General features: G+C 51.4%; 122 protein-coding genes, 3 tRNA genes and 1 pseudogene (2 of these 126 running past the window's edge). 93 read left to right on the plus strand and 33 right to left on the minus strand.

Annotated features, from left to right (window positions below; genetic code table 11):
- A protein-coding gene (locus tag ACP3TC_RS07480) for a S24 family peptidase (protein WP_426817895.1) crosses the window boundary here: on the minus strand, positions 1-79 show its beginning. It extends 644 nt beyond the left edge of the window; 79 of the gene's 723 nt are visible here — the first part of the coding sequence; the start codon lies at positions 77-79; its stop codon lies beyond the left edge, outside the window.
- A 73-nt stretch (positions 80-152) separates the two neighbouring features.
- Here ACP3TC_RS07480 and ACP3TC_RS07485 point away from each other — a divergent pair, with 73 nt between their 5' ends.
- The 10 genes from ACP3TC_RS07485 to ACP3TC_RS07530 all read left to right on the plus strand — a co-directional run bounded on the left by ACP3TC_RS07485 (position 153) and on the right by ACP3TC_RS07530 (position 5,943).
- A complete protein-coding gene (locus ACP3TC_RS07485) occupies positions 153-401 on the plus strand; it encodes a YdaS family helix-turn-helix protein (protein ID WP_426817896.1) in 249 nt (82 codons plus the stop codon).
- A 41-nt stretch (positions 402-442) separates the two neighbouring features.
- Positions 443-907 carry a YmfL family putative regulatory protein gene (locus ACP3TC_RS07490; RefSeq protein ID WP_426817897.1) on the plus strand — a complete coding sequence of 155 codons (465 nt, stop codon included), beginning with the start codon at positions 443-445 and terminating at the stop codon, positions 905-907.
- 241 nt (positions 908-1,148) lie between these two features.
- On the plus strand, positions 1,149-1,331 hold the full coding sequence (locus ACP3TC_RS07495; RefSeq protein ID WP_426817898.1) for a DUF4222 domain-containing protein: 183 nt from the start codon (positions 1,149-1,151) through the stop codon (positions 1,329-1,331).
- A complete protein-coding gene (locus ACP3TC_RS07500) occupies positions 1,328-2,305 on the plus strand; it encodes a primosomal protein I (protein WP_426817899.1) in 978 nt (325 codons plus the stop codon). Before ACP3TC_RS07495 ends, ACP3TC_RS07500 begins: the two co-directional genes overlap by 4 nt.
- Positions 2,302-2,757, plus strand: coding sequence for a PerC family transcriptional regulator (locus tag ACP3TC_RS07505; RefSeq protein WP_426817900.1), 456 nt, complete (start codon positions 2,302-2,304; stop codon positions 2,755-2,757). Before ACP3TC_RS07500 ends, ACP3TC_RS07505 begins: the two co-directional genes overlap by 4 nt.
- Complete coding sequence (locus ACP3TC_RS07510) at positions 2,754-2,876, plus strand: hypothetical protein (RefSeq protein ID WP_426817901.1); 123 nt, start codon at positions 2,754-2,756, stop codon at positions 2,874-2,876. Before ACP3TC_RS07505 ends, ACP3TC_RS07510 begins: the two co-directional genes overlap by 4 nt.
- A complete protein-coding gene (locus ACP3TC_RS07515; protein ID WP_426817902.1) occupies positions 2,873-4,183 on the plus strand; it encodes a ParB/RepB/Spo0J family partition protein in 1,311 nt (436 codons plus the stop codon). Before ACP3TC_RS07510 ends, ACP3TC_RS07515 begins: the two co-directional genes overlap by 4 nt.
- Complete coding sequence (locus tag ACP3TC_RS07520) at positions 4,180-4,560, plus strand: RusA family crossover junction endodeoxyribonuclease (protein ID WP_426817903.1); 381 nt, start codon at positions 4,180-4,182, stop codon at positions 4,558-4,560. The genes ACP3TC_RS07515 and ACP3TC_RS07520 overlap by 4 nt, the downstream gene beginning before the upstream one ends.
- Positions 4,557-5,570, plus strand: coding sequence for a DUF968 domain-containing protein (locus ACP3TC_RS07525; protein ID WP_426817904.1), 1,014 nt, complete (start codon positions 4,557-4,559; stop codon positions 5,568-5,570). Before ACP3TC_RS07520 ends, ACP3TC_RS07525 begins: the two co-directional genes overlap by 4 nt.
- A 16-nt stretch (positions 5,571-5,586) precedes the next feature.
- The gene (locus tag ACP3TC_RS07530; RefSeq protein ID WP_426817905.1) at positions 5,587-5,943 is read left to right on the plus strand and encodes an antiterminator Q family protein; all 357 of its coding nucleotides are present in this window, start codon (positions 5,587-5,589) and stop codon (positions 5,941-5,943) included.
- Positions 5,944-5,994: 51 nt separating this feature from the next.
- On the opposite strand, the gene ACP3TC_RS07535 is transcribed toward ACP3TC_RS07530, so the two are convergent.
- From ACP3TC_RS07535 to ACP3TC_RS07545, 3 genes are all read right to left on the minus strand, one after another.
- Complete coding sequence (locus ACP3TC_RS07535; RefSeq protein WP_426817906.1) at positions 5,995-6,177, minus strand: hypothetical protein; 183 nt, start codon at positions 6,175-6,177, stop codon at positions 5,995-5,997.
- A gap of 118 nt (positions 6,178-6,295) precedes the next feature.
- A complete protein-coding gene (locus ACP3TC_RS07540) occupies positions 6,296-6,814 on the minus strand; it encodes a hypothetical protein (protein WP_426817907.1) in 519 nt (172 codons plus the stop codon).
- A 200-nt stretch (positions 6,815-7,014) separates the two neighbouring features.
- Positions 7,015-7,503, minus strand: a complete 489-nt coding sequence (locus tag ACP3TC_RS07545) for a hypothetical protein (protein ID WP_426817908.1) — start codon at positions 7,501-7,503, stop codon at positions 7,015-7,017.
- Between the two features lie 141 nt (positions 7,504-7,644).
- Between ACP3TC_RS07545 and ACP3TC_RS07550 the strand changes: the two genes are divergently transcribed.
- The 5 genes from ACP3TC_RS07550 to ACP3TC_RS07570 are packed head-to-tail and all read left to right on the plus strand — an operon-like array spanning position 7,645 to position 9,686.
- Complete coding sequence (locus tag ACP3TC_RS07550; protein ID WP_426817909.1) at positions 7,645-8,025, plus strand: phage holin family protein; 381 nt, start codon at positions 7,645-7,647, stop codon at positions 8,023-8,025.
- Positions 8,012-8,296: a phage holin family protein gene (locus ACP3TC_RS07555; RefSeq protein WP_426817910.1), complete on the plus strand. Its 285-nt coding sequence runs from the start codon at positions 8,012-8,014 to the stop codon at positions 8,294-8,296. Before ACP3TC_RS07550 ends, ACP3TC_RS07555 begins: the two co-directional genes overlap by 14 nt.
- Positions 8,293-8,919 carry a glycoside hydrolase family 19 protein gene (locus ACP3TC_RS07560; protein ID WP_426817911.1) on the plus strand — a complete coding sequence of 209 codons (627 nt, stop codon included), beginning with the start codon at positions 8,293-8,295 and terminating at the stop codon, positions 8,917-8,919. The genes ACP3TC_RS07555 and ACP3TC_RS07560 overlap by 4 nt, the downstream gene beginning before the upstream one ends.
- The gene (locus ACP3TC_RS07565; protein WP_426817912.1) at positions 8,916-9,446 is read left to right on the plus strand and encodes a hypothetical protein; all 531 of its coding nucleotides are present in this window, start codon (positions 8,916-8,918) and stop codon (positions 9,444-9,446) included. The genes ACP3TC_RS07560 and ACP3TC_RS07565 overlap by 4 nt, the downstream gene beginning before the upstream one ends.
- 3 nt (positions 9,447-9,449) lie before the next feature.
- A complete protein-coding gene (locus ACP3TC_RS07570; protein WP_426817913.1) occupies positions 9,450-9,686 on the plus strand; it encodes a DUF7681 family protein in 237 nt (78 codons plus the stop codon).
- An 80-nt stretch (positions 9,687-9,766) separates the two neighbouring features.
- Here the strand turns inward: ACP3TC_RS07570 and ACP3TC_RS07575 are convergent, their stop codons facing one another.
- A complete protein-coding gene (locus ACP3TC_RS07575) occupies positions 9,767-10,036 on the minus strand; it encodes a hypothetical protein (protein ID WP_426817914.1) in 270 nt (89 codons plus the stop codon).
- A 446-nt stretch (positions 10,037-10,482) separates the two neighbouring features.
- Between ACP3TC_RS07575 and ACP3TC_RS07580 the strand changes: the two genes are divergently transcribed.
- From ACP3TC_RS07580 to ACP3TC_RS07705, 26 genes are all read left to right on the plus strand, one after another.
- Positions 10,483-11,010: a hypothetical protein gene (locus ACP3TC_RS07580; protein WP_426817915.1), complete on the plus strand. Its 528-nt coding sequence runs from the start codon at positions 10,483-10,485 to the stop codon at positions 11,008-11,010.
- Positions 11,010-11,360, plus strand: coding sequence for an HNH endonuclease (locus ACP3TC_RS07585; RefSeq protein WP_426817916.1), 351 nt, complete (start codon positions 11,010-11,012; stop codon positions 11,358-11,360). Before ACP3TC_RS07580 ends, ACP3TC_RS07585 begins: the two co-directional genes overlap by 1 nt.
- Entirely contained in the window at positions 11,357-11,542 is a 186-nt protein-coding gene (locus ACP3TC_RS07590) for a hypothetical protein (RefSeq protein WP_426817917.1), read from the plus strand. Before ACP3TC_RS07585 ends, ACP3TC_RS07590 begins: the two co-directional genes overlap by 4 nt.
- A gap of 168 nt (positions 11,543-11,710) precedes the next feature.
- Entirely contained in the window at positions 11,711-12,184 is a 474-nt protein-coding gene (locus ACP3TC_RS07595; protein WP_426817918.1) for a phage terminase small subunit P27 family, read from the plus strand.
- Between the two features lie 3 nt (positions 12,185-12,187).
- A complete protein-coding gene (locus ACP3TC_RS07600) occupies positions 12,188-13,918 on the plus strand; it encodes a terminase large subunit (RefSeq protein WP_426817919.1) in 1,731 nt (576 codons plus the stop codon).
- A complete protein-coding gene (locus ACP3TC_RS07605) occupies positions 13,918-15,222 on the plus strand; it encodes a phage portal protein (protein WP_426817920.1) in 1,305 nt (434 codons plus the stop codon). The genes ACP3TC_RS07600 and ACP3TC_RS07605 overlap by 1 nt, the downstream gene beginning before the upstream one ends.
- 11 nt (positions 15,223-15,233) lie before the next feature.
- Positions 15,234-16,082 carry a head maturation protease, ClpP-related gene (locus ACP3TC_RS07610; RefSeq protein WP_426817921.1) on the plus strand — a complete coding sequence of 283 codons (849 nt, stop codon included), beginning with the start codon at positions 15,234-15,236 and terminating at the stop codon, positions 16,080-16,082.
- Between the two features lie 9 nt (positions 16,083-16,091).
- On the plus strand, positions 16,092-17,309 hold the full coding sequence (locus ACP3TC_RS07615; protein WP_426817922.1) for a phage major capsid protein: 1,218 nt from the start codon (positions 16,092-16,094) through the stop codon (positions 17,307-17,309).
- Positions 17,310-17,359: 50 nt separating this feature from the next.
- Positions 17,360-17,542 carry a hypothetical protein gene (locus tag ACP3TC_RS07620; protein WP_426817923.1) on the plus strand — a complete coding sequence of 61 codons (183 nt, stop codon included), beginning with the start codon at positions 17,360-17,362 and terminating at the stop codon, positions 17,540-17,542.
- A gap of 11 nt (positions 17,543-17,553) precedes the next feature.
- On the plus strand, positions 17,554-17,880 hold the full coding sequence (locus ACP3TC_RS07625; RefSeq protein WP_426817924.1) for a head-tail connector protein: 327 nt from the start codon (positions 17,554-17,556) through the stop codon (positions 17,878-17,880).
- Between the two features lie 26 nt (positions 17,881-17,906).
- Positions 17,907-18,218 (plus strand): phage head closure protein, encoded by a 312-nt coding sequence (locus ACP3TC_RS07630; protein ID WP_426818252.1) that lies wholly within the window; start codon positions 17,907-17,909, stop codon positions 18,216-18,218.
- Positions 18,215-18,661, plus strand: coding sequence for an HK97-gp10 family putative phage morphogenesis protein (locus tag ACP3TC_RS07635; protein WP_426817925.1), 447 nt, complete (start codon positions 18,215-18,217; stop codon positions 18,659-18,661). Before ACP3TC_RS07630 ends, ACP3TC_RS07635 begins: the two co-directional genes overlap by 4 nt.
- Entirely contained in the window at positions 18,658-18,987 is a 330-nt protein-coding gene (locus tag ACP3TC_RS07640) for a DUF3168 domain-containing protein (protein WP_426817926.1), read from the plus strand. The genes ACP3TC_RS07635 and ACP3TC_RS07640 overlap by 4 nt, the downstream gene beginning before the upstream one ends.
- Positions 18,988-19,036: 49 nt before the next feature.
- Positions 19,037-19,489: a phage tail tube protein gene (locus ACP3TC_RS07645; RefSeq protein ID WP_426817927.1), complete on the plus strand. Its 453-nt coding sequence runs from the start codon at positions 19,037-19,039 to the stop codon at positions 19,487-19,489.
- 47 nt (positions 19,490-19,536) lie between these two features.
- Positions 19,537-19,941, plus strand: coding sequence for a phage tail assembly chaperone (locus ACP3TC_RS07650; protein ID WP_426817928.1), 405 nt, complete (start codon positions 19,537-19,539; stop codon positions 19,939-19,941).
- A 23-nt stretch (positions 19,942-19,964) separates the two neighbouring features.
- Positions 19,965-20,234, plus strand: a complete 270-nt coding sequence (locus ACP3TC_RS07655; protein ID WP_426817929.1) for a phage tail assembly protein T — start codon at positions 19,965-19,967, stop codon at positions 20,232-20,234.
- A 22-nt stretch (positions 20,235-20,256) separates the two neighbouring features.
- Entirely contained in the window at positions 20,257-23,586 is a 3,330-nt protein-coding gene (locus ACP3TC_RS07660; RefSeq protein ID WP_426817930.1) for a phage tail tape measure protein, read from the plus strand.
- Between the two features lie 3 nt (positions 23,587-23,589).
- Entirely contained in the window at positions 23,590-23,928 is a 339-nt protein-coding gene (locus ACP3TC_RS07665; protein ID WP_426817931.1) for a phage tail protein, read from the plus strand.
- Positions 23,925-24,674, plus strand: a complete 750-nt coding sequence (locus ACP3TC_RS07670; RefSeq protein ID WP_426817932.1) for a phage minor tail protein L — start codon at positions 23,925-23,927, stop codon at positions 24,672-24,674. The genes ACP3TC_RS07665 and ACP3TC_RS07670 overlap by 4 nt, the downstream gene beginning before the upstream one ends.
- 2 nt (positions 24,675-24,676) lie before the next feature.
- A complete protein-coding gene (locus tag ACP3TC_RS07675) occupies positions 24,677-25,384 on the plus strand; it encodes a C40 family peptidase (RefSeq protein WP_426817933.1) in 708 nt (235 codons plus the stop codon).
- 54 nt (positions 25,385-25,438) lie between these two features.
- Positions 25,439-25,849, plus strand: a complete 411-nt coding sequence (locus ACP3TC_RS07680) for a hypothetical protein (RefSeq protein WP_426817934.1) — start codon at positions 25,439-25,441, stop codon at positions 25,847-25,849.
- 73 nt (positions 25,850-25,922) lie between these two features.
- Entirely contained in the window at positions 25,923-26,513 is a 591-nt protein-coding gene (locus tag ACP3TC_RS07685; RefSeq protein ID WP_426818253.1) for a tail assembly protein, read from the plus strand.
- Positions 26,514-26,569: 56 nt separating this feature from the next.
- Complete coding sequence (locus tag ACP3TC_RS07690; RefSeq protein ID WP_426817935.1) at positions 26,570-29,749, plus strand: host specificity protein J; 3,180 nt, start codon at positions 26,570-26,572, stop codon at positions 29,747-29,749.
- On the plus strand, positions 29,749-30,009 hold the full coding sequence (locus tag ACP3TC_RS07695; RefSeq protein ID WP_426817936.1) for a hypothetical protein: 261 nt from the start codon (positions 29,749-29,751) through the stop codon (positions 30,007-30,009). Before ACP3TC_RS07690 ends, ACP3TC_RS07695 begins: the two co-directional genes overlap by 1 nt.
- Positions 30,009-30,689 carry a hypothetical protein gene (locus ACP3TC_RS07700; protein WP_426817687.1) on the plus strand — a complete coding sequence of 227 codons (681 nt, stop codon included), beginning with the start codon at positions 30,009-30,011 and terminating at the stop codon, positions 30,687-30,689. Before ACP3TC_RS07695 ends, ACP3TC_RS07700 begins: the two co-directional genes overlap by 1 nt.
- A gap of 46 nt (positions 30,690-30,735) precedes the next feature.
- Positions 30,736-32,007 carry a phage tail protein gene (locus ACP3TC_RS07705; protein WP_426817937.1) on the plus strand — a complete coding sequence of 424 codons (1,272 nt, stop codon included), beginning with the start codon at positions 30,736-30,738 and terminating at the stop codon, positions 32,005-32,007.
- A gap of 298 nt (positions 32,008-32,305) precedes the next feature.
- Here the strand turns inward: ACP3TC_RS07705 and ACP3TC_RS07710 are convergent, their stop codons facing one another.
- Positions 32,306-32,518 (minus strand): hypothetical protein, encoded by a 213-nt coding sequence (locus tag ACP3TC_RS07710; protein ID WP_426817938.1) that lies wholly within the window; start codon positions 32,516-32,518, stop codon positions 32,306-32,308.
- A gap of 385 nt (positions 32,519-32,903) precedes the next feature.
- On the opposite strand from ACP3TC_RS07710, the gene ACP3TC_RS07715 reads away from it, so the two are divergent.
- The 3 genes from ACP3TC_RS07715 (at position 32,904) to ACP3TC_RS07725 (ending at position 34,868) form a co-directional block, all read left to right on the plus strand.
- Complete coding sequence (locus tag ACP3TC_RS07715; RefSeq protein WP_313852463.1) at positions 32,904-33,140, plus strand: DNA polymerase V; 237 nt, start codon at positions 32,904-32,906, stop codon at positions 33,138-33,140.
- 2 nt (positions 33,141-33,142) lie between these two features.
- Entirely contained in the window at positions 33,143-33,466 is a 324-nt protein-coding gene (locus ACP3TC_RS07720) for a hypothetical protein (protein WP_426817939.1), read from the plus strand.
- Positions 33,467-33,890: 424 nt separating this feature from the next.
- Positions 33,891-34,868, plus strand: a complete 978-nt coding sequence (locus ACP3TC_RS07725; protein ID WP_426817940.1) for a chemotaxis protein — start codon at positions 33,891-33,893, stop codon at positions 34,866-34,868.
- 53 nt (positions 34,869-34,921) lie between these two features.
- On the opposite strand, the gene ACP3TC_RS07730 is transcribed toward ACP3TC_RS07725, so the two are convergent.
- A complete protein-coding gene (locus tag ACP3TC_RS07730; RefSeq protein WP_426817941.1) occupies positions 34,922-36,640 on the minus strand; it encodes a chloride channel protein in 1,719 nt (572 codons plus the stop codon).
- A complete protein-coding gene (locus tag ACP3TC_RS07735; RefSeq protein ID WP_426817942.1) occupies positions 36,637-37,089 on the minus strand; it encodes a MarR family winged helix-turn-helix transcriptional regulator in 453 nt (150 codons plus the stop codon). The genes ACP3TC_RS07730 and ACP3TC_RS07735 overlap by 4 nt, the downstream gene beginning before the upstream one ends.
- 474 nt (positions 37,090-37,563) lie before the next feature.
- Between ACP3TC_RS07735 and pqqU the strand changes: the two genes are divergently transcribed.
- Positions 37,564-39,672, plus strand: coding sequence for a TonB-dependent receptor PqqU (gene pqqU / locus ACP3TC_RS07740; protein ID WP_426818254.1), 2,109 nt, complete (start codon positions 37,564-37,566; stop codon positions 39,670-39,672).
- A 176-nt stretch (positions 39,673-39,848) separates the two neighbouring features.
- Positions 39,849-42,242, plus strand: a complete 2,394-nt coding sequence (locus tag ACP3TC_RS07745; protein ID WP_313852673.1) for a glucose/quinate/shikimate family membrane-bound PQQ-dependent dehydrogenase — start codon at positions 39,849-39,851, stop codon at positions 42,240-42,242.
- Positions 42,243-42,575: 333 nt separating this feature from the next.
- On the opposite strand, the gene ACP3TC_RS07750 is transcribed toward ACP3TC_RS07745, so the two are convergent.
- Positions 42,576-43,724, minus strand: a complete 1,149-nt coding sequence (locus tag ACP3TC_RS07750) for an acyltransferase family protein (protein WP_426817943.1) — start codon at positions 43,722-43,724, stop codon at positions 42,576-42,578.
- A 276-nt stretch (positions 43,725-44,000) separates the two neighbouring features.
- On the opposite strand from ACP3TC_RS07750, the gene dacD reads away from it, so the two are divergent.
- From dacD to ACP3TC_RS07765, 3 genes are all read left to right on the plus strand, one after another.
- A complete protein-coding gene (dacD, locus tag ACP3TC_RS07755; RefSeq protein WP_313852672.1) occupies positions 44,001-45,170 on the plus strand; it encodes a serine-type D-Ala-D-Ala carboxypeptidase DacD in 1,170 nt (389 codons plus the stop codon).
- Positions 45,171-45,415: 245 nt separating this feature from the next.
- Positions 45,416-46,474: an FUSC family protein gene (locus ACP3TC_RS07760; protein ID WP_313852671.1), complete on the plus strand. Its 1,059-nt coding sequence runs from the start codon at positions 45,416-45,418 to the stop codon at positions 46,472-46,474.
- Positions 46,475-46,634: 160 nt separating this feature from the next.
- Entirely contained in the window at positions 46,635-46,958 is a 324-nt protein-coding gene (locus ACP3TC_RS07765) for a DUF496 family protein (RefSeq protein ID WP_313852670.1), read from the plus strand.
- A gap of 107 nt (positions 46,959-47,065) precedes the next feature.
- On the opposite strand, the gene ACP3TC_RS07770 is transcribed toward ACP3TC_RS07765, so the two are convergent.
- Entirely contained in the window at positions 47,066-48,271 is a 1,206-nt protein-coding gene (locus tag ACP3TC_RS07770) for an FAD-dependent oxidoreductase (protein ID WP_426817944.1), read from the minus strand.
- A 236-nt stretch (positions 48,272-48,507) separates the two neighbouring features.
- Between ACP3TC_RS07770 and ACP3TC_RS07775 the strand changes: the two genes are divergently transcribed.
- From ACP3TC_RS07775 to pcaF, 3 genes are read left to right on the plus strand one after another with little or no spacing between them, the layout of a single operon-like run.
- A complete protein-coding gene (locus tag ACP3TC_RS07775; RefSeq protein ID WP_426817945.1) occupies positions 48,508-49,650 on the plus strand; it encodes a thioester reductase domain-containing protein in 1,143 nt (380 codons plus the stop codon).
- 15 nt (positions 49,651-49,665) lie between these two features.
- Positions 49,666-50,853, plus strand: coding sequence for an MFS transporter (locus ACP3TC_RS07780; protein WP_426817946.1), 1,188 nt, complete (start codon positions 49,666-49,668; stop codon positions 50,851-50,853).
- 23 nt (positions 50,854-50,876) lie between these two features.
- Positions 50,877-52,076, plus strand: coding sequence for a 3-oxoadipyl-CoA thiolase (pcaF, locus tag ACP3TC_RS07785; RefSeq protein WP_426817947.1), 1,200 nt, complete (start codon positions 50,877-50,879; stop codon positions 52,074-52,076).
- Positions 52,077-52,078: 2 nt separating this feature from the next.
- Here the strand turns inward: pcaF and ACP3TC_RS07790 are convergent, their stop codons facing one another.
- Together ACP3TC_RS07790 and ACP3TC_RS07795 are read right to left on the minus strand one after the other, a co-directional pair.
- Positions 52,079-52,969 (minus strand): LysR family transcriptional regulator, encoded by an 891-nt coding sequence (locus ACP3TC_RS07790; RefSeq protein WP_426817948.1) that lies wholly within the window; start codon positions 52,967-52,969, stop codon positions 52,079-52,081.
- 278 nt (positions 52,970-53,247) lie between these two features.
- Positions 53,248-53,323: transfer RNA gene (locus ACP3TC_RS07795), tRNA-Asn, on the minus strand.
- Positions 53,324-53,614: 291 nt separating this feature from the next.
- On the opposite strand from ACP3TC_RS07795, the gene ACP3TC_RS07800 reads away from it, so the two are divergent.
- The gene (locus ACP3TC_RS07800) at positions 53,615-54,736 is read left to right on the plus strand and encodes a Gfo/Idh/MocA family protein (RefSeq protein WP_426817949.1); all 1,122 of its coding nucleotides are present in this window, start codon (positions 53,615-53,617) and stop codon (positions 54,734-54,736) included.
- Positions 54,737-54,809: 73 nt separating this feature from the next.
- On the opposite strand, the gene ACP3TC_RS07805 is transcribed toward ACP3TC_RS07800, so the two are convergent.
- The 6 genes from ACP3TC_RS07805 to ACP3TC_RS07830 form a co-directional block, all read right to left on the minus strand.
- The gene (locus ACP3TC_RS07805; RefSeq protein WP_426817950.1) at positions 54,810-55,640 is read right to left on the minus strand and encodes a glycosyltransferase family 8 protein; all 831 of its coding nucleotides are present in this window, start codon (positions 55,638-55,640) and stop codon (positions 54,810-54,812) included.
- Positions 55,641-55,662: 22 nt separating this feature from the next.
- Positions 55,663-57,045, minus strand: coding sequence for a D-arabinono-1,4-lactone oxidase (locus tag ACP3TC_RS07810; RefSeq protein ID WP_390902386.1), 1,383 nt, complete (start codon positions 57,043-57,045; stop codon positions 55,663-55,665).
- Between the two features lie 151 nt (positions 57,046-57,196).
- Entirely contained in the window at positions 57,197-58,051 is an 855-nt protein-coding gene (locus ACP3TC_RS07815) for a PRD domain-containing protein (RefSeq protein ID WP_426817951.1), read from the minus strand.
- Between the two features lie 28 nt (positions 58,052-58,079).
- Positions 58,080-59,546, minus strand: coding sequence for a glycoside hydrolase family 1 protein (locus ACP3TC_RS07820; protein WP_313852659.1), 1,467 nt, complete (start codon positions 59,544-59,546; stop codon positions 58,080-58,082).
- On the minus strand, positions 59,543-61,375 hold the full coding sequence (locus tag ACP3TC_RS07825; RefSeq protein ID WP_426817952.1) for a beta-glucoside-specific PTS transporter subunit IIABC: 1,833 nt from the start codon (positions 61,373-61,375) through the stop codon (positions 59,543-59,545). Before ACP3TC_RS07825 ends, ACP3TC_RS07820 begins: the two co-directional genes overlap by 4 nt.
- 209 nt (positions 61,376-61,584) lie before the next feature.
- Positions 61,585-62,214, minus strand: a complete 630-nt coding sequence (locus tag ACP3TC_RS07830; protein ID WP_313852657.1) for a TetR/AcrR family transcriptional regulator — start codon at positions 62,212-62,214, stop codon at positions 61,585-61,587.
- A 791-nt stretch (positions 62,215-63,005) separates the two neighbouring features.
- Between ACP3TC_RS07830 and ACP3TC_RS07835 the strand changes: the two genes are divergently transcribed.
- From ACP3TC_RS07835 to ACP3TC_RS07870, 8 genes are all read left to right on the plus strand, one after another.
- Complete coding sequence (locus ACP3TC_RS07835) at positions 63,006-63,494, plus strand: hypothetical protein (RefSeq protein WP_426817953.1); 489 nt, start codon at positions 63,006-63,008, stop codon at positions 63,492-63,494.
- Positions 63,494-65,101 carry an S-type pyocin domain-containing protein gene (locus ACP3TC_RS07840; RefSeq protein WP_426817954.1) on the plus strand — a complete coding sequence of 536 codons (1,608 nt, stop codon included), beginning with the start codon at positions 63,494-63,496 and terminating at the stop codon, positions 65,099-65,101. Before ACP3TC_RS07835 ends, ACP3TC_RS07840 begins: the two co-directional genes overlap by 1 nt.
- On the plus strand, positions 65,091-65,288 hold the full coding sequence (locus ACP3TC_RS07845; protein WP_278249398.1) for a CPCC family cysteine-rich protein: 198 nt from the start codon (positions 65,091-65,093) through the stop codon (positions 65,286-65,288). The genes ACP3TC_RS07840 and ACP3TC_RS07845 overlap by 11 nt, the downstream gene beginning before the upstream one ends.
- 114 nt (positions 65,289-65,402) lie before the next feature.
- Positions 65,403-65,654, plus strand: a complete 252-nt coding sequence (locus ACP3TC_RS07850; RefSeq protein ID WP_426817955.1) for a hypothetical protein — start codon at positions 65,403-65,405, stop codon at positions 65,652-65,654.
- A gap of 60 nt (positions 65,655-65,714) precedes the next feature.
- Positions 65,715-65,912 carry a CPCC family cysteine-rich protein gene (locus ACP3TC_RS07855; protein WP_426817956.1) on the plus strand — a complete coding sequence of 66 codons (198 nt, stop codon included), beginning with the start codon at positions 65,715-65,717 and terminating at the stop codon, positions 65,910-65,912.
- Positions 65,913-66,246: 334 nt separating this feature from the next.
- Positions 66,247-66,693, plus strand: coding sequence for a hypothetical protein (locus tag ACP3TC_RS07860; RefSeq protein WP_426817957.1), 447 nt, complete (start codon positions 66,247-66,249; stop codon positions 66,691-66,693).
- 73 nt (positions 66,694-66,766) lie between these two features.
- On the plus strand, positions 66,767-67,015 hold the full coding sequence (locus ACP3TC_RS07865; protein WP_426817958.1) for a bacteriocin immunity protein: 249 nt from the start codon (positions 66,767-66,769) through the stop codon (positions 67,013-67,015).
- Positions 67,016-67,187: 172 nt separating this feature from the next.
- Positions 67,188-67,700, plus strand: coding sequence for a hypothetical protein (locus tag ACP3TC_RS07870; RefSeq protein WP_426817959.1), 513 nt, complete (start codon positions 67,188-67,190; stop codon positions 67,698-67,700).
- A gap of 262 nt (positions 67,701-67,962) precedes the next feature.
- Here the strand turns inward: ACP3TC_RS07870 and ACP3TC_RS07875 are convergent.
- The 4 genes and pseudogenes from ACP3TC_RS07875 to ACP3TC_RS07890 form a co-directional block, all read right to left on the minus strand.
- Positions 67,963-68,503 (minus strand): annotated as a pseudogene (locus ACP3TC_RS07875) (integrase family protein); the annotation flags it as partial.
- Between the two features lie 178 nt (positions 68,504-68,681).
- Positions 68,682-68,757: transfer RNA gene (locus ACP3TC_RS07880), tRNA-Asn, on the minus strand.
- Between the two features lie 456 nt (positions 68,758-69,213).
- A complete protein-coding gene (locus ACP3TC_RS07885; protein ID WP_313852651.1) occupies positions 69,214-69,393 on the minus strand; it encodes a hypothetical protein in 180 nt (59 codons plus the stop codon).
- A gap of 168 nt (positions 69,394-69,561) precedes the next feature.
- A tRNA-Asn gene (locus ACP3TC_RS07890) sits at positions 69,562-69,637 on the minus strand.
- Positions 69,638-70,146: 509 nt separating this feature from the next.
- Between ACP3TC_RS07890 and ACP3TC_RS07895 the strand changes: the two genes are divergently transcribed.
- The 7 genes from ACP3TC_RS07895 to ACP3TC_RS07925 all read left to right on the plus strand — a co-directional run bounded on the left by ACP3TC_RS07895 (position 70,147) and on the right by ACP3TC_RS07925 (position 78,303).
- On the plus strand, positions 70,147-71,070 hold the full coding sequence (locus tag ACP3TC_RS07895) for a sugar ABC transporter substrate-binding protein (RefSeq protein ID WP_313852648.1): 924 nt from the start codon (positions 70,147-70,149) through the stop codon (positions 71,068-71,070).
- Between the two features lie 32 nt (positions 71,071-71,102).
- A complete protein-coding gene (locus tag ACP3TC_RS07900) occupies positions 71,103-72,587 on the plus strand; it encodes a sugar ABC transporter ATP-binding protein (protein ID WP_313852647.1) in 1,485 nt (494 codons plus the stop codon).
- 16 nt (positions 72,588-72,603) lie between these two features.
- Positions 72,604-73,638, plus strand: coding sequence for an ABC transporter permease (locus tag ACP3TC_RS07905; protein WP_313852645.1), 1,035 nt, complete (start codon positions 72,604-72,606; stop codon positions 73,636-73,638).
- Positions 73,639-73,897: 259 nt separating this feature from the next.
- Positions 73,898-74,815, plus strand: coding sequence for a nitrogen assimilation transcriptional regulator NAC (nac, locus tag ACP3TC_RS07910; RefSeq protein WP_313852643.1), 918 nt, complete (start codon positions 73,898-73,900; stop codon positions 74,813-74,815).
- Between the two features lie 149 nt (positions 74,816-74,964).
- Complete coding sequence (gene cbl, locus ACP3TC_RS07915) at positions 74,965-75,924, plus strand: HTH-type transcriptional regulator Cbl (RefSeq protein ID WP_426817960.1); 960 nt, start codon at positions 74,965-74,967, stop codon at positions 75,922-75,924.
- Positions 75,925-76,113: 189 nt separating this feature from the next.
- Positions 76,114-77,445, plus strand: coding sequence for an NAD(P)/FAD-dependent oxidoreductase (locus tag ACP3TC_RS07920; protein ID WP_426817961.1), 1,332 nt, complete (start codon positions 76,114-76,116; stop codon positions 77,443-77,445).
- 9 nt (positions 77,446-77,454) lie between these two features.
- Positions 77,455-78,303 carry a GNAT family N-acetyltransferase gene (locus ACP3TC_RS07925; protein WP_426817962.1) on the plus strand — a complete coding sequence of 283 codons (849 nt, stop codon included), beginning with the start codon at positions 77,455-77,457 and terminating at the stop codon, positions 78,301-78,303.
- 32 nt (positions 78,304-78,335) lie between these two features.
- Here the strand turns inward: ACP3TC_RS07925 and ACP3TC_RS07930 are convergent, their stop codons facing one another.
- From ACP3TC_RS07930 to ACP3TC_RS07945, 4 genes are all read right to left on the minus strand, one after another.
- Positions 78,336-78,842 carry an AAA family ATPase gene (locus ACP3TC_RS07930; RefSeq protein ID WP_426818255.1) on the minus strand — a complete coding sequence of 169 codons (507 nt, stop codon included), beginning with the start codon at positions 78,840-78,842 and terminating at the stop codon, positions 78,336-78,338.
- A gap of 14 nt (positions 78,843-78,856) precedes the next feature.
- On the minus strand, positions 78,857-79,465 hold the full coding sequence (locus ACP3TC_RS07935; RefSeq protein WP_313852635.1) for a class I SAM-dependent methyltransferase: 609 nt from the start codon (positions 79,463-79,465) through the stop codon (positions 78,857-78,859).
- Between the two features lie 310 nt (positions 79,466-79,775).
- Complete coding sequence (locus ACP3TC_RS07940) at positions 79,776-80,237, minus strand: RES family NAD+ phosphorylase (protein WP_313852633.1); 462 nt, start codon at positions 80,235-80,237, stop codon at positions 79,776-79,778.
- Positions 80,234-80,674, minus strand: coding sequence for an antitoxin Xre/MbcA/ParS toxin-binding domain-containing protein (locus ACP3TC_RS07945; protein ID WP_313852632.1), 441 nt, complete (start codon positions 80,672-80,674; stop codon positions 80,234-80,236). Before ACP3TC_RS07945 ends, ACP3TC_RS07940 begins: the two co-directional genes overlap by 4 nt.
- A gap of 246 nt (positions 80,675-80,920) precedes the next feature.
- Here ACP3TC_RS07945 and phnF point away from each other — a divergent pair, with 246 nt between their 5' ends.
- From phnF to phnE (ACP3TC_RS08015), 14 genes are all read left to right on the plus strand, one after another.
- Entirely contained in the window at positions 80,921-81,634 is a 714-nt protein-coding gene (phnF, locus tag ACP3TC_RS07950; protein WP_426818256.1) for a phosphonate metabolism transcriptional regulator PhnF, read from the plus strand.
- Positions 81,635-82,084 (plus strand): phosphonate C-P lyase system protein PhnG, encoded by a 450-nt coding sequence (gene phnG / locus ACP3TC_RS07955; RefSeq protein WP_426817963.1) that lies wholly within the window; start codon positions 81,635-81,637, stop codon positions 82,082-82,084. It begins immediately after the preceding gene.
- A complete protein-coding gene (gene phnH / locus ACP3TC_RS07960; protein WP_313852628.1) occupies positions 82,081-82,656 on the plus strand; it encodes a phosphonate C-P lyase system protein PhnH in 576 nt (191 codons plus the stop codon). Before phnG ends, phnH begins: the two co-directional genes overlap by 4 nt.
- Positions 82,656-83,735, plus strand: coding sequence for a carbon-phosphorus lyase complex subunit PhnI (locus ACP3TC_RS07965; protein WP_426817964.1), 1,080 nt, complete (start codon positions 82,656-82,658; stop codon positions 83,733-83,735). Before phnH ends, ACP3TC_RS07965 begins: the two co-directional genes overlap by 1 nt.
- Positions 83,728-84,576 (plus strand): alpha-D-ribose 1-methylphosphonate 5-phosphate C-P-lyase PhnJ, encoded by an 849-nt coding sequence (locus tag ACP3TC_RS07970; RefSeq protein ID WP_313852626.1) that lies wholly within the window; start codon positions 83,728-83,730, stop codon positions 84,574-84,576. Before ACP3TC_RS07965 ends, ACP3TC_RS07970 begins: the two co-directional genes overlap by 8 nt.
- On the plus strand, positions 84,566-85,327 hold the full coding sequence (gene phnK, locus ACP3TC_RS07975) for a phosphonate C-P lyase system protein PhnK (protein WP_426817965.1): 762 nt from the start codon (positions 84,566-84,568) through the stop codon (positions 85,325-85,327). Before ACP3TC_RS07970 ends, phnK begins: the two co-directional genes overlap by 11 nt.
- Positions 85,328-85,342: 15 nt before the next feature.
- Positions 85,343-86,056, plus strand: a complete 714-nt coding sequence (gene phnL / locus ACP3TC_RS07980) for a phosphonate C-P lyase system protein PhnL (RefSeq protein WP_426817966.1) — start codon at positions 85,343-85,345, stop codon at positions 86,054-86,056.
- Positions 86,043-87,179 carry an alpha-D-ribose 1-methylphosphonate 5-triphosphate diphosphatase gene (gene phnM / locus ACP3TC_RS07985; RefSeq protein WP_426817967.1) on the plus strand — a complete coding sequence of 379 codons (1,137 nt, stop codon included), beginning with the start codon at positions 86,043-86,045 and terminating at the stop codon, positions 87,177-87,179. Before phnL ends, phnM begins: the two co-directional genes overlap by 14 nt.
- Positions 87,179-87,721, plus strand: a complete 543-nt coding sequence (gene phnN, locus ACP3TC_RS07990) for a ribose 1,5-bisphosphokinase (RefSeq protein ID WP_426817968.1) — start codon at positions 87,179-87,181, stop codon at positions 87,719-87,721. Before phnM ends, phnN begins: the two co-directional genes overlap by 1 nt.
- Entirely contained in the window at positions 87,712-88,455 is a 744-nt protein-coding gene (gene phnP, locus ACP3TC_RS07995; RefSeq protein ID WP_313852619.1) for a phosphonate metabolism protein PhnP, read from the plus strand. Before phnN ends, phnP begins: the two co-directional genes overlap by 10 nt.
- A gap of 102 nt (positions 88,456-88,557) precedes the next feature.
- Complete coding sequence (gene phnC, locus ACP3TC_RS08000; protein ID WP_313852618.1) at positions 88,558-89,388, plus strand: phosphonate ABC transporter ATP-binding protein; 831 nt, start codon at positions 88,558-88,560, stop codon at positions 89,386-89,388.
- Between the two features lie 14 nt (positions 89,389-89,402).
- Positions 89,403-90,335 (plus strand): phosphonate ABC transporter substrate-binding protein, encoded by a 933-nt coding sequence (gene phnD, locus ACP3TC_RS08005; protein WP_313852617.1) that lies wholly within the window; start codon positions 89,403-89,405, stop codon positions 90,333-90,335.
- 55 nt (positions 90,336-90,390) lie between these two features.
- Positions 90,391-91,257: a phosphonate ABC transporter, permease protein PhnE gene (phnE, locus tag ACP3TC_RS08010; protein ID WP_426817969.1), complete on the plus strand. Its 867-nt coding sequence runs from the start codon at positions 90,391-90,393 to the stop codon at positions 91,255-91,257.
- Positions 91,254-92,132: a phosphonate ABC transporter, permease protein PhnE gene (phnE, locus tag ACP3TC_RS08015; RefSeq protein WP_313852615.1), complete on the plus strand. Its 879-nt coding sequence runs from the start codon at positions 91,254-91,256 to the stop codon at positions 92,130-92,132. The genes phnE (ACP3TC_RS08010) and phnE (ACP3TC_RS08015) overlap by 4 nt, the downstream gene beginning before the upstream one ends.
- A 37-nt stretch (positions 92,133-92,169) precedes the next feature.
- Here phnE (ACP3TC_RS08015) and ACP3TC_RS08020 read toward each other — a convergent pair whose 3' ends face one another.
- Positions 92,170-93,762, minus strand: a complete 1,593-nt coding sequence (locus ACP3TC_RS08020; protein ID WP_313852614.1) for a hypothetical protein — start codon at positions 93,760-93,762, stop codon at positions 92,170-92,172.
- Positions 93,763-94,156: 394 nt separating this feature from the next.
- On the opposite strand from ACP3TC_RS08020, the gene ACP3TC_RS08025 reads away from it, so the two are divergent.
- A complete protein-coding gene (locus ACP3TC_RS08025; protein WP_426817970.1) occupies positions 94,157-94,441 on the plus strand; it encodes a damage-inducible protein J in 285 nt (94 codons plus the stop codon).
- Positions 94,438-94,740, plus strand: coding sequence for a type II toxin-antitoxin system RelE/ParE family toxin (locus ACP3TC_RS08030; protein WP_313852612.1), 303 nt, complete (start codon positions 94,438-94,440; stop codon positions 94,738-94,740). Before ACP3TC_RS08025 ends, ACP3TC_RS08030 begins: the two co-directional genes overlap by 4 nt.
- Positions 94,741-94,755: 15 nt before the next feature.
- Here ACP3TC_RS08030 and ACP3TC_RS08035 read toward each other — a convergent pair whose 3' ends face one another.
- Entirely contained in the window at positions 94,756-96,186 is a 1,431-nt protein-coding gene (locus ACP3TC_RS08035) for an EmmdR/YeeO family multidrug/toxin efflux MATE transporter (RefSeq protein ID WP_426817971.1), read from the minus strand.
- Positions 96,187-96,401: 215 nt separating this feature from the next.
- Between ACP3TC_RS08035 and fepB the strand changes: the two genes are divergently transcribed.
- Genes fepB through ACP3TC_RS08055 form a run of 4 tightly spaced genes read left to right on the plus strand, consistent with a single transcriptional unit; the run spans position 96,402 to position 100,254 of the window.
- A complete protein-coding gene (gene fepB / locus ACP3TC_RS08040) occupies positions 96,402-97,409 on the plus strand; it encodes a Fe2+-enterobactin ABC transporter substrate-binding protein (RefSeq protein ID WP_426817972.1) in 1,008 nt (335 codons plus the stop codon).
- Positions 97,396-98,391 carry a Fe(3+)-siderophore ABC transporter permease gene (gene fepD / locus ACP3TC_RS08045; protein WP_426817973.1) on the plus strand — a complete coding sequence of 332 codons (996 nt, stop codon included), beginning with the start codon at positions 97,396-97,398 and terminating at the stop codon, positions 98,389-98,391. The genes fepB and fepD overlap by 14 nt, the downstream gene beginning before the upstream one ends.
- 10 nt (positions 98,392-98,401) lie before the next feature.
- Positions 98,402-99,436: an iron-enterobactin ABC transporter permease gene (gene fepG, locus ACP3TC_RS08050; protein WP_426817974.1), complete on the plus strand. Its 1,035-nt coding sequence runs from the start codon at positions 98,402-98,404 to the stop codon at positions 99,434-99,436.
- A 2-nt stretch (positions 99,437-99,438) separates the two neighbouring features.
- Entirely contained in the window at positions 99,439-100,254 is an 816-nt protein-coding gene (locus tag ACP3TC_RS08055; RefSeq protein WP_313852608.1) for an ABC transporter ATP-binding protein, read from the plus strand.
- A gap of 22 nt (positions 100,255-100,276) precedes the next feature.
- Here ACP3TC_RS08055 and fes read toward each other — a convergent pair whose 3' ends face one another.
- Entirely contained in the window at positions 100,277-101,605 is a 1,329-nt protein-coding gene (gene fes / locus ACP3TC_RS08060; protein WP_426817975.1) for an enterochelin esterase, read from the minus strand.
- Positions 101,606-101,815: 210 nt separating this feature from the next.
- Between fes and ACP3TC_RS08065 the strand changes: the two genes are divergently transcribed.
- The gene (locus ACP3TC_RS08065) at positions 101,816-103,987 is read left to right on the plus strand and encodes a TonB-dependent siderophore receptor (protein WP_313852606.1); all 2,172 of its coding nucleotides are present in this window, start codon (positions 101,816-101,818) and stop codon (positions 103,985-103,987) included.
- Positions 103,988-104,042: 55 nt separating this feature from the next.
- Here ACP3TC_RS08065 and ACP3TC_RS08070 read toward each other — a convergent pair whose 3' ends face one another.
- On the minus strand, positions 104,043-105,485 hold the full coding sequence (locus ACP3TC_RS08070) for an AMP nucleosidase (RefSeq protein WP_426817976.1): 1,443 nt from the start codon (positions 105,483-105,485) through the stop codon (positions 104,043-104,045).
- A gap of 150 nt (positions 105,486-105,635) precedes the next feature.
- Here ACP3TC_RS08070 and fecI point away from each other — a divergent pair, with 150 nt between their 5' ends.
- The 3 genes from fecI to fecA all read left to right on the plus strand — a co-directional run bounded on the left by fecI (position 105,636) and on the right by fecA (position 109,597).
- A complete protein-coding gene (gene fecI / locus ACP3TC_RS08075) occupies positions 105,636-106,154 on the plus strand; it encodes a ferric citrate uptake sigma factor FecI (protein ID WP_313852604.1) in 519 nt (172 codons plus the stop codon).
- A gap of 4 nt (positions 106,155-106,158) precedes the next feature.
- Positions 106,159-107,124, plus strand: a complete 966-nt coding sequence (gene fecR, locus ACP3TC_RS08080) for a ferric citrate uptake sigma factor regulator FecR (RefSeq protein WP_426817977.1) — start codon at positions 106,159-106,161, stop codon at positions 107,122-107,124.
- 109 nt (positions 107,125-107,233) lie between these two features.
- Positions 107,234-109,597, plus strand: a complete 2,364-nt coding sequence (fecA, locus tag ACP3TC_RS08085) for a TonB-dependent Fe(3+) dicitrate receptor FecA (RefSeq protein WP_426817978.1) — start codon at positions 107,234-107,236, stop codon at positions 109,595-109,597.
- Positions 109,598-109,639: 42 nt separating this feature from the next.
- Here the strand turns inward: fecA and ACP3TC_RS08090 are convergent, their stop codons facing one another.
- A complete protein-coding gene (locus tag ACP3TC_RS08090; RefSeq protein ID WP_313852602.1) occupies positions 109,640-110,026 on the minus strand; it encodes a winged helix-turn-helix transcriptional regulator in 387 nt (128 codons plus the stop codon).
- A gap of 129 nt (positions 110,027-110,155) precedes the next feature.
- On the opposite strand from ACP3TC_RS08090, the gene ACP3TC_RS08095 reads away from it, so the two are divergent.
- The gene (locus tag ACP3TC_RS08095) at positions 110,156-111,205 is read left to right on the plus strand and encodes an NAD(P)-dependent alcohol dehydrogenase (RefSeq protein ID WP_426817979.1); all 1,050 of its coding nucleotides are present in this window, start codon (positions 110,156-110,158) and stop codon (positions 111,203-111,205) included.
- Positions 111,206-111,240: 35 nt separating this feature from the next.
- Here ACP3TC_RS08095 and ACP3TC_RS08100 read toward each other — a convergent pair whose 3' ends face one another.
- A complete protein-coding gene (locus ACP3TC_RS08100) occupies positions 111,241-112,173 on the minus strand; it encodes an ABC transporter substrate-binding protein (protein WP_390902378.1) in 933 nt (310 codons plus the stop codon).
- An 11-nt stretch (positions 112,174-112,184) separates the two neighbouring features.
- Positions 112,185-112,568, minus strand: partial view of an ABC transporter permease gene (locus ACP3TC_RS08105; protein WP_426817980.1) — the 3' portion only. 360 nt of this gene lie beyond the right edge of the window; only the last 384 of its 744 coding nucleotides appear in the window; its start codon lies beyond the right edge, outside the window; the stop codon is at positions 112,185-112,187.

The following is a 112,568-nucleotide window of genomic DNA, read 5'->3' on the forward strand; positions in this document are numbered from 1 at the left end:
GACGGTTAGCGAAATCTATGTATTTAGGAGTTTCTTCTACCATAGGTAGAAGATTACAACTCACTTTCAGTATAGTCATTTCTATTTTCAGTAGTTGATTTTATCTACTTTAAGTAGCATTATCTCTTGGAGTTATTCATCAGGAGATAAAAATGGCTACCAAGTTCAAAAACATCACCGAAAGAGCCGTATTGGCTGTCGGTTCTCTCTCGGCGGTTTCCCGCGAATTCGAATTTAAATCGGTTCAGTCCGTTGCGAACTGGATCATTAATAATCAAGTTCCTGCCGACCGCGTTATCCAGCTTTGTTCACTGGGGAGATGGGCTGTTTCACCACATGAATTACGCCCTGATATTTATCCAAACCCAAATGATGGAAAGCCCAACAAGACAGCAGCTTAACGCCTGCGGATTTTCGGCATAACTACCAAAGGAAAAGCAAGATGGTAGACATCAAAGAGACAGTAAAAGCGATGTGCAAGGCGTTACCTGGTGGCCGTGCGGCTATGGCAGGTGCATTGGGTATGACGATATGTCAGTTCAATAACAATCTGTACGAAAAAAACGGTTGTCGCTTCTTTGAGCATCACGAACTGGAAGCGATGGAAGACCTTTCCGGTACCAACCTGCTGGCGAATTACTTTGCGAGTCGTCGCGGTGCGTTGCTGGTGGACGTTCCGAAATTCGAAGAGCTGGATCAGGTTGAGTTGTTCAGTAAAGCAGTGAGAACTGCGGCTAAGCGCGGGCACGTCGATCAGTTAATTCAGCAAGCTCTTGAGGATGGCGTAATCGATGACAGTGAGGCGAAGGAAATTGAATTTCATCACGCCAAACATCTGGCGGCGCGTGATGAAGAGGTCAGGGCGGTTATCGCTCTTTTTGGTCGGACGAAAACTCAGAAAGGTTGATGCCCCGGATAGCGGTCCGGGGCATCGGCGCGAGTACTAAACAATGTGGAGTTAATAAACGCATGAACAGTTTACTCAAAAACGCAGGAATACCGCAATTGCGCTGTCGCGTTGTTTGTGGCGCGTTCTTGTATGAAGTGAATGTACAGGGCAGCTGGACAGCCAGCAACTACCAGTTTGCTAGCCGGATGGTAGAGGAAGCCCGGCAGCTTGAATGTAAGTCGCGTGACGAGGTGGGCGTATGGAGCCGGAAAAAATTGAGGTGTTCAGCTGCTCTTACCGTGATCAGCGCGGAATTATCGTCGAAGTTACCGGCGTCGACACTGCCAACCATCGCGTTATCTACCGGCGTCCTGGCTACGAATATGACTGTGTGTGTCCGCGCCGTGAATGGTCACGCAAGTTCGAGAGAGTGGAAGAATGAGTAACCTGATGCATTTGCTTGATCGCCCGATAGCTTACCAGCCGTCATTCATTGCGCTGGGTGCAGGTGTGACCGGTGCCGTTCTGCTTTCTCAATTGGTTTACTGGCATAACCGCATGGATGGTTGGTTCTACAAAACACAGGCTGAAATCACCGCTGAAACAGGTCTGACACGCTATGAGCAGGAAGGTGCGCGGAAGAAACTGATCGCCGCTGGCGTGTTGGAAGAAAAGCTGCAAGGCGTCCCGGCGAAACTATTTTTTCGCATCAATGCAGAGGCTCTGGAAGCCCGGTTATTACAGTTTGCGGGAAACCAGCATTCCAGTATGCGGAAAACCAGCAAACAAGGATGCGTAAAACCAGCAGCCAAGAATGCGGAAAAATCACAAGCAAGTTTGCAGCAAACCAACGAGCCGGTTAGTGGAAATCCCGCATCCATTCATACAGGAGATTACACAGAGACTACTACAGAGATAAAACCCTCTTGTCCGGTCGCTGCGCAACCCGACGAAAAACCGGCTGATGATTTTCTTTCCCAACATCCAACGGCCGTGGTTTACAGCATTGCTAAACGCCAGTGGGGAAGTCAGGAGGACCTGACTTGTGCTGAATGGATTTGGAAGCGCATCAAAAAGCTTTACGAAGATGCCGCCGAGTCCGACGCCGAGGTCGTTATCCCGAAAGAGCCTAACTGGACGGTCTGGGCAAATGAGGTTCGCCTGATGTGTTCGCAGGATGGCCGCACACACCGTCAGATTTGTGAGTTGTTTGGCCGGGCCAACAAGGACCCGTTTTGGTTCAAAAACATTTTGAGTCCGTCAAAACTGCGTGAAAAGTGGGAAGACCTAATTCTGAAGCTCCCCAAAAATGGCTCATGCAGCCCGGTGAAAGATGATCCGGCGTTCAGAGCAAGTTATGACGATGTCGATTACAGCCAGATACCAGACGGCTTCCGGGGGTACAGAGCAGAATGAATATTCACGAACAGGTTATCGAATTTGTCCGCGCCAACCCGCTTAGCAACACGACTCAGATCGCCAAAGGTGTTGGTTTCTCGTCCGGCCTGATGCGGGGCGTCGTCGCTGAGCTTTACAAAATGGATAAGCTTGACCGCCATTTGAGCAGCACGAAGAGCTACCAATACATGGTGAAGTCCGACGCTGAGGTTATTGCAAATGCTGAGTACTCCCGCTGCCGGAAACTGGCTGAAGAGCTGGAGGTTAAGGGCTTCTGGCGTCGCGCTGCACAGCAGTGGCTTGAAGCGATGGACAGCACACGCAGCGAAAGTCTGCTGGAGAAAGCCGCAGCACGCCGCGCTACCTGCATCAAACGGAGCGAGGGGCCACGCCAGTCCTATTACGGCGCAAGCATTGCAGACGCTTCGGCATCGTCACTCCCACCGCTGGCGCTATGGAATTACTCATGAAATCGAAACTGACCGCGCACATTACGCGCCATGAAATTTTTTATCACGGTATCCGCACCGCCTGTGTGCTGATCGTTCTTCTGCTTCTGACATTAGTAATGGAGCTGGTAAGCAAATGACTTCACTTTCAATCGTTCATAAAAACCGTGATGAATCGGCAACTGACATTGTTCCGCGCAAAACTTATTACGCTGGCCTGAAAGAGTTCTATGTCGAGCCTGGCTACAACGTCCGCGAAATCGATCAGCAGCATGTTGAAGAATTTCGGGATGCGTTCATTGCTGGTGAGGAAGTTCCGGCGCTGATTGTTCAGGTCACCGAGCAGGGCTTAAAGATTGTCGACGGCCATCACCGTTACTATGGCGCTGTGATGGCTACCGAGGCAGGCCATGAAGTGGCGCGTCTGGAATGCAAAGATGCCAAAGGCACAGAGGCCGACCGCATCGCACTGATGGTAACCAGCTCACAGGGCAGGGCACTGTTACCACTGGAACGCGCATCAGCATATCAGCGCCTGTTGAATCAGGGCTGGACGGAATCCGAGATTGCCAAGAAAGTAAAACGTTCAGTGGCTGACGTTGAGCATCACGTTCAACTGCTGGAATGTGGCGACACGCTTATTGAAATGGTCAAGGCGAAAGAGATTGCGGCCACCACTGCTGTATCGTTGTCCCGGGAACATGGCACCAAAGCTGGCAGCGTGGCTACTGAGTCACTGGCGAAAGCTAAAGCCGCGGGCAAGAAGAAACTGACTAAAGCCGCAGCACTGCCGCAGTTCAGCGCAGTGAAAGCACGTCGGCTGGTGGAATTGATGGCCCAATTTGAATTTACTGATGATGGCTATACCGCCGCAGATGAAATTTATCTGGAAGCTATGGGCATTCTTGGCGAATACCGCGACGCGCATGGAAAGCCAGCATCACCGTCAGCAGCGGCAGAAATTGAGGTGCGAAATTCTGAAATTGATGAACCAGAGCTACCTGTTCTCAATGATGAAATTCTCAGTAAAAGTGGGATTGAGGTGTGGGGCTGCATAGCCGCCGCGTTCGGCCATAAATCAGAGTACACGTTCAGCGAATCGAAGTATGCGCATACATGGGCAGCTGACTCTGTGGAACACCCTGAATACATCGTCGTACCAGCTGAGACTATTGCAAAAGCGCTGCGATTTATTAAGTCCAAGAAAGAAAGTTTGGTAATTAAAGCGTGGGTCAACGAGAGATATTCTGATCCTGAACAGCGAATTGATATGCTTCATCGCCTCACGTCAGTTTCAATCGAGATAAAGCTCGAACATGCTCTAACTGTGCCTGAATTCATCGACATGATGGAATCTGTAGACAAATCCTGCTGGACGAATGCCAGACAGCTGCGCCAGGCGTTTCGGGATTTAATCGAAAAGCGCAAAGCTGAGAGTGCTGCATGAAATTAATCCTGCCATTTCCACCGAGCGTAAACACCTATTGGCGCTCCCCTAATAAGGGGGCGTTAGCCGGTCGGCATTTGATTAGTGTAAATGGTCGAAAGTACCGCATTAATGCAACCGCTGCTGTACTGGAACAGTTAAAGCGTTACCCGCAACCAATAACCAGCGATATTGAAATTCACCTGACCCTTTATCCACCTAACAGGGCAACGCGTGACCTGGACAACTTCCAGAAAGCGCTGTTTGATAGTCTGACTCATGTGGGCGTATGGAAGGATGATAGCCAGATTAGGCGCATGCTGGTGGAATGGGGCGCTGTGACATGTCACGGCAAAGCGGAAATTACGATTAAATCATTCGAAGAGACATCGGCATGAGGGCGCTACTAAATGCTGATGTCGCACCCCGCACCGGGATTGTGCTGCTAAGACCGGGTAGCGAACTATTGGGAATGTTTACACGTGGGCGTGTACTGGTATGCAACGAACCGGATTTCATGAAAGAACTACCGACAGGGCGTGTGTCTGAGTCTGACCAGCCCTTGTTAGATGATCCGGCGCTGGCCTCATTCTTTGCGTCAGAGCGCGTTCTCAATGCTGCTGGCGGTGTGGAAAACCTGGTTAATAGTATTCGTCTGCGTAAATCCTGCGAGTGGGAATCAAGCGAAGAGGAATATCACCATCACCACCATACAGCACTTCGCACATCAACTGGTGCGGTATGCCTGTGTTATACGCACGACAACCGGTTTCGGGATATGCCGTTACCGACCCAGTTGGATTTAAAAGGGCAGAGAAACGCCTCTGAATGGATTATCGACAGAGCAAGGCGCGATTTGAACCTACCGGAAGGCCACCAGCTGACGTTACCAGAGTTATGCTGGTGGGCATCGTTGCGGGAAGTGATAGACCTGATTAACGAATCCCCTGCGCGCCGGATACTGAAAATGGCACCAGTAGTGGTGGCAACAGGCGCAAGGCGTGAAACGGAAATCGAACCTGAAGTCGCAGCCACTCAAATCATTGAAGAGGCAGCAAAGCAAATACTGGCGCTCAGAATCGATCCTGAGTCGCCTGAATCTTTCATGCTGAGGCCAAAGCGTAAGCGCTGGGAGAATGAAGTCTACACTCGCTGGGTGAAGTCACAGGCATGTGCGTGCTGTGGAAAGCAGGCTGATGATCCACACCATATCATCGGCCATGGTCAGGGCGGTATGGGTACGAAAGCACATGACCTGTTTGTTATACCGCTTTGCCGTATGCATCATGATGAACTGCATGCAGACACCCGGCGTTTTGAGGAAAATTACGGCAGTCAGATTGAGCTGCTTTTTCGGTTCCTGGATCACTCGATAGCGGTCGGCGTGATCGGTACAGGTAAAAAATAAAAATGTGGAGAGAATAATGCGTGATATTCAACTGGTATTAGAACGCTGGGGGGTCTGGTCTCGTTCGCGACCTGAAGGTGATTACTCTTCTATTGCAGCGGGATTTAAGGGGCTTATCCCTCAGGGGGCCAGCGAGCAAAGCTGCACTGACGATGACGCACTCATAATTGATGCATGCGTAGGAAGGCTTAAGCAGAAACGCCCTGAAGAGCATGCCCTATTATTCAGCCATTATGTGAAGGGTGTGTCAAAAAGGGCTCTAGCGAAGTCTTCGCGCTGCGATGAAAAACTCATCAGAATAAAATTTCAATTGGCTGAAGGTTTCATTGATGGTTGCTTGTCGATGCTTGATGTCAGGCTAGACAGTGACTAAATGGCATTAAAAAACCCGGCATTGCCGGGTTTAGAAGTTATGACGTCAGGTTCACGCTGCTTTCTTATTCTCTTTGCGCTTGCCGTGACACTCTTGAGTGCCGTCAACAGTAACCTGCTTGAGCATCTTAGGAGTTGCAGCCATAAGTTCTTCCATAGCAACTCCCATGCGCGAAAAGACATCAGAAGTCTGGAAAGACGTCTCTGAAGAAGTGCTTTTACGTGGGTGTTTCATGTTTATCTCCAAAAGCCTTTTGCAGAAGGCTAAACGAGGTCAATACCGCGTTACGATAGATTCGACCCCTTGATGGGGCTAGTATTGTACTAGTTATGTTGGGTTTGTCTACCTGATTTCAAGTATAGCCTAATACTGCATCCTTAACTTGTGCACGAGATGCTGTCATCAGAACTGTATCGCCGACAAAACCGAAATTTTTATAGTGCGCCATTACTTCTGCGTTAACTGGTTCTATCACATTAATAACGTCACAATCAACTGCTGAACAAAACAGATATGTAGCCCATAGAGTAACTAAAAGCATTCTGCCATGTAGTGGATGATCATCACGGTTACGAACGAAGCTTTCTACAAACCGGATGTCGAAGCTGTTTAGTTCAACATTATAGACGCACATTGCTGCCCCGGCAGGGAGGGGGTTTCTTTCCTCGACCAGTTTCACACAAAACTCAAATTTATTAGGACTGTTACCGTACTCAGCGAAGGCGAAATCCCAATTCAGCTCGGCGTAGTTTGTCATCATTGCCTGGAAGTCTGCATCGGTTATGGGGCCAACCGCAAGTGGGAGATTAGCTTGCTCCAATAGCATTTGAACGTTGTTAAGTGTTGAAATTGATATCTGCTCAAGATTCACAGCTTGTTCCCATCCGAATGATTTGGAAACATTATATCATGTACTAAGCGTCGAGAATGTTCTGGTTCCAAAAGTAATTACTCTTGAAAGATTGAAAAAAATCTAGTGCGGTCCGCAAGTTGATTGATAACGTGATAAGAGTGGTCACTTAGACGCATCGCTTATGATAAAGGAGCCCGCCAGTGAAGGCGGGCTTCTTGTTAAAAGAACGATCCAGCGGTAGTTCCTGCAATCGATACAAGTAATGGGTGCTCAAGAAATTTTTTTAGAAGGCCCTTCGCTGCATTCTTATCTTCCTCATTTGCTACTGAGTCATTGATTATACTGATTAATGACTCGATATTTTGCTTAAACTCTATTCTGTTATGATTTCCAATCTGAACAGTACCACCACTTACATTGATGTGCTGAGTGGTTGCTGAGGAAGCTGGCTGCATTTTTGCGGACCCCACTTGAAGCTGATAATGAGGCCCGTACGTACCAAGGGAATTGTTAAAAAACTCACACGATTTGATCAATTTTATCTCCTCCTTTTGGTTTGGGAGTGTACGAATTACCTTATCCCCATCATCAATATCTGCATTAGGATCGTCAATTATTACTGTGCTGCCGGCGAAAGTGCCCTTGTAGGGACCTAAGCGAGTTCCGTCACTTTTCTCGATAAATGCAGGCTCTTGCTTACTAATCATTTGTAATTTCTCCATGTGAATTAGAACTTAAACACTAAGTGTGAGAATGCCGTGTAATTATAGATTTAAAAACAACCAGTAAATTTATTTTCATTCAGCCCCTCAACTGTTGAGAGGACGCTACAGCAATAAGGGGGCTAAATGTCCGATCCAGTTTCAGGCGCTACGGTTGCCGGTGGTGCGTTGACTGGTGCCAGCATCTTTGGACTGTTTACCGGCACTGATTACGGCGTTGTGTTTGGCGCGTTTGCAGGCGCAGTTTTTTACGTAGCCACTGCCGCTGACTTAAGCCTGAAGCGACGCGCAGCTTATTTCTTCGTTTCATACATCGCTGGTGTTTATGGTGCGGGTCTGGTTGGTTCAAAACTCGCCAGCATAACGCACTACAGCGACAAACCGCTTGATGCTCTCGGGGCAGTAATCCTTTCCGCGCTGACGATTAAGATACTCACTTTCGCCAGTCAGCAGGACCCCTCGACATGGCTTAGGCGGTGGAGAGGGGGAAGCAATGGTAATAACTGATCCGCTCGTTCTGACGAATGTAGCCACGTGTGCCGCTATCGTCCTGAGGCTTATGTGTTTTCGTAAAAGGGGAGCCAGGCACAACTGGTGGGCCAGTTGGCTGGCCTACCTGATCATCATCGCGTATGCGTCGGTGCCGTTCCGCTACTTCTTTGACTATTACACCAACACCCACTGGGCGTCGGTTATCTTGAACTTAATTATCTGTGTCGCCGTGTTTAGGGCTCGGGGAAACGTGGCGCAGATATTCAGCGTGCTGAGGTCTCAATGAATCAATCCCAATTTCAGCAGGCGGCTGGAATCAGCGCCGGGTTAGCAGCGCGTTGGTTTCCTCATGTAGATGCGGCTATGAAAGAGTTTGGCATCAATCTTCCCTTGGAAAAAGCGATGTTCATTGCACAGGTCGGTCATGAGTCAGCCAGCTTTACTGCCACGGTTGAAAACTTCAATTACAGCGTTCAGGCATTAATCAATACTTTCGTTCCGAAGCGTCTCTCTCGCGACCAGGCTTTAATGCTGGGCCGTAAGCCAGGGGAGTCCGCACTGTCTCTTGAGCGGCAGCGCGCAATAGCCAACCTTGTTTATCAGAAGCGCTTTGGGAACAACCTCTCGGGCGATGGGTGGAAGTATCGCGGGCGCAGTTTGATTCAGACAACGTTTCTCGGCAACTATCGGTCAACAGGTAACGGAATAAAACTCGATCTGGTGAGCAATCCTGAGTTGCTGGAGAAAGATGAGCACGCGGCACGTGCGGCGGCGTGGTTCTTCGTTTCTAAAGGTTGTCTGCGCTGGTCGAATAATGTGGAACATACAACAAAGATCATTAACGGTGGTGATAACGGGCTTGCTGATCGCCTAGCGCGTTTTAAAGTTGCCAGAGCGGTGTTGGCATGAGTCGCACATTAATCATTTGTGGCGTAGCAATATGGTTGGTAATGACCTTACTTAGCGGTGCTGCGATTTATTATCATGGGCAGTACAGCGTTCAGTTAGGAGTTAATGAAGATTTGCAGCGTAATAACGTTCAGCAAGCATCATTGATCGCAACACAGTCATTCCAGTTCAACCGCTTTAATCAGATAGCATTAGCTGCTGGTAAATATGCTATGACAATCGGCGGCAAGGCTCAGGAGAAAGAGATTGAGTATCGCAACATCATCAAAACTGAACCGACCTGTGCTCTCGCTGTGCCTGATGATATCGCTGGCCGGTTGCTCGACTACGCGAACCGTCTACGTGCCAGCGCAATGCACGCCGATCCCGGCATCGCTGACAGCTCCGGTTCTCGCACCGCTCCCGCCAGCACCCTGAATTATTGCCAAGCGGTGTTGTGGATTGACCCTCTGCTTACGGCGATTGACCAGGCCAACAGCCAACTGGCTGGCATCCGAAACATTGAACACACCCGACAAGGAAAATAACCCATGAGTGAAGCAAAACCGCAGGATGGAAGCACAGTAAAGGGCTACCGCACGTTAACTACAGGCGATATCGAAGTCATGAATCGATTGAAAGATGTAAGTCGTCACTTTCTCAACCTCCTGGAAACCTCCAAAGAGACAGGTGCTGATCCGCGCTGGGTAGCTCTGGCTAAAACGCAAATGCAGCTGGCTTGCATGTTTGCCTGTCGCGCAGTTGCTCAACCAGACGACGACTGCTGAGTGAGCATCACAAGACGAAGTTGAAATAGACCTTATGATGCTTCAAGCAAAATTCTGAAAAGAAATTACCTTTTGTGGTATTAACTCATCAGTTCTGAAAATCTTGTTTCCGCTTCTTCTTTAGAAGAAAGAAAATGACTAGGAGAAATATTTATTTTATCCCCAGCATCGGTTATCCAACGGACTCCAATTTCATGCTTGAGAATATTTCCTTCAGTGAGAACAATGTCATCGGGAGCTATGCTACATGTAAACCAGCGACCGCAGCCACTCTCCAACAAGTACACAATACGGTGGCTGGTAGGGTGAGTTTCTCTTTTGACTACTTTTAAAATCTTCACATTAATCATTAAAGCACCCCTTTAGAATTTTAGTCATTAAACCAAATGCATTCGCAATGTTTAGTATGTTTGCTATCAAACGACAATAACTTAAGTTACTGAGGTAACCAATGCCAGAAATAATTACAGAACAGATTAATTAGTTTGAACTGCTGTCCACGCTCGGTTATGAAACCTCAGCTACAAAGATTGCGGTCGAGTTCATCAAGAACGTTCCTTTTAAGCATCTCCTGTTCATCAAGCTTTTCAACCGTATATACACCCATGAGCAGGCAGGCATGATAATTTCCGCTTCCCCTTTAAGTGTCTGTATTAAAAGCAGAAGCGGCAATTCACTGGTTCGCGTGACAACGTGGGCAGCTGAATAAACACCAAAGTTGGGCGTTAACTTTGGCTTTCAGTAAAAACCGCTGTTAAAGCAAATATCGCCATCACCTCAAAGCAGGACACTTCATATGAGCAATCCTAAAAATTTTATATACATCACCATGAATGATTCTGGTAACGATCTGACGTGTAATGCCGGGGTGGCTCGTTACAATACAAATGGCTGTATGACATTTAAATTTGGTTGTACTGGTGACAAATCAATCCCTGACCAACTTTTGGTGATTGACAGGCGGTCAGATACGGCAGTGATTAATTGTAAGTCTTCAACAGAAATGACAATCAACGATAAGATTCATGGAGTCGTTTCTAAGTATCTCACTGGCGACGCTACTGAACTCTTGTCAGCGCTGGTGGATGAGCTGATATCTGTTATCGATAAGCGCGATGCATTACCGATTGAATCTCTGAACCTCAAAGGTGGCCTGATAGCGAAGCATTGCTCAGATGGCTGGCGTGCCAGTGTCAGGCAATCAACACTTAAAGCCAATGGTATTGAGGAAGGGTTAGAGTCAATCATTTCTGAGCGGGTCACTAAGCAAATCAAAAAAGAATTACTGCCAGGCGGGCTGCTTCATCGCAGCATGTGGAAGTAATGCCAGCCGCAATCCCCCGGGCCTGCCGCAAGCATGGCTGCGGAAAGACCACGACAGACCGCTCCGGTTACTGTGATGACCACCGGTACGAAGGCTGGACTCAGCACCAGCGAGGACAGAACCGACATCAGCGTGGATACGGCAGCAAATGGGATATCCTCCGCGCCCGGATTCTCCAGCGCGATAAGCACCTCTGTCAGAACCATATGAAGCAGGGTAAGCCAGTACCGGCATCCACGGTTGACCACATTATCCCCAAAGCACATGGCGGCACAGACGACGACAACAATCTGCAATCGTTGTGCTGGGCTTGCCACAAGGCCAAGACAGCCAAGGAGAGAATTAAATGACAACAGAAGAACAAACCCTGTTGATGTTCAAAGGGCTGACCGCATCATTATCTGAAGGGCAATTGGTGAAATATAAAGCGGCAGAACAAAAAATTCGTGACGTTCTGGCAGAGTACCCTGAAGGTGAAGGAGTACTCGCCATTGGGCTGATATGCGCGGGAATGCAGGTAAATGAGAATTAATAGCAACGCTCACTCATGTGATAGTTATTCTCATTTGTGCGGGAGGGCGGGTCAAAAGTTCAGGGCTTTGCCCCCAAAGGACCGCCGCCTAACTTTTTGTCGCACCGCCGCAGGTTAGAAAACTTTTTTATGGGTATCCCTAACAGCGATTAATAGGAGTTTTCGATTATGTCCGGACCGCCGAGAACCCCGACAGCTCTGCGTTTGGTTAAGGGGAACCCATCCAAACGCGCTCTTAACAAGTCAGAGCCAAAACCCCCTTCAGGGGTACCCCCTACTCCGAAGCACTTTAATAAACAAGAAAAGTATTGGTTCAAGCGCATTGGCGAGGAGCTGAACTGCTCCAACGTGATTACCAGGCTTGATGGTATGGCGCTCGAACTTCTTATCGGCGCTTACGTTGAATGGCGTAAACATCGAGACGTGATCGATCAGGTTGGCGAGACTTACAACGTAACAAACATGGCAGGGGAGACTTTAGTAAAAGCACATCCGCAGGTTGCGATGATGTCCGATGCCTGGAAACGTTTGAGGGCAATGATGTCCGAATTCGGTATGACTCCAGCCGCCCGCAGCAAAGTCAGCGGCGAAGGGCAAGGAGAGGCTGATCCACTTGAAGAATTTTTGAAAAAGCGCAAATGATGAATGGCAACGGTTTCAGAAGGTATTCAGTACGCCGAGCGCGTGCTGTCCGGCGAGATTGTTGCTGGCGAACTGGTACGCCTGGCGTGTCAGCGATTCCTTAATGATTTAGAGCACGGGCCGGAGCGCGGCGTCTACTTCAATGAGGACAGCGCCCAGCACATCCTCGATTTTTATAACTTTGTGCCTCACGTAAAAGGTGCCCTAGCAGGCAAGCCCATCACGCTGATGGCGTGGCACGTGTTCATACTGATAAACATTTTCGGCTTTGTCGTTCCACTAATCGATGAGATGACCGGTAAGCAGGTTCTTGACGAGGATGGCGACACGGTAATGGTGCGCCGGTTCCGCACTGCTTATGACGAAGTAGCGCGTAAAAATGCCAAGTCGACGCTTTCTTCCGGTATCGGTCTGTATATGACCGGTGCCGACGGGGAAGGTGGCGCAGAGGTTTATTCAGCGGCAACCACCCGTGACCAGGCGCGTATTGTTTTCGACGACGCCAAAAACATGATCAAGAAAGCCCCCCGCACGCTGGGGCGCTTATTTGGTCACGTCAAGCTGAACATTCATCAGGAGCGCAGCGCATCCAAGTTTGAGCCGCTGTCCAGCGACGCAAATAATCTTGACGGCCTGAACATTCACTGCGGAATCGTCGATGAGCTACACGCACATCGTACCCGTGACGTGTGGGATGTTTTGGAGACGGCCACAGGTGCGCGTCTTCAGTCGTTGTTGTTCGCCATCACCACCGCCGGAACTAATAAAGAGGGCATTTGCTTCGAGCAGCGCGACTACGCCATCAAGGTGTTGCGCGGCGTGGTGGAGGACGATACCTATTTTGCCCTTATCTACACGCTGGATGAAGGCGACGATCCTTTCGATGAGGCAAACTGGCCGAAAGCGAATCCCGGACTCGGCATCTGTAAGCGATGGGACGATATGCGCCGCCTGGCGAAAAAGGCCAAAGAGCAAGTGGCTGCTCGCCCGAACTTTTTCACCAAGCATCTCAATATCTGGGTCACAGCCGAAAGTGCCTGGATGGATATGGATCGGTGGGACAAGTGTAATGACATCGCATCAGATGATGAATTGGTCAAATGGCCGTTATGGGTCGGTATCGACCTTGCCAACAAAATAGACATTTGTGCAGCTGTGAAAACGTGGCTGGCCCCCAACGGCCATACGCACACGAAGTCTAAATTCTGGATACCCGAAGGTCGCCTTGAGACGGCACCCAAACATATTTCTGAGCTTTACCGAAAGTGGGCAGATGCGGGCTATCTTGAGCTGACAGATGGTGACGTTATCGATCACGCTTCTATTAAAGCCGAAGTAGAGGCATGGGTAAAAGGCGAGAGTCTGAAAGAAATCGCGTTTGACCCGTGGAGTGCTACGCAGTTTAGTCTGGCTCTTGCAGAAGAAGGATTGCCGCTGGTGGAGGTTGCCCAGACGGTAAAAAACCTCTCGGAGGCAATGAAGTCAGTTCAGGCCGATGTTTACGGCAGCAAAATACATCACGACGGCAACCCTGTAATGACGTGGATGATGTCAAACGTTACCGTGCGCCCGGACAAAAACGACAACATATTCCCAAACAAATCCACGCCAGAAAACAAAATCGATGGTCCGGTGGCGCTGTTTACCGCGAAAAGCCGCCTGCTGGTAAATGGCGGTGATGATAAGCAGGATTTAACCGACTTCTTCGAAGATCCAATAATTGCAGGTATCTGATGAAATCAAAAAAGAAACCGGGGCGCGTTAAAAGCGCCATTTTAGACTGGCTGGGCGTCCCAATCAGCCTTACGAATGGAAACTTCTGGCAGGAGTGGATTGGAACCAGTAGCAGCGGAAAGACGGTGACCGTTGATAAGGCAATCAAACTTTCTGCAGTATGGGCCTGCGTCCGATTGTTAAGCGAGTCGGTATCTACACTGCCGATGAAGGTTTATAAAAGGGAAAAGGATGGTTCCCGGGGGCTGGCAACAGAACATCCAGCTTATCAAGTACTCTGTAAGCAGCCTAACGGAGAAATGACACCATCCAGATTCATGCTGATGCTGGTGGCCAGCATTTGCTTACGGGGGAATGCCTTCATCGAAAAACTGATGATAGGGCAGAAGCTTGTTGGACTAACACCACTATTGCCGCAGAACATGGTTGTGAAGCGGCTTGATAACGGGCAACTCCAGTACACCTATACCGACAAAAATGGTAAGCGCGTTATACCGTTGAAAAACATGATGCACATTCGCGGATTCGGGCTTGATGGCGTCTGCGGCATGATGCCCATGATGACTGGCCGGGACGTGATCGGATCGGCGATGTCGGTTGAAGAGTCAGCCGCCAAAATATTTGAGAACGGCATTCAGAATTCAGGCTTTATCAGTACCAAGAGCGATATTAACCCTGAGCAGCGGGCGCGTCTGAAGAATAATTTATCGACCTTTGTTGGTTCAAAGAATGCCGGTAAGGTCATGGTTCTTGAAGGGGATATGACATACCAGGGCGTAACGATGAATCCTGAAGACGCACAGATGCTGGAAAGTCGCTCTTTCAGCATTGAGGAAATTTGTCGATGGTTCAGAGTTCCGCCATTCATGGTGGGACATATGACCAAGCAGAGTAGCTGGGCATCCAGCCTTGAGGGAGTGAACCTGCTGTTCCTTACCAATACTCTGCGCCCGCTGCTGGTGAATATTGAGCAGGAGATTGCCCGCTGTCTGCTGGGTAACGATGAGGATTACTTTGCTGAATTCTCTGTTGAAGGTCTGCTTCGTGCCGACAGCGCTGGCCGTGCAGCATATTACACCACCGCGCTGCAGAACGGCTGGATGAGCCGCAATGATGTCCGCAGGCTGGAGAACTTGCCGCCGATTCCGGGTGGTGAAATTTATACAGTACAGTTGAATCTAACAGCGCTGGAAGACTTGAGAGAAAATAACAGGGCAACCAGAGCAAAAGCCCTGATGGATTTACACAACCAGCTTTTCCCCGATCTTTCCTTCGAAAACTCACCGCTAAAAAAAGCGGCTTAGGAGCTATTCCCATGACACTGAAAAGCCTTCCGGCAGCTCCGGCAGGGCGGCCTTATGCGCTCTCAAAACGGGACCTGCCATCGGCAGCAATGGAGCGCTGGAACGGGGGCATTAAAGCCGCGAAGCCCGATGAAAACAGCATCTCAGTATTTGATGTAATTGGCGCGGATTATTGGGGTGACGGCGTGACCGCCAGCCGGATTGCCGGGGCGCTGCGTTCAATCGGCGGCGCTGACGTGACGGTAAACATCAACTCACCAGGCGGCGATATGTTTGAAGGTCTGGCGATTTACAACCTGCTTCGTGAGTACGAAGGCAAGGTGACCGTCAAAGTGATGGGCCTCGCCGCATCAGCCGCGTCAATTATCGCAATGGCCGGTGATGAGGTTCAGATCGGGCGCGGCGCGTTCCTGATGATTCATAACTGCTGGGTATACGCGATGGGCAACCGTCACGACCTCGGGCAAATCGCTGCGGATATGGAGCCTTTTGATAAAGCAATGGCTGATATCTACGCCGCACGCAGCGGCCTGAGTATTGAGGATATCGGCAGCATGATGGATGGCGAGACCTATATCGGCGGCAGCGATGCAGTTAATAAAGGCTTCGCTGACCGCCTCTTGTCCGCTGATGAAATCTCTGACGATGACGACAGCCCTGCAGCAGCATTGCGCAAGCTCGATGCGCTGCTGGCGAAAACCGATACGCCGCGCTCAGAACGGCGGAAATTACTGAAAGCTTTATCAGGCAGTAAGCCAGGCGCTGCTGCCGCCCCTGAAGGTAAGCCGGGCGCTACCGAAGAAATAAATCCAGAAAACTTACAAACTCTTGAAAACGCGCTGGCCGCGTTCGGCAAATAAGGAATACCCATGTCTGAAGTAAACGAAATCCTGAAGAAAGTCACCGCCAGCATTGAAGAGGCTAACAGCAAATTCAGCGCGAAAGCAGAAGAAGCCCTGAAAGAAGCGAAAAAGTCAGGCTCACTTTCCGAGGAAACGAAAGCTGCTGTTGATAAAATGGCATCCGAATTCAACGCCCTGCGCGAAGCGGAAAAAACACTCAAGGCCGCACTTGGCGACCTTGAACAGCACGTTGCCCAGATGCCGCTCAACAATGCTGCTAAAACTGTTGAAACGCTGGGTCAAGTGGTTATCAGCAACGAAGCGCTGAAAGCCTTTGCCGCCAGCGTTGACGGTGGCAAGCGCATCAGTGTACCGGTCAACGCTGCCCTTCTGTCTGGTGGCGTTCCTGACGGAGTGGTTGAACCACAGCGCCTGCCGGGCATTGACACTGCACCGAAACAGCGCCTGTTTATTCGTGACCTGATCGCGCCGGGACGCACCAAATCCCCGGCTATTTTCTGGGTGCAGCAGACGGGCTTTACTAATAACGCGGCTGTGGTTCCTGAAGGGACTACCAAGCCATACAGTGAAATCGAGTTCACGCCAAAAATCACCGGGGTGTCGACCGTCGCCCACATGTTTAAAGCTTCAAAACAGATTCTGGATGACTTTTCGCAGCTGCAGTCGACTATTGATGCCGAAATGCGGTTTGGGCTGAAATGTGTCGAAGAGCAGGAAATTCTGTTTGGTGACGGTACCGGCGTTCATCTTCACGGCATTGTTCCACAGGCATCAGCATTCGCGGCTGCATTCTCTGTTGAACAACAGAGTGGAATTGACGATCTGCGTCTGGCTATGCTGCAGGCTCAGCTGGCTCGTTTCCCGGCATCCGGCCACGTACTGCACTTTATTGACTGGGCGAAAATTGAACTGACCAAAGACAGCCTGGGTCGTTACATTCTGGCTAATCCTTCCGCACTTGCTGGTCCGACGCTGTGGGGGCTGCCGGTGGTGGCAACTGAAGCTGCCGCGTTCCAGGGCAAGTTCCTGACCGGGGCATTCAACGCCGCCGCGCAGCTGTTTGACCGCGAGGACGCCAACGTGGTGATCTCCACCGAGAACGCTGACGACTTTGAGAAAAACATGATTTCTATTCGTTGCGAAGAGCGTCTGGCGCTGGCGGTTAAACGCCCTGAAGCGTTTGTCTATGGCTCATTCACTGCGCCCGCTGCTGGCGGCCAATAATTTCAATTTATAACAACGGCCTGCGGGCCGTTTTTTTACAGGAAATATTCATGAAACTGCGATCCATTAAGCCTATTTATTACCAAGGTAATGTGCTGACCGAGGGCAGCGAGTTTGAAACTCCCGAACAGCATGGACGTGAACTGATCCAGCGAGGGTATGCGGAAGCGCCGGACAGTAAAAAAGTGACCGGCGACACCGCTGATTCCAGGTCGAAAGGCAAAACCAAATAAGAGGTTTTTTTATGCTGACCGTCGATCAGGTTAAGCATCACTGCAACATCGAGCAGGATTTCAAGGAGGATGACGCCTGGCTAGCGGCTCGTATTAAAGCGGCGGTGCGTTATGTGGAAAACTATACGCGCCGCACGCTTTATGAAAATGCAGACGATCCGGTTTATATGGCTGACTCAGACGCGCTGCTATATGGCGAGGATGTTGAAACCGCCATGCTGATGCTGATCGCACACTGGTATGCAAATCGCGAGGCGGTGGTGACCGGGGTCAGCGTGGCTAATCTTGACTTTGCTGTTGAAGCCTTCCTTCAGCCTTACAGGATTTATGGCGTATGAGAGCAGGACCAATGCGTTATCGGGTGATGCTCCAGAGGCGGGCAGCAGGGCGGTTGCCGTCCGGACAGCCTGCAACAGGGTGGACCGATATAAAAAGCGTGAGAGCATCAATAGCAGACGTTTCCGGGCGTGAGCTGATGAATTCTGGTGCAGAAGTCGCCGGGACGACCTCACGAATTTGGATACGTAACAATCTGTCCGAAAGAATCACCAGCGGATGGCGTGTAGTCCATAACCCGCCGACAGGTAAGGGGGAAGTCTACGACATTAAATCTGTTATTTCCGCTGAGAACGGCACCCGTCTGGAACTGTTGTGTGAAGAGGGGGTGAAACAGTGATCGGCTCAAACCTTGATTTTTCTGGGCTTAACGAAATAGCCAGGGAACTGGAACTGCTCAGTAAAGCTGAGACCCGCCAGGTGCTCCGTCGTTCGGTCAGGGCCGGTGCCGACCTTATCAGGCAGGAGGTCGTGGACGCGGCTCCTGAAAGGACCGGTAAGCTCAAAAGAAACATTGTTGTGCTGTTTGGTAAAGGGGCACCCGGTGATGTGGTGGCGGGCGTGCATATTCGCGGAACAAATCCTGATACGGGCAACAGCGACAACAAAACGAAAGCATCATCGCCTAACAACGCCTTTTACTGGCGCTATGTTGAGGAGGGAACGTCAAAAATGGCTGCGCATCCTTTTGTGCGTCCTGCGTATGACAGAAAGCAGGAAGAGGCGGCCAAAGCTGCTTTTGATGAGCTGAACCGGGCCATTGACGGAGTGCTGGGAAAATGACCGAGGCCGATATCTACTCGCTGATCGCCGGGCTGGCGGGCGGGAATGTTTTTCCTTATGTGGCACCGACAGGAACTGCCGCACCCTGGGTAGTTTTCCTGCTCCCTTCGGCAAATACGGCGGATGTATTGTGCGGAAGTGCGGAGAAGGCTACCACGCTGCAAGTTGACGTATGGGCTAAATCCACCGATGAAGCGCGGTCCATCCGCGCACAGGTGCAGGCTGCGCTAAGCCAGCTTGATCCCGTTTCTCTGAATGAAATAAATGACTATGAGCCTGACACGTCGCTTTACCGCGCAACGCTTGAAGTTCAGCTCTGGACTTAAACCCTGAATCAGCCGCCTACGGGCGGTTTTTTACTATCTGGAGATACCCATGTCCTCAAAGTATGAAAAAACGCAGGGAACGCAGATTAACGTTTCTGCAGACCCGGCAACACAGGCAAATCCTTCCGGTGCGACCTGGCAAAGTATCAAATGCTCGACGAAGGAAATCAGTTATACCGGCGGCCAGAAGTCGGACATTGAAACCACCACGCTCTGTTCAACCGAGCAGGAAATGACAAACGGCCTGGCGGCACCGGGTGAGATGACCATTTCAGGAAACTGGGCTGTCGATGAGGGCCAGGACACATTGCGCACCGCTTACGACAGTGATGCGCAGCACGCCTTTCAGGTGATCTTCCCGTCAGGTAATGGCTATGCGTTTCTGGCTGAAGTTCGTCAGAACAGCTGGGGAGCGGGTACTGCAGGAGTGGTAACCGCCTCTTTCACTCTTCGCGTAAAAGGTAAGCCTGTCCCGATTGTACCGGCACCCGCTGCAGGTTAACAACAGCGGCGAAAGCCGCTTTCTCTGATGATGGATGAGAGTAAAAAATGGCAAAAAATGTATCGACTGCTTTACTGCGCGATTTGGCGCTGGCTCCGATGTCGGGATTTCGCAGCAAGATCGTGTCCGTGCCTGAATGGGAAAATGCAAAGGTAAAACTGCGTGAGCCTTCGGGACAGGGGTGGATTGAATGGCAGCAAATTATGTCTCCGGAAAACCCCAAAACTCAGGAGGACGAGACAGAGGCGCTGACGGCGGCGCAGCTCGCCAGGCGTAATAAAAGCGCGGATGTGGTGCTGTTGATTGACGTCCTGCTGGATGAAGCAGATATGCCCGTATTCACAGCAGACGATAAACCGCTGGTGGAAAACATTTACGGGCCGGTACATGCGCGCCTGCTTAAACAGGCTCTCGATCTCAGCACTTCACAGGCTGAAGCTGAAAAAAAGTAAAAGAGCCTGGCACCTTCTTTCTGATGACCCTCGCGTTAAGACTGAACCGCACCCTGCATGAGCTGAAAAACACGCTGACCGCCAGTGAGCTTCGCATGTGGATTGAATACGACGCGGTGAATCCCCTGAGTGACCGGCGCGGGGACATTCAGGCGGCTCAGATAGCCACTGCGGTATTCAATTCGCAGGGGGCGAAAGTGAAGCTCGACGAAATGCTGATCCAGTGGGGGCAGCCAGAGGTTGCAGATCGAGGCGACGGGCTGGAAGAATTCTTCGCGGCGATGGCCGGTTAGCAGACTTTAAACAGGATTACTTATGGCTACGCTGCGCGAACTTATTATCAAAATCTCTGCCAATTCGACGTCATTCCAGACTGAAATCGCGCGTGCTTCAAGGATGGGGTCCGATTATTACCGCACGATGGAGCAGGGTGGGCGGAGGGCTGCTGCCGCTGCGCGGGAAAGCCAGAGGGCCATTCAGGAGCTGAATGATCAGCTGGTGACTACCCGTGAAACCGCTCTGGAGATGACGGGCGTTTTTGCGGGCGCATTTGCGACCGGTCACCTTATCGGACTGGCAGATAGCTGGAATGCTGTTAATGCGCGACTAAAGCTGGCGTCGCAGTCCACCAGTGAGTTTGCGACCGTACAGAAATCGCTGATGGACATCAGCCAGCGGACCGGCACAACGTTTGGTGACAATGCCGACCTGTTTGCCCGCTCAGCCGCATCAATGCGTGAATTCGGCTACAGCGCACAGGAGGTACTGAGAGTGACTGAGGCCGTTTCAACCGGCCTGAAGCTCTCAGGTGCCAGCGCTCAGGAAAGCAGCTCGGTAATCACTCAGTTCAGCCAGGCGCTGGCGCAGGGTGTATTACGCGGTGAGGAATTTAACGCCGTCAACGAAGCGGGTGATCGCGTTATCCGTGCGCTGGCTGCGGGCATGGGCGTTGCCCGTAAAGACCTGAAAGCGATGGCCGATCAGGGCCAGCTGACTATCGATAAAGTGGTGCCAGCCCTGACCAGCCAGTTAGAAAAGCTGCGTGGTGAGTTTTCATCGCTGCCCGACTCCGTTTCAGGATCGGTCACCAAAGTTGAGAACGCCTTTCTGCAGTGGGTTGGCGAAACAAATAAAACGTCAGGCGCGACAGCAACGCTGTCCGGCGTACTTGAGGGGGTGGCGAAAAATATCGATTCGGTGGCAACAGTGACGGGGGCGTTGGTTGCCGTGGGTGCCGCACGATTTTTTGGTGGCATGGCCTCCGGTGCCGTGTCGGCTTCGGTGGGGATCGTTACCGCTTACAAAAGTGAGGTTGCGCTGACGCAGGCGCAAATCCGCGGTACCCAGATATCAACCGCCCGCGCCCGCGCTGCAGTGTATCGCGCACAGCAGGCGCTGGTTGCGGCGCGTGCCACAACAGGGCAGGAGGCGGCTGAAAGGCGTCTTGCCGCTGCACAGGCTGCGCTGACCCGTAACGTCAACGCCCGCTCAGCCGCGCAGGAAAGGCTCAACACGATGACCTCGCTTGGCTCAAGGCTGACGAACAGCGTACTCGGGCTGGTGGGCGGCATTCCGGGGCTGGTCATGCTCGGTGCCGGTGCCTGGTTCACTATGCATCAGCGTCAGGAGCAGGCGAGAGAATCTGCACGGGCGTACATCAATACGCTGGAAGAAGTTAAAAACGCCGCGCCGAAAATGGTGCTGACGGAGGTCTCTGATAATCAGGGGCTGACCCGGAGCGCACTGAGTGAACAAAACCGACTGGTCGCTGAACAGGTCGAAAAGGTGAATAAGCTGAAAACCGAGATTAAAGGTTATCAGCAGATTATTGCCAGCCCCGGCCCGTCGGTTGGCGGCTTCCTCATTAATCACCTTACCAGCCTTGAAAGTGTTTCCGCCGGGCTTGAACAGGCAACGTCAGATTTACTGGTTGAGCAGGAAAGGCTCAATCAGATGCAGGAGAAATCACAGAGCATTCAGGTGGTTCTGGAAGCTCTTGAACATCGCCGCGTAACCCTTATCCGTGAGCAGGCCGCCGGGCAGAATGCAGCCTATCAGTCGCTGCTGATGATGAATGGACAGCACACTGAATTTAACCGGCTTATGTCGCTGGGTAATCAATTGTTACAGACCCGAAGCGGCCTTCAGAACGTGCTCATGCGCATTCCATCCGCGCAGCTTGATACAAAGCAAACCTCTCTTTTGCAGAGGTCCGAGCGGGATAACGTGATAGCGGGGCTTTCTGGCATCGAACGCATCCGGAAGCAGGCTGAATACTCCGCTGATGATGCCGGGCTGACCAGCACGCCTGAATATGCTGAGGCGCGACAGAAGTTCATCAGCAATACGGTTGAAGCGTGGCAGAAGCAGGAAAAGCTCTCTGAATCGCTGAAGTCAGGCAATAAGGCGCTGAGCGATCAGGCGAAGGAGCAGCGATCTGCCGCTCAGGTTGCCGAACAGTACGCACGTAAAATTGCCGATTTGAGTGTGGCTACAGAAGTGCAGAAAGTCCGCGCAACGCAGGGTGAGAAAGCAGCCGATCTCTATGCCGCGTCTCATGAGAACGGAACCAAGTGGACTGAGGAACAGCGCAAGGCTATTCAGGCATCATCAACCGATCTGGCTCGCTGGACGCAAAAGGCTGATGAAGCGGTACGCAAGCAGCGTGAAATGGCCGATGCGCTGAAGGACCTGCGTGAAGCAACGCGAAAATATCAGGACGACGCTGCGCTTACTACCGGCACCGCCGGTATGGGTGACCGGCAGCGTGATTACTTTAATGAAAAGCAACAGATTTGGCGAGTGTACGACAAAACGGACAAAGGCGCGGAAGATGTGGCCGCCAGAATCGCCGCCCTGAATGCCCTGGATAAAAAGTATCAGGCAATCGCAGCATCGGAATCAAGCTGGCTTAACGGGGTTTCCCGTGGTTATCAGAACTGGCTGGAGAGTACCGGCAACATCGCCGGAAGCGTTTCTCAGGGGATCACCTCCACTATGGACAGTGCGCTGGATAACGTCTCTGCAATGTTAGTTGGTAGTCAGGCCGACTGGAAAAGCTGGAGCGTCTCCGTTCTGCAGATGATCTCCAAAGTCGCCCTGCAAATGGCGGTTGTCAATGCGATGGGCGGCGGCTCGTCATGGGGGGGACTCTTCGGCTCGATTGTCAGCAGCGTGGGCGGAGCGGCGGCAGGTGCGTCAGGCGCAGCTGCGGGAAGTGGCGCAATGGGATTGCCCACCAGTTACTCCGGATACGATGGCGGTGGTTTTACAGGCAGCGGTGGGAAATATGAGCCTGCTGGCGTCGTGCATAAGGGTGAGTTCGTTTTTACCAAAGAGGCCACGGATCGTATCGGCGTTTCGAACCTCTACAGCATGATGCGGGGGTATGCGAACGGCGGCATCGTGGCTGGCGCTGCGGGAATTGGTGCGTTTTCTTCCGGGGTAAATACGGCCTCGGGTGGGGGAGCGCCGCAGGTTTACATCACCATAGACAGCAACGGTAAATCCTCTGCTCAGTCATCTTCTGGCTGGGAGCAATTTGGCGCGGAAATTGGGTCATTCGTGGATCAGCGATACAAGAAAAACCTGATGAGGGATTTACAGCCCGGAGGAGATATCTGGAATGCTAATAAAGGCAGGTAATCAATGGCGTTAGAAACATTCACCTGGTGCCCGAGAACAGATGCTGAAGCGGACGTTAAACACCGCGTTCGTAAAGCTCAGTTCGGCGACGGTTATGCGCAGGTTGCCGGAGATGGATTAAATACCCGGTCACAGGAATGGGCACTTAATTTCGTGGGTGACGAGGCATATATTCAGGCCATCAGGGAGTTTCTTGACCGAATGGGTGGCATCAGGGCATTCCAATGGAAACCGCCGCTTTATCCGCTGGGGCTTTGGCGCTGCGAGGAATATAAGCCCGTGGCGCTCGGTGCGGGAAAATATTCTCTTGATGCAACATTTATTCAGGCTTTCAGACCATGATTAACAGCGATATTCAGAAACTTGAGCCGGGTAATAAAATCAGGCTTTTAGAAGTTGATGGCAGCAAGTTTGGTGCGGATATTCTTCGCTTTCATAATTATAACCTTCCTCATACTGAAGCGGAAATCATCGCCGCCGGTGGAGATGAAAGTAAGTTGCCCGCAAAGTCCCTCTGGTGGCAAGGGAAGGAGTACGGGCCGTGGCCGGTTAATATTGAGGGGATTGAAGCTTCGACAACCGGCAGTAGCGCACAGCCGAAACTCACCGTTGCTAATCTGGACAGTTCAATCACTGCAATGTGTCTGGTATACGACGATATGCTGCAGGCAACCGTCACTATTCATGACACGCTGGCGCAATATCTGGATGCGAGAAACTTTGCGGAGGGCAACAGCACCGCCGACCCGGTGCAGGAAAAGCTGCAGGTATTTTATATCGACTCGAAAAGCCTGGAGACTAACCAGGTGGTCGAGTTCACGCTTACCAGCCCGATGGATTTGCAGGGGCTGATGATCCCCACGCGCCAGCTGCACTCCCTGTGTACGTGGTGCATTCGCGGAAAGTACCGCACCGGCGATGGTTGCGACTATGCCGGTACCCGATACTTCGACAAAAACAACAATCCGGTCAGTGACCCTTCACAGGATGTCTGCAACGGCACATTATCGGCCTGCAAACTTCGCTTTGGCGACAACGACGAGTTGCCGTTTGGCGGGTTTCCCGGCACCTCCCTGCTCAAGAGCTAATCATGCGTGATAAAACGATTAAGGCCATTATGGCGCATGCCGAGTTGTGCTATCCGCAGGAATGCTGCGGCGTGGTCGCGCAAAAGAGCCGGGTAGAACGTTATTTCTCATGCCGCAATCTGGCCGCTGAGCCGACCGAGCATTTCCATCTCGATCCGCAGGGCTATGCTGACGCGGAGGACTGGGGAACGGTGATAGCCGTAGTCCACAGCCACCCAGACGCAACAACGCAGCCAAGCGATCTGGACAAGGCCCAATGTGACGCCACTGAATTGCCCTGGCATATCGTCAGCTGGCCGGAGGGGGATTTACGTACCATCATGCCGCGCGGGGAACTGCCGTTACTCGAGCGACCATTCGTGCTGGGACATACGGACTGCTGGGGGCTGGTGATGAGCTATTTCAGGCAGCAGCACGGCATAGAGCTTACAGATTACCGGGTCGATTATCCGTGGTGGGAGAGCGGCGCAGAAAACCGCTATCTGGATAACTGGTATGAGTGTGGGTTCCGGGAGTTTAGCGGAGAGCCACAGCCGGGCGATCTGGTGATTATGCAGGTACAGGCACCAGTTGCGAATCATGCTGGCGTGCTGCTGGCTGATAACATGCTGCTGCACCACATGTACGGCATGTTGAGCCAGCGCGTGCCGTATGGCGGTTACTGGCGGGAACGAACTGTAAAAGTCGTGAGACACAAGGATATGCTTTAGTTGTCTTGGTTTATGTCCCTGCTATCATTTGAGCACTTGTGAAGTAAGGGATGAATGATGAAAAAGATTATACTTTTGTCTGCGTTAGTGTTGTCTGGGTGTTCGACAACTCCTGTATCTCCAGACCTTGCGAAAGAAGTTGCCGTGGCTTCCGCTTTTAAAATGCGCTCAGGTTCTGTTCCGGTCACTATCGTTAGAGATAAAGGAATAGTTGCGGGTGCTTGTGCAATAACTTCCTTCATTAACGGAGAGCAGATTGCAAATCTCAATACTGGTGAAAAAGTTGTAGCTTATGTCGAGCCAGGAACTGTAATTGTTGGTGCTGGCTTTACAGGTTCTGGATTCTGTAAAGGTCCAGCAAAACGTGAGAGAGAGTTCACCGTTGATATGGGAAAGCCTAAGGCATTGAGAATATTTATTGATCAGAATGCGAATGTCGACATTCTTCCAACGACTGAGCATTAAATATAATCAAGTAAAGATTATTTTCATAACCTATCACAAGCCACCACATGGTGGCTTTTTTTATGAGGTTTATATGCAAGAAGTGATGACGAGAATCGAATTAAGTGGCTCCTTAGGTAAAGTTTTCGGCAAGGTCCATCACAGACTTATCAGCACTACAGCAGAAGTAGGAAGGGCATTAAGTTGCACAATTGATCATTTTGAAAGTTATATGATTAATAGCCAAAAAAGGGGAATAACATATGCCATTTTTAAAGATAAAAAAAATATTGCTGAAGACGACTTAGGATATCCTGTGACCGGCGAGGTAATTAAAATTGTGCCTGTGATTATCGGCAGTAAAAGAGCAGGCGCATTACAGACAATTTTGGGCGCTATAATCGTTGCTGTTGGCGTGGTTCTTAACTTCACGCCATTTGCTGCAGCGTCACCTTTTCTATATCAAATTGGTGGAGCAATGGCCCTTGGCGGCGTTATCCAGATGCTATCACCACAAACTACCGGCCTCGCCAGCAAACAAGACGCTGACAATCAGGCATCCTATGCGTTCGGCGGCGTGACCAATACCGCAGCGCAGGGTTATCCGGTACCGCTGGGCTATGGCAAACGTCGTATCGGCGGGGCAATCATATCAGCGGGCATTTACGTTGAAGATCAGCAATAAATAGAATCCTATCTTTTCTAAGGTCACCTTCGGGTGGCCTTTTTTATGGACGCAATATGGCAACAGCAACCGCAATTAAAGGCCGCAAAGGGGGCAGCTCAGAAGCCCGCACGCCAGTCGAGCAACCGGATGACTTACAGTCGGTCGCTAAAGCAAAGCTGCTCTTCGCACTGGGTGAGGGAGAGTTTGGTGGTGGGCTGACCGGCCAGACTATTTTCGTCGATGGCACACCGGTTGAGAACGCAGACGGATCGAGCAATGTCAGCGGCGTTTACTGGGAGTTCCGACCGGGTAACCAGGCGCAGAGTTATATTCAGGGTCTGCCAGGCACTGAAAATGAAATCAATGTGGGTACCGAATTACACAGCGCGACCGCCTGGGCGCACACCTACACCAACACGCAGCTGTCAGCGGTGCGCGTGCGCCTGAAATGGCCTTCGCTGTTCAGGCAGGAAGATAACGGTGACCTGGTGGGCAACTCGGTTAAGTACGCTATCGAACTGCAGACCGACGGCGGCGCATTTAAAACGGTGCTGGATACCGCTGTGACCGGTAAAACCACCTCGGGCTATGAGCGCAGCCACCGTATCAATCTGCCGCAGGCCGGGACCTCCTGGACAATCCGCGTTCGTAAGCTGACCGCAGATGCCAACAGCGCTAAGATTGGCGATACGATGACGATCCAGAGCTATACGGAGGTTATCGACGCCAAGCTGCGTTACCCGAATACCGCTTTGCTGTATATCGAGTTCGATTCCAGCCAATTTAATGGCTCTATACCGCAGATCGCCTGTGAACCAAAAATGCGCGTTATTCGCGTACCGGATAATTATGATCCGATAACCCGGTCGTATTCCGGCACCTGGTCAGGCGCGTTTAAGTGGGCGTGGACGGATAACCCGGCATGGGTTTTCTATGACCTTGTGATTACCGATCGCTTTGGTCTGGGTAACCGGCTGACCGCCGCAAATATCGATAAGTGGGAGCTTTACCGGGTTGCGCAGTACTGCGACCAGCTGGTGCCGGACGGCAAGGGCGGCAGCGGGACCGAGCCGCGCTATAAGTGCGACGTGTATGTACAGAGCCGCAACGAGGCCTATACCGTGCTGCGTGACTTTGCGGCCATCTTTCGTGGTATGACCTACTGGGGCGGTAATCAGATTGTTGCGCTGGCCGATATGCCGCGCGACGTGGATTACAACTACACCCGCGCCAACGTTATCGACGGTCTGTTCAACTACTCCAGCAGCACCGCGAAAACGCGCTATACCACCGCGCTGGTCTCCTGGTCCGATCCGGATAACGCTTATGCGGATGCGATGGAGCCGGTATTTGAACAGGAGCTGGTAGCCCGCTACGGCTTCAATCAGCTGGAGTTGACCGCTATCGGCTGCATCCGTCAGTCGGAAGCAAACAGAAAGGGGCGCTGGGGCATCCTGACCAATAACAAAGACCGCATGGTAACGTTCGGTGTTGGTCTTGACGGCATGATCCCGCAGCCTGGCTACATCATCGGTGTTGCCGATGAGCTGTTGTCCGGCAAGGTAACTGGCGGGCGCATCCGTTCGGTAAATGGCCGCGTGATTACCCTGGACCGCAAGCCCGATGCTGTTGCCGGTGACCGGCTGCAGCTTAACCTGCCTTCAGGAGCCTCACAGGGCCGCACCATTCAGTCTGTCAGTGGTAATGCTGTCACTGTCAGCACCGCATACAGCGAAACGCCGGAAGCGGAAAGCGTGTGGATTGTGGAGTCAGACACGCTGTACGCGCAGCAATACCGCGTGGTGAGCGTTTCAGATAACAACGACAACACGTTCACCATTACAGCTGCTTATCACGATCCGGATAAGTACGCCCGGATTGACACCGGCGCAATCATCGATCAGCGCCCGATAAGCGTTGTCCCGGCTGGAAGCCAGTCGGCACCGGCCAATATCCATATCAGTACTTTTGATGTGGTGAGCCAGGGCATCAACGTGCAGACCCTGCGTGCGGCGTGGGACGACGCCGCCAGCGCCATTTCGTACGAGGCGCAGTGGCGGCGAAATGATGGCAACTGGATCAGCGTGCCGCGCAGCGCCACCACCTCCTTTGAGGTGCCCGGTATTTACGCTGGTCGCTATGTGGTGCGCGTCAGAGCGATTAACGCCGCCGAAATCTCATCGGGATGGGCCTACTCAGAAGAGAAAACGCTGACCGGCAAAGTGGGTAATCCACCAAAGCCGGTTGGCTTTAAGGCCGATCCGCTGGTGTTTGGTGTTCAGCTTACGTGGGCTTTTCCGGCGGGTACCGGTGACACGCTGAAAACCGAAATCCAGTACGCCGAAACGTCAGACGGGTCGGGAGCGCTGCTGCTGGCGGACGTACCGTATCCGCAGCGGAAATATCAGCAGATGGGGCTGAAGGCCGGGGTCACCTTCTGGTACCGGGCGCAGCTGGTGGACAAGACCGGTAACGAAAGTGGCTTCACTGACTGGATTATGGGGCAGTCCAGCACCGATATAGATGACATCATAGGGGATATCGACGAAAAAATTAAAGATTCGGATGCCTTCAAGCAACTTATCGCGCCCGTTAACACCAATATTGAGGGGCTTCTGCAATTAGCGCTCGATTCAGATGCGTCAGTGACACACCAGATGCAAGCCAGCGGTAAAAACAGGGCCGATATTCTTGAGGTCAGAGAAACGGTCGCCACAAACGACAGAGCCTATGCGCAGAAGTTTGAGCAGGTGCAGGCAAGCGTGGGTGAGAATACCGCCGCCATTCAGCAGACGTCTACTGCACTGGCCGACACGGAAGGCAAGCTGTCGGCGCAGTACAACATCAAAGTTGCTGTTGACGCCAATGGCCGGCAGTACGCTGCCGGGATGGGGATCGGCGTTGAAAGTACACCATCAGGAATGCAGTCGCAGGTTCTTTTCCTCGCTGACCGGTTCTCGATAATGAACGCCATCAACGGCACCGCTTATTCTGTTTTCCTGGTGGAACATGGTCAGATATTTATACGTGACACCATCATCAAGGACGGGACGATAACTAACGCGAAAATCGGCAGTCACATCCAGTCCGATAACTACAGCGCCAGCGCCAAAACTGGATGGAACCTGAGTAAAGACGGCCTGCTGACTATGTTCGGTAATGGAGGCAGTAGCGGATATGTCCAGCTGGATCAGGACGGCCTGGCGGTTTACAACGCAGATGAACTCACGGTTGTTTTAGGGAAAAAAAGATAATGGATTACGGCGCACAGATATTTATCAACGGCACGTCTTTTGACGTGCTGAATTCTATGGCTGCAAATTACATGCTGGACTTTATTACGGGAGGTGCAGGGACAAGAACATACGACATACCGGAAGGAAAAGCGTTGAAAACTGTCACCTACACGACCGGACCTAACGACGCCACGCCGCCCACCGTGACTGTCTCAGGCAAAACGGTAAGCTGGTCGGCATCGGCAAACTATACCATTCTCGTTTATGCGGGGGCGTGATGGCCGAATATACGTTAGAGATAAGGAATGACGCGGGGGAGTTTTTTGCCTCACCTGATTTTACTCCCCTGGTGCTGACGCAGGTTATCGACAGCGGCGACATCGCGCACGCCGCAACGCCCGGAAGGGTGTTTATGACGAACGTCCCGGCGTCGCGTAAGTGCGTAATATTCTGTAAGCAGAATTACGATCTGGTTTCCTGCCTTTTTGAGGTAATAAACTCGGGAGGATATAAAGCGATAAGGCTTCACGGCAGCGCTGGCTCTACCGGTTATAATAACCTTAATTGTCGCTTTTACGTCTTTTCAGATTTTGTTGCGTGGTCGCCGGACTACGGAATTTATATTTATCGTAATAAAACGATGGTTTATTCCGGCAACTGCCTCCCGCTCACAGTGAAATACTACACGCGGAATAATAACATCAAAGGGAAAGCCTGCGCTGCAATTGGTGGCTTTGCAAAGGTGGAGCTGTACGGCATTCCGGGGAGTAATCCTCCGCAGGTAACGTATGCGCTCTTCTGTTATGCAGGATATTCAGGAGGGCTGAGAGAGCTTCCTTATAACGTCAGTACTGCAGGGACAACCAACCCGCCAGCCTTCAAGTCAACGGCTGGTTGTATCTATATCGAAACTGAAATCTACGACCAGTATTACAGACAATCACTTGGATTAAATTAAATCTCAACCCGCTACAAGGCGGGTTTTTTATTGCCCGGAGAAAACTATGCCAGCAGGCACTATCGCTTTAAGAAATAATACCGCTACTGTAACCGGCACCGGAACGTCATTTACCACTGAGATTAAAGCCAATGATTTCATCGTCGTGATTATTGGGCAGGTTACCTACACGCTGGGCGTCAAGTCGGTCAACTCAAACACTTCCGTAACGCTGATCCGCAATTTTGACGGGCCGACATCATCAGGTCTGGCCTGGACAGCCATACCAAACGCAACCCTGGTCGGGATTACTGCTCAGGTGGCTGCTGATACAGCGAAGGCCATTCGCGGGCTGAATCTGGATAAAGTGAACTGGCAGCAAATACTGACCGGTACCGGAAACGTGACCGTCAATCTCCCTGATGGCAGTGCGTTTTCCGGGCCTGCATGGGGTGGAATCAACGAAGAGCTGAAAGGTAAGGCACCACTGACAAATGGAGTTGTAGCCGTTAAGGACGGTGGTACAGGCGGGAAAACTCAGGCTGATGCCAGAAAAGGGCTGGGACTGGGTACGGCTTCAGTTGTCGATATTATGACGCAGTCTGATGATGCTACAGGCGGACGAGCGATGACGGTCGGTGCATTCGGACTTGGCGCAACTACCGCGCCGACAGCACCGACTGATATGTATTCACTTACCCGATGCGGGGTGTATGCAGCACCGGGGGCGGCGGGTATTAATTACTTTGACCAATATTCGCCGGTTCTGGCGATGGTCCGTTATGACAATATTGTCACCTACTTGCAAATATCACCCGCGAGTGGCCGCGCTGCAGTCAGGGGGCAGAGTGGCGGTAAGATGACAGGCTGGAACGAGCTGTACACGACCGGTAATACAACCCGAAGCTCAGACGGGACGTTGAAAGCTGCCTCGCCAGTTGCGCGCATTGTTAAATCTCAGGCATTTTCCGCCCGCGAAGACATTGCCGAAAGTGGTTTCGAGTGGTGCGGTTGCGGAACGGCGAACGAAGAGGCGAAGGGTATCACGATCAGTCGGCAGGATGTGGGAGTGTATAGAGTAACGGGTTCTTTGGGGCTTGCCACTGATGGTTGGCGAATCATGCCGCCGCGCGATCCGGGCGGTTCCGGTGATTTGGGTATCGTCGAAGCGGAAGAGGATGAAAACCACGCCATTACGATTCGCCTGTATCGCAAGAAATACATGCTCACTGACGACGGTGAAATGGTACTGAAGAAAGGTAATCTGATTGATGTACCGGCAAATAGCTGGATCGATATTCGCCTGAATATGACATCGATAGATAACGAGCAGCCTTGACGTAAACAGCAATAAAAGTAGTCCTGTTAAAAAGAACCCGCGCACGGTGAGGGTGAGCGGGTTAATTCATGCCAATTCATTATGTGTCAACTGGAGTGGATATATGCGGCTCCTGAGTCAGACAAATTAAAGGTAGCGACTAACTGTGGATTTGACAATTATTTCTTGCTGGAATTATTTTGATTAAGCAAGCGTGATCTGCTGGTCAAATAAAGAAATTCGCTACGATAGCTGTAACATTAAAGCAAAAGGCCGCATATCCGCGGCCCTTTTATCATCTAAGCAAAGTTTGAAACTCTTACTCGCCCGCTGCCCGCTGCTTCATTTCGCGTTTATATTTGTGGTAGTCCTCGTCACATTCAGCAGAACAGAAAGCTGTCTCAGCTACCACTGGCTCTTCTTTGCACCAGATACAGTTTCCATCGCGGCTTACTAATCGTGGTTTACGTGCTGACAGAGAAGCAGACAAATGTGCTTCTTGCCGCTCCTGTGCCAAATCTGCATCATCCATAAAATATCCTGTCAGTGTTTTTTATTAATTTCGCCCATATGCTTTCGCGAAGATCTAGCCATTGCAGATATTTTAACTCAAAAATAATGCAATATTTAATGGGAATTTATTCAGGGTGGATGAATGATCAGGTTGGGCTGAAGATCTCAGTCCGTCGTATCCGTTTTGGCTCACTATCTACATATCCATCAAGGTGCTGACTGATCACGATTTACATCATCCGATTTAAGCAGAACAGCCTGACACTTTCGCAACGCACGGACTCCTCGCATCTAAATTCACTCGCATCTCAACGCCCTACCAAAACCTGTCCTTTAGTCACTTGATCAATCCTCCCGATCAATAATACTGTATATGCATACAGCAATTATCAGGCTAATCATTCATGGCAAGACGATACGAAATCGACGCGGCTTTCCGCTCAGCCGTCAAAATCAACCCGCGCACCGGGCGAACGGTCACAACAAGAGACTTCACGACAGAGCTGGCTAAGGTCAACTGGCACTGGACGCTCGCGGAGGCCAACCGCTGGATAGAGCACCACGTCGATCAGTTCAGGGACATATCCACCCAGGAAGGTGATGACAGGACATTCATGCTGTTTAACCCGAACGTGAGGTAACTATGGGATTTCCATCACCGGCTAACGATTACATTGAGAAGCGCCTGACGATTGACGACTTCGTCGTTGCGAACCCGGCATCGACGATGATTTGTGATATTGGGGATCGGCTACTTGTCATTGACCGCAGCGTGCCACCTAAAAGCGGCAGCATGATTTATTACGAGCTGATGGGGGAATGTGGGGTCGGAAAGATAATGGGAAGGAGCCTGATAACGCCTGACGGGGAAGCGTTCGAAGGTTCTGTGCTGGAAGAGCTGGAAGTGGTAGGCGTTGTGACGGCGGAGATTCTGAAGATTCACGAACCTGACAGACCGACGATTTAGGTGCGTTTAGATGTATTGAGTACCTTAATTTGAGTACATTTATTAGTACATAATTTAAATTCTGGAGTGTTAAGTTTAGATGTAGCAAGGATTGCAAGCTGGTGGTTCGTAGTCATGGAAAAGGAATGTTGGCTGACTGGCTTGCTGTTTCACTGTAAATGTCCCTGTCACAAAATTGGCTGGCACGCAGAGGCAGCGCGCGCATGCTACAGGGTAAACCATTTTGCCGGGGGGCTAAAGGGCTGAGGCATTAGCCTGTTCAGCAGAATTGATCTCTCTACTTTTCTCACACCCTGCCGATAACCCTGTCAGTGATTTCAGTCACGCCAGCCTGCAGCGATAGCCGAAATCAAACGATTTGTGCTCTGGCAGCGCATTGATATCGCGCTATGTACACCGAAAAAACCATCACCCAGAGGTAAAAATGGATAGCTTGCAGAAAGATATCGATGATCGCGCCAATCTCACATTGTCCAATAAGTTTGAGCTGTTGTTGTTCCGGCTGGGAGCGGCGGCGCAGAACGAAAAATCCGAGTTGTTTGGCATCAATGTGTTTAAGCTGCGCGAAATTATGCCGATGACCACGCTTACCAAAGCGGCTGGGATGAAATCGCCGTTGCTGGGGATGGCGAACATCCGTGGGCAGATTATCCCGGTTATTGATCTTGCCGCCGTCGCCGGTTGTACGCCGACCGCCGGTCTGAATCTGCTGCTGGTCACCGAATATGCCCGCAACACTCAGGCATTTGCCATCGAGTCAGTGGATAACATTGTGCGGCTCGACTGGAGCCAGGTACACGCTGCGGATACCCGCGTCAGCAATCGTAATGTCACCAGCATTGCGCTACTGAATAATGATGAAAACCGTGATGAAATGGCGCTGGTGCTGGATGTTGAGCAAATTCTGTATGACATCATTCCTTCGGCGCGCAATGTGAAGAACGAACCGATTGCTGCGCGCAGCTTCGATTTTAAGCCCGGCTCGCTGGCGATTGTGGCGGAAGATTCGAGAGTGGCCCGTGCAATGCTGGATCAGGGGCTGAAAGCGATGGGTATTCCGGCGCTGATGTTTAATAACGGCCTGGCAGCGTGGGAGAAAATCAAACAGATGGCAGAAGAGGCAAAAGCGGCGGGGGAGTCCATCCACGATAAAATTTCGTTGGTGCTGACCGATCTGGAAATGCCGGAAATGGATGGTTTTACCCTGACGCGCAATATTAAAGCCGATCGCCAGCTGAAAAATATCCCGGTGGTGATTCACTCTTCGTTGTCCGGCAGCGCCAATGAAGATCACGTGCGCAAAGTGGGTGCGAATGGTTATGTGGCAAAATTTGAGGTGAATGAGTTATCACAGGTGATTCATCAGGTACTGGAACAGGCGGTGCGAAATGAGGCAGGTTGAATAAACCCGGCGGCTCTCAGGCCACCGGGCGCAGGGACAGTTGGAGTTCGGGCTTAACGCAGCCGTTCCCTGACTAACTCTTCTTCCATGTTACGCAGAGTTGGTTTCAGCAGATCGTTACTGCTGATGACCCCGGCGAGTTGCTGTTCATCGTCAGAGTTCAGCACCGGTAAAATAGTCAGCTGATTTTCTGCCATCATCACTGCGGCCTGGCGCGCTGTGTGGCTGGCTAACAGATAGTGCTGACCAACCGGCCGGAGAATTTCGCTGAGCAGTAAGCGATCATCGGCCTGATGGATAGCACGATAATCCACCATGCCGATGCAGCGTCCCTTTTCCGTTACCGGAAAGGTATGATGAAGCTGCGGAAGTGTCGTCAGGCGCATTTTCGCGGCCGCGACATCAAGGGTTGGGGCGAAAGTGACCGCCTGCGGTTCCATCACATCCTCTACCCAGGCACGCTCTAAAGGATCGACGCCATATTCGCGAAAAATATGCTGTCCGCGGCGGGTAATTTTGTCTGTCATAATCGAGCGCGACAGCAACAGTGTAGTGATACCCCAGGCGACGCTGGTGGTGAGTAAATCAGGCAGTAATCCGTTAGCATCGTGGGTAATCCCCACAGCAAATACAATCGCAGTCAACGGTGAGCCTAACGCGCTACCCAGCATCGCTGCCATACCGGCCATCGCCCACATCTGCGGCGAACCGCCCGGCAACCAGTGAGCCAGTAGCGCGCCGACACCGGCACCGACCATTAACAGCGGAGCCAGCACGCCGCCGGAGGTGCCGGAAGCCAGCGCAAACAGCCAGATCGTCAGTTTGACGGCGATCAGCGCAAATATCACCGTCAGCGTCAGGTTGGCATGCAGTAAATCTTCAATCACGTCATAACCGACACCCAGCGCACGCGGCTGGAAATAGCCGCCGATGCCAATAATCAAGCCGCCCAGTGCGGGCCACCACATCCAGTGCAGCGGGAGCCGGGCGAAGCCTTTTTCAATTGCATGCAGCAGATGGGTCACCACTACCGCCAGTAAGCCGATAACGACCCCGGCTATCAGGCAGCTTATTAGCGCCAGAGGGCCAGCCGGTGCGGTTTCCAGCGGCATCAGCGGCCCGTCGCCAAAGGCATAGCTTCTTAAAAATCCGGCGACCGCACAGGCTAACGCCACCGGTACCAGACTGCGCGGGCGCAGTTCAAATAACAGCAGTTCGACAGCCAGCAGAACCGCCGCCACCGGCGTGCCAAAGATTGCTGTCATCCCGGCACTGGCACCCGCAACCAGTAAGGTTTTACGCTCTATGGCATTCAGGTGCAGATACTGGCCAAGCAATGAGGCCAGCGATCCGCCGGTCATAATAATCGGCCCCTCAGCACCAAAAGGGCCACCGCTACCAATCACCACAGCAGATGACAGCGGTTTAAGTACCGCAACTTTTGGCGACATGCGGCTTTTCACAAACAGAATCGCTTCAATCGCTTCCGGAATGCCGTGACCTCGAATTTTTTCACTGCCATAGCGCGCCATCAGACCGACGATCAATCCGCCGACTACAGGGATCAGAATGACCCACAGCCCCAGCGAATTCTGCGCCGGTGAGAGATTTTCAAGCGACAGGCGCTGATAAAAAAACAGGTTTGTCGCCAGATCAATAAGGGATATCAGCAGTTTGGCGGCGAGGGTGCTGATTGCGCCAATCAGCAGCGCCAGTGCGGAGATCATCAGCAGGCGGCGATCTACCGCATAATCACGTTTTCCCACCATCATGTTGCCTTGCCCGCCTGCTCATCATTATTGAATGCGGTAATTCGCGCCACCTGAAAAGTGTCACTCAGTGAAGCCAGTTCAGACTGGTGCGAAGCCGCGAGCGTTGCCAGCAACGCTGAGCCTTCAGGCTGTAAATGAACCTCGATCAGGCGGCCATCCTCACTATTTTTCTGGCGCGTCACTAATCCTGATTTCACGCTACGGTTAACCAGCCCGACTACTGCGTTATGTTTCATTTGCAGTCGCTCAGCCAGCTCGCTGATGCTTGACCATTCGCGCCCAGGCGTGCCCTGGATATGCAGCATCAACAAATATTGCAGTGGCGTTAAGCCAGCCTGCCTGGCGGCGGTTTCGGAAAAATTGAGAAAGCGGCGTAGCTGATAACGGAACTCGGATAAAGCGACATACTGTGCCTTATCAGGTGCGGGAGTAAGCGGCGATAAACGCATAGGACCACCTGGTTAGCCTGAAAAAGGCATTTATATCACAATGTGATATAAGCATTCAGTACAAGCCAGTAACAAATTATAAACCAGAGCTGGCGCGGTTTAACAAGGAGATATAGGGATATTATTGAAGCTGAATTGATTCAGCTGATGAGGATAAATAGTTCGCATGCGAACTATGAAGTGTTACAATGATCACGTTTTTGTGCAACATATCCTTTTCGTTTGCATAAAGTGACCGGTCAGCAAAAACAGGATTTGACGTCTGACGGGTTAAAACCAGGCAAATCAGCCAACAGCCTTTATACTATCGGCAGCGTTGATTTGCCGTTGCTGCTCAGCATGATGCAGATGCAGCGGGTGACTTTTCTCCGGCCTGAGTGGTCGGGAAAATTGTTGAAGTATTAACTAAAAAAATATCGAACCATTCCAGTGAACAAAAAAACCTCTGCTTTTATTCTGACGCCGTTGTTTATTATGCAACCGCTTGCAGTCAGTTACGCACAGACTTCAGCTTCCAGTGTCAGCAGCGATCCTGCTGCCTCGCAGGACTCTACGCTGATGGTGATTAAACAACGTAGTGGTTTATCCGAACTGGATACCCCGGCCGCCGTCAGCGTGGTCGAAGGGGAGCAGCTGCGTAACAGTAAACCGCAGGTGAATTTGTCGGAAAGTCTCGGCAGTGTGCCTGGTTTGCAGGTCCAGAACCGTCAGAACTACGCACAGGATTTGCAAATGTCGGTGCGCGGTTTTGGCAGTCGCTCAATGTATGGCGTGCGTGGCGTGCGGATTTATGTTGATGGCATTCCGGCCACAATGCCAGACGGACAGGGGCAGACCTCAAATATCGATATTAACTCGATTGAGAAAGTCGAGGTGCTGCGCGGCCCTTATTCCGCCCTGTATGGCAACGCCTCGGGCGGTGTAGTTAATATCGAAACTCAGACCGGCACTCAGCCGCCAACGCTGGAAGCCGGCAGCTATTACGGCAGTTATGGCACATGGCGTAATAGTGTGAAAGCCACCGGCGCCACCGGTGACGGTACTCAGGCGGGCGATGTTAACTATGCTATCTCCGGTTCACGTTTTACTACCCGTGGATTTCGTGACCACAGCGGTACGCAGAAAAGTCTGGGTAACGGTAAGTTTGGCGTGCGTCTTGATGACGTCAGTACTCTGACGCTACTGTTTAACAGCGTCTCAGTGGATGCCAACGATCCCGGCGGGCTGTCGGAAGCTGAATGGAAAGACAATCCGCGTCAGTCACCACGCGGTGACCAGTATAATACGCGTAAATACCTTGATCAGACCCAGCTTGGCCTGCGCTATCAGCGTGAGCTGAGTGATAACGATCAGCTGACGATGACCGCGTGGCACGGCGAGCGGCATACCACTCAGTACCAGTCGATCCCGATGACACCGCAGCTGCGGCCAACCCATGCAGGTGGGGTGATTGTGCTGGAGAGAAAGTATCAGGGGATCGATACCCGCTGGAAACACCAGGACAACCTCGGTTCAGTGCCGTTTACCCTGATTGCCGGCCTTGATTATGAAACCATGACCGAACGTCGCCAGGGCTTTGAAAACTTCAATCTGAACAATGGCGTACCGGAATATGGCGAGAAGGGGGCACAGCGTCGTAATGAAAAAAATAAGATGTGGAACCTCGATCCCTATCTGCAAACCAGCTGGAGCCTGACCTCACAGTGGACGCTGGATGCCGGACTGCGCTACAGCACGGTGAACTTTGATTCGCAAGATTATTACGTCACCAGCACCAATGGCGATGACAGCGGCAGCAAGCGCTACCATAAATTGCTGCCGATGGGTTCTGTTAACTATGCCGTTACGCCAGCATGGAATCTCTACTTCTCCGCTGGCCGTGGTTTTGAAACGCCAACAATTAACGAACTGTCTTACCGCTCTGACGGTGAGTCAGGGCTGAATATCGGGCTGAAACCCTCAACCAGCGATACCTACGAACTGGGAAGCAAAACCCGCGTCGGTAACGGGCTGGTTACGGCCGCGCTGTTTCAGACCAACACCGATAATGAACTGGTGGTGGCGGAAAGTTCCGGTGGGCGCACCAGCTATACCAATGCTGGTAAAACCCGACGTCGCGGCGTTGAACTCTCTCTCGATCAGCAGTTTGCAATGGACTGGCGGCTAAAAATGGCCTGGACCCTGCTCGATGCCACTTATCGCAATGAAACCTGCGCCGCATCCTGCACACCGGCGGGTAACCGTCTGCCCGGCATCGCACGCAATATGGGTTACGCCTCAATGGAGTGGGCACCAGAAGAGGGCTTCCACGCCGGAGCCGATATTCGTTATATGAGCAATATACAGGTTGATGACCAGAACAGCGCCCAGGCACCCACTTATACCGTGGTCGGTCTTAGCGGCGGTTACCGTCTGAACTGGGCGAGTAACTGGTCGCTGGATATGTTCACCCGGGTGGATAACCTGTTTGACCGTGAATATGTGGGTTCAGTGATTGTGAATGAAGGTAACGGTCGTTACTTCGAACCGGCTCCAGGCCGCAATTATGGCGTGGGCGCGACGCTGAGCTATACCTTTGAGTAACTCTGGCGTCCAGCCAGTAAAAGAATCCAGAAAAAACCCGTGCCGGATACCAACACCAGGTGATGTGCGGCGGCGGGTTAACAACACCCGAATGGATATTTAGCGGTAATCGGGTGTTATTGAAGATTTAGCTTCATCTCTAAATCGACGCTCTTAAATTTTGGTAAGGTTAAACTATGAAAAGTGGATCTTCGTTATCACGGATTCTGGTGATACTCACGGCGCTGTTTGCCGCCCTGAGCGGAGTATATTTGTTAGTGGGCGGCATCTGGCTGGCAAAACTGGGAGGCTCGCTGTATTACATCGTCGCCGGCCTGGTCATGCTAATCACTGCCTGGTTGCTGTACCGTCGTCGCGCAACGGCGTTGCTGCTGTACGCAATCTTCCTGTTGGCCACCACCATCTGGTCACTGTGGGAAGTGGGTTCTGATTTCTGGGCGCTGACTCCGCGTCTGGATGTAACCTTCTTCTTCGGTCTGTGGATTGCGCTGCCGTTTATCTGGCGTGGCGTTGTGGCCGGCAGCAAACTGCCGCGCGGCGCACTGGCGGCTTCGCTGGTGTTTACCGTTATTGTGCTGGTTTATTCGGTGTTTAACGATCCGCAAGAGATCAACGGCACCCTGAGCCAGCAGCAGACGGCGGAGATTGAGAAAAACGCGCAGGGCATTCCTGATGCGGACTGGCCAGCCTATGGCCGTACGCAGGAAGGCACCCGCTACTCACCGCTGAAACAGATTAACGATAAAAACGTGGGCGAGCTGAAAGAAGCCTGGACCTTCCGTACCGGCGATCTGAAAGGCCCGAACGATCCGGGTGAAATCACTGATGAAGTGACGCCAATCAAAATTCGTGACTCACTTTATCTGTGTACGCCACACCAGAAGCTGATTGCGCTGGATGCAGCGACCGGTAAAGAGAAATGGCGTTTTGATCCGCAGCTGAAAACTAACCCGACTTTCCAGCACGTCACCTGCCGTGGGGTTTCTTATCATGAAACGCCAGCAGTGGCGCAGGCTGAAGAGCAGGGAGCAAAACCGGCCCTCTGTTCACGCCGCATCATTCTGCCGGTCAACGACGGCCATCTGTATGCGCTGGATGCTGAAACCGGTGAGCGTTGTGCTGAGTTTGGTGATAACGGTGATGTTAATCTGCAAGCCAATATGCCGTTCGCCAAAGCGGGCGCTTATGAGCCAACTTCACCTCCGGTGATCACCGATAAGGTGATTGTGATTGCGGGTGCGGTGACGGATAACTACTCAACCCGTGAGCCTTCCGGCGTCATCCGTGGTTTTGATGTTAATAACGGTAAACTGCTGTGGGCATTTGATACCGGTGCGAAAGATCCGAATAAAGTGCCCGGCGTTGATGAGAATTACACGCCTAACTCGCCAAACTCATGGGCACCTGCGGCCTACGATGCCAATCTGGATCTGGTCTACCTGCCAATTGGTGTTGCGACGCCTGATATCTGGGGCGGCAACCGCACCCCGGAAATGGAGCGTTACGCTACCGGCATGCTGGCGCTGAATGCCACAACCGGCAAACTGGCGTGGTTCTATCAGACCGTGCATCACGATCTGTGGGATATGGATGTTCCGGCACAGCCGACGCTGGCTGATATTACCGATAAAAACGGTAATAAAGTGCCGTCAATTTACATCCCGACCAAAACCGGTGACATCTTTGTACTGGATCGCCGCACGGGTAAACCTGTGACGCCGGCACCGGAGATGGAAGTGCCGCAGGGGGCCGCTAAAGGTGACCGTGTGTCTCCAACCCAGCCTTACTCTGAGCTGTCATTCCGTCCGAAAGAGCATCTGAAGGGCAAGGATATGTGGGGTGCGACCATCTACGATCAGTTGATCTGTCGTGTGATGTTCCACAGCCTGCGTTATGAAGGTCCGTTCACGCCGCCGTCCGAGCAGGGTACGCTGGTATTTCCGGGCAACCTTGGTATGTTCGAGTGGGGCGGTATTTCGGTAGACACCGATCGTCAGGTTGCCGTGACTAATCCAATGGCGTTGCCGTTTGTATCCCGCCTGATCCCACGTGGTCCGGGTAATCCTATCGAGCCAGATGAAAACGACAAAGGCGGTACCGGTTCTGAATCCGGCATTCAGCCACAGTACGGCGTGCCTTATGGCGTGACGCTGAACCCGTTCCTGTCGCCGCTGGGCTTCCCTTGTAAGCAACCTTCATGGGGTTATATTTCTGCGGTTGATCTGAAAACCAACGATATCGTGTGGAAAAAACGCATCGGTACCGTACGCGACAGTTCACCTATTCCATTGCCATTTAAAATGGGGATGCCAATGCTGGGTGCGCCAATTACCACAGCAGGTAACATCTTCTTTATTGCGGCAACGGCGGATAACTATCTGCGTGCGTTTAACGTTTCCAACGGTGAAAAACTGTGGGAAGCTCGTTTACCGGCAGGTGGACAGGCAACCCCAATGACCTATGAAGTTAACGGCAAGCAGTATGTGCTGATTGCGGCCGGTGGCCATGGTTCATTTGGTACCAAGCTGGGTGACTATATCGTTGCCTATGCACTGCCTGATGAGAAATAATCGCTAAGCGACAATAGTCAGTTATCAACGCCCGGTGCATTCACCGGGCGTTTTTTTTGCGAGTACTATCGATTCATATCAGTAACTTTTTGTGATGTCTTCAATGCAAAAGTTCTTCCCGCCAGTAGCAAGGGGATGACAAGCAGTATTTAAATATCCCCTGAACAGACTCCGCAGAATAGATTAATCTGCAATCTTCATGTCAGCATAACTACCTTATTACGCAAAACGGGGTTGGGATGAAGGAGAAATTAGAAAGTAATATTTTAGATTTCAACACTGGATAATAACCGAAGGGTAAACATTTCCGGTCATTATCCATAGTAAATAATATTAACTGACGGTTCCTGTAGGTGCCGGCCGAGGAGCTAATATGCGTTTGCCAAGTTGAATTCCCGGCTTTTCAACATATCGATAAAGCAGGCTTGCGAGGCCGTATGTTAGTGGCAGGCAAATGCCACTGACTACCGCAACACGAAGCGGGGCGCTGATAGCATCCAAATGATGATCCCTCAGCAGTATAGCAATGACCGGAATGACGATTAGAAGATGCAATAGATAAACGGAGTAAGATACATCGCCAAGCCATGTGCTGATACGATTGGTCAGTATCGCGCGTGGCAACTTCATCAATTTTTCCATTTTAGCATCAGATTTATACTGCCAAAGCACCATTGCCATGCCGATAATCATTGCAGCTTCAAATACAAGCTCAATTTTCCCCATACGGATATTCATTATTGCACTGACTAGTGGAGCAATTAATGCCAACAGGACATAACTGAGCTGTTTTTTTCGTACCGCTTCAGCTAAAAACATACCTGCAATAAACATATGCAACTTAATAAGGATTAATGATGGCATGCTGAATGCATCGTAGTAGCTTGATAGTGCAAAACGTCCGATTGTACAAAGCAGCATAATCATTAACAACGTCGGTATGTAGCCGAAACGCAAAGTCAGTAACATAATAAACGGGAAAAGCATATAGAACTGCATCTCTAGCCCGATACTCCAGTCGGGTAGTACGGTATTAAAACCGTAAGTAGGTAAAAATCCAAAAGTAAAACTAATATGAGAAATGATATTGATGAATGATTGATCTGAATAACGCGATGTTTCAGTCGCAGTGCTGGGGTAAAATTGAGCGATAACATCGCGCATTTCACCAAACCAGGGGCCGTAAATCATTGCGATAATAAGTAAGAAATAGTAGAGAGGGGCAATTCTGAAAAATCGTCTGGTCCAGAATTTCTTAATTGTAGCACCACTAGCCCATGGTTCTTTTTGTTGACGTTCAATGTAATTTTTCGCCATCAGGTAACCTGATAGTAAAATGAACAGATCAACACCGATTTTGGGCATCGAGAGGATGGGGATGCTACTGTGTACAAGAATGCAGATATGCCCCAACACTACCCAAAGTGAAGCAAATCCCCTCAGGCCCTCAAGTTCAGTTGACCAGCCTCTGGTTGATTGCATTTTAACCTCTTAAATTAACTCTGCTCATAGATATGCAGAGAGTAGAGGAATGGCAATGCCAATCAAAGTTAATCATTACTATAATATTTAATATCAGATTAACCCTGGTGAATTTTCAGACTTTAGCAACAGCTGGCGAGTCACTCATTTGCGTTGGCCTTGATCCATTTAGCTAAAATCGATTAATACTTTCTTGCAATTAATTAACACAATCAAACCTTTATTACCGTAAAACAACCGCCAGTTTATTGATGTTGTTAATTTGAGGATAAATCGGTGAAAAGGCGTCAGCTTGCAAGTATTAGTCTGTTTTTGGTGTTGGTTTCTCAGGCGCATGCCGATAACAATGTGATGCCTTTTCCGTTAAATCCGCCGGGCGTTGATGCGGCTTCCTGGGTGCTGATGGATTCGACCACCGGGCAAATCCTGACGGAAGGCCACGCTGACGATCGCCGTAACCCTGCCAGTCTGACCAAGCTGATGACCGGCTATGTGGTTGACCGCGCGATTGATAATCACCATATCACCCGCGATGATATGGTCACCATCGGTAAGGATGCCTGGGGTGCTGGTAATCCGGTGTTTAAAGGTTCTTCGCTGATGTTTCTAAAGCCCGGTGAAAAGGTGTCAGTACGGGATCTCAGCCGCGGAGTAATTATCGACTCAGGTAACGATGCCTGCGTGGCGCTGGCGGATTATGTGGCGGGCAGCGAAGCCAACTTTGTTAAAATGATGAATGAATATGTCGACAAGCTGGGGCTGACCAATACTCACTTTGAAACCGTACATGGTCTGGATGCGCCGGGGCAATACACTACGGCCCGCGATCTGGCGACACTTTCACGGGCAATTATCAAAGGCGAACCTGATTTTTATCAGATGTATGGCGAGAAGTCGCTTACCTGGAATGGAATCACCCAGCAGAACCGTAACGGCCTGCTGTGGGATAAAACCCTGCATGTTGATGGTCTGAAAACCGGTCATACCGAAAGTGCCGGTTTCAATATTATTGCTTCCAGTGTGGAAGGTCAGCGCCGTCTGATTGCTGTGATTATGGGCGGTAAAAGTCCAAAAGGGCGTGAGGAGCAGGCGCGTAAGCTGCTGACCTGGGGGCAGAATAACTTCGATACCGTGCAGTTGTTCCATGCCGGTAAAGCCATTGGTCATGAAACGGTATGGTACGGTAATCCGCATCAGGTCGATGTCGGCAGCGACAAAGATATCTATCTGTCACTGCCCCGCGATCAGCTGAAAAATATTAAAGCCAAATACGTGATTGAGCGTAAGGATCTGGAAGCACCGCTGAAGGCTAATGAACAGGTCGGTACCATTCAGTTAATGGATCACGATCGGCAGATCGCCAGCTATCCGCTGATGGCACTGCAGCCGGTAGAAACCGCTGGTCTGTTTACCCGCCTGCAGGATTATCTCAAGCTGAAATTCTAATCATCTCGGGCGAGCGTCAGGCTCGCCCACGTTGTCAGCCCATCTTCATTTTTCACGGCTATCCATGCTAAAAAGTTAAGCTTTCGCAGCGGCGTTGTCATTTATATTGCCCGGCGGTTAATAAAATGGCGGTGTGATGTAAACGGCAGGCAAAACTATCAGGAAAACAGGACAGGAGTCTAAGGCCTGGACTGCGGATGAGGTATCATGCCGTGTGAGATATTCATCAGGCAGTGGAGTAGACCTTGCGTCCCGATAAGCCCCTTTCCAGGATTGAGTTCAGCGTTTATCGCAACTACCGCATTGTGCATGGGGTGCGTATCGCGCTGGCATTTGTTCTGACATTTATGCTGGTGCGCGGTTTTGATATTCCCGAGGGCAGTTGGCCGCTGATTACGCTGGTGGTGGTGATGGGGCCGATTTCGTCGTGGGGTACGGTGTTACCGCGCGCGGTGCAACGTATTGGTGGCACCATATTTGGCTCAATCTCCGGCCTGATAGCGCTAAAACTCGAACTGATTTCGCTGCCGTGGATGCTGGTGTGGTGCGCCGCGGTAATGTTTCTTTGTGGCTATCTGACGCTGGGCAAACATCCTTATATGGCGCTGCTGATTGGCATTACATTGGCAGTGGTTTGTGGTGCGCCGGCCGGCGATATGGAAACGGCATTATGGCGCGGCGGTGATGTGATTCTCGGTTCGTTGCTGGCGCTGCTGTTCAGCAGTATTTACCCGCAAAAAGCCTATACTCACTGGCGCATTAAACTGTCTGACTCGCTGTCATCAATGGCCATGCTGCATCAGGCGGGATTCTCTCCCAATCTGGTTGAGCAGCCACGTCTGGCTAAACCGCTGCAGCGATTGCTCGGCGATGTGGTGAAAATGCGCGCGCTGTTGGAACCAGCCAGCAAGGAGACGCAAATACCCAGGTCGGTACTGGACGCGATTCAGACGATCAATCGTAATATGCTCTGTACTTTTGAGCTGCAAATCAATGCGTGGTGGTCGTCGCGTGAGAGCCATCGCATCATGCTGAATGCACCGACGCTGCGGCGTACTCAGCAGATGACGGAAAATACACTGCGGGCGCTTTCCAGTGCGTTACTGGATGGCGATACCAGCAAAGTTGCAGCGAACAACGCTGAACTGGCGGAAATTTCGCATGAACTGCGACAGCTGATTCGTGAATCAAACAGCCAGGACGCGATTGAAACGCCGATTCACGGTTATGTCTGGCTGAGCCTTGAACTGACGCGTCAGCTGGGAAAATTATCGGATTTAATCCGCCTGGCGATGCGTAAATAATCGACTAAGCAACAACTTACTGCGCCGATAATGCTTTTCGCGCTAAGATAGTCGCCAGTCCGAATTTGAATGTGAAAATTGCCAACGGTAATAGTGAGCCGCTAAGCTGAAGGCTACGACAATTACGCCTGCCCCGGCAGGCCCAATGAAGGGTGTCATCATGGAAAATGCAAAGCAATCTTTTCAGGACGTTCTGGAATTCGTCCGTATGTTCCGTCGTAAGAACAAATTGCAACGTGAAATTCACGATAACGAAAAGAAAGTTCGTGATAACCAGAAGCGTGTACTGCTGCTCGATAACCTGAGCGAATACATCAAACCGGGTATGAGCATCGAAGCTATTCAGGAAATTATTGCCAGTATGCGCAGTGACTATGAAGATCGCGTTGATGATTACATCATCAAAAATGCTGATCTGTCGAAAGAGCGCCGCGACCTGTCCAAGAAGCTGAAAGCAATGGGCGAGCCTAAACCGCACGAATAATCCGCCGGTTTTCCCACATGGGCGGCTTTTAGCCGCCCGTATCGAGGATTTTTAACCTGCGTTCTTCAGGGCGGCAGCTGAAAATGGCTCCCCCGACCACGCCGTCGCTAACCAGAAAAACGTGGTTTTTCCCGGCGAAATCCCAGTCCAATAATCCAGCCAAATACAGTCGGCAGAAACGGAAAGCGTCTGATCAGCCTCGGCAGCGGGCTGGGCTTATTACTGTCTCTGTTCTTACCGCTCATTTTTATCTGAATAAATTGTGTTGCGCAGGTCGGAAACTGACGTCGCTGTTGAACTTTTTTCAGCTGACGTAAACTCACTGCCCGCTTGCGCAGCGGCGACGTCAGGTAATTAGCGGTTGCTACCGCATCCTGAATCGCCAGATTGACACCTACACCGCCGATGGGGGACATGGCATGTGCGGCATCGCCTATGCACAGTACGCCGGGGATCATCCACTTATCCAGCCGATCAATGCGGATGACCAGTAAACTCAGCTGTTGCCAGTCGCTAAGCTCTTCCAGTCGTTCTGGCGGAAACGGCGCGACCTGCGCAATCTGGTGTTTTAGCTGCGAGATACCGGCAGCTTTTATCGGCTCAAACTGTCCTTTGGTGATCGAATAACCACACTGCCAGAAATTACCGCGGTCGATGATAATAAAGTTTTGCTTTGGCCCTTTATGGCCCATGCTCCACTCCGGATCGTCGGGCTGCTTTGTCAGCTTAAACCACAGCACGTCACGCGGTGAGCCAAACGAGCGGCTGACCAGCCCGGCTTTTTGCCGCACCTGCGAGTGACGCCCGTCAGCGCCAATCACCAGCTGCGTACGGATCTCAGTTTCCACCCCATCCGCCAGCGCTCTGATGCCGCACACGTTGTCATGCTGATAAATAAAATCGTCAAAGCGGGTCGATTTCAGCAGGGTAAACTCAGGCAGTTGCGCGGCCTTTGACGCCAAAAAGTTGAGGAAATCCCACTGCGGCATAAAGGCGATAAAACGGCATTTCACCGGCAGGCGGGAAAAATCAGCAAGAGTGACTTCTTCTCCTGCGATTTCGGCCTGCAACTTTTCGGCACGCTGATGCGGCAGGCTGAGCAGTTCCTCCAGTAATCCCAGCTGATGCATGATTTGCAGGGGAGAGGGATGAATGGTATCTCCCCGGAAGTCACGCAGAAAATCATTGTGTTTCTCAATCACCACTACCCGTACCCCAGCGCGGGCAAACAGATATCCGAGCATGAGTCCGGCCGGGCCGCCACCGACAATACAGCAGTCGGTGGTTAATACTTTAGGTGGAGCTGGCTGCATATTCTTCACTCCGGCGATGAACAGTTTCATTTATGATAATGGTTATCATTATCTTTTTGAAGATCTTTCATCACTGAATCCGCAAACGTTGAACAGTACAGGCTGGAAACTGAATTTTGATACGTAAAAATAACGCTTTGCATAGAATGCAAAACATTTATGCATGTTTCATGTATTTCAGGAAGGCTAATTATCGAATAAAGTGGATGGGATTTTCTGACAAATGAGGGTTAAGCATGGACAGCAAAAAGAACGTATTAATAACAGGGGCTACAGGATTTATTGGTGCTTATTTACTTTCTGAACTAATTAAGAATAAAAATATAGGTAAAATTTATACACTTTGCAGAAAAATAGATAAGGGGCAGGAGCGAGAAAGACTTATTTCGGCATTCAAAAAATACTCTATTCTGAAACCCGATGCATTATATTCAGCAACAAACTTACATATCATTGAAGGTGATATTACTAAACCACGACTCGGCATCTCTAATGATGATTATGAAGAGATCTGTTCAGAAGTTGATATTATCCATCACATTGCAGCGCGGGTAAATCACATTCAACCTTACGATTTTTTGAAAGCGCCAAATGTAGACAGTGTGGCAGATACGATAGATATTGCAGGAAAAGGACGAAGCAAGGTATTAAATTTTGTTTCTACGTTAGGATCTGCCGTTAAAAAGGACAGTAATGGTCGCTACATTGAGGATTTTCCCGGTGACGAAATACTTCATTCCGATATGGGGTATCTTCGCTCTAAATGGCAGGCGGAAAAATTACTGCATAAATTTCATATCAATGGTGGTAAGGTAAATATTTTCCGTTTAGGCTATATCTCTGGCCATAGCCAGACGGGTGCTTCTCTTTTTGCAGACAATCAGTTTATGCTTTTTATCAAAAGTTGTATTCAGCTAGGCTATGCACCAGTTCTTAGCAGAACGATAAACTTTACGCCTGTTGATTATACTACAGAAATTATGGCTCTTCCTCAGTATATGTCTGAAGGAGGGAGTGTTTTAAATTTATTTAATTATTCAGGGCTAATTAGCTGGGAGGGAATTGTAGGCTGGCTTAATCTGCGCGGCTATAAAATCGAAACCGTTGAGTTTTATGAATGGCAAAAACATCTGTTAGAAAATGGCGAAAATAACGCACTACATCGCTTCCTGAAATTATACGGTGTGGAAGGATCACATGATAAAATTCTCAGGTTTGGACGTGAAATTGATAAATTTGACTGCCAAAATGTTAAGAATGCAACAAAAAGAATGGGCTACATTTTACCCGCACTAAAATATGATTTATTAGATACCTACTTAAGATATCTACAATCTATGAATTTTTTACCCTTCCCACAGACAGCTCATTCTGTTTGATCAGGCTATTTAATTATGGGTACACCAAAAACCAGTTATTTTGCACTGGCATTTTTCTGCGCTTTTTCCGTCGCAAATATTTACTATAATCAGCCAATGCTTGAGCTGTTCGCAAAGGATTTTGGCGTTGATGAGAAACAGGCAGGATCGGTTGCCATGTTTGTCCAACTTGCCTATGCGGCTGGCCTGGTTTTCTTTGTGCCCCTTGGCGATCGGATGAAGCGAAGGAGGCTGCTAATTATTCTGCTTGGTGCTAATGTTGTTGCATCTGCTGTCGCTTCATTTTCGCAAACCATAGGGCAGTTAATCACGATCAATATCGTAATCGGAATGACCTCAGTGGGTGCACAGATTATAATTCCGATGGTATCGTTGATGGCAACGCCCGAGCAACGGGGGCGAGCTGTAGCCACTGTAATGAGTGGTTTGATGGCAGGTGTCCTGTTTGGAAGAATTCTTTCAGGTATCGTCGGAGAGCACTTTGGATGGCGAGCTATGTATATCGTGGCGGCAATGCTGGATCTCGTTCTTCTGATTATGATTCCCAGATTACTTCCTGACAATAGTTTCATTAATAAACCAATACCGTATTGTACTTTACTGAAATCACTTGTCGGCTATTTCATAAAAGAACGTGAGCTACGACTGTCGTGTTTTTGCGGCGCCATGATGTTTGGCAGTTTCAGTGCGTTATGGGGAGGGTTGGCGTTTCTGCTTGCCCTCCCACCCTATCGATTTGGCAGTGATATTGTCGGGAGTTTCGGTTTTGCGGGAATGGCGGGTATTATTGCCACACCCTATATAGGAAAACTCGCTGACCGCTACAGTTTCCGCACCATAGTATTGGCTGGGGGTGTTTTGGCATTATTGGGTTTTGGTGCTGTATATTTTTCACATCATTATCTAATTGCATTAATCGTAGGTATTATCTTACTTGATATCGGTGGGCGTGCAAGCCTGGTCGGAAATCAGCTCAGGGCACTGGCGTTGTCAGAAGATGCACGTAGCCGCTTGAATACCGTATTTATGTGCTCCTATTTTATCGGCGGAGCAATAGGTACCAGAATTGGTGCTGAAATAAGCATCGTGTATGGATGGTTCGGAATTGCATTAATGGGAATTATTTTATCCTGCCTCGTGATTCTTCTTAATGTTAAAGAAAGAAGGCCGGCTAAGAATTTAAAATTTGATTGTAAAAGCTGAATAAATCAAAAGGAAATGATGATATGAATGCTTATATTTGTGATGCTATACGTACTCCCTTTGGACGATATGGCGGTTCCCTTGCATCATTCAGAGCTGATGATCTCGCGGCATTACCCCTCCGGGCTTTGAGGGAAAGAAATCCCTCGCTGGATGTCAGCGCCATTGACGATATAATTTTAGGCTGCGCGAATCAGGCTGGGGAAGATAACCGTAATATCGCACGTATGTCGATGTTGTTGGCAGGGTTGCCTGTGATCATACCCGGTACGACTGTGAATCGGCTATGTGGTTCAAGTCTTGATGCTGTGGCGATAGCGGCGCGGACTATCAAATCCGGAGAGGCAAATCTTATTATTGCCGGTGGCGTGGAAAGTATGAGCCGTGCTCCTTATGTCATGGGAAAGGCCGATAAGTTATTATCCCGAAACATGAAAATTGAAGATACTACGATGGGGTGGCGTTTTATTAATCCTGAGATGAAAAAACGCTATGGTGTCGATACCATGCCGGAAACGGCAGAACATGTTGCAAAGCAATTTGGAATTACTCGTGAAGAGCAGGACCAGTTTGCACTCCGTAGCCAGAATCGTGTCGCTGAGGCTTATTTGAAGGGGATCTTTAACGATGAAATCATTCCCGTTACTCTTTCGCAAAAAAATAAAGAAGATATTATCTTCGACAGAGATGAACACCCTCGGAAAACAACACTTGAGGCCTTATCTCTTTTGAAAGGTGTCGTAAGTCCAGAAGGGAGTATTACCGCAGGTAATGCCTCGGGAATCAATGACGGTTCCGGAGCTGTGCTAATCAGCAGTGATGAAGGAATAAGAGCTCACGGCCTGGTGCCTAAGGCAAGGATAGTGGCGGCTGCGGTAAGCGGAGTTGAACCTCGTATCATGGGAGTTGGCCCTGTACCTGCGGTCAGGAAGGTACTGGCACTGGCTGGTCTTCAGCTTGACCAGATGGATCTGATTGAGCTAAACGAAGCCTTTGCAGCACAAGCCTTGGCTGTAATGCAACAGCTCAGAATAGACGTTGACGACGAAAGAGTTAATCCCAATGGAGGAGCTATCGCTATTGGTCATCCCCTGGGAGCCAGCGGGGTGAGACTTATCACTACGGCATGTTATCAATTACAACGCACAAATGCTCGTTACGCTCTTTGCACTATGTGTATAGGCGTAGGCCAGGGAATAGCCGTTATTATTGAACGTATTTAGCGTTAAATAACGGCAGCCAGGTTGTCACGTAAAAACTGCAAAAAAGCGGCAAGTTTAGGTGTCATCCCAGACGAAGTACGCAGAAAATGAATATCTTCTACTTTTTGTTGTGGATCATCGAAAATTTTAACTAATGTGCCGGATTTTAAATCTTGCCCGACAACCCAGTTGGGCAAGAATACAATACCCAGTCCAGACAGAGCCGCCTTTTGCAGTGCATCAAAATCATTGCAACGTATATATAATCGATGCTTACTGTCTTGAGTGTCAACGATGCGACGCCAGGATATTGAGTGAGGGTCCTGATATTTATCGAGTATATGATGGACTGCAAGATCATCTGCACCACAAGGAGTACCATATCGTTCCAGATACTGTGGACTGGCACACGCCATCCACGTTTGTTGTGCAATTTTTGTCGCATAGAGTGAACTGTTTTTCAATTTACCTATACGAATTGCCGCGTCCAGATGTTCTATTGATGGATTTGTTAATTTCTCAGTGAGATCTAATACGAAATCCACATCCGGATATTTTAACTTAAACTGAGATAACCAAGGAAATATATGTAATTTTGCAAAGGTCGGCAGACAGCTTATACGTAATGTACCCCTGACTTCTTTGTTTATTGCGACTATCTCGGCACTCATATCTTTTAGCGATTCAAGTATGGCTACGGCACGAATAAATAATGCATTACCGGTCTCTGTCAAATAAATCCCTCGCGTTGTTCGGGTCAGTAATTTGGTTTTCATAACCATTTCAAGAGTATCTATTTTACGCATGACAGATGATGGGTTTACGCCATGATGGCGAGCAACTTCTGAAAATGATCCGCTTCGTGCTATTTCCACAAACAACGAAAGATTTTCTGTATATTTGAATATATCCATAAATTATTATTAGGTTGCGTTGCTTAATATTCACAATGTACCCATCATATAACGGTTCTGAGTTTCAAGGTAGTTTCTTAAATGTTTGATGTTTGCATTATTACGCTTAGCCTCAATCATGATATTGTCATGTTACGGGCTGAAAAAAATGGTATCTGGGCATACCGGGATTTTATGTCATTCAGCTGTGCGAAATCAGGCAGGGAGGATTCAGCCGATGTTGAGAGAGAATATGCAAAAAGCCCGCTCAGGTTCCCCTGAGCGGGCTTCTCTAAATATGGCTCCCCTGACTGGACTTGAACCAGTGACATACGGATTAACAGTCCGCCGTTCTACCGACTGAACTACAGAGGAATCGTTTGAACGGGGCGCATATTATCGAGGCTGCCGCACGTTGTCAAAGCCTGTTTTCACTAAAACCTGCTGACTGCTGAATAAAGCAGCAGTTACTGTGTTAATCAGGGATTTAGCGGCAAAGTTATTCCGTTGCGGCAGGTAAGCGCGTTTCACAGCGCATTATGCTGTTGCAGCGCTTTTGCAGTTATCTTCGGAAGAATGATCACGTTTATTTCATTTTCATATTGTGTAACTGTTTTTTGAAATATACATTCCACTCATATCGTTTATCAGCAGCAGGAAATCGGCATGCAAAAGGTGAGAATTGGGCTTATTGGTACTGGCTACATTGGGCGTTGTCATGCGATTGCTTACGCTCAGGCATCGACGGTGTTTAAGCTGAAAGGTGAGATAGTGCGTGAAATGCTGGCGGAAGTAACGCCGGAGCTGGCGCGCAGCAAGGCTGATGAGTTTAGTTTTAGCCGCTCAACCGGTAACTGGCGCGAACTGGTCAGCGATCCCAATATTGATGTGGTCGATATCTGCGCGCCAAACTTCCTGCACAAAGAGATGGCACTGGAAGCCATTCGTCACGGTAAACACGTCTATTCAGAGAAACCGCTGGCGCTGACGGTAGCGGATGCTGAAGAGATGACCCGAGCTGCACAGCAGGCAGGAGTAAAAACGCTGGTAGGTTTTAACTACATGAAAAACCCAACCAGCCAGCTGGCACGCGAAATAATTGCGGCGGGTGAAATCGGTGAAGTGGTGCATTTCTACGGCACTCACAATGAAGATTATCTGGCGGATCCGAAGACGCCACTCGACTGGCACTGCCAGAAGGCACTGGCCGGGCTGGGTGCGCTGGGCGATCTGGCGGCGCATATCGTCAATATGGCCCACTATCTGGTGGGTGAGATTGATGAGGTCAGTGGCGATATGCTGACGGTGATTAAACAACGTCCCGATCCGAAAGATCCCACGCGTTTGTTGCCGGTAGAAAATGAGGATCAGGCCAGCGCCTTACTGCGCTTCTCACAGGGTGCGCATGGGGTGATTGAAACCTCACGTATTGCCTGCGGCAGCAAAATGGGGCTGACTTATGTGGTGACCGGCACCAAAGGCACTCTGCGTTACACGCAGGAGCGCATGGCAGAGCTGGAGCTGTATCTGCACACCGATCCGGCCGGGCGGCAGGGTTTTAAAACCATTCTTACCGGGCCTGCACATCCGGATTATGCCGCATTCTGTATCTCAGCCGGTCACGGTATTGGATTTAACGATCAGAAAACCGTTGAGATTCGTGATTTGATCAACGGTATTGCAGCTGACAACCGGATGTGGCCAGATTTTGCCGAAGGTTTACAGGTGTCGAAAGTGCTGGAAGCGATTGCGGTATCGGCGATTGAACGTCGCTGGATTAAGGTTTAACGCTGTTAACAACGGGAGCCATTACGGCTCCCGTACAGCATTTCATTATCGCGCTAATGTAGCGTGAAACGGCTCAAAGCTCGCGGGCCATCTGCAACCATAACTTATCAAGTGCGTAATAGCGGTCGTCCTCAGCAGCCGGTTGCTGCCAGTCGCGTTCCCACGGCTTGGCAAGGATATAATGCAGGTTCTTAACTTCAGCAAGATTCCAGCTTCTGGCATGTTGAACCGACAGCGTTTTCAGCGCGTTATAGATATAAGGTAACGCTTTCCAGCGTCCGTCAAAAAATTCATTCAGCAGATCCTGTTCTGAAAACTGATAGCGCGACAGATCGTCAATGGCGGCAATCTTCCGCTCAAGCTGCTTAAACACCTCAGCGTCTGGCGTCAGCACCAGGAAGCCGGCGTTTAAATAGGCATCAAGATGTTCTGGTGCAGGTTGTTGACGATCCTGCCAGCTGTAAAAACAGTTTTCTGGCACCCAGCTTTGCGGATAAGTCGCGATGTTATTTGGATTGCAGCGGCAGGCGTGACAGGCGGCGATACCGTTTACCGGCAGCTCGATATCAAACAGCTCGTCCATATTTTGCAAAACCAGCATATCGGCATCAAGAAACACCAGCCGCTGATAGTCGGTAAGTTGCCAGGCGCGCAGTTTAGTCCACACTTCCGAGAAGCGAGCTGAAGCGTAATGATGCGCCAGGTCGCTTTGTGGATTTAGTGCAGAGACGGCGACGATGACGCAGCCCTCGGCTTTCAGTTGAGCTGCGATGGCCGACTCAATATTCTCGGTCACCATCACTACCAGTGGATAGCGGCTGCCACTCAGACGTAAGGATTTATGCAGCGTCTGCACTCCAGTCAGATAGTCGGGCTGAGTCAGCAATGTGATCCATGCCTGCATAGAATTTCCCCCGGTTTTTATATCAGTCAAAAAGTTGTGACAGGTAGTCGTTGCTAAATTTTCGCTGTGGATCAAGCTGTTGACGTACTTCACGGAAAGCGTCCCACTGCGGATAGTTTTCTCGCCAGTGATAAAGGCGCGGATCGTAATATTTACCCCAGTGTGGGCGTCCGCCCTCTGCCGCCAGCAGTTTCTCCACTTCGCTGAGAAAATGGGTGCCTTCAGCCGACAGGCTGCCGTCGTCAGCGTAATAGACCACAAAGCCAAAGAAACAGGTGGCCTGCTGATAAGCCGGGCTAAGCCAGGCGGAAGAGGGGCCGGTACAGCGCAGAATGATCGGATAGTGCATATGCGGATGTTTTTCAGCATACCAGCGTTTGATTTTGCCAATCACTTCAGCGGCGCGCGCCAGCGGAATGCCGATTTCTACATTGATCTGCGGCACCGCAATACCGCGGCAGAAAACCTGATAGATATCGCCCGTTACATCCGAAAAGTCTTTAAACCGGGTAACGGTTTTAAACTGTTTACCGCCTTCGCCGCGAATCTGCGTATCGTTATGCATATGCTCCAGCGTCTGCTCGATGGTGCTGTTCAGCGAGCTATTGCTGTCAGGTTGTTTAACCAGATCACCGTAATTAAGCCGGTAAACCTGCTCCTCTTCCGCTGTGGCTTCGCGTGCGCACCAGACATGCATCTGATCCTCATCGACAAACCACCAGGCTTTACTCAGTGCATAATTTTCGTTCCACTGATAAAGGTCCTGTTCCAGATTGCTGGCGCTGACGGCATTTTTAAAGCAGGTATAGATGTGCGACGGTATGGTTTTAAGCGTAACGGCAGTAACTACGCCTAGTGAGCCAAGTGCCACCTGCACTGCACCAAACCACGGATGATGACGATCAAATTCGCGGATGCTGCCGTCGGCCAGCGCCATACGAATACTTAGCGCCTCATCGGCCAGTGAACTTTGCTGCAACCCCTGGCCGTGAGTGCCGGTCGCCATTGCGCCAGCCAGGGTTTGTATGGAGATCACTCCCGGTGACGAGGCCAGCATGCGTCCCATTTTGCTCAGCGTCTGATACACCTCGCTGAGCGGCGTGGCAGCGGCAAAGGTCGCGCTGTTATCGGTTGAGTCCAGTAGTCCAGAAAGCTTGCTGAGATCCAGCAACATATCCTGCGGATTGTCGATTTTTAGCATCCGTCCCGGTGCCAGCCGGCTACCAATGACCTTAACTTTCCCGCTGTGGCTGGCGAGCAGTTGTTGTAACTCTGCTTCACTATCTGGCCGACAAACGGTACGGCGGTCGCCTAACTGAGCATTTTGCGCCCAGTTCCACACCTGAGTATCACTGTCAATCGCGTCGGTATTTCTGAGCGGAAAGCGCCCATCGTCTTTTTCCACTACAACATTCCTTCCATCTGGTCTGTGAATTGCCAGCGCATCTGGCAGAGTGATGAGCTTCGCAAACAACGGATAACATTATCTGTCGCTCTCTGAAGCGTAGACCATTTGGTTTAATGCCAGTTTTTTGACAGCAAAAGCGAGGGAGCAGTCAGCTCGCGTTTTCTTCAGCTTCGTTACTGTCCGCCAGCCTGCTGATATGTATGGTCAGCCAGGTCAGCTCATCTTTTGGCAGGATTGTCTGATACTTCTCGGCGATATAGTCGCGAATCGCCCACGAGACGTTCATTGCCGCCGGATAGAATTTCAGCAGCTCGTGATAAAAGTCGTCGCTGTTTTTAGCGGCGATTTTATTGCTGATAATTCGCTCAGCAAAGTAGCGTAGGTGGGTGATAAAGCGAATATAGTTTATCGAATTGATATCGATATTTTTATTGAGTTTGTAACGAACAATTTCAGCAATGCGGTTCACCAGCTGCACCTGTAGATGCGCATCGCTGTTTTCACTGTCGCCGGAAGCGTTGATCAGATGAAAGGCGATATTCACTGCTTCATCTTCAGGCAGCTCAACATTAAAACGCTGACTGACGCTTTTCTTTGCCAGTACGCCTAACTCATATTCCCGCTGATAATAACGTTTCACTTCCCAACTGAGTTTATTGGCAAAATTACTGCCGTTTTTACAACGCTCAACCGCAAAATAAAGATGCTCTGCCAGGGTGAAAAACAGCAGCGAATTCAGCTTCTCAACGTAATGCTGCTGAGCCATGGCGATAATGTCATGAGTGGCATCAAAAAACGCCGCAGGTACCGTATCGGTAAGTGAAAGAAAGTGTCTGGATTTAAGGTTATCCAGCGGAATAAAAACCTGCTCGACCTCAGCCAGATCGATAATCGTACCGGGCTTGGTACCAAAACCAATACCTTTGCCAAACAGGATCATTTCCCGTTGGTCATGGTCTACCAGTAACATGCTGTTGTTCAGCGATTTCTTCACTTTAATCACGATATTTCCCTGCGGCGATATTTCACAGTCAGTCGAGGTCGCGGCCATTGCTGGCGATGACTTTCTGATACCAAAAGAACGAGTCTTTTCTCAGGCGCGCCAGTGAGCCATTACCGTCATCATCCTGATCGACATAAATAAATCCATATCTTTTAGTCATTTGTGAGGTGCCGGCACTGATAATATCGATGGTTCCCCAACTGGTATATCCCATCAACTCAACGCCTTCATTGACTGCTTGCGCCATCTGTTCAAAGTGTGAGCGGAAATAGTCAATGCGATAGCCGTCATGAATTTTGCCGTCCTCAACAATATCTTTCGAACCCAGACCGTTTTCGACAATAAACAACGGTTTCTGATAGCGATCGTACAGTTCCAGCAGTGAAATTTTCAGACCGACCGGATCGATTTGCCAACCCCATTCTGATGCCGGCAGATACGGGTTTTTTACGCCCAGGACGGTATTACCGGCGATGCGCTCGGCGTCGGGCTGGGTGGATTCCGTCAGCGACATGTAGTAACTGAACGACAGGAAATCTACGGTGTGCTGGCGCAGGATATCCAGGTCACCCGGCTGCATCTCAATCTGAATGCCGCGTAATTCCAGATCGCGTTTAATCAGTGGCGGATAAGCACCAAGAACCTGCACATCGGTATAAAAATAGTTCTCAAGATTCTTCTTCAGCGTGGCCTCAACATCGGCCGGATGGCAGGTGCGCGGGTAGGTGGTCAGTTTGGTCAGCATACAGCCGACCTGGCTACCGGGAATTTTTGCATGACAGTCGCGCGTCACCAGCGCTGAAGCGACGAACTGATGATGCAGCCCCTGATAAACATCGCTGATTTCCCGTCCCGGCGCGCTTTTTTCCTCACGAATACCGGCAGTGGTAAATGGATGGCGATGAATACTGTCGATTTCATTAAACGTCAGCCAGTAACGCACCAGATGTTTATAACGATCAAAGCAAACATTGCTGTAACGGACAAACGCATCGACAACATTGCGATGGACCCAACCGTTGTATTTTTCACTCAGTACCAGCGGCATTTCGTAATGCGAAAGCGTCACCAGCGGTTCAATCTGATGTTTGCGCATCTCGCTAAACAGATCTTCATAAAACTGCAGCCCGGCCTCATTCGGCTCAGCATCTTCACCGGTTGGGAAGATGCGCGCCCAGGCAATCGATACGCGCAACACTTTACAGCCCATCTCGGCAAACAGCGCCAGATCTTCTTTATAACGATGATAGAAATCGATGCCGCGCCGTTTTGGATAGAACGCATCATTGTGGCCATTCAGCGCATCAGCAACATTCTGATCGCTGAGCGCCATATGACCCTCATAGTTAGTCAGGTCTAAATTAGCTTTATAGGTGATTGCATCCGCGACCGAAGGTCCTTTTCCATCCAGGTTCCATGCGCCTTCAGCCTGGTTGGCGGCGATAGCGCCACCCCATAAAAAGTTTTCAGGAAAGCCAGATTGCGTGTCCGTCATACAGACTCCTTTAACGTCATGATGTTGTGATGATGATTGATACTGAGTCGGGGAATTTCAGTTGAGACGCTGAAACGTTCGCTGTTAGTGACCACCATCATAATGACCGGGTCATAACCGGCGGCGATAATCGCTTCAAGGTCAAATTTCACCAGCAGATCGCCGGTTTTTACCTGTTGCTGTGCGCTGACCTGCGGCGCAAAACCGCTGCCATTCATTTTTATCGTGTCGATGCCGATATGGAAAATCAGCTCGACGCCGCCGTCAGTTAACATGCTAAGTGCATGACCGGTATCGAAAACGTTGCTGATCACTCCGTTTGCCGGTGCATACAGCGCACCTTTTACCGGCCGAATCGCAATGCCATCGCCCATAATGCGGGTGGAGAAAACCTCATCATTGACCTGTTCAAGTGGAATTACCTGACCTTCAGCGGGGCTGTTAAAGCGCAGTTCTGGCGTGGCTTGCAGAGTGTCGGCGGGGGTGGCCTGCTGATCTTCACGCCAGATAAATAAGGTAATAAAGAACGAGACGCTAAAGGCGACGCCGGCCGCGGCGAAGGCCCAGACGATATTCCAGTTATTATCCGGTGAAACAAACAGTGAAATACTGGCCATGCCGGGACCGACCAGCGCAAACGCCTCGACTGTCATCCAGCCGATAAAAGCACCGCCAATAACGCTGCCGGTAATCACCGCGTACAGCGCTTTTTTATGCAACAGCGTAACGCCATACAGCGCGGGTTCGGTAATGCCGCACAGCGCCGAGATGCCGGAGGAGAGGGCGGTGGATTTTAATACTTTATCTTTGGTTCTCAGCGCAATGGCCAGACAGGTGCCCGCTTCGGCAATGTTGTGCGCCAGCGAAGCCGGCAGATATAACATCTCGCGACCAAATTGCCCCATCGACGCAACGGCGTATGGAATCATCGGTTTATGCATCCCGGCGGCCACCATAAAAGGCAGCACGCCTGCCAGCAGTGCGGTGGCAACAAAACCAAGCTTGCCATACAGCCAGAGAATTACCGTTGCCAGACCGGCACCGACTTCATAGCCCAGCGGACCAAGGAACAGTAGGGTAACCGGTACGGTTACCAATAATGAGAGCATCGGTGACAGGAAAATACGCAGTGCGCCGGGAGAGTAGCGATTAAAAAACTTCTCGGTTTGCGCGTAGAAAAGAACGCATAAAATTGCCGGAAATACCTGAGAGGCGTAGGCGATATTTTTCAGGTCCAGCGCAAGGAATTCAGCGCCTTCTGCCAGTTGCTTCGACATCGCCGGTAATACCATTACCGAAACCGCAGACACCGCGACCAAAATATTGACCTTTAATTTCATCGCGGTGGTAATCGCTACCAGAATCGGTAAAAAATAGAGTGGGGCAGAGCCGATATTATCCAGCACTTTATAGGTCGAGCTGTCGCGGCTTAACCAGCCCATCAGATCAAGCAGTAACAGCATTGATTTCAGTACGCCGCCACCCGCAATTGCCGGCACCAGTGGCTGAAATACGCTAATGATAAAATCAATGATAAGTGACATTCGGCTGATGCGAGCCGGAGCACTGCTGGCACTTTTGGGTTGGCCGTCAGTGATGCTTCTCACCGCCTGATAAACGCCAATCACCTCACTGCCAATAATGACCTGGCACTGGGCATTAATTCTGACGCCCAGTACGCCCGGCACCTTTTCCAGCGCGGATTGATTTATCCGCGAATGATCACGAAGGGTCAGCCGCAGTCGGGTGGAGCAATGCTCGATATGATCGATATTGTCAGTACCGCCGACCAGATCAATAATTTCCTGTGCTGTCTGAAGATGATTCATGTCACGACTCTCCTGCCGCCCCAAAAAAAAAGACCTGAAGCCCCCTTTTTAAGAGAGAGCTTCAGGTCTTGCCTGGATAACCAGTTACACGCCTGGATTTAGTTGTATATTTTGCGGCAACTGAAAGTCAAAGAGATTAAGTGCCCGGCAGTGATAACTGTGACGCAACTGGCAAAGTGTGGTGCGGAAAGCAGTATTTGTCGCAGTAATCAGTCGTGACGAATATAACGCAGAGTGGCGGTTACGGCCAGCTGGCGGTTACGAGCGGCGATATCGGCATCGCTTCTGTCACGAGTAAACAGAGTACTGAAGGTATAGTGATTAGAGACATGGTGAACGCAAATGCTACTCAGCAGGCGGTGCACATCAATGGTTTCCAGATCGTCGCGGAATAAACCTGCCGCGCGCCCACGGTTAAGAATATCCTCAAGCACATCTACCGCACTCTTATTCAGGGACTGTATGCGTTCAGACTGGCTGATATAGCGGCCACGTAACAGGTTCTCGCTGCATACCAGACGAATAAAATCGGGATGAGTAGCATGATAGTCAAAGCTCTCTTCCACCAGCTTGGTCATCGCTTCTTCTGGCGCCAGTGCTGACAGGTTCAGGCTGGTTTCATGCTGACGAATTTGCTGATAGACATGCTCAAGCACCTCGATATAGAGGTTTTCCTTGCTGCCAAAGTGATAAACCACCATCCGCTTGGTGGTTTCGGCCTGTTCTGCAATCTGTTCCAGCCGTGCGCCCTGCATACCAAATTCAGCAAAGGTTTTCAGTGCTCCGGCAACAATGCGTTTTTTAAGTCCTTCCGGATCGTTCTTTCTCTTGGCTGGCATGAAGGGACATCCTGATAGTGTTTAGGGCTAGGGTATCGTTGATGGCGGTGTGACACAATCTGACAATGGTAAACCAGTTGCATAAACTGTACTTACCAATCGGAGTTGTCGGCTGAGGATCGAGAAAGAAAATTACATTTAGCGGGGCAACAGTCGCGCGGGCCGGCGATGGCAGATGCATGGAAAAAGCAAAAATCCCGCTCAGGTTTCGCTGAGTGAGGCTCTCGAATTTGGCTCATCTGGCTGGGATCGATTTATAAATACAGATCATTATCACGTATTCCGCGCCAGACATCCTTCATCCGGGCTTTCCAGTTTAGCGATAAAAGCGTGAGTCTATACGATGTCGAAATTTAAATCTGAGCTTTGTTAGCTTAATCGTTATTTTATCTTTTCTGTTTTATAACTGTATTTATTCTGCGATTTTATAAATGAAGCTATTTCATTTAATCTGACTCACAACTTTATCATTGCTGGACTTTATTATTGGAATGTAATTTATGTTCATTGGCTAACATTTATTATAGTATGTTTATATAATATCTAAAAAAAGGACCAACGGCGATTTGGACAAGCAGTAGATAGTAAAAACAGTTACAAAAGCTGAGTATCTGAATTCGGCCGGATTAGTGAAGCAACAGTAGAATATTTTATGCCTTAACCTGAATATACCATCACTGCCGTTTTGATATTGATTTTTTATATCCTCATGACAAACATCTCTTTTAAGTCAAATCACAAATCGGTTAGCATTGCATCAGTTAAACCATGGAAATGACAAGGAAAAGGGAATGACACGTCACTTTACCAATGAACTGGCACCGGAACTGCTGCCAACAATGGAGCAACCACCGTTTACGGCGGAACAACTGGCCGGGATGAATGATCAGGCGCGTGCGCTTATCGCCGGACAGCAGGAATATTGCCACCAGCATCCTGTTACGGCCCTGTACCGTATTGCTGTGGAGGGTAGACTCACCAGGGAGGGCGGAGCGGTTCATACCCCCTGGAATGGAAATCAGATCGAACTTTCAGATGGAACAAAAGTGAATGTTGCACTGGAAGATGATGACGTTGTTTATGCGGATGGCAGAACTGCGGAAATTATAACGGGAGCGGGTAAGAGAAGTGAAGTCAATGCCCGCAGTGTGGCGCTCGCTGGTGGCCGCCTGGATAACGGTGATGAGGTTATCAGCACTTTATGCCATGGGCCAGTGATTGTCGGGCGTGAAGGAGAAACGATGCCAGAAGATTTCCTGCCATCCAGCGAGGTGGCGTAATGGGAAATCGTTCTAACTGTTATGGGCGAGGCACGGCACTGGAGGGGGATAAAACAGCCTCGGGTGCTGAATGTATCGCCTCAATGTCCAATGATATCGAGCACGGACGAAGGGTTGTCCGTGTTGGTGATAAAACTACCCGATGCCCCAAATGTGGTGAGGTTGGGGTTATCGTATCCGGTGAACCCCGCGATACCAATAATGGAAAAATAGCGGCGGTAGACGGTTCAATTGTGCACTGCGGTTGCCCTTCCGGGTCGAACTGGATTATTGCGCCAGCAGGACAATGGGTTGGTAGAGGCCCGGATCCTTCCATTGCAGCCCTTGCAGCATGGGGTGCTGAGCGTAAGGCCGCAGAAGAAGAAAAAGCCAAACAACTGGCTAAAGAACGTGACCGCAATCGTGTGTTCGCCAAATCCTGCCTGCGGGGTGAGGGCTGTAATGATGCCGGAGAAGATCGGGAACCTCATACCAATTTCGCTGTGATGGCATTTTATCAGGCCGCCCCTCCTGACTATCCCGCATCAGATAATGATGTCGTCCAGCATGCCCAGACAGCCAGGAAAAAGAAAGCTGCAGAGGAAATCCCAGAACCCAAGAAGCGAAGCGCCCTGTATAAATGGTGGAATGGTAACCATGAGGAAATGGATTATCAGGCCGCAAAGGCCGCCGCCACGAGTGCTGCTAACGCTCAGATGGCGGTTGAAGGAGCCAGTGTGCTTGAGCTGGTGGGTGGAAAAGCCATTACAACAGGAACATGGGCAGTAAAACTTGGTGAGATGGCTACAGGACTCGGAAGGATCGCAGCCAGCGGCCCTGGAGCCCCCATCGCAGCAGTTGTGATGGGAATGATGCCCGGCAGGTTGAATGACGGTGAACAGGACTTTATTGACCGGATGCGTCTGGAACAGATGCGTGAAGCGCCAAGCCGTGTGCGTTATACATGGGAACAGGATGATAAAGGGAATCCTGTTCCTCATGGCTGGCATACTCCACCCGGTAAAGATAGGGTGCGTGTGCGCAAAATGGAGTGGGACGGCAACCGAAAGGCGTATACGTTCACCACAGAGGAAGAACCGCGAATCACCATCATCTGGACGCCAGACAGTTCAGGTGTCAATGTTCCTTCAAATACAGGCAACCAGAACCCGGTAAGGATACCAAATCCGGTTGTTGTTGATCCGCTGCCGGAAAATACCAGTATTGAGGCTACAACCACTCCGGCACCGGAAGAGAAGAATTTTGCGGATTATATTCTTATTCTGCCAATATCTGATATTCCACCGATTTATATTTATTTAAGTAAAAGACCTGAAGATCCTATTTGGACTCAAAGAAGGAAAATCACACAGGTTGAAAATGCATACAATCACTGGAAGAAGCATGGTTCTGAGTTTCCTGAGTTAACTAACTCTAAAGAATATGTTGATGCCACTCATGACTTTGTTAATAATCCCCCAAAAGGAACTATGACAAAAACAAGAGATAACGGTGATATTTTGTTATATCATCCCGAAAGTAATACGTTGGGTATCAAATCTAAAGATGGTGCTCCAAGAACGATGTTTAAACCAACTGACAAGATGGACTATTGGAATGATCAATAATTACTATGCATGCCCGTGCTGCGGGGAAATGGTATTTGAATCTGTAGGTGAACATGATATTTGTCCTAATTGTAATTGGGAAGATGATCCTTTTCAGTCTAGAAATCCAGACAGAAAAGGTGGGGCAAATAAGATGAGTCTCAATGAAGCTAAAGATGCCTATCGGAAAGGTAAAGCAGTTATATAAAAGTAAAAGGGATCTTACTGAAGATCCCTTATATTCCTATGAAAGTGGCATTTCTTATCTTTCATTTAACTGATATTAATATATAATAAATACTTTCAAATTAAAAAAACATATGTGATTTTAGGAACCGATTTTCAGCTTGAGCTTGTAAGTATATTTGACGAGTTATCGACTATTGATTTTTCGCAAGATATAGAATCACAAATAATGGTCTTAGATGAGGATTTGTTGCAATTATCATTTGAGTCTGGGGCTATTGTTGATGTTGGTTGGTATCCAGCGTTTGAAACAAATGGTAAATTTGTTATTAATCGAATAATTAATGGTTGTTGGGATACACCAGAATCTAAGTATGGGATGGGATAAAAATGAACTGGTTTCTAAACTGAGAAAATCCATAGGATAAAAGAGTGATATTTATTAATAATGAATAGTTCAATACATTTATGCCCTTGTTGCCGTAAATATGAGTTTTCGGAAGTTGGGAGCTATGAAATTTGTCCGGTTTGCAATTGGGAAGATGATCCTGTTCAAGAAGAAGATCCAAGTTATGGTGGTGGGGCTAATGTAATGAGTTTGAACGAGGCTCGTCAAGCTTATGCTGAAGGACGTAAAGTCAAGTAACTATTAACCCTGATTTTATTGGGCAGCACACACGAGCTGTTGTGCTGCTCAGCCACTTCAATCATGGTGATGAAACTACCAGCACACCACAAAAATATGTTGGTCTGTTCTTAAAAGTAAAGACACTAAAGAAGCGGCCAGGAAACTTGGGTATGATCGCCGTGTTTCTCCTGATAAAGTACCATTTAACTCTCATGGGCAATTAATGGAAAAGATTATATAATATCTGATATTGATGGACATAACGTATCTTACGGTTGGAAAAAAATCAGTAAAAAAGGTGTCCCTTTAGTAACTTTTGACAAAGATTTAAACAAAATTAAAGGGTGATTATATGTTTGGTATTTTTACAGAAAATAAATATATACAATCAGTATTTGATGAAAATGTATTGCCTGCAAAGATAGTTATTGGTGGTTTTAGTGAAGGAATGCAAATTCCGTTAACTTACTGGAGTATTGAACAGTATCGAAAAAGCTGGCTCGATGCCCTTAAACAGGGGCTCGAAGATGAGAGCCATTCTGTTTTAGCCGTGTCTATGTATAGTCCAGAGACAGTAAATTTTATATTTTCATGGGTTCTTTATTATAAAAATACACAAGTAATTATTCAGAATAAAATGATTTTTGCGAGCGAAGTAGAAAGCTTTTCCATTCAAAAATTAAATAATTATGCTGGCGCGTATGATGGGTACTCAGACGGGGAAAAAGTATCAGAATGGTATACGACAATTGATGAGGTAAAGGAGTTTATTACTTATCTTGAAAATAAAAATCTTTAAAATATAATCAATAGTGAAGCGCTATATCGGGTTTGTATGCTGCTTAACAAATAAATAAGAGCGGATTTCCAATATGACCGAGAAGAAAAAATTAACGGATTATACAGAAAATGAGTTTTTGGATTTTGTTAGTAAGCTGTTTGATATAGATAACACCACAGAAGCAGAAGATATCAAAAATATCCTTGCGTTTAAACGATTGACTGAACATCCTGATGGCTCTAATCTTATTTACTATCCGAGTGAAGATAGCCCTGAAGGCGTTGTTCAGGAAGTCAAAGAATGGCTTCAGGCTAATGGTAAGCAGGGATTCAAAGAATGAAAAATTATATTGTAATCCGAGGGTGGGGTTTTTATGGACCATGTATTCAGGTAATTATAGCAGACTGCTTATTTAAGTGATCATTGGTTAGCTTTTATTGACAATATGCAAGCTACAGTAGCTGTTAAAGATGGTATGATAGTAATAATTACTACTCTGTACTTGAGATGATATGAAAATTCGCCAGAAAAGTTATGAAAAGAAGAAATTATATCGCACTGTAAATACAACGACCCATTACGTCAGTCACTTCTATGGTGGCGAATATCGTTGGGATCGAAAGAAGCAGAAGTCTATTAAGGAGGATAGCCCATATTTTCAATCAATGGGTGGCAAGAAAAGAAGAGGTCTTGATTACACACCATTGTTCATGTTTTTACTGAGTAAAGTAGAAAACAAGTGGGATCTCGTATATGGTGAGGCTATTACGCGATTGGACAATCCGGCTCCCATATTCTGGCTTGTGGCACTGGATTTTGAAAATGGAAAGGATATTGTTCGTTATGGTGAATCCAGTTATTATAATGGGCTATATGTTGATGAATCTGGGGTTTTGAGAAAGGTTTCACCCGATCTGAAATCAACCGATATTCCTATATTATGCAATTGCTGCACCCACACATTCAATGGAGTTAATATATTCCATGAACAGCAGGTGGCAATGAATCAAAAGTTTAAAAAATGATATTTTCATATGTTTATTTAATATGATGCATGTAGTTAGAGAAAATAATTAAATTAGTTTATGATATTGAGGGCTAACTTATGAGTAACTTATTGTTAGATTTGTAAAGAGAAATTTAAAAATTAGCCAATGATATAAAAATTCCGAAAGAAACAGAACAGTTGTATCAGTGAATAGATGAAAACGGCATTGTTGAATCGCGTGATGGTCTTATTGAAAACACCAAAAGGAATGATGGGTGATCCTACAGTTTATTCTTATTGTTGATGGTGTTTTCGCTCATCGGTTTAAAAGAGTCATAGCAGCCAGTTAAGATTAATCCGCCATCATGACCTCCTTCATAAGTCAGTTGTCGGATCTCTTTCAGTATCCACATGGCCTGCTTACTCAAGGGAACGAAGTGCTTACGCTTCGTTTTGGCACCACGAGTCGAATGTTTGGCGTTTTTAATCGCTTCACGCTGTTCGGGTAATACCCACAACTTTTAGCCACAATAGCGAAGCAGCGTGTCTTATCACGCTTGGCCTTTAGCTCTTTAACATCGGCCTGTTTATTTGCATTAGGGTCAATGCCCAGAGCGAGAAGCCCTCTGGCCCCATCACGGCGTTGTCTTGCATCAGCAAGTGAAACAGCAGGGTAAACACCTATAAAGAAGATTCATTGCTTCCCTTCGAAGCGTTAAGCCTTTTTCCAGTATTTGGAACCCTTCGGGGTAACGCGAAGGAACATACCAAAGCCATCAGTTAGCTTGTATTCCTTCTCAAGGGGTTCTGCATTTTTGCTTTAATATCAGTCAGTGACATGAAAACACCCCCTCGCTTGTTGATATAAGGGAGATCGAACCAGTATTACCAGAATTTTTGCCATCAATGATATGGCTTCGAGTGGTTTTTAGTGAACGAGGGTGAACGACTGAAGAGGGATAACCAACTGACAGAAATGCAAAAAGGAGACGCCCGTGGACGTCTCCTGCTTTAAATATGGCTCCTCTGACTGGACTCGAACCAGTGACATACGGATTAACAGTCCGCCGTTCTACCGACTGAACTACAGAGGAATCGTGTGAACGAGGCGAATATTAGCGATGCCCGGCACGGATGTCAAAGCCGGATTTCACCTTTTTAGTGCGTTTGCTTACAGAAGCGGCAAAATCTGACTGGTCAGAGCCAAACCGCTGCTTTAATCACCTTCGGTGGCTGCGTGTGGTCACCTGCGGGATGTTGCACTCCCTCGTCTTTGCGCAAAATTGCAGCTTCTTAAGATGGGCGGGCAACAGGCGTTAAGATAATAAATAACGATGGGCATAAGGGCACACCGCATAAATAGATGTACTGGCATCAATCAGTTGGTCGGTGAGTAGGGGCAGAGATTCCCTTTATCAAGATGATGTCCAATCGAAACGGCGGATAAAAACATCTGTCCGAAAAGTCGAACTCAAGTTCAACTTCGCTGTGTTTCTGAAAAAACGTTAACTCTGTCACTTAATAAATCAGGATTCGGCGCCAGGCTTATTTTAATCTTCCCGCAGGACTTCCGTCGAAGAATGCATTGCGTTGTGATCACTGTCGGTTTCTTCAAGTATGCGCAGCGCATGGCCAAGAAATTTTGCGCGTGTACCGCGTAAAGACGTGGTGTTGGCGCTGATGTTTGCACGCATCCTTTCCCCGACTAGCCAGAGAATCTTTGTCGCCATCGCTCCAGCCCCGGCCCCGCTACACTGGCGGCCGTAAGCATGGTGATTACCGAAATGGCGTGGTGACGCCAGCGTCAAGGGCTACAAGCCCGTAAATCAGTTATTTGTGCGTGGTAAACGCAACAGCAAAAAGCCCGCTCAGGTTTCCCTGAGCGGGCTTCTCGAATATGGCTCCTCTGACTGGACTCGAACCAGTGACATACGGATTAACAGTCCGCCGTTCTACCGACTGAACTACAGAGGAATTGTTGGAACGGAGCGAATATTAGCGATGCGTTGCCTGGATGTCAAAGGTCTGATAGCTCTTTTCGGTGCGTTTGCTGGCAAAAACAGCGAATTGCTGATTTTCCGACTGATGTGCAGGAAATGTAATCTGCAGAGCTGGATCTCACTTTCAGGTGAATTCGCGACAGATGTTAGAGGTGTGTCAAATTTTTGTTGTTTAGCCATTTTAAAACATGCGTTTCAATGCTTTCATGATGAAAATTTCAAACCAGTTAATTATGAAACAAATGAACTATTTCGTCTGGCAGGGATTTTCGCCTAACGAAAATGAAACAATGGTTTGAAATTAACTCATTACTAATCAGTAGATTGATTGATGGGAGTGACCAGTATCACAAACAGCAGTAACGAAGTATCTGACCTCTGACTACAAATAAATCCGACGGTGACGTTGAGTGAATGTAAAAGATATTTTTCATTCGTGGTCCAGCCAACCTTCGCATGTTAACGATTAAAAAGGGTTACCTGATGAACTTTAAAAAAGCGATCGTGACGTCGATGTTAGCCTGTATGTTGCCAGCTGCCGCCTATGCCAAAGATATTCAGGTTGGCGTATCAATGGCGCTGTTTGACGATAATTTCCTGACCATCGTCAGAACGGCGATGCAGAAAGAGATGCAAAAAGACGGGGTTAAGGGCCAGGTTGAAGATGCTAAAGGCGATGTTGCCCAGCAGCTGCAACAGGTGCAGAACTTTATTGGTCAGGGCGTTGACGCGATTATCGTCAACCCGGTGGATACCAATGCGGTAAAACCGATTATGGACCAGGCGACCAAAGCCGGTATTCCACTGGTTTTTGTTAACCGACGTCCGCAGGCCGAGCTGACCAGCAAAATGGCTTATGTTGGTTCTGACTCCGAACTGGCGGGTCGCCTGCAGATGGAAGCGCTGGCGAAGGCGATGAATGGTAAAGGTAATGTCGCTATTCTGCTCGGCGATCTGGCGAATGAAGCGACCCGCGATCGCACCAAAGGGGTTGAAGCGGTGGCGGCAAAATATCCTGATATCAAAATCGTGCAGAAACAGACTGCCAAATTTATGCGTAATGACGCCGTGGATGTGGTCAGCAACTGGATGACGGCGGGCGATGAAATTAATGCGATTGCTTCCAATAACGATGAAATGGCGATTGGTGCCTTACAGGCACTGGGAAAAAACAGCAGCAACGTATTGATTGCCGGTGTTGACGGCACGCCTGATGCGTTACAGATGATCAAAAACGGCAAAATGATCGCGACCGTGTTCCAGGATGCAAAAGGGCAGGGCGAAGGCGCGGTACAAACGGCAATCAAACTGGTTAAGGGTGAAAAAGTCGAAACCAACGTAATGATCCCTTATCAGCTGATCACCAAAGATAACTACGCCGAATTTTCCAGTCGCAATGTTAAATAATCGTTCCTGACCCAGTGGTACGGAGGTGATGTATGGCCGCTTATGCGCTTGAAGCCGAAGGCATCAGCAAGTTTTTCCCGGGTGTAAAAGCACTGAATAAGGTGTCTTTACGCGTTAAGCCAGGAACGGTTCATGCTCTGATGGGTGAGAACGGCGCGGGTAAGTCCACTTTAATGAAATGCCTCATCGGGATTTACCGTCCCGATGACGGCGTGATTCGCATTAAAGGGGAACCGGTGCAGTTTGCAGATACCCTGGACGCGCTGCGTTCAGGCATCTCAATGATCCACCAGGAGCTGAATCTGGTGCCGCACATGACGGTAGCGGAGAATATCTGGTTAGGCCGTGAGCCGATGAAATACGGTTTTGTCGACCATGCCAAGCTCAACAAAATTACCCAGGATCTGCTGACTAAACTGAATATACGTCTGAAAGCCGATCAGATGGTGGGTGATTTGAGTATCGCTGCGCAGCAGATGGTGGAAATCGCCAAAGCGGTGTCGTGGAATGCCGATATTGTGATTATGGATGAGCCGACCTCTGCGCTGACTGAAGGTGAAGTCGCTCATCTGTTTACCATTATTCGCGACCTGCGTACGCAGGGCAAAGCCATTATCTATATCAGCCATAAAATGGATGAGATTTTTGCCATTACCGATGAAGTCAGCGTATTTCGTGACGGAAGCTGGGTGGCGAGCGAACAGACCGCCAGCTATACGCGTCAGTCGCTGATTACCCAAATGGTCGGGCGTGAACTTACCCAGCTATTCCCGAAATTCAATAACGATATTGGGGAAGAAGTGCTGACGGTGCGCAACCTGACGCAGAAAGATAAGTTTCACGATATCAGCTTTGGTGTACGGCGCGGCGAGATTCTTGGCGTCGCCGGGCTGGTCGGTGCTGGACGCAGCGAAGTGATGGAAAGCCTGTTTGGTATGACCTCATTCGACAGCGGTGAAGTGCTGATTGACGGCGTGCCGACTAAAATCAGCTCCCCCTCGGTAGCGATTGAAAAAGGGCTGGCATTTCTGACCGAAGATCGCAAAAAATCAGGGCTGTTTCTGGTGTTGTCGGTGATGGAGAACATGAGCATCGTCAATATGCCGGAATACAGCGCCAAAGGCGGTTTTGTCAGCCACGTGCAGATGGCGAAAGATTGTATGGAGCAGATTCGTCGGCTCAATATTAAAACCCCCACCATGGATCAAATTATTAATAACCTTAGCGGCGGCAATCAGCAGAAAGTGCTGATTGCGCGCTGGCTGCTGGCGCAACCGAAAATTTTGATTCTCGATGAGCCAACACGCGGCATTGATGTTGGTGCCAAAGCAGAGATTTACCGTCTGATCAGTGAACTGGCGAACCGCGGTGTCGCCATCATTATGGTGTCGTCTGAGCTGCCGGAAATTCTTGGCATGAGCGACCGGGTAATGGTGATGCATGAAGGTCGTATAACCGGCATTCTCGATAAAGAGGATGCCGATCAGGAAACCATTATGTCGCTGGCATCCGAGTGAGGCGCGAGGAAAAATTATGAGTAACGTAAAAGTCAGCTCTCAGCAGCAGCCGACGGAACGCGATTCGCTGTTCGGCAATTTAAAAAACAAAATGCCGAAAGACACCGGCATCTTTTTGGTTATGGTCGGTATTGCACTGATTTTTGAAATCGCCGGTTGGTATGTGCGTGACCAGTCTTTTTTGATGAATCCTAACCGGCTGGTATTGATTGTGCTGCAGGTGGCGATTATCGGTATTATCGCCGTCGGGGTAACGCAGGTGATTATTACCACCGGCATTGACCTCTCTTCCGGCTCGCTGATCGCGCTGAGTGCGGTGGTCGCGGCCAGTCTGGCTCAGACTTCAGACAGCCTGTCGCCGATGTTTCCTTCTCTGGTAAACCTGCCAGCGGTGATACCGATTGTCGCCGGGATAGGCGTCGGACTGATATGTGGCCTGTGCAACGGCGTTTTAATTACTAAAACCGGTATTCCCCCTTTTATTGCCACCCTGGGGATGATGGTCTCGGCTCGTGGCCTGGCGCAATATTATACGCAGGGGAACCCAATCAGTTTCCTTTCTGATGGTTTTACCGCCATCGGACAGGGCGCGATGCCGGTGATCATTTTTCTGGTGGTTGCAGTGATATTCCACATTGCGCTGAAACATACCCGCTACGGTAAATATGTGTATGCCATCGGCGGCAATATGACTTCCGCCAAAGTGTCCGGCATTAACGTTAATAAGTATCTGGTGATCGTTTATACCATTGCCGGTGGACTGGCAGGCCTGGCCGGTGTAGTGCTGGCAGCACGCGTCAGCAGTGGTCAGTCGAGCATGGGCATGTCCTATGAACTCGACGCTATCGCCGCAGCCGTTATTGGCGGTAGCAGCCTGATGGGTGGCGTCGGGCGCATTACCGGCACGCTTATCGGTGCGGTGATCCTCGGCCTGATTAAGAGTGGTTTTACCTTTGTCGGTGTCGATGCCTATGTGCAGGATATAATTAAAGGCATCATTATTGTGGCCGCAGTGTCCATTGATATGCACCGTAACCGTAAGAAACGATAATTTGGCTGGCTAATTATCAAATTGCACATCACCAACGCATTTTCTGCACCATAAAGGTGCTTCCCGTTACGCTGCTCTGACCTGAGCCTTATTATTGAAACTGATTACCTCTTTCGGGGTAATCAGTTTCTCTTATTTAACCGCTGGTTAGCGGCATCCGCTTTTCTCTTAGCATCTTCGTGAAAAAAACTGGCCTGCAAATTGCAATCTGTTTTCAACGGCCGAAGTCTGGCATTCAGAGATTCGCAACGGGGGCAAAATGAACTTAAGACGACTAAAATACTTTGTGAAAATCGTCGATATCGGCAGCCTGACACAGGCGGCAGAAGTGTTACATATTGCACAGCCTGCGCTGAGTCAGCAGGTGGCGACGCTTGAAAATGAACTGGACCAGCAGTTACTGATCCGTACCAAGCGCGGTGTGACGCCGACCGAGGCGGGCAAAATTCTTTATGCTCATGCATGCACTATTTTGCGCCAGTGTGAGCAGGCGCAAACTGCGGTGATCAATGCCGGCCAGGCTCTGAACGGGCAAGTTTCCATCGGACTGGCACCCGGCACGGCAGCGTCCTCGCTGACGATGCCGCTGTTACAAACCGTGCGTGAGCAGTTCCCTGACGTGCTGGTGTATTTGCACGAGAACAGTGGCACATCACTGAACGAAAAAGTCTTGAATGGTCAACTGGATATGGCAGTACTTTACGATCGTGCGCCAACTGCGGGTATCACCAGTATGCCGCTAATGAAAGAGGAGCTTTATCTGGTGGGCGCAACGCCTTGCCCGGGAGCCTCCATCGATCTGACTGACGTCGCGCAAATGAATCTGTTTCTGCCACGCGACTACAGCGCGGTGCGCAAACGGGTTGATGAAGCATTTTCATTACGTCGGCTCAGCGCGCGTATTATCGGCGAAATTGAATCTATCGCTACGCTGAGTGCGGCGATATCCAGCGGCATGGGCGTGACGGTGCTTCCTGAATCGGCGGCGCGTGCGCTGGTCAGCGCCACCAATGCGTGGATGGCGCGGATTAATAGTCCGTCGCTGAATCTGCCGCTGTCGCTGAACATCTCCGCTCGTTTGCCGTTGTCGCCTTCGGCACAGGCGGTGAAAAATATTCTGCTGTCATTGCTGAATAAACCCGCGATTACCGACCGCAGCTTAATGTTAGTCAGCTAATAAAATTCCTTGTAATCATCAGGATGCGCAGGGATGCGCCTTCAGTCTTATCACTAAATCGCATAAGAAACCCTTTTTTATTATTTGTTGCTATCAATTTGCCTCCTTAACATAAAGGCAACTTTACAAATAACAGAGGGGAAAAGCGCGTGAATTTCCAGCAACTTAAAATTATCAAAGAAGCCGCCCGTTGCGAATTCAACCTCACCGAAGTCGCTAATGCGCTGTTCACCTCACAGTCTGGCGTCAGCCGACATATACGCGATCTGGAAGATGAGCTGGGCGTCGAGATCTTTATTCGTCGCGGTAAGCGCCTGTTAGGCATGACCGAACCCGGTAAAGCGTTACTGACCATTGCAGAGCGTATTCTCGATGAAGCGGGTAAAGTGCGTCGTCTGGCGGATGTGTTTACCAATGAGTCCAGCGGCGTGCTGACCATTGCCACCACCCACACTCAGGCCCGCTACAGCCTGCCGCGAGTCATCAAAGCTTTTCGCGCGCTCTATCCTAATGTCCGTCTGGAGCTGAATCAGGGCTCGCCACAGGAAATTGTGGCGATGCTGGTGGCCGGTGAGGCGGACGTTGGCATTGCCAGCGAGCAGGTGGTCAATAACCCGGCGCTGGCGGCATTTCCCTGGTTCAGCTGGCATCACGCCTTACTGGTGCCGCAAGGCCATGAGCTGGAGAAACAGCAGCCGGTTACGCTGGCGGCGCTGAGTCGCTATCCGTTAATTACTTATCGTCAGGGAATTACCGGCCGTTCGCGCGTTGACCGTGCATTTCACGCCGCAGGTCTGAAATCGGATATCGTGCTGAGTGCGCAGGATTCTGACGTGGTGAAAACGTATGTTGAGCTGGGTCTTGGCGTTGGTGTGCTGGCCGATCAGGCCTGCCAGCTGGATCAGCATTCAAAACTGACGCGGCTGGAAGCGAAACACCTGTTTGAATCCAATACCGTCTGGCTCGGGTTGAAACGCGGTCAGCTGCAACGCAATTATGTCTGGCAATTCCTTGAGTTATGTAATGCTAACCTGTCGCTGGAAGAGATTAAACGCCAGGCATTGTCATTAGAAGATGAAGAAGCCCCAGTGATTGATTTTCAGATTTAATTTCCCTGTCCTGCGGGTGGCGTTCCGTCACCCGGTGATTACGCTGCATATTCCCTTTCCCCGCTAAATTCTTGCTCATGGTGACGCTGCGAAGCGTTGCGCTGGCGATAAACAGTCAAAAAGTCATATCATGTTGCCGGTCAATTTTGCTAAGCACGCTAAACATTAGATTACGAGGTAACACACGCCATGCCGGCACCGATTCGATATGTACAGGACAGTACCCATTTTCCGCAATCCGCTGAGGTGGTAGTGATCGGCGGCGGGATCGCGGGTGTCTCTGCAGCTTATGAGCTGGCTAAACAGGGCGTCCAGGTTGTGCTGCTGGAAAAAGGGCTGATTGGTGGTGAGCAGTCCAGCCGTAACTGGGGCTGGTGCCGTCAGCAGAATCGCGATGAGCGTGAACTGCCGCTGATTATTTATGCTTTGCGCCGCTGGGAGCAGCTTGGCGAGGAGACCGGCGAAGAGCTGGGCTTTCGTCGTAGCGGGCTGGTGTATGCCACACGCGATCGAGGTGAGATCGATGCCTGGGATAACTGGGGAAAAATGGCTAAGAGCTATGGGGTGCGCAGCGATATCCTGACCGCTGAGCAGGCTAAAGCGATGACGCCGGGTAGCACTACAGACTGGCTTGGCGGCGTTTCGTCACCGACGGATGGTCATGCCGAACCGGCACTGGCGGCGCCGGGTTTAGCGATTGCCGCGCAGCGCCTCGGTGCCAGCGTAATTCAACAGTGTGCGGTGCGTGGGCTGGATATTTCCGCTGGCCGGGTCAGCGGGGTGTGGACTGAGCGAGGATTGATTAAAACCGCCAGCGTGATTTGCGCCGGTGGCGCCTGGACATCAATGTTTTGTCGTCGGCACGGCATCGAGCTGCCACTGGGTAATGTAATTGGTACGGCGTTTCGCACCGCACCCATTGAACAGGCGATTTCAATGCCGCTGTATACCCCGGCTTTTGCCTGCCGTCCGCAGCTTGATGGTAGCTATACGGTATCAGTATCCGGACGTGGCCGACTGGAGCCGGGCGTGCAGGGCTTGCGTTATGCGCGACAGTTCTGGCCTACGTTTAAAGCACGGCGCAAAAATCTTACCGTGCATCTGGGGCTGGAGCCGTTTTTACGCGGGCCGGAGGCGCTGGCACGCTGGCAGTTTGATCGTATTTCACCGTTTGAAAAAGTGCGCATTCTCGATCCGCAAGCTGATTTAGCGATGGTGCAGGAGGGTATCGATGCCATGCGTAAAGAGTATCCGGCGCTGAGCAATATTCGCATGGTGCAGGCGTGGGGCGGGACGATCGACAGCGCACCGGATGCGATTCCGGTGATCTCAACCGTGCCACAAATGCCGGGGTTAGTGATCTCGGCGGGCTACAGCGGACACGGTTTTGGTATCGGGCCAGGGGCAGGGCGTCTGGCTGCGGATTTAATCATGAATCAGCCACCGATTGTCGACCCTTCACCCTATCGTTACTCGCGACTGGTGGATGGCGCGGGTCTTGATGCACCAGGCATGATGTAAGGAGAGACGATGAACATTAAACTTCGGCCATTACATGAAGGCGATCTTGACCAGGCATTTATCCTGACTCAGCAGTTAAAATGGCCACATCGCCGGGACGACTGGCAGCAGGCGTTGCAGCTGGGAGAAGGGATGGCCGTAGAGCGGGATGGTGAGCTAATCGGCACTGCGCTGTGCTGGCGCTGGGGCAGCGACTACGCCACGCTCGGGCTGGTGATTGTCGCCGATGCTGCCCAGGGGCAGGGGGTGGGTAAACGGCTTTTGCTGGCGATGCTGGATAAACTGGCTGGCAGCAATGTGCGTTTGCACGCCACCGAGGCGGGCAAGGGGCTGTATAAGAAACTGGGTTTTGTGACTATGGGCCAGGTTCAGCAGCATCAATGCCGTGAACTGGCTGCGGTTACCGCTGTACTGCCCGCCGCCGGACAGCAGCTACGCGCTGCGCAAGTTGGTGACGTCGAATCACTGACCACCCTCGATCATCAGGCGCACGGTCAGTACCGGCCACAGCTTATCGCCGAATTAATCAGCAGCGCCGAACGGGTGCTGGTGCTGGAACAGGATGGCGATATCAGCGGATTCGCCAGCGTTCGTCGTTTCGGCCACGGTTACGCCATCGGACCGGTGATCGCCGCTAATTCACCGCAGGCAATCCTGTTAGTCAGCCAGTTACTCAGTAACTTAACCGGCCAGTTTGTGCGTATGGATAGCGATGCAGCATCCGGTCTGGGCGAGTGGCTGAGCGCGCAGGGACTAGTTGTCGTGGATGCACCGACGATAATGGTTAAAGGAACTGCGTGGCAGCAAGTTGCGGACGGCGCGCAGGTATTTGGCCTGATGAGTCAGGCAATGGGCTGATGAGGCCGGGTAATAAAATACCCGATTATCATTTAGCTGTACTCAATAATATTAAATCCCTCATCTGCCGCTGGCGCATGAAAATAACGGGTTATCAGCTCAAACTGCTCATCCGTGGCAGAAAAGTCATGTGCGCCTGCCTGATTGCGGGCCCGCAGGCGGGATTTACATATTTCATCTGATACGTTGAGGTAATGCAGGCAATTATTGGCGCCTGATTCGGAGATAACACTCATCATCCATTCACGGTTTGCCAGAGTATTTGCCGGAAAATCGAGCACCACGGATACGCCTGCGGTGAGTATTGAGATCAGGTGCGGCTTCATCGCACTTCTCAGTTTTGCCGAGCAGCGAAGATAATCAGCGACTGACTGCATTTCGTCAGCATAGAGTGCCTTTAGCCACCGATCTTCAGCAACCACTATGGTATCGGGAAGGGTTGCCAGCTCTGTAGACAAGGTGGATTTGCCTGACGCAATTTTCCCACATAAAAGATGCAGAGTGGGTTTATCTGTCTGAGAATCGCCTGGCGTTATCATCATTTACCTCATATTTATCGGTGTTTTACGGCAAGCCAAACCGTGCGGCCACCACAGTGAGGATCCTCAACACTATGCTGGATTACCCCGAAGCCGGAATTTCGCATTATTAACTGATATTCATCCACTGCCAGACTGGCGTGATAAAGCGGCTCACCTGCAAATTGTCCGATGGCTTCGCCATCATCGGGGCCGCTGTTGAACAGCAGGGCCGCCCTTTCCTGAGCGTGAGCAGCAAAAACGCTGAACATCTGGCGCTGATCAACGCGGGGAAGATGGAAAAAACTGTCCCAGGCAATCATCCCATCAAATTTTCTGCCCAGATTCAGTTCGCGCATATCCGCAACAAACCAACTTTGCTCAGGAAACTTCTCTTTGCATCGGGCTATCATCGATGGGGATGAGTCAACGCCGGTAAGATTAAATCCCTGGCTAATCAGATACTCTGCAATCGGTGTTGCATTACCACAGCCGATATCCAGAATATGACCTTTTGGCTTGATATTGCTGATAAACCTGTCCAGCCAGGCTTGTTCAAACAGGTTTGTTGGCCGCAGCTTAGCAAAGGCAGCACTGTGCCTTTCATACAGGGCTTTAACCGTTTTAGCAGATTGATCGTCCATTTTTTCTCTTAAACCGGCAGTGGAGTCTGATTATAACAACATGTTGTTGGCTACAGAGCAAAGCAAAGCTATTTATGCCTGTGGTGCTCACCTGCAGAGGGAGACAGCCGGGCGATAAGCCTGACGGCAGTCCTTGTGGCGTTGAAGATAATTCACGTTGCATTGCAGATTATCGTTGCCATCAAGCAACTGACCGGACGCCCGAAAGGCTGGAGAAACTCGAATAAGGCAGGGGAGTTAACCACTCCTGGCTTATTGGTTTCTTACTGATCAACAGAGCATATTCGTGCAAGCGTTCATGGCTTTGTTTTTACATTAAACGCGCATCAAAGGAAAAGTTCAGCATTTTTACCGATTGCAGGCAGGCAGCGAAATCGGGATGTTCATTATTGAGTAACACATTGTATTCCATCGGCACAATTGCTGACGGCACCATCATTGCGATACTGGAGCCGCCATCAAACCAGTCACTGCCAATCTCTTTGGTTTCACGGCCTGGCACTTCGGCGCGCCAGTTTTTCGGCATATCGTCGGGGTTAAGCTTAACAATCAGTGCATCCGGCACTTCAATACTCATCAACTGATACAGCGAAAGAATCGACTCATCCTGTACATGAACCAGAATCTCCAGCATCGCCAGCGATACCGAACTGGCGAGATAAACCATCGGCGTTCCGGGGTTATTCCAGCGCGCGACGCTGTTGTTTACCGCACCGACGCCGCTCCAGGCGGTAGCTATCCATTGTTTCTGGCAAAACCGATATAAAATCACATCACTACGCCATGTTTGATGCCTTCAATCAGGCTCATCACGTCGCGGGCACCGGTTTCAGTTTTCATCGCCTGATTTGGCGTTTCACCGCCGAGCACTCTGGCTGGAGTATCCATCCAGCTGATGGTTTTATGATAGTCGTTGCCGAACATCGCCAGCGCCAGATCAAAAGCCGTAACGTAGCGAGTAATCGATTCACTTTCGCCCGGCGACAGGCGCTCTTTGCGTCGTGCAATGCTGCGCGCACTCAGCCCCAGCGTGGTGAGGAAATCCTCTTTTTTAAAGCCGACGATATCGCGGATATTATCAATCACACCAATGTTCAGACCGCGAGACATCAGGCCGCGTAGCTCCGGACCAGAAGCATCCGGTAAATTCGCCGCGACCCATAAACTGGTTGGTTTATCTCTTTTGGCTGGTGGGGTATAGGTTTTCATTACGTATCTCGTTGCTGCCAGTTGACATAGTAAATAATAGCCAAATGGCGCAAGGAGTCAATGTTGACAGTCACGGCAGCCAGCGCCTGCTCTGGCCGGTATTGATAAATTCATCTGCACGCCATCTCTCGTTAACCTCTCTGTAACATCATCGCGTCAAGGTAATGGCACGCCAGAACCGATGGCCAGCATTGATTTCCGATCCCCGGATTTCATCAGCTTCGTGTTACGGAGGTTATGCAAATGATGAACTTGTCCAGACATCCGACCACTGTTTATCAGGCGGTCGCCGCTCAGCTTGAAGAGGAGCTACGCATCGGCTATCGCTGCGGTGACTATCTGCCATCGGAACAGCAACTGGCGACACGATTTGCAGTTAACCGCCATACCCTGCGGCGGGCAGTAGATGAGCTGGTTAATAAGGGATTGCTACAGCGCCGTCACGGTGTCGGTATCCTGGTGCTGATGCGTCCCTGGGATTATCCACTGCACTCGCAGACGCGCTTCAGCCAGAACCTGATGGAGCAGGGCAGCCATCCCACCAGTGAACGTCTGCTGGCGGTGCTGCGTCCGGCCAGCCGTGATGTGGCTGCGGCACTGGCCTGTCAGGAGGGTGAAAACGTGATTCATTTGCGCACGCTGCGTCGGGTTAACGGCGTGCCAATCTGCCTGATTAACCATTTTATTCCTCATCTTAACTGGTGGCCGCAGTTACAGCAGTTCCACAGCGGCTCGCTGCATGAATTTATTCAACAACATCTCAATTACTCACTGACGCGGCGTCAGACGCGTATCAGCGCCCGTCGCGCGCAGGCGAAAGAGAGCAAGCTACTGGAAACCAGTTTGCAGGCTGCACTGTTGTGCGTACGCACGCTGAACGAGACGGCGAGCGGCGAGATGGCGGAATACTCCGTCAGCCTGACGCGCGCCGATATGATTGAACTGACGCTGGAGCACTAAATGGAAGCGTTAAAAGTCCGCCAGCACTGGTTATCCGTGCTGGCACACAGCCAGCCAGAACAGCTTGAACAGCACTGGCTGGCGCTGAAATTACAACCGGACTATCAGGTTATCCGTCCGGCCGAAACTGGCTTAACCCGATTGCAGGCGCGAATGGGCGCGACCGGCCAGCGTTTTGTACTGGGGGATATGACCATTACGCGCGCAGTGGTGCGCACCGCCGATGGCACCTGCGGCTACAGCTATATCGCCGGGCGCGACAAAGCTCACGCTGAACGCTGTGCGCTTCTTGATGCGCTATTGCAGCAGCAGGAAACGCATCAGTTGCTGCAACAACAGCTGATTACGCCGCTGGCGGCAGCACGGGCTGAGCGTCAACAGCTGCGCTCGCGTGAGATTGCCAGCAGCCGCGTCGATTTCTTTACCCTGGTTCGCGGAGATAATGAATGACTTTACTGGCAAGTTTTAACCATCCGGTTGCTGACGCGCAGTACGCGTTTCGCCGCATTCTGAAGGCCATGAGCGAACCGGGCGTGATGGTGGCTCTGCCGCTGAAGCATGGCTGGGGCGTGATTTCACCGGCGGCGACGGCGGTGCTACTGACGCTGGTCGATGGCGAGACGCCGCTGTGGCTGGATGGTGCGCTGTGCGATGAAACGCTGCTGTCTAACCTGCGTTTTCACACCGGAGCAGCGGTGACCGACAGCCATCAGGCACCCTTTGCCTTGTTACATGCCCGCTCAGATATCGATCCGCAGCAGTTTGCTGCTGGCGACAATCTGTCGCCGGAAAAGAGCACTACGGTAATTATTGAGGTGCCGTCGCTGAATGGCGGGCTGACGCTGCGCCTGCGCGGGCCCGGCCTGATGGAGACGCGCGCCATCGCGCCGCAACTGCCGGAAAAAATGCTGAAGTTTTTACGTCAGCGGGCGCAGGTGTTTCCGCAAGGTATCGACCTGATCTTCACCTGTGGCGAGGCGATGATGGCCTTGCCGCGCACCACACACGTGGAGGTGTGCTGATGTATGTCGCAGTAAAAGGCGGAGAAAAGGCGATCGCCAATGCCCATCAGCTACAGGAAAATTTACGGCGTGGCGACCCACAGCAGCCTGAACTGGCTTGTCAGCAGATCGATCAGCAGCTCGGGCTGGCGGTCGATCGGGTGATGACCGAAGGCGGCGTCTATGACCGGCAGCTGGCTGCGCTGGCGATTAAGCAGGCCAGTGGCGATCTGGTAGAAGCGATTTTTCTGCTGCGTGCATGGCGCACCACCGTACCGCGTCTGGCCAACAGCCTGCCGCTGGAGAGTGGCAATATGCGGCTTGAACGGCGTATCTCGGCGGTTTACAAAGATCTGCCGGGTGGTCAGCTGCTTGGCCCGACTGATGATTATACCCACCGTCTGCTTGATTTTGCGCTGCTGGCTGAGGGCAACACAGCGGCTGCGCCACGCGCCGATCATCCGCTGGATCAACACTGTCCGCATATGTTCGACATGATGACGCGCGAAGGCCTGGCGGCACTGGAAACGGATGATGGCAGCGAGCCGCTGGATATTACCCGTGAACCACCGGGCTATCCGTCACCCCGTTCGGCACGATTGCAGCAGCTGGTGCGAGGCGATGAGGGATTTTTACTGGCGCTGGGTTACTCGACGCAACGGGGCTATGGGCGCACTCATCCGTTCGCCGGTGAGATTCGTACTGGCTACGTTACGGTAGAAATTGAGCCGGAAGAACTGGGTTTTCCGCTGGAGATTGGTGAAATCCTGCTGACCGAGTGCGAAATGGTAAACGGTTTTACCGCGCCGGAAGCAGAGCCGCCACATTTTACTCGCGGCTATGGTCTGGTGTTTGGACGCGCGGAGCGCAAGGCGATGGCGATGGCGCTGGTCGATCGCGCGCTGCAAAGCGATCGCTATCAGGAGCGCATAAACAGCCCGGCGCAGGATGAAGAGTTTGTGCTGTCGCACGCGGATAACGTCGAAGCGGCAGGTTTTGTCTCCCACCTTAAATTACCGCACTACGTTGATTTCCAGGCCGAGCTGGAACTGTTAAAGCGGCTGCGCAAAGCGTATCAGGAGGGCGACAACAATGAGTGAGTTGATCGGTTACAATCCCGGTTATCTTGATGAGCAGACCAAACGAATTATTCGTCGGGCCATTCTGAAAGCGGTAGCGATACCCGGTTTTCAGGTGCCGTTTGCTGGCCGCGAAATGCCGATGCCTTACGGCTGGGGCACCGGCGGTATTCAGATTACCGCCAGCATAATCGGCCAGCATGATGTGCTGAAAGTGATCGATCAGGGAGCCGACGATACCACTAACGCGGTATCGATTCGTCGCTTCTTCCGACGCGTTAGCGGCGCGGCGACTACCGAGCGCACCGTCGACGCCACGCTGATTCAGACCCGCCACCGCATCCCGGAAACGCCGCTGGCGGAAGATCAGATACTGATTTATCAGGTGCCGATCCCCGAGCCGCTGCGCTTTATCGAGCCGCGTGAAACCGAAACCCGCAAAATGCACGCGCTGGAAGAGTACGGCATCATGCAGGTAAAGCTGTATGAAGATATCGCGCGCTATGGCCATATCGCTACTACCTATGCCTATCCGGTAAAAGTCAACGATCGCTATGTGATGGACCCCTCGCCGATTCCAAAATTCGACAACCCGAAAATGCATATGATGCCAGCGCTTCAGCTATTTGGCGCCGGGCGTGAGAAGCGTATTTATGCACTGCCGCCGTTTTGTAAAGTGGAAAGCCTCGATTTTGACGATCATCCGTTCAGCGTGCAGCAGTGGGATGAGCCTTGCGCTCTGTGTGGTTCACATCACAGCTATCTTGATGAAGTGGTTATGGATGACAGCGGCACGCGCATGTTCGTCTGTTCCGATACTGACTATTGCCGCCAGCAGCAGGAAATCCGCGATGAAAAGTGAACAACCGCTGCTTGCGGTCAACAATCTGACGCATCTTTACGCGCCGGGCAAGGGTTTTGAGCAGGTCTCTTTTGAGCTGTTTCCCGGCGAAGTGCTGGGAATTGTCGGCGAATCCGGCTCGGGAAAAACCACTTTGCTGCAGGCGATTTCTGCCCGCCTGACGCCGCAGCACGGCAGTATTCTCTATCGCGGCAGCGAACTGTACAGCCTGAGCGAAAGCGATCGCCGCCGCTTACTGCGCACCGAGTGGGGCGTAGTGCATCAGCATCCGCTGGATGGCTTACGCCCGCAGGTTACTGCGGGTGGCAATATTGGCGAACGGCTGATGGCTATTGGTGAGCGTAATTACGGCGAGATTCGCCAGCGCGCCAGTCAGTGGTTACAGGATGTGGAGATCCCGGTGGCGCGGCTGGATGATTTGCCGACCACCTTTTCCGGCGGCATGCAGCAGCGTTTACAGATTGCACGCAACCTGGTGACCCATCCACGGCTGGTGTTTATGGATGAGCCGACCGGTGGACTGGATGTATCGGTACAGGCGCGCCTGCTCGATCTGCTGCGCACACTGGTGCGCGATCTTAATCTGGCGGTGGTGATTGTTACCCACGATCTCGGCGTCGCCCGCCTGCTGGCGCATCGCCTGCTGGTGATGAAGCAGGGGCGGGTAGTGGAGAGCGGGCTCACGGATCGGGTGCTGGATGATCCGCACCATCCGTATACCCAACTGCTGGTGTCGTCGGTTTTAAGCTGATCACAGGAATAAACTATGCACACCCAACTTCGCGTCGAAAATCTTTGCAAAACCTTTGTGTTACATAATCAGCACGGTACGGTGCTGCCGGTATTACGTGATGCCAGTTTCAGTGTTAACGCCGGTGAATGCGTGGTACTGGATGGTCACTCCGGCAGTGGAAAATCGACGTTATTGCGCTCGCTATACGCTAACTATCAGCCGGAAAGTGGCCATATTTGGTTGCGCCATCAACAGCAGTGGATCGATCTGGTCACGGCACCCGCGCGTCAAATTCTGGCGGTACGCCGCGAAACTATTGGCTGGGTCAGCCAGTTTTTACGCGTGATCCCACGTATCTCGACTCTTGAAGTAGTGATGCAGCCTTTACTGGAACGCGGCGTTGAGCGGGCGATTTGTGAGGCGCGTGCGCGCCACCTGCTGACGCGGCTTAATGTGCCGGAGCGTTTATGGACGCTGGCTCCGTCGACCTTCTCCGGCGGCGAGCAGCAGCGGGTGAATATCGCGCGCGGGTTTATCGCTGATTATCCGATTTTACTGCTCGATGAACCGACCGCTTCACTCGACAGTAATAACAGTGCGGCGGTGGTAAAGCTGATTGAGGAAGCGCGCGATCGCGGTGCGGCGATTGTCGGAATTTTTCATGATAAAGCCGTCCGCGATCGGGTTGCCGATCGTCTGCATATGATGTTACCGCCAGCGAGAGAGCACGCGCATGATCATCAATAATGTCCGGCTGGTGCTGGAAAAGCAGGTGGTTCACGGCTCGCTGGAGATGCGTGACGGTGTGATCCGCAGCTACAGCGATACGGTCAGTCAGTTACCGTCGGCGCTCGACGGTGAACAGGGCTGGTTACTGCCGGGGCTGGTGGAGCTGCATACGGATAATCTTGATAAATTCTTTACTCCCCGGCCAAAAGTCGACTGGCCAGCGCATTCAGCAATGAGCAGTCACGATGCGTTAATGGTCGCCAGCGGTATTACCACGGTACTGGATGCGATTGGCGTGGGCGATGTACGCGATGGCGGGCATCGGCTCGACAATCTTAGCAAGATGATCAATGCGATTACTCACAGCCAGCAACAGGGGCTGAATCGCGCCGAGCATCGTCTGCATTTGCGCTGCGAACTCCCCCATGACAGCACGCTGCAACTGTTTGAGCAGTTAATGCATACGCCGGGCTTGTCACTGGTCTCGCTGATGGATCACTCACCTGGGCAGCGCCAGTTCGTCTCGCTGGAGAAATATCGCGAATATTATCAGGGTAAATATCAGCTCGGACAGGCAGAGATGGCAGCCTGGGAGCAGCAGCAGATCGCATTGGCGCAGCGCTGGTCGCAGCCTAATCGCGCGGCGATTGCCGCTCACTGCCGCCAGCAGGGGATTGCGCTGGCCAGCCATGACGACGCGACTGCAGCACACGTCGATGAATCACAGGCTATCGGCAGCGTGATTGCCGAATTTCCTACCACTGAAGCCGCCGCCCGCCGTTCGCGTGAGCAGGGCTTAAAGATTCTGATGGGTGCACCGAATATTGTGCGTGGCGGTTCGCACTCCGGCAATGTTGCCGCCCATCAGCTGGCGCAGGCCGGGCTGCTGGATATTCTGTCTTCTGACTACTATCCCGCCAGTTTGCTGGATGCCACTTTCCGTCTGGCGCAGGATGACGGCAATCCTTACGATCTGTCGCGTGCGGTAGCGCTGGTGACGGCGAATCCGGCAAACGCTCTCGGCTTACAGGATCGCGGGATCATTGCCGAGGGAAAGCGTGCCGATCTGGTGCTGGCACACAGCATTCACGGCCATGCTCATATTCGTCACGTCTGGGCACAGGGCAGGAGAGTGTACTGATGGCGCGGCTGATCTGGTTAATGGGCGCATCCGGTTCCGGCAAAGACAGTCTGTTAAATGCACTGCGCGAGCAGCCACCGGAAAAGGTATTGGTGGCTCACCGGTACATTACCCGGCCCGCTGATGCCGGTGGTGAAAATCATATTGCCCTGAGCGAGGCAGAGTTTTTGCGGCGGCGGGCAAAAGGATTGTTCGCCATCGACTGGCAAGCGCATCAACAGCGCTATGCGCTGGGGATTGAGATCGATCTCTGGCTGGCTCAGGGAATTGAGGTGGTGGTTAACGGTTCGCGTCAGCATCTGCTGGCTGCCCGGCAGCGCTACGCTGAGCAGCTGTTTCCAGTCTGTTTGCAGGTTTCTGCGCCGGTGCTGGCCGGGCGTTTACGCCAGCGCGGTCGCGAGAGCGAGCAGCAGATCGCACAACGACTATTGCGCGCGCAGCAGCCACCATCTGAGTGCTGCAGCAGCCTGAGCAATAACGGTGCGCTGTCCGATACCTTGCGCCGGTTCCGCGCCTTACTGGAGGGGGAAGCATGCAGCTGACCTTTTTAGGCACCGGCGGCGCGCAGCAGGTGCCGGTATTTGGTTGTCAGTGTGAGATCTGCCAGCGCGCCAGGCAGCAACCGCAGTATCGCCGCGCCCCTTGTAGCGCGATGATTCGCAGCGGCGAAGAAACCACTCTGCTTGATGCCGGTAGCGATCTTTACCAGCGATTTGGCGCGGGCGATATCCGCCGTATTTTGCTGACTCATTACCATATGGACCATGTGCAGGGATTGTTTCCACTGCGCTGGGGCGTCGGTGCGCCAATTCCGGTGTATGGCCCGCCGGATGAGTTGGGCTGCGACGACCTGTTTAAACATCCCGGTATTTTACAGTTTCAGTCACCGCTGACGGCGTTCAAAACCGTCAGTTTTGGTGCGCTGAGTGTCACGCCATTGCCGTTAATTCACTCAAAAATCACCTTGGGTTATTTGCTGCAAGACCAGCAAACGACCATGGCCTGGCTGTGCGATACCATTGATATTCCGCCGGAAACTGATGCTTTTCTCCGACGACAAACCCTCGATCATTTGATACTGGATTGCAGTTATCCCCCGTGCGACGCACCGCAAAATCACAACGATCTGCAACTGGCGTTAAAGCTGCATCATCAGCTAAAGCCCCGGCAAAGCTGGCTGACACATCTCAGTCATCAGGTTGATAGCTGGCTGCAACATCATCCGTTACCTGCCGGAGTAGCCGCGGCGTATGACGGGCTGGTTCTGGGCGGCTGAAACCGCCATCGCGTCATGGTTTTATCATCCCACTGTCATCAGAGATTCATGGCCGATAACGTTAATAAGCGTGCAACTCACCGAACGGCAACGGATAAACATATGGCACAGGCACGATTAAGATCCGCACCCGAACCTGAAGTTAAACTGCAGGCAGTGCGGCAGCAAAAGGTTCTGGCGGTACGCGGATTAAGCAAGTCTTACTCGGCACAGCAGCGGGTACTGGATAATATTAATTTCGACCTGCACGCCGGAGAACTGGTGGCGGTGATTGGTCGTTCAGGTGCCGGAAAATCTACGCTGCTGCATGTGCTGAATGGCACGCTGCCTGCCAGCGAAGGGCAGATTATAAATTACCGCGATGACCAGCAGCAGGATATTGCCAGGTTGAGCAGCCGCCAGATGCGCCAGTGGCGCGCGGAATGTGGCATGATTTTTCAGGATTTCTGTCTGGTGCCGCGCCTTGATGTGCTGACTAACGTGCTGCTGGGACGTCTCAGCCAGATCTCAACGCTAAAATCCTTCTTCAAAATTTTTCCCGACGAAGACCGTGCGCGCGCTATCGCCCTGTTGCAGTGGCTGAATATGCTGCCGCAGGCGCTACAGCGTGCTGAAAATCTCTCAGGTGGTCAGATGCAGCGCGTGGCCATCTGCCGCGCATTGATGCAAAACCCAAAAATCTTACTCGCCGATGAGCCGGTAGCCTCGCTCGATCCGAAAAATACCCGGCGCATTATGGATGTGCTGCGCCAGGTGAGTGATAACGGCATCAGCGTGATGGTCAATCTGCACTCTGTCGAGCTGGTAACCGAATATTGCACGCGGGCAATCGGCATCGCTCAGGGCCGCATCGTATTTGACGGTCATCCTTCGCAGCTTAATGAATCCCTTCTCCATACGCTGTATGGCGATGAAATAAGTCAACTTAACTAAGGGCGACAGCAGCAATGAAAAAAACGCTTAACGTGGCGATGATTCTGACCGGCGCAGCAATAACTTTTGGCGCGGTCGCAGCCGGGACGCCAAAGGAATTAAATCTCGGTATTTTGGGCGGTCAGAACGCCACCCAACAAATCGGTGACAATCAGTGTGTAAAACAGTTTTTTGATCAAGAGCTGGGTGTTGATACTAAGCTGCGTAACTCGTCAGATTACTCTGGGGTAATCCAGGGGCTGCTGGGCGGTAAAATTGACCTGGTGTTAAGCATGTCGCCGTCCTCCTACGCTTCGGTGTATATCAAAGATCCGCAGGCGGTCGATGTGGTGGGTATCGCGGTAGATGACACCGATAAATCACGCGGCTACCACTCGCTGATGGTGGTAAAAGCGGACAGTCCCTACCAGAAACTGGAAGACCTGAAAGGGAAAGCGATTGGATTTGCTGACCCGGATTCCACCTCCGGCTTCCTGATTCCCAATCAGGCTTTTAAGCAGCAGTTTGGCGGCAACGTTGATAACAAATACAACAACACCTTTGCCAGCATTACTTTCTCCGGTGGCCACGAGCAGGATGTGCTTGGCGTGCTGAATGGCCAGTTTGCTGGCGCAGTCACCTGGGCATCAATGATCGGTGACCACAACAGCGGTTACACGTCGGGTGCTTTCACCCGCATGATCCGCATGGACCATCCGGATCTGATGAAGCAGATTCGTATCATCTGGCAATCGCCGTTAATCCCCAATGGCCCGATTCTGGTCAGCAATAAACTCCCGCCAGAGTTTAAGCAGAAAGTGGTAGCGGCAATTAAAAAGCTGGATAGCGATAACCACAGCTGCTTTATCAAAGCGATGGGCGGCCAGCAGCATATCGGCCCGGCCAGCGTGAAGGATTACCAGCAGATCATCGATATGAAGCGTGAACTGACCAAGGGCGACCGCTAAATCCAGTGGCCTGCGGCAGCAGGCCACTAAGTAGAAAGGGTGCTGGTACAAAGTGATGAATAACGATTTCGAACGCTATTATCAGCAGATAAAAGGGCGACAAAAACGCGATACGCTGCTGTGGTCGCTGCTACTGGTGGCGCTGTATCTGGCGGCGGGTCAGGTTGCTGAATTCAATCTGCATACCGTCTGGATTTCACTGCCGCATTTCTTTGATTATCTGCTGGAAACGGTGCCGGTGCTGCACTGGTCGCTGCTGTTTGCTGATGGGCGCACCGAGGGTTCACTGGCTTACTGGGGGTATCGTTTGCCTATTCAGCTACCGCTGATTTGGGAAACGCTGCAACTGGCGCTGGCGGCGACGCTGCTGTCGGTGATGGTGGCGACGCTGCTGGCCTTTTTCGCCGCCGGTAATACCCAAAGCCCACCGGCGCTGCGGCTGGCGATTCGTACCGTGGTTGCTTTTCTGCGCACCATGCCGGAGCTGGCATGGGCAGTGATGTTTGTTATGGCCTTTGGCATTGGCGCTATTCCGGGGTTTCTGGCGCTGGCGCTGCACTCCATCGGTAGCCTGACCAAGCTGTTTTACGAAGCGATAGAAACCGCCTCGGATAAGCCAGTACGCGGGCTGGCGGCCAGTGGCGCGAGTAAACTGCAACGAGTGCGCTTTGCCTTCTGGCCGCAGGTGAAGCCGATTTTTCTCTCTTACAGCTTTATGCGCATGGAAGTGAATTTCCGTCAGTCGACCATTTTAGGTCTGGTTGGCGCAGGCGGTATCGGCCAGGAATTGATGACCAATATTAAGCTCGATCGTTACGACCAGGTCAGCATCACGCTGCTGCTGATTATCATCGTGGTGTCGTTGCTGGATACTTTTTCCGGCCGGTTACGCCGCTGGGTTGTCGAGGGCAAAGCAGCATGATCATCCTGCAAAATGCGTTAACTGCGCAACAAATTAAGCAGCAGCATCCGGCGTTATTCAGTATTCAGCGCCGCTATCTGCAGCGCCTGCTGCTGCTGGCTGTCGCGGTACTGTTGTTTTATCTGTTTTTCTTTCAGATGTTCGGTATCCCCTGGACGCAGTGGGTTAACGGCTGCCAGCAAATAGGCCGCTACTTTCTGCGCATGTTTGTCTGGCATAATTTTGCCAGCTGGCCTTTCGCTTACTACTTCTCTCAAATAGGCATTACGCTGGCAATCGTATTTGCCGGTACCCTAACCGCCACCTTACTGGCGCTGCCGCTCTCCTTTTTAGCCGCGCGCAACGTGATGAGCAGCCGTGGATTGCGCCCGATAGCGCTGGCGATGCGGCGTTTACTGGATATTTTGCGCGGCATTGATATGGCGATTTGGGGGCTTATCTTTGTGCGTGCGGTGGGGATGGGGCCGCTGGCTGGCGTGCTGGCAATAGTGATGCAGGATATTGGCCTGCTGGGAAAACTCTACGCGGAAGGTCATGAAACGGTAGAGCGTTCGCCGGGGCGTGGGCTGAATGCGGTAGGGGCCAACAGTTTACAAAAACATCGCTATGGCATCTTTACTCAGTCTTTTCCCACTTTACTGGCACTCAGCCTGTATCAGATTGAGTCCAATACCCGTTCGGCGGCAGTATTAGGCTTTGTCGGTGCCGGAGGGATCGGCCTGGTCTATGCGGAAAATATGCGCTTATGGAACTGGGATGTGGTGATGTTTATCACCCTGATTTTGGTGGTTATTGTAATGATTATGGATGCGGTTTCAGCCCGCCTGCGCCGTCGCTATATTACCGGTAAAGCGGTGCCGCTGTATCAGCCTTAACTGACCGCGGCTGGCGACTCGCCAGCCGCTTAGCCGCTTACGACCAGGGGCGGACTGTCATACGTATTGCGCCGCGAATACCCGGTTTAGCACTATTTTCAAACGGCAGGCACAGCTCGTGACGATCCTCAGCTGAGTGAAAACGCAAAGTCTGCTGATACTGCGTTGGATTCTCTGACCAGCCAAAATTTACCGTCCAGTCGCCGTTGCCATCCGGTTGCGCGGGTGGCGTAAGGGTAATGATTGCCATATTACGAAACAGATCGGCGCCTTCGTGATGACCGTCTGACCAGAAATTGCGCTCAATTTTGTAATCGGGCACTTTGGCCGAGAAGGTCATTGAATAGCAAAGTTCGCTGGCAAGCGGGTCAGCCTTGCCGCGTTTTGATAAGAACAGGCTGGAGAGATAAATCTGCCGGTCGGTTGGGTCCGGTGAGGTTAACTGTGCATGTGTGCGGCAGGCCGGAGAGTCTTCTACCGAAGCACGACGAGTGAGAAACCAGCGCTTCCCTCTGGGGGCGGCGCGAAACTCAAACTGATACAGTCCGGAGACTTTTGCCGCCTGTGGCTCGATTTCAGTCGGTAACGTCACCGAGGCAATATCAGCCCAGACATCAACCCGCACATCACCGAACAGAAAACGCACCAGGTTCTGGTAGGCCTCTTCAGAATTCACAATGCCGAAATAGCCGGAGTGCGAACGAAAGGCATAGGCCGTTGCCACCTGAACTGTACTGCCATCATTGTTAACGCCCCACAGTGAGGCATTATCAATTAATACCAGCCCGTCGCTGCCGTGGCCGACAAAGTTGCGCAGCATACCTTGCAACGGCTCGTAATCGCTGCGATTCGTGCCGACCATACAAAAAATCCGCTCGGCAGGCAGTGCGGACTCGGGAATCAGATCGACGCGCTGATCAAAACGCGGTGAGAGTGTTTGCAGATTGAGGTACTGCCTCATTTTGGCGCGATTAAAGGTGTCCGCCTGGCCCGCGGTTAACCAGCCGGGAACATTCATCCCAAGAATATCAATGCCGTTATGCGGCGTGGCGTAGGTAAACAGTTTGGCGACGGCTTGCTGCGCCAGTTGGAAATCCTGCTCGGTACTTTGCAGAAAAGCCCGTGCTACCAGCCCGCCCATTGAGTGAGCCACAAGATAGCAGCGGAAATCACTGTCCTGCATTAATGAACTGTCTGCGCACGGATATTGCAGCACCAGCTGTTTAACTCTGAGAATTAAGGCATTCAGGCCGGCAGCATATTCACTAATCGAACGCGATTCACCGTTGCCAAAAAATGTTGAACCATCATCATAATAGCGATAAATAATAATTGAAGCGGGCGGTATGCCAGGAATGATATTACCCTCTCCATCACTTTTACCTTTCCAGTCAGCATCAACAATATCATCACCATTGTGATAAACCGGTTGATACTGATATTCAGTGGTCAGCCTGACCAGCGGTGATTCAAAAAAGAATTTATCCGCGCGCTGCTGTTTACTTTCCGTTGCGCGAAACAGGGTGGAACCATAATTAAAGCCACAGAACGGATCGGCAACGCTTTTATTTCTCTCTGCTTCGCTCATGGTAAAACCACGAATATAAATAATCGGATAACGATGAGTCATTTGCATTTCCTTATGGCAAGTGATTAATCATGTTTATTATAAATGCATAAATAGGTGAATAATGAACGGTTAACTGAAACTGACAGACATGCGGGAAACGTCCGAACAATGCGGATTGTTTCTAATTAAATACAGATTCAGACGTTAATAAAACTCGCTGAGGCTGTCAATCAGCCAATATCGCTATATCGATCTGACTGTTTTTGATTGTCGGTTGGTTAATATTAACTGCAATAATTAATAAATCGATACTGATCTGCGCGACGACGCAGGTTTTTTTCGGCATTTGCCGCAATTTTGACATCGATTGATTTTACAGCACAGAGAATGATGACAGTATTGGGCGGCACTGGCATACTGACTACACAAATGACAACACGTTGGAGACACCAGCATGCCAAATATCCATTTTCGTATTGATGAGACCACCAAGCGTCTGGCGATGCAGGCGGCAGAACGTAAAAACACCGACCTGACTAAACTGGTTCGCCAGCGGGTTGAGCAACTGGCAGCTGAAGAACAGGAGATGCAAAGCATGGAGCAGGATCGCTGGCTGGAAAACGCGATTGCAGAAGCGTTTGATTATCATGATAAGCATGCCACTCACTTTATCAGTGATGACGAAATGAAGACGCGCATGGAAGCGCTGAAAGCGAAGGCGCTAAAAGGAGACCTATGACGCAGCTTCGTTGGGAAAGCAGAGCATCAATCGACAGGGAAGATATTTTCATCTGGCTTTCGAGGCATGCTGGTTGTCAGGTTGCCATCGCGGCTGATGACAAGCTGTCCCGCATGGCGGCAATACTCATCGATAATCCGCAGGCAGGGGGAGTGGCCGGCAAAGCGCAGAATCAGCGTAAACTGGTCGTCCCTCACTTTCCGTTTATCCTGGTTTATCTTCTCGTCAGTGATGAGGTGCGTATTCTGCGCGTTTTACATACCTCCAGACGACTGACGTCACGCTGGCTGGCACGCTAATTTCGCCGCAAGACATTACTTTTGCGCCGGAATTTTGCGGTACTTCCCTAGCCAGCGGCCACTGACCATCCGCCACCAGAAAAACAGCCCGCGTACAATCCAGTCGAGGAACATTCCGAGCCAGATGCCCACTACGCCGAAGCCAAGCACAATCCCCAGCGTATAACCACAGACGATTCTGCATCCCCACATACTGAGAATCGATACCCACATGGTAAAACGCGCGTCGCGTGCGCCCTTAAGCCCGGCAGGAAGCACCCAGGAGGCCGCCCAGAACGGCATAAAGGCGGCGTTAAGCCATACCAGCATTTTCACGACGTCGATAACATCGTCTTCATTGGTATAAAACGAGGCCAGCACGCCGGCCAGCGGCACCGAAAGCAGCGCCAGCATGCACAGGCCAACGGTGGATAACCAGAAAATAAATTTCAGCTGACGCTCCGACTGTCCGATTTGGTCTTTACCCAGTCGGGTACCGACAATAATCGTCGCGGCGGAACCCAGCGAGTTACCCGGCAAGTTAATCAGCGAGGCTATCGAGAAGGCGATAAAGTTACCGGCGATGACATTGGTGCCCATTCCGGCAACAAATATCTGGGTTAGCAGTTTACCGCCGTTAAACAGCACTGATTCAATGCTGGCCGGCAGGCCAATGCTCAATACTTCCCGCAGGATCGGTATATCCATACGGCGAAAGTAGCTGCGCAGCGTGATTTTTAGCGCCGGATTAAAACCGGTCATCAACACATAAATTACCGCCACCGCGCCGATATAGCGCGACAGCGTCAGGCCAATCCCGGCGCCGATAAATCCCAGCCCCGACCAGGAAAAACAGCCGTAGATCAGCACGCTACTGATCATAATATTCAGGATATTCATGCCACCATTGATCAGCATCGGCATTTTAGTATTGCCTGCTCCGCGCAGTGCGCCACAGCCAATCAGCGCGATAGCGGCAGCCGGATAACTCCAGACGGTAATGCGCAGGTAGGTCAGCGCCAGCTGTTTAACTTCAGGCGCGGCGGGGCCAGCAATAATATTGATAATCGACTGACCGGAGAACTCGATAACCAGCGCCAGCAGCACCGAAGCCAGCGTCATCAGCACTAAAGATTGTCGGGTGGCGGCGCGAGCGCGTTTGCGATTGCGTTTGCCGAGACTGAACGCGACCACCACTGTAGTGCCCAGATCAACCGCAGCAATAAACGCGATAATCACCATGCTGAAACTTTCGGCCAGTCCGACAGCGGCCATCGCTTCCTTACCTAGCCGGCTGACCAGAAAGGTACTGAGTACACCCATTAGCAATACGCAGAGATTTTCAAAAAAGATCGGTACCGCCAGCGGGGTAATCTCACGCTTTAACAGAACTCGATAAGAGTGCCGTTTCGGATACCATGCCGTGCGTTGAACCGCGTGCAGCAATATTTTGGGCAGCTTGAGCAAGTGAGTACCAGCGAGATAAGAGAATTCAGGGTGAGTGATTTAAGGATGGTTAAGGAGAGAGTAATTATCAATCTATTTATCAGTCAGAGCACGAAAAGTCCGCTGAGTTCGCTTGCATAACTTCCGGTCAGACCGCTGAGGGCGGTAAACACGTTTCCATTGAGGCTGATTATCGGTATGATAATGATACGTATTTACATAAATTTTGCTAATAAATGAAAACGTCGTTATCCAGAATCTCGCGGTGGTTAGCCTTGCCGTTGCTGTTTACTTTGTCTGGCTGTGATTTCAGCCCGACGGATTCCTCGCCATCTGTGACGTCAGACGCCGCGCAAACCGACTGGCCGCGCACGCTGGATACTGCCAGAGGGCCGGTGACGCTGGAGCATCCGCCGCAGCGCATTGTCTCAACCAGCGTGACGCTGACCGGTACGCTGCTGGCAATTGATGCGCCAGTTATCGCTTCCGGTGCTACCAGCCGTAACAGCACGGTGTCTGATGAGCAGGGTTTTTTCACCCAGTGGAGTGAGGAAGCCAGATCGCGTCATCTGAAAACTCTCTATATCACCGAACCCAACGCGGAAGCGGTGGCTGCTGAAGAGCCGGATCTCATCGTGATTGCCGCCACCGGCGGTGACTCGGCGCTGAAACTCTACGATCAGCTCTCAACCATTGCCCCAACGCTGGTGATTGATTACGGCGATAAAAGCTGGCAACAGCTGGCGCAGCTATTGGGGAAGGGCACCGGTCATGAAGCTGAGGCCCAGCGCCGGATTGACGGCTTCACTCAGCGAGTTGCGGCAATAAAACAGGCTATTATTCTGCCGCCGCAGCCGGTGTCAGCACTGGTTTACTACCAGGATGGCCGGGGCCTCAATCTGTGGACCGCTGCTTCTGCGCAGGGAAAATTATTAGCGCAGTTAGGCTTTACCCTTGCCACGCTGCCCGACACCGTCACTCCGCAAACCAGCATGGGAAAACGTAACGATATTATCCAGCTGTCCGGGGAAAATATGGCCAGTGGACTAAATGGCAACACGCTGTTGTTGTTCTCCGCTGACGACCATACGGTACAAGAAGTCAGCGCTAATCCATTCCTGCAGCATCTGGACGCGATACAGCAGCAACGGGTATACGCCATGGGGCCGGATACGTTTCGTCTCGATTATTACAGTGCCAGCAATATGTTAAACAGCATCGAGCGACATTTTGTCCACCCGTAGCACGCGCCGTCAGCTGACGATTTTAGGCGGCCTGCTGCTGTTACTTATTGTCATTAGCTTGCTGAGCTTACTGGTGGGCGCGAAAACTATCGCGCCGCTGGATGTCTGGCACAGTCTGAGTGGCCAGCTGGACAATGCAAATAGCGTGATCGTAATGCAGTCGCGACTGCCACGGACTCTCGCCGGGATTTTGGCCGGTGTGGCGCTGGGCGGGGCCGGGGCGATAATACAGGCGCTAACCCGCAATCCGCTGGCCGACCCGGGAATTTTGGGAGTCAATGCCGGGGCCGGTTTTGCTATTGCGGTCGGCATCAGTCTGTTTGGTGTCAGCGGCATACTGGGATGGCTGAGCCTGGCGTGGAGCGGGGCGCTGATAGCCAGTGTTGCCGTCTGGCTGATTGGTTCTTTCGCTAGCGGGCGCGTTAATCCGGTGCGGCTGACCTTAGCCGGCGTCGCGCTCAGCGCGGTACTGGCCGGTATGACCTCCTCGCTGGCGCTGCTGAATCCGCAAACCTTCGATCAGATGCGTATCTGGCAAGCCGGAACGCTGGATATCCGTTCATTAAGCAATATGGCTTTTGTTGCTCCGGCAATAATCGGCGGCTGTCTGCTGGCGCTGCTGTCGGCGCGGGCGCTCAACAGCCTGAGTATGGGCGAAGAGATGGCGGCGGCACTGGGTACGCAGGTGCTGCTGGTGCGCCTGCTGGCGGTACTGGCAGTGATGCTGCTGTGTGGTTCTGCCACCGCGCTGGTCGGGCCGATTGGCTTTGTCGGCCTGATGGTGCCGCACGTGGCCCGTTGGTGGGTTGGTTCAGATCAACGCTGGGTGCTGGCTGCTTCACTGCTGATGGCGCCAATACTGCTGCTGCTGGCGGATATCGTCGGTCGTCTGCTGGTGCCGGGCGAGCTACGGGTATCGATAGTCACTGCCTTTATTGGCGCACCGGTGCTGATTTGGCTGGTGCGACAGCGTAAACATTAAGGAGAACCGGGTGCCAGCCAGAACACTGCAGTTGGGCAATGCCTGCGGCTTGATCAATACCAAAATGTCGTTACGCGTGCTGCTGATCAATGGCGTACTGTTAACGATGGCGTTACTGTTGGCGGGATTTGCGCTGTGCTACGGTAGCTTACATCTGTCGCCGCTACAGGTGTGGCAGGCGCTGCACGGGGAGGGCGCACGCGGTTTGGTGACCGTGGTGACTCAATGGCGCGCGCCGCGCATTGTGATGGCGCTGTTGCTGGGCGCAGGTCTGGGCGTGAGTGGAGCGATTTTTCAGTCGGTAATTCGTAATCCGCTCGGTAGCCCGGATGTGGTGGGCTTCAATACCGGCGCTTATACCGGTGCGCTGGTAACAATTATCCTGCTGAACGGCAGTTACTATCAAATTGCCAGCGGTGCACTGGTAGGCGGTATCGCGGCTGCCGCGCTGGTTTATCTGCTGGCGTGGCGCGACGGCATCGCTGGATTCCGTCTGATTATTGTTGGTCTCGGGGTCGCTGCGCTGCTGTCGGCGTTTAACACCTGGCTGATCGTTACCGGCTCGCTGGAGAGCGCCATGAATGCCGCGCTGTGGGGAGCGGGTTCGTTAAACGGCATGACCTGGGCAAAAGCGCAACCGGCGCTGATTTGCATTCCCGTTACGCTGCTGGCGGTGCTGATGATCGGTAAGCAGATGCAGCTGATGGAAATGGGCGATGACAGTGCGCGTGCGCTGGGAGTGAATATCGAAGTCAGCCGCCTGTGGCTAATGCTGTCTGGCATTATTCTGACCGCGGTAGCAACCGCCAGCACCGGACCGATCTCCTTTATTGCACTGGCCGCGCCGCAAATTGCCCGTCGCCTGACGCGCGCCAGTTCGATACCGCTGTTTACCGCTGCTACTACTGGCGCACTGTTACTTTTGGCTGCCGACCTGACGGCACAACACAGCTTCGACGGCGTGCAGCTGCCGACAGGAGCGGTGACCGTCAGTATTGGTGGACTGTATCTGATTTGGTTGCTGATTCGTGAGGCCCGTCGCTAAATATGAAACCTTTGGCTAACAGCCGTTTGCAGGCCGCGCAACTGACGCTGGCGTATGAACAAAAAGTGATAGCCAGCGAGCTGAGTGTCACTATTCCCGATAATCAGTTTACGGTAATTATCGGCCCTAACGCCTGCGGCAAGTCGACGCTGTTGCGTGCGCTCTGTCGTCTGCTGAAGCCACGGGCAGGCCGGGTGCTGCTTGATGGCAAAGATATTCATCAGTTGGGGACCAAAGCGCTGGCGCGTCAGCTTGGTCTGCTGCCGCAACATGCCATCGTGCCGGAAGGGATTAGCGTGGCGGAGCTGGTGGCGCGCGGTCGTTATCCGCATCAGAGCCTGCTAAAGCAGTGGAGTGAAGCGGATCGGCAGGCGGTAAATATGGCAATGCGCGCCACCAGTGTGGAAAGGTTGGCGGAACGCAGCGTGGATGAGCTGTCAGGCGGCCAGCGGCAGCGGGCCTGGGTGGCGATGGTGCTGGCGCAGCAGACACCGCTGCTGTTGCTGGATGAACCCACCACCTGGCTGGATATTGCTCATCAAATCGAGCTGCTGGATCTGTTTCGTGAGCTGAATCAGCAATCAGGCCAGACGCTGATTGCGGTACTGCACGATCTGAATCAGGCCTGCCGTTATGCTGACCACTTAATTGTGATGCACAGCGGCGAGATCGTCGCGCAGGGCAAACCGGCAGAGATCGTCAGCGCTGAACTGGTGGAGCGAGTGTTCGGCATGGCCTGCATCATCATCGACGATCCGGTCTCACATACGCCGCTGATTATTCCCTGCGGACGTTTTCACTGCCCTTCGCCCGTCTGACCGGGAGGTGGGGGAAAGATGGCTACTTCGCCCGATCTTCTCTCAGCAACAGCTGGAGTCCATCCAGCAGGCCGCCGCGCCAGCAGAGTGAGTCATGACCGCCGATAAATTCGCGCTGTATAATACGATGTCCGGTGGCGCTTAATGCTTGCAGCATTTGCTGGTTTACAAAGCCGATTGTCTCTTCGCGGTCGCCATACTCGAGGAAAATGGTCAGTGGGGCTTCTGCCACATAATTCTCTGCGACCTGTCCAATCAGCCAGCCAGGCTGGTAACTGCCGCGTTGCGCCGGTTGAGTGATAAATTTCACCTCCGGCCACCAGAACGATCCCGACTGGCTGAGCACCCGACCAAAGCGTTGCGGCCAGTGCAGACCCGCATACATCGCTGCCAGACCGCCGTAGCTTTGACCGGCTACGACCGTGCGTTGTGGGTCATCGCTGAAATCCTCCCGCCGCCTGACCTCCGGCAGCAACTCCTGCTGGATTGCCTGCCAGAACTGTTGGTTACAGGGTAATTCCTGCTCACGGTGGTCCATATCAATCACATCGATAAATACCCAGCAGGCCGCGGGTAGCAGGCCTGCGGCAGTCTGCTGTTCCAGCACCGAAAACAGCGGGATATTTTGTGCCCAGTTTTGCCCGTCGAGCAAAATTACCAGCGGTCGCGTAGCAGGCTGTGAGGTATCACCGCTGGTATACAACCAGATGCGGCGCTGATTATCGAGCAGCGTGCTTAGCCAGTTAAATTGCTGCAGGCGATCGTAATCGATCGGTGCTTCACGATTGTGATCCCACGCCAGCCAGCCGCTTTGTCGCGGAGCGTCGGGCATATGTGCGGCAGAGAGCGGCTGGCGACGGCTGTTAAAATGATTGCGCAGCGGATTAAGCGGGTCGGCAATCGCCAGTGGAAACAAGGATATCCACCATTCGCGCTGCTGTTGGCTGGCGATACTATCGTCGCGGCTGAAAACAGGCGGCAGTTGGCTGGTAACGATCGGTATCAGGCTGTAACTGCCGCGCCAGCGCGCATCAACCGTGGCTGATCCGTGCCAGATGTCGGTTCCGGCCAGCCGTTGTAAGCTTTGCGGCTCGCGACTGTGATGGTCGGTTATGCCATTGATATCAATATAGACCCGTACGATGGCGGAGTGCTGTTCTGTTCCGGCTGGATCGCGCCAGAAATAGTTCATTTTTACTTGATTGTTACCTGCCGGTTCAATTAGCGGTGTGCCCAGTTGCGATAATTTTTGCCACCACTGCGGCTGGCCGGCATCCGCCGCAGTTAAAAAGCCCGCGGCTGTGCCCTCGGGCTGCTGCCCGGCCAGTGATTTTTTCGGATTAATACTCACCTTTTCCTCCGTTATCGTGCGTCAAAGAACCTGACAAGTCGTTGATAACCTCTATCTTAAGAACTACTAATGCAAATGTCATTGAGAATTATTTTCATTTGCAATAGCATCGGCGCCGACCTCAACTGAGCGGATATTTTCCCTCTATGGCAAGGGGTTATCAATAAAACTGGGTATTTTTATCAGGCAGTGCTGACAGGGATCACCTTCATGTCCGACATCAATAAAAAACAGCCAGTCAAAGAACCGGCTATCAGAGTATTGCTGACGTCAACCTTGCTGGTTATGCCTCTGACGCAAGCGATGGCAGCCAGCGAAAACACCCTGACCGTTACGGCGGAGAGCGGGGAGAGTGTGACTGCACCGCTAACCGGTATCGTGGCGAAAGAGAGTGCTTCCGGCACCAAAGTGCCGACGGCACTGAGAAAAACGCCGCAGTCAATTTCAGTGATTACGCGACAGCAGATGGACGATCAGGCAGCACCGTCGGTAGCGGATGCACTGAGCTATACCAGCGGCGTGCTGACTAACTACCGTGGCAACTCTAATCGTAATGATGAAGTGATCAGCCGTGGCTTTCGCTATGCGCCGAAGTTTCTTGATGGACTGAGCTACGGATTATCCGGTCAGCAGGGCGCTGCCGGGCAGATCGACCCCTGGTTACTGGAGCGGGTAGAGATGGTGCACGGCCCGGCTTCGGTGCTGTATGGCCAGGTCAATCCCGGTGGGCTGATCAGCATGACCAGCAAGCGCCCGACAGCAGAAAGTATTCACAAAGTACAGTTCAGCAGTGGTAATCAGCATTTGGCTGAAGCGGCGTTTGATTTCGGTGGTGCGCTGAATGATGACTACACGCTGTTTTATCGGTTGAATGGTATCGCCAGTACCCGTCATGAGTTCGTTAAAGATAACAAACAGCAGCGGATGGCGATTGCTCCGGCGATGACCTGGTTACCGAATGAGGATACCAGCTTCACGCTGCTGACCAGTTATATCAATGAGCCAAAGGCCGGTTATCGCAATTTCCTGCCGTATGTCGGTACGGTGGTGCCGGGCAATGGCAGCTATATTCCTTATGACTTTAATGTCAGCGATCCGGGCTTCAATCAGGCAAAGCGTGAACAAACCTCAATTGGTTATATTTTCGAGCATAACATCAATGAGGCGCTGTCATTCCAGCAGAATTTCCGTTTTAGCAGCATGAGCGAATCTTACAGATATCTGGTGTTCACCAGCGGAATCAGCGGCGCACCGACGACCATAGGTCGTCGTCCACAGCATGATAAAATTGAGTCAAAAGAACTGGGTATCGATAACCAGTTAAAAGCGCTGTTTGATAGCGGCGCGGTGAAGCATACGCTACTGGCCGGTCTGGACTATAAGTGGAGTGATATCGACAGTAAGTTGTGGCGCGACAGCAGCGATAAATACAATCTTGACTGGGCCAGGCCCACGCGTATCAGCATTGATGAAAGTCAGTTTAGCCTTGCCAGCAGCAGCCGTAAAAAACTCGATCAGCTCGGTGTTTATTTACAGGACCAGCTGGAGTGGAATCAGTGGAATCTGCTGCTGTCGGGCCGTAATGACTGGTCAGAAGTGCGTACCCAGGATCGTACCGATAATTCCAGCCAACAGCAAAATGACAGCAAGCTGACTGGACGTGCCGGACTGTTGTATGCGTTTGATAATGGTCTGTCGCCGTATATCAGCTACAGCACCTCGTTTGAACCTAACCTGACGGTTGGTGCGCCCGGCAGCGATCCGTTTGCGCCAACCACCGGCGAGCAGACGGAAGTCGGTGTGAAGTTCCAGCCTCAGGGCTACGACACGATGCTGACCGTCACCGCATTTGATCTCACGCAGAAAAATATCAGCCAGTACAACAGCGAAATCGGTTATTTCGAGCAAATTGGCAAGGTGAAATCGCAGGGTGTTGAAACCGAGCTGCACAGTCAGCTGACGCCTGAAATCGCGCTGATGGCAGCTTATACGTATACCGATGCGGTGACGAAATCGAGCAGTAATCGCCAGCAGGAAGGGCAGGCGATTGCTTCAATTCCACGTCATGCGGCGTCGGCCTGGGGCAGCTATAGTTTCCTGGATGGTGTGTTGAACGGGCTGACGCTGGGAACCGGCGTGCGCTACACCGGCACGACTCCGGGTGACTCCGAAGGTGGATTTAAGGTGGCGCATTACACGCTGTATGACGCGATGGCAAAGTATCAGTTAGGCGCGCTCTCGCCAGCGTTGAAGGGCACCACATTACAGCTGAATGTGAATAACCTCAGCGATAAACATTACGTCGCATCCTGTAGTAATACCTCGGCCTGCTTCTACGGCAGCGGTCGCAGTATTGTCGCATCGGCAAGCTACAGCTGGTAATGACGGCAGTTTGCGCCGGGTAAATTGTCGGGAGCCGCCTGCGACTCCCGACATCTTAACGGAACGGTGGTTCGTTAAAGGTTCGCAGTTTACGCGAATGCAGACGATCGCCTTCGGCACGCAGCAGATCGATCGCACAAATACCGATTTGCAGATGTTCCGAGATCGCGCCCTCGTAAAATCGGTTGGCCTGGCCGGGCAGTTTGATTTCACCGTGCAACGGTTTATCTGAAACGCACAGCAGCGTGCCATAAGGCACGCGAAAGCGATAACCCTGCGCTGCAATAGTGGCGCTTTCCATATCTACCGCTACCGCACGGCTGAGGTTAAAGCGCAGCGCCGACGCCGAATAGCGCAATTCCCAGTTGCGATCGTCGGTGGTGACCACCGTACCGGTACGCAACCGCTGTTTTACCTCTTCGCCCGGCATGGCGCTGACCATTTTGGTCGCGTCAAACAACGCACGCTGGACTTCAGCAATACTGGGAATCGGAATATCCGGCGGCAGTACCGCATCCAGCACGTGATCGTCGCGCAGATAGGCGTGCGCCAGCACATAGTCGCCAATGGTCTGGCTTTCACGCAGGCCGCCACAGTGGCCGATCATCAGCCAGGCATGCGGTCGTAATACCGCCAGATGGTCGCAAATGGTCTTGGCATTCGACGGGCCAACGCCGATATTGACCAGCGTAATTCCCTGACCCTGTTCGGCAATCAGATGCCAGGCGGGCATCTGATGATTTTTCCATGCCAGATCGGAAATGCTCTGCTGCGGATCGCGGGTCTCTGCGGTGATAACAATATTTCCGGCGCAGGAGAGCGCCTGATACGGTGAGTCAGGATCGGTAATCTGTTCACAGGCCCAGCGCACAAACTCATCGACATAACGGGTGTAATTAGTAAACAGCACCCAGGACTGAAAGTGCTCGACCGGCGTGCCGGTATAGTGTTTGAGGCGCGCAAGGGAGAAATCACTTCGCAGTGCATCAAAATGGGACAGCGGTAAAGTATCGGAAGGGTGGAAGGTGCCATCGGCATTTTCATCGCCAATCTGTGACAGTTCAGTGGTCGGAAAATGTCGGGCGATACCGGCGCTCATGCTGCGATCGAGCACCAGCCCTGAACCATCAATCACATAGGGAAACGGAATTTCCTGCTGCGATGGCTGCACTTCAAGAGTCACCGGATATTCGCCGCTCAGCATCTCCAGCTGTTCCTGCAGGTAAGCACGAAACAGCGCCGGGCGGGTGATGCTGGTGGTGTAACAGCCTGGGCGAGTAAAGCGACCAAAGGCGCGTGATAAGCGATGATCGGCGGAGCTGCCTTCCCAGCTGACGCGAATTTGTGGGTAAACAAACAGGCCAGCGGCGCGTTGCGCGGCATCTGGCAGCGTACCGTCGGCAATGTAAGTGGTAATGGCATCACGCAGCGCAGTGACCGCGGCATCGTACATCGCTTCCAGTTTATCCAGTGCTTCTGTAACCGTCAGACCGTTCATAACCTCTCCTTGTGCGCTTTTTCCGTGAGTATATCACTGTGTTTTAGGCTCAGCATTTGGCGCGTCAGCAAACTGAACGCTATATTGTAATGATAACCATTATCAACTATCATCCGACTGTCCTTCTCTGGTCAGGTGATCCAACTTGCTATGTCCACACTTGCTGCCGCCTCGTCGTCCCGTGCTTTTGAGAGCTTATACAGCTCGCATCATCGCTGGCTGAAAAACTGGCTTGAGTTCAAATTGGGTTCAGGTTTTGATGCCGATGATTTGGCGCAGGATACCTTTATGCGCATTCTTGCTGGTGACAGCGTACAGCAAATCCGCGAGCCGAAACCCTTTCTCTGTACCGTTGCCCGCAGGGTGATGGTGGATTTCTTTCGCCGCAATGCGCTGGAGCGAGCCTGGATTGATATGCTGGCGCAGCTGCCGGAAGAGCATGTACCGTCACCGGAACAGCGCCAGTGCCTGCTGGAAACTCTGCAACAAATCGATGCGATGCTCGACGGGCTGGGAACCAAGGTGCGTCAGGCATTTTTGCTGTCGCAACTGGAAGGGCTGACCTATCCGGTGATTGCCGTGCGGTTGCAGGTTTCCGTCAGCTCGGTGAAGAAATACATGGCGAAGGCGACCGAACACTGCCTGCTGTTCAGCCTGGAGCATCCCTGAAGCCATGACGTCTTCAATTAGCGAGCATCAACGGCTGGCGCTGAAAATAGCGGCGCAATGGTTTGCCACGCTGTGCGCCGGAGAGGTTTCAGCGCAGCAAAGCCAGAAATGGCAGCACTGGTATCAGCAGCATGAAGATCATCGCTGGGCATGGCAGCGGGTAGAGGCATTGCAGGGAAAACTGCACGCTATGCCAGCCAGCTTAAGCTACCAGACGCTGAATCATGCGCGCCAGCAGTCAGAGATTAGCCGTCGCCGGGTATTAAAAAGTCTGTTGCTGCTGCTCGGCGTCGGCGGCAGCTGGCAATTGTGGCAGTCGCCAGCCGGACAGGGGCTACGCGCCGATACTCGTACCGCCACCGGTGAGATTAAAACGCTGCGCCTGAGTGAGGGTTCGCAGCTGATGCTGAATACCGCCAGTGCAGCGAATATTCGTTTCGACGCGCAGCAACGACTTATTCACCTGCTTCAGGGGGAGATCAGCATTACTACCGCCGCTGATACGCAGACGCATCCGCGTCCATTCCTGGTAGAAACCGCGCAGGGCATGCTGCGCGCGCTGGGCACCGAATTTGTGGTGCGCGAAAATGGCGACAGCACTCAGCTGTCGGTGATTCGGCATGCGGTAGAAGTGCGGCTGCAGGCTCGTCCTGAATCGACGATGATCGTCAGGGCCGGACAAACGCTAAGCTTTAGTCAGCACGATTTTAGCCGGATTGAACCGGCAGTCAGCAGCAGCTGGACCCGCGGGCTGTTAAGCGTCAGCGACTGGCGGCTGGCCGAGGTGCTGACCGAGGTTGCCCGTTACCGTCATGGTCATCTGAGCTGTGACGATTCGGTCGCCGACCTGCGTGTCAGCGGCACTTTTCTGCTGAATGACACCGACCGGTTGTTAACCATTCTGGCTCAGACGCTGCCGATTAAAATTCAGTCGATGACGCGTTACTGGATCAAAGTGGTCACGGCCTGAAACGTTTTTTCCTGAAACATTAAAAAAAACCTCTGACCGGTTGTCCCTTTTTAATTCTCATCCGACTCCTGAGTAATACAGCAAAAAAATAACTCAATTTGGAGATGGTATGTCCAGTTCACGCGCACGGATGATCCGCGCTTTTCGTAATACAACACCTCTGACAATCGCTATTCACTGTGCGCTGGTTCCGGCAGTGTTGCTGACGCCTGCGCTGGTCGTCGCGGCACCGCAGCAGGCTGCTTATCATATTAGCGCCGGAAATCTTGACCAGGCGTTAAATCAGTTTGCCACCCAGAGCGGTATTAACTTCTCGGTAGACGCTTCGCTGACGCGCGGCAAGCAGAGCGGCGGTCTGCAGGGTAATTACAGCCTTAATGAGGGTCTGGATACCCTGCTGGCAGGCAGTGGCTTGCAGGCGAAATCACTGGGTAATAATAGTTTTACCCTGGCCCCGTTAGCAACGGAATCATCCGCGGCTGAGACTTTAACGGTGGTCGGCGACTGGCTGGCAGATGCACGTGAAGACGATGTGTTCGAGCATGCTGGCGCACGTGATGTGGTTCGTCGCGCAGATTTTGCTAAAACTGGCGCGACCACTGCGCGTGAAGCGCTGAATCGTATCCCCGGCGTCAATGCACCGGAAAATAACGGTACCGGCAGCCATGATATGGCGATGAACTTCGGTATTCGTGGCCTTAACCCGCGCCTCGCCAGCCGCTCTACCGTGCTGATGGATGGTATTCCGGTGCCGTTTGCTCCGTACGGCCAGCCGCAACTTTCGCTGGCACCGGTTTCACTTGGCAATATGGAGGCGGTGGATGTGGTACGCGGCGGCGGTGCGGTGCGTTATGGGCCACAGAGCGTCGGTGGGGTAGTGAACTTCGTTACCCGCGCCATTCCGGAAGAATTTGGTATTGAAGCCGGAATGACAGGATTAATGTCCCCGTCCTCCAGCCAGAACCACCCCAAAGGCAGCGGCAATCTGATGGTCGGCGGCACGGCGGATAATGGCTTCGGCGCGGCCTTACTCTATTCCGGCAAGCGCGGTAGCGACTGGCGTGAACACAGCTCGACCAAAATTGACGATGTGATGCTGAAAACCCGCTATGCGCCAAATGAGGTTCACAGCTTCAATAGCCTGTTGCAATACTACGAAGGCCGGGCGCAAATGCCGGGCGGTTTGTCGCGCGCCAGTTATAATGCTGACCGTTTTCAGTCGACGCGTCCTTACGATGAGTTCTGGGGACGCCGTCAGTTGGCCAGCCTCGGCTATCAGTTCCAGCCAGACCAGCAGCATAAATTCAATATTCAGAGTTTCTATACTTACACGCTGCGCAGTGGCTATCTCGATCAGGGTAAAAATCTCACGCTGTCTCCGCGTGAGTATTGGGTGCGCGGCATTGAACCTCGCTACAGCCAGAGTTTCAACTGGGGTGCGTCTGCACATGAAGTCGGCGTCGGCTATCGTTACGTCAGTGAATCCACCCATGAGTTGCGCTACACCAGCTTAGCCAGCAGCGGACAGCTGCCGTCCAGCAGCAGTCCGTACGATCGTGATACCCAGTCCGGCACGCAGGCGCACGCCTGGTACGTTGATGACCGTATTGATATCGGCAACTGGACGGTGACGCCGGGCATACGCTACGAGCATATTCAGTCGTATCAGAACAATTACATCAAAAATACCAAACAGGAGATCAGCTACAACGCACCGCTGCCAGCGTTGAATGTGGTTTATCATCTGAATGATGCCTGGAATCTCTATGCCAATACCGAAGGTTCATTTGGTACGGTGCAATACAGCCAGATTGGTAAAGCGGTAAACAGCGGTAATATCGAGCCGGAAAAAGCGCGCACCTGGGAACTGGGTACCCGATTTGATAATGGTGGTGTGCAGGCGGAAGTTGGCCTGTTCCTGATTAACTTTGATAATCAGTATGATTCGAATCAGGTGACCGACAGCGTAACCGCTCGCGGCAAGACCCGGCACTCCGGACTGGAGAGTCAACTGCGTTATGATCTGTCACAGCTCTCTCCGGCGCTGGATAATTTCTCAGCCTATGCCAGTTACGCTTACGTCAACGCAGTCATTCGCGAAAGCGGTGAAACGAGAGGTAAACAGGTGCCGTTCTCACCGAGGCATAAGGGCATTCTCGGGCTGGATTACACGCCGGGTAGCTGGACCTTTAACCTCAACAGTGAATACCAGTCAGGCCAGTTTGCCGACAACCTAAATACCGTCGAAGAGAGTGCCGACGGCAGTACCGGTCGCATTCCGGGCTTTATGCTGTGGGGCGCCCGTGCTGGCTACAACTTTGGCCCGCAAATGGCCAATCTTAATCTGGCAGTTGGCGTGAAAAATCTCTTCGATCATCAGTACTTTACCCGCGCGTATGACGATAACAATAAGGGCATTTATGCCGGTCAGCCGCGCACCTTCTATATGCAGGGCGAGCTGAAATTCAAATAACGCTTCAGGCGACGGGCAGCGTCAAAACGATGCCCGTCGCCGCTACAATCCCTGATTTTGCTGACAAGCCGCTTCCATCGCATCCAGCGCCGCCTTATTTTCCAGTCCCCATTGGTACATCAGTTCGATCGGTTCGGCGAACACTCTGCCCAGTTCAGTTAACTGATACTCTACTTTGGGCGGCACGACACTGAACACATGGCGTTGTACCAGCCCACGCCGCTCGACTTCCCGTAACGACTGCACCAGCATTTTCTTCGAGATACCATCAAGACTGCGTTGCAGTTCGCCAGTGCGACACTTTCCACCCGGCCAGTGATAAAGCGCATGGATCACCATGGTGGTCCACTTCACCGAGAATAACTCCATTAAACGACGCGGTTCGGAATCAGCGTAAAACTTCATTTTGCCATCAACAATTACTGGCATATGGTCACCTTTTGGTATCTATGTCCCAAAAGGGTAACTACTACCAATATTAACCCCACTTGTCTATAGTGGCCGCCCTCAGGCATGGCCTGTGAAAACAGCTGCAACCTACACAATCTGGATGGTCCTATGAAAATTAAAGGCATTGTTGCCAGCGCGGCGCATTTACCGCTGGCGCCGGCTGTCGTTGACGCGCGTGAAGTTCAACCTGATGACGTTCGCATCGACATTCTTTACTGTGGCGTCTGCCATTCAGATCTGCATCTGGCGCGCAATGAGTGGGGCGTGAGCCAGTATCCGATGCTGCCGGGCCATGAGATTGTTGGTCGGGTGCGGGAAACCGGTGATCGCGTCAGCCGCTTTAAGGCGGGCGATCTGGTCGGCGTTGGCGTGATGGTAGACTCCTGTGGCCACTGCGCGGCCTGCGCTGGCGCGGAAGAGCAGTATTGCGAAGCAGGTTTTACTCCAACCTATAATGGCAAAGATCGCTATACCGGCGGCACCACCTGGGGGGGTTACGCGGAAGGTATCGTGGTCGACAGCAAGTTCGTGGTTTCAGTACCGGAAAATCTTGAGCTGAGCGGCGTGGCTCCGCTGCTGTGTGCTGGTGTCACCGTCTGGTCACCGCTGCGTCACTGGCAGGTCAAAGCGGGTGATAAAGTTGGCGTGGTTGGACTCGGTGGTCTGGGGCATATGGCGGTAAAACTGGCCAGCGCGTTAGGGGCTGAGGTTACGCTATTTACCACTTCTCCACGGAAAGGTGAGGACGCGTTGCGTCTGGGCGCGAAATCCGTGGTGGTATCGACCGATGCGCAGCAGATGGCCGAAGCGGCAAACAAGCTGGATCTGATTCTCGATTGCGTGGCGGCGCCACACGATCTGGATGCTTACCTGAGTACGCTTAAAACTAACGGTCACCTGGTGCTGGTGGGAATTCCGGACGGCCGCCATCCGTCACCGGACGTTACGCCAATGGTGTTCCGCCGTCTGAGTATCAGCGGAACCTCAATCGGCAGTATCCGCGAAACGCAGGAAGTGCTGGATTTCTGCGGTCAGCACAATATCACTGCGGATATTGAACTGATTAACGGCAATCAGATTGAAGATGCCTTCGCCCGCATGCTGAAAGGCGACGTAAAGTACCGTTTTGTCATCGATATCAATAAAACCGACTGGTAAGTTGGCGAAGCCGGGGATTTTTCCCCGGCTTAATCTCACTTCAGTTCAATCGCATATTCGCTAACCGGGGTGATTTTTTTGATCAGTTTATTATCAAACAAAAACTGCTCATAGGCCTGGTAGCGCGCGCTGTCGAGCGTTGCCGGATCGCTGGCAAACAGCGGCAAAGTTTTTTGCCATGCCAGCCGGTTCAGTTCGGTATTCAGTTCTGCGTGGCTGGCGGCGAAATGGTTCCAGCTCTCCTCGGGATGCGCTTGCAGGTATTCATTACCTTGCTTCAGTGCCGCGAGGAATTTTTTGATTTTTGGCTGATTAACAGCGTTTTTATTGGCAACAATAATCAGCTCGTCGTAAGCCGGAACGCCATAATCCTCGACATTAAACACCACCGGTTCTTTTCCATGTAGCGCCAGTTCCAGCGCTTCAATATTGCGATAACCGCCAATAATCGCATCAACCTGGCCTGCCATTAACGCGCTGGTCAGCTGGAAATTAACATTGATCAATTTAATCTCATCCGCCTTGAGTTTTTCATGGCGCAGCATGGTGGCAACGGTGGCTTCTTCGATACCGCTGACGGAGAAACCCACTTTCTTCCCTTTCAAATCTCCCGGCGTACTGATGCTTTTATCCAGCGTAATCAAGGTATTCAGCGGCGTGTTGATTAAGGTGCCGACGCGCACTAACGGTAAACCCTGATCGGCGAAAAAATGCAGCTGTGGCTGGTAAGTAATGGCGAGATCGGCTTGTCCGGCCGCGACCAGCCGCGGCGGCAGCGCCGGGTCGGAAGGCGGCACAATTCTGACTTCCAGCCCGTGTTGTTTGAAGGCACCCATTTGCTCAGCGACGATAATCGGCGCGTGATCGGGATTGATATACCAGTCGAGTACCAGCGTAATTTTCTCAGCAGCAGTGGCTTGAGTTGCCATCACGGCGCTGAGCATCAGCGCAAATAAGCTTTTTTTCATCACGGGGCCTTTTATTTTGATTGTGAAAGATTTTCTGGCGCCCAGCGAATCAGGCGACGAATCAGGATATCCACCGTTTTCCACAGCGAGACGGTCATTACCACCAGGATAAACAGTGCAGCAAAACAGAGATCGGTTTGCATGCGCGCATTGGCATTCAGCATCAGATAGCCCAGACCTTCCGCCGATCCGACCCATTCACCAATAATTGCGCCGATCGGCGCGACGGCCGCCGCCATGCGTAGCCCGGAGCCAAAAGCCGGTAGTGCAGCCATCAGCCGCACATGGCGCAGCTGCGCCCAGCGTGACGCGCCCATGGTGCGAGCGAGGTCGAGATAATCGTTATTCACCTGGCGCAGGCCGTCGAAGAAGGTTGAGACCACCGGAAAGAAGAT

Source organism: Winslowiella sp. 2C04 (assembly GCF_050037805.1).
Classification (GTDB): domain Bacteria; phylum Pseudomonadota; class Gammaproteobacteria; order Enterobacterales; family Enterobacteriaceae; genus Erwinia; species Erwinia toletana_A.

Coding starts and splice junctions, on each gene's coding strand:
- ACP3TC_RS07485 (WP_426817896.1), top strand. CDS start 153: ATGGCTACCAAGTTCAAAAACATCACCGAAAGAGCCGTATTGGCTGTC.
- ACP3TC_RS07490 (WP_426817897.1), top strand. CDS start 443: ATGGTAGACATCAAAGAGACAGTAAAAGCGATGTGCAAGGCGTTACCT.
- ACP3TC_RS07495 (WP_426817898.1), top strand. CDS start 1,149: ATGGAGCCGGAAAAAATTGAGGTGTTCAGCTGCTCTTACCGTGATCAG.
- ACP3TC_RS07500 (WP_426817899.1), top strand. CDS start 1,328: ATGAGTAACCTGATGCATTTGCTTGATCGCCCGATAGCTTACCAGCCG.
- ACP3TC_RS07505 (WP_426817900.1), top strand. CDS start 2,302: ATGAATATTCACGAACAGGTTATCGAATTTGTCCGCGCCAACCCGCTT.
- ACP3TC_RS07510 (WP_426817901.1), top strand. CDS start 2,754: ATGAAATCGAAACTGACCGCGCACATTACGCGCCATGAAATTTTTTAT.
- ACP3TC_RS07515 (WP_426817902.1), top strand. CDS start 2,873: ATGACTTCACTTTCAATCGTTCATAAAAACCGTGATGAATCGGCAACT.
- ACP3TC_RS07520 (WP_426817903.1), top strand. CDS start 4,180: ATGAAATTAATCCTGCCATTTCCACCGAGCGTAAACACCTATTGGCGC.
- ACP3TC_RS07525 (WP_426817904.1), top strand. CDS start 4,557: ATGAGGGCGCTACTAAATGCTGATGTCGCACCCCGCACCGGGATTGTG.
- ACP3TC_RS07530 (WP_426817905.1), top strand. CDS start 5,587: ATGCGTGATATTCAACTGGTATTAGAACGCTGGGGGGTCTGGTCTCGT.
- ACP3TC_RS07535 (WP_426817906.1), bottom strand. CDS start 6,177: ATGAAACACCCACGTAAAAGCACTTCTTCAGAGACGTCTTTCCAGACT.
- ACP3TC_RS07545 (WP_426817908.1), bottom strand. CDS start 7,503: ATGATTAGTAAGCAAGAGCCTGCATTTATCGAGAAAAGTGACGGAACT.
- ACP3TC_RS07550 (WP_426817909.1), top strand. CDS start 7,645: ATGTCCGATCCAGTTTCAGGCGCTACGGTTGCCGGTGGTGCGTTGACT.
- ACP3TC_RS07555 (WP_426817910.1), top strand. CDS start 8,012: ATGGTAATAACTGATCCGCTCGTTCTGACGAATGTAGCCACGTGTGCC.
- ACP3TC_RS07560 (WP_426817911.1), top strand. CDS start 8,293: ATGAATCAATCCCAATTTCAGCAGGCGGCTGGAATCAGCGCCGGGTTA.
- ACP3TC_RS07565 (WP_426817912.1), top strand. CDS start 8,916: ATGAGTCGCACATTAATCATTTGTGGCGTAGCAATATGGTTGGTAATG.
- ACP3TC_RS07570 (WP_426817913.1), top strand. CDS start 9,450: ATGAGTGAAGCAAAACCGCAGGATGGAAGCACAGTAAAGGGCTACCGC.
- ACP3TC_RS07575 (WP_426817914.1), bottom strand. CDS start 10,036: ATGATTAATGTGAAGATTTTAAAAGTAGTCAAAAGAGAAACTCACCCT.
- ACP3TC_RS07580 (WP_426817915.1), top strand. CDS start 10,483: ATGAGCAATCCTAAAAATTTTATATACATCACCATGAATGATTCTGGT.
- ACP3TC_RS07585 (WP_426817916.1), top strand. CDS start 11,010: ATGCCAGCCGCAATCCCCCGGGCCTGCCGCAAGCATGGCTGCGGAAAG.
- ACP3TC_RS07590 (WP_426817917.1), top strand. CDS start 11,357: ATGACAACAGAAGAACAAACCCTGTTGATGTTCAAAGGGCTGACCGCA.
- ACP3TC_RS07595 (WP_426817918.1), top strand. CDS start 11,711: ATGTCCGGACCGCCGAGAACCCCGACAGCTCTGCGTTTGGTTAAGGGG.
- ACP3TC_RS07600 (WP_426817919.1), top strand. CDS start 12,188: ATGGCAACGGTTTCAGAAGGTATTCAGTACGCCGAGCGCGTGCTGTCC.
- ACP3TC_RS07605 (WP_426817920.1), top strand. CDS start 13,918: ATGAAATCAAAAAAGAAACCGGGGCGCGTTAAAAGCGCCATTTTAGAC.
- ACP3TC_RS07610 (WP_426817921.1), top strand. CDS start 15,234: ATGACACTGAAAAGCCTTCCGGCAGCTCCGGCAGGGCGGCCTTATGCG.
- ACP3TC_RS07615 (WP_426817922.1), top strand. CDS start 16,092: ATGTCTGAAGTAAACGAAATCCTGAAGAAAGTCACCGCCAGCATTGAA.
- ACP3TC_RS07620 (WP_426817923.1), top strand. CDS start 17,360: ATGAAACTGCGATCCATTAAGCCTATTTATTACCAAGGTAATGTGCTG.
- ACP3TC_RS07625 (WP_426817924.1), top strand. CDS start 17,554: ATGCTGACCGTCGATCAGGTTAAGCATCACTGCAACATCGAGCAGGAT.
- ACP3TC_RS07630 (WP_426818252.1), top strand. CDS start 17,907: ATGCTCCAGAGGCGGGCAGCAGGGCGGTTGCCGTCCGGACAGCCTGCA.
- ACP3TC_RS07640 (WP_426817926.1), top strand. CDS start 18,658: ATGACCGAGGCCGATATCTACTCGCTGATCGCCGGGCTGGCGGGCGGG.
- ACP3TC_RS07645 (WP_426817927.1), top strand. CDS start 19,037: ATGTCCTCAAAGTATGAAAAAACGCAGGGAACGCAGATTAACGTTTCT.
- ACP3TC_RS07650 (WP_426817928.1), top strand. CDS start 19,537: ATGGCAAAAAATGTATCGACTGCTTTACTGCGCGATTTGGCGCTGGCT.
- ACP3TC_RS07655 (WP_426817929.1), top strand. CDS start 19,965: ATGACCCTCGCGTTAAGACTGAACCGCACCCTGCATGAGCTGAAAAAC.
- ACP3TC_RS07660 (WP_426817930.1), top strand. CDS start 20,257: ATGGCTACGCTGCGCGAACTTATTATCAAAATCTCTGCCAATTCGACG.
- ACP3TC_RS07665 (WP_426817931.1), top strand. CDS start 23,590: ATGGCGTTAGAAACATTCACCTGGTGCCCGAGAACAGATGCTGAAGCG.
- ACP3TC_RS07670 (WP_426817932.1), top strand. CDS start 23,925: ATGATTAACAGCGATATTCAGAAACTTGAGCCGGGTAATAAAATCAGG.
- ACP3TC_RS07675 (WP_426817933.1), top strand. CDS start 24,677: ATGCGTGATAAAACGATTAAGGCCATTATGGCGCATGCCGAGTTGTGC.
- ACP3TC_RS07680 (WP_426817934.1), top strand. CDS start 25,439: ATGATGAAAAAGATTATACTTTTGTCTGCGTTAGTGTTGTCTGGGTGT.
- ACP3TC_RS07685 (WP_426818253.1), top strand. CDS start 25,923: ATGCAAGAAGTGATGACGAGAATCGAATTAAGTGGCTCCTTAGGTAAA.
- ACP3TC_RS07690 (WP_426817935.1), top strand. CDS start 26,570: ATGGCAACAGCAACCGCAATTAAAGGCCGCAAAGGGGGCAGCTCAGAA.
- ACP3TC_RS07695 (WP_426817936.1), top strand. CDS start 29,749: ATGGATTACGGCGCACAGATATTTATCAACGGCACGTCTTTTGACGTG.
- ACP3TC_RS07700 (WP_426817687.1), top strand. CDS start 30,009: ATGGCCGAATATACGTTAGAGATAAGGAATGACGCGGGGGAGTTTTTT.
- ACP3TC_RS07705 (WP_426817937.1), top strand. CDS start 30,736: ATGCCAGCAGGCACTATCGCTTTAAGAAATAATACCGCTACTGTAACC.
- ACP3TC_RS07710 (WP_426817938.1), bottom strand. CDS start 32,518: ATGGATGATGCAGATTTGGCACAGGAGCGGCAAGAAGCACATTTGTCT.
- ACP3TC_RS07715 (WP_313852463.1), top strand. CDS start 32,904: ATGGCAAGACGATACGAAATCGACGCGGCTTTCCGCTCAGCCGTCAAA.
- ACP3TC_RS07720 (WP_426817939.1), top strand. CDS start 33,143: ATGGGATTTCCATCACCGGCTAACGATTACATTGAGAAGCGCCTGACG.
- ACP3TC_RS07725 (WP_426817940.1), top strand. CDS start 33,891: ATGGATAGCTTGCAGAAAGATATCGATGATCGCGCCAATCTCACATTG.
- ACP3TC_RS07730 (WP_426817941.1), bottom strand. CDS start 36,640: ATGATGGTGGGAAAACGTGATTATGCGGTAGATCGCCGCCTGCTGATG.
- ACP3TC_RS07735 (WP_426817942.1), bottom strand. CDS start 37,089: ATGCGTTTATCGCCGCTTACTCCCGCACCTGATAAGGCACAGTATGTC.
- pqqU (WP_426818254.1), top strand. CDS start 37,564: ATGCAACCGCTTGCAGTCAGTTACGCACAGACTTCAGCTTCCAGTGTC.
- ACP3TC_RS07745 (WP_313852673.1), top strand. CDS start 39,849: ATGAAAAGTGGATCTTCGTTATCACGGATTCTGGTGATACTCACGGCG.
- ACP3TC_RS07750 (WP_426817943.1), bottom strand. CDS start 43,724: ATGCAATCAACCAGAGGCTGGTCAACTGAACTTGAGGGCCTGAGGGGA.
- ACP3TC_RS07765 (WP_313852670.1), top strand. CDS start 46,635: ATGGAAAATGCAAAGCAATCTTTTCAGGACGTTCTGGAATTCGTCCGT.
- ACP3TC_RS07770 (WP_426817944.1), bottom strand. CDS start 48,271: ATGCAGCCAGCTCCACCTAAAGTATTAACCACCGACTGCTGTATTGTC.
- ACP3TC_RS07775 (WP_426817945.1), top strand. CDS start 48,508: ATGGACAGCAAAAAGAACGTATTAATAACAGGGGCTACAGGATTTATT.
- ACP3TC_RS07780 (WP_426817946.1), top strand. CDS start 49,666: ATGGGTACACCAAAAACCAGTTATTTTGCACTGGCATTTTTCTGCGCT.
- pcaF (WP_426817947.1), top strand. CDS start 50,877: ATGAATGCTTATATTTGTGATGCTATACGTACTCCCTTTGGACGATAT.
- ACP3TC_RS07790 (WP_426817948.1), bottom strand. CDS start 52,969: ATGGATATATTCAAATATACAGAAAATCTTTCGTTGTTTGTGGAAATA.
- ACP3TC_RS07800 (WP_426817949.1), top strand. CDS start 53,615: ATGCAAAAGGTGAGAATTGGGCTTATTGGTACTGGCTACATTGGGCGT.
- ACP3TC_RS07805 (WP_426817950.1), bottom strand. CDS start 55,640: ATGCAGGCATGGATCACATTGCTGACTCAGCCCGACTATCTGACTGGA.
- ACP3TC_RS07820 (WP_313852659.1), bottom strand. CDS start 59,546: ATGACGGACACGCAATCTGGCTTTCCTGAAAACTTTTTATGGGGTGGC.
- ACP3TC_RS07825 (WP_426817952.1), bottom strand. CDS start 61,375: ATGAATCATCTTCAGACAGCACAGGAAATTATTGATCTGGTCGGCGGT.
- ACP3TC_RS07830 (WP_313852657.1), bottom strand. CDS start 62,214: ATGCCAGCCAAGAGAAAGAACGATCCGGAAGGACTTAAAAAACGCATT.
- ACP3TC_RS07835 (WP_426817953.1), top strand. CDS start 63,006: ATGACACGTCACTTTACCAATGAACTGGCACCGGAACTGCTGCCAACA.
- ACP3TC_RS07840 (WP_426817954.1), top strand. CDS start 63,494: ATGGGAAATCGTTCTAACTGTTATGGGCGAGGCACGGCACTGGAGGGG.
- ACP3TC_RS07845 (WP_278249398.1), top strand. CDS start 65,091: ATGATCAATAATTACTATGCATGCCCGTGCTGCGGGGAAATGGTATTT.
- ACP3TC_RS07855 (WP_426817956.1), top strand. CDS start 65,715: ATGAATAGTTCAATACATTTATGCCCTTGTTGCCGTAAATATGAGTTT.
- ACP3TC_RS07860 (WP_426817957.1), top strand. CDS start 66,247: ATGTTTGGTATTTTTACAGAAAATAAATATATACAATCAGTATTTGAT.
- ACP3TC_RS07865 (WP_426817958.1), top strand. CDS start 66,767: ATGACCGAGAAGAAAAAATTAACGGATTATACAGAAAATGAGTTTTTG.
- ACP3TC_RS07870 (WP_426817959.1), top strand. CDS start 67,188: ATGAAAATTCGCCAGAAAAGTTATGAAAAGAAGAAATTATATCGCACT.
- ACP3TC_RS07885 (WP_313852651.1), bottom strand. CDS start 69,393: ATGGCGACAAAGATTCTCTGGCTAGTCGGGGAAAGGATGCGTGCAAAC.
- ACP3TC_RS07895 (WP_313852648.1), top strand. CDS start 70,147: ATGAACTTTAAAAAAGCGATCGTGACGTCGATGTTAGCCTGTATGTTG.
- ACP3TC_RS07900 (WP_313852647.1), top strand. CDS start 71,103: ATGGCCGCTTATGCGCTTGAAGCCGAAGGCATCAGCAAGTTTTTCCCG.
- ACP3TC_RS07905 (WP_313852645.1), top strand. CDS start 72,604: ATGAGTAACGTAAAAGTCAGCTCTCAGCAGCAGCCGACGGAACGCGAT.
- nac (WP_313852643.1), top strand. CDS start 73,898: ATGAACTTAAGACGACTAAAATACTTTGTGAAAATCGTCGATATCGGC.
- ACP3TC_RS07920 (WP_426817961.1), top strand. CDS start 76,114: ATGCCGGCACCGATTCGATATGTACAGGACAGTACCCATTTTCCGCAA.
- ACP3TC_RS07925 (WP_426817962.1), top strand. CDS start 77,455: ATGAACATTAAACTTCGGCCATTACATGAAGGCGATCTTGACCAGGCA.
- ACP3TC_RS07930 (WP_426818255.1), bottom strand. CDS start 78,842: ATGATAACGCCAGGCGATTCTCAGACAGATAAACCCACTCTGCATCTT.
- ACP3TC_RS07935 (WP_313852635.1), bottom strand. CDS start 79,465: ATGGACGATCAATCTGCTAAAACGGTTAAAGCCCTGTATGAAAGGCAC.
- ACP3TC_RS07945 (WP_313852632.1), bottom strand. CDS start 80,674: ATGAAAACCTATACCCCACCAGCCAAAAGAGATAAACCAACCAGTTTA.
- phnF (WP_426818256.1), top strand. CDS start 80,921: ATGAACTTGTCCAGACATCCGACCACTGTTTATCAGGCGGTCGCCGCT.
- phnG (WP_426817963.1), top strand. CDS start 81,635: ATGGAAGCGTTAAAAGTCCGCCAGCACTGGTTATCCGTGCTGGCACAC.
- phnH (WP_313852628.1), top strand. CDS start 82,081: ATGACTTTACTGGCAAGTTTTAACCATCCGGTTGCTGACGCGCAGTAC.
- ACP3TC_RS07965 (WP_426817964.1), top strand. CDS start 82,656: ATGTATGTCGCAGTAAAAGGCGGAGAAAAGGCGATCGCCAATGCCCAT.
- ACP3TC_RS07970 (WP_313852626.1), top strand. CDS start 83,728: ATGAGTGAGTTGATCGGTTACAATCCCGGTTATCTTGATGAGCAGACC.
- phnK (WP_426817965.1), top strand. CDS start 84,566: ATGAAAAGTGAACAACCGCTGCTTGCGGTCAACAATCTGACGCATCTT.
- phnL (WP_426817966.1), top strand. CDS start 85,343: ATGCACACCCAACTTCGCGTCGAAAATCTTTGCAAAACCTTTGTGTTA.
- phnM (WP_426817967.1), top strand. CDS start 86,043: ATGATCATCAATAATGTCCGGCTGGTGCTGGAAAAGCAGGTGGTTCAC.
- phnN (WP_426817968.1), top strand. CDS start 87,179: ATGGCGCGGCTGATCTGGTTAATGGGCGCATCCGGTTCCGGCAAAGAC.
- phnP (WP_313852619.1), top strand. CDS start 87,712: ATGCAGCTGACCTTTTTAGGCACCGGCGGCGCGCAGCAGGTGCCGGTA.
- phnC (WP_313852618.1), top strand. CDS start 88,558: ATGGCACAGGCACGATTAAGATCCGCACCCGAACCTGAAGTTAAACTG.
- phnD (WP_313852617.1), top strand. CDS start 89,403: ATGAAAAAAACGCTTAACGTGGCGATGATTCTGACCGGCGCAGCAATA.
- phnE (WP_426817969.1), top strand. CDS start 90,391: ATGAATAACGATTTCGAACGCTATTATCAGCAGATAAAAGGGCGACAA.
- phnE (WP_313852615.1), top strand. CDS start 91,254: ATGATCATCCTGCAAAATGCGTTAACTGCGCAACAAATTAAGCAGCAG.
- ACP3TC_RS08020 (WP_313852614.1), bottom strand. CDS start 93,762: ATGACTCATCGTTATCCGATTATTTATATTCGTGGTTTTACCATGAGC.
- ACP3TC_RS08025 (WP_426817970.1), top strand. CDS start 94,157: ATGCCAAATATCCATTTTCGTATTGATGAGACCACCAAGCGTCTGGCG.
- ACP3TC_RS08030 (WP_313852612.1), top strand. CDS start 94,438: ATGACGCAGCTTCGTTGGGAAAGCAGAGCATCAATCGACAGGGAAGAT.
- fepB (WP_426817972.1), top strand. CDS start 96,402: ATGAAAACGTCGTTATCCAGAATCTCGCGGTGGTTAGCCTTGCCGTTG.
- ACP3TC_RS08055 (WP_313852608.1), top strand. CDS start 99,439: ATGAAACCTTTGGCTAACAGCCGTTTGCAGGCCGCGCAACTGACGCTG.
- ACP3TC_RS08065 (WP_313852606.1), top strand. CDS start 101,816: ATGTCCGACATCAATAAAAAACAGCCAGTCAAAGAACCGGCTATCAGA.
- ACP3TC_RS08070 (WP_426817976.1), bottom strand. CDS start 105,485: ATGAACGGTCTGACGGTTACAGAAGCACTGGATAAACTGGAAGCGATG.
- fecI (WP_313852604.1), top strand. CDS start 105,636: ATGTCCACACTTGCTGCCGCCTCGTCGTCCCGTGCTTTTGAGAGCTTA.
- fecR (WP_426817977.1), top strand. CDS start 106,159: ATGACGTCTTCAATTAGCGAGCATCAACGGCTGGCGCTGAAAATAGCG.
- fecA (WP_426817978.1), top strand. CDS start 107,234: ATGTCCAGTTCACGCGCACGGATGATCCGCGCTTTTCGTAATACAACA.
- ACP3TC_RS08090 (WP_313852602.1), bottom strand. CDS start 110,026: ATGCCAGTAATTGTTGATGGCAAAATGAAGTTTTACGCTGATTCCGAA.
- ACP3TC_RS08095 (WP_426817979.1), top strand. CDS start 110,156: ATGAAAATTAAAGGCATTGTTGCCAGCGCGGCGCATTTACCGCTGGCG.
- ACP3TC_RS08100 (WP_390902378.1), bottom strand. CDS start 112,173: ATGAAAAAAAGCTTATTTGCGCTGATGCTCAGCGCCGTGATGGCAACT.